This window comes from Commensalibacter papalotli (ex Botero et al. 2024), from assembly GCF_947179115.1.
GTDB lineage: Bacteria > Pseudomonadota > Alphaproteobacteria > Acetobacterales > Acetobacteraceae > Commensalibacter > Commensalibacter papalotli.
Genome location: NZ_CAMXCI010000003.1, coordinates 115,343 through 210,662, shown reverse-complemented (window position 1 = coordinate 210,662; position 95,320 = coordinate 115,343). Strand labels below are relative to the sequence as shown.

Sequence of the window (95,320 nt, the reverse complement as noted above, 5' to 3'; positions counted from 1 at the left end):
AATATAATCGTGCGCTTACATATGCTTTCGGATCATCTTCCCGAGTAATCACTTCCCAACACTCACGCGCCTGCGATAAATTACCTTCATCAAAATAAGAAAGGCCTAAATTTAATCGTGCGCTTACATATGCTTTCGGATCATCTTCCCGAGTAATCACTTCCCAACACTCACGCGCCTTCGATAGATTATTTTCCTTAAAATAAAAAAGGCCTAAATTAAACCATGTATTTGCATCTTGTTGAAGATCGTCATTACCGTTCATTTCTTAGACTCTTTGTAAAAATTATTAAGCAAACAATGAAAATATTGTTAGAAACATACAGTTATTTCGTTCTTGTAAACCTAAATACTATCTCAACAACAACGCTGTTCCATACATTCCGAGCGCAAAAAAGCTATGCGCAACAATATTTAAAATACGCACTGTCCATGCATTGGACAATTGAGAAGCCGCAACACCAATACCCAGACCTGGTTGCAATAAAAACCACCCTGCTCCTATGGTAATCATTCCCCAAACCCAAGTTGGTAAAAATGTTGGATAGGCAAACCATCCCGTGCCAACATAAAGTGCAAAAAGAACGCCATATAAAATGCCAACTATATAATGAAAAATCCAACCCAGCGCTAATTCATGTTCATAAGGTTTTGCATCATCGATATTTTGATGAAAAACGATACCTTCTTTTAAATGCCAAACCCACCGCCCTACTGGTGCCCAATTAGACTTTGACTGTCCTGGTAAAGAACCAAAAACAATATCCCAAATATCCATCATAACGGTCGCACCAACACCTATTAAAATGCCGTCTATCATCAAGCTCATCATGTTTTTTCTCGTAAACAAATTGTTTCTATTTCTATGAAACTATATAATCATCTCCTTGAAAATAGTAATTAAAAAAAACTCTTACAATATAAATACCATTATCACTTTCGCTTTATTGATATTTTATAGTCAAATATTAGAGACAACCAAAGCATTAAGAAAGCAGTATGCACAGGAAATCAATGCATTCAAATCGTTGGGGTTAATAAAATTTCTGTTCTTTAAAGGATCATATTGTTATTTTGTTTAAAAGTGTAAAATAGATTATATCTGATCCTGATACACCTAATGATCTCAACGCTCCAGATGTTGACGAATATAGTGAAGGACCTTCAGTGTTTGATTTTAAAAAGAAATATGTTGGGTATGTTTAAAGATAAAATGACAAAATCCGCTCAATCGGTTCAATCGATATCACAACGCCTTAAATCCATTGACATATTACGGGGTATTGTCATTCTCATTATGATTATTGATCATATCAGGGAAACTTTTTTTCTGCATCTGCAAGTCTCTGATCCTATGAATATTTCAACAACGCCTTTGGATTTATATATCAGCCGATCCCTTGCACATATATGTGCACCTATTTTTGTATTTTTGACGGGTTTATCTGCCTATTTATATGGACAAAAACAACAACATAAAAGTGAAGTTAGTCGTTTTTTGCTCATTCGTGGGTCATTCCTTGTTATATTAGAAATCACAATTATCAATTTTGCTTGGACATTTGAATTCCCACCGCATAGGCTCTTTTTACAAGTTATTTGGGCTATAGGATTAAGCATGATTTCTCTATCCGCACTCATCTGGCTGCCCAGAAAGATGCTATTCACCTTAGCAATCATTATTATTGCTGGACATAATCTATTGGACAATATTCATTTTTCAAATGAATCAGCGTTGTATATTCCATGGGCAGTAATTCATGATCGTGTGTGGATCAGTATCAGTAATATCATACAATTTCGCACAACATATCCTGTTCTACCGTGGATCGGTGTTATTTCTGTTGGTTATTATTGTGGATCATGGTTTAACCCCTCTTTTCCACCGAAACAACGTCAAAAATATGTAAAAATTACAGCTTTAACTCTTTTAACTTCTTTTATCATTATCAGAATGATCAATCTTTATGGCGATCACCCTTGGTTTTATGGCGACTCACCTGTTGAAACAGTCATGAGTTTTTTTAATGTTACCAAATATCCACCCTCTTTCTTATTTCTTTTAATCACTTTAAGTATCGGTTTCTTTTTACTTTCTTTGCTTGAACGCTACCAACATTCTTTTTTATTGAGTTATGCAGCGATCTTTGGCAGCGTTCCGTTATTCTTTTATATTATTCATTTATTTATTTTAAAATTATTGTATTTGGGGGCTATATATCAATTTGGAAAAAACAAAGGAGACTATTTTGGTTTTAATGAAGTCTGGCAACTATGGGCTTGTTGGTTCTTTTTAATTCTCATACTATATCCGTTCGTTTGTTTCTTTTCGAAATATAAAGCTAACCATAAACATATTACTTGGCTAAAATATTTATAGCACCGAACAGAACCTGATATGATGATAAAACATACAAAAAAAATATTAGTCCCACCCTTTCTGATTTTACATTCTTTGGGATGTAACTGTGCTTATTGTAACGAAACCAAGGCAGAAGAAAAACATGGTTTTTGGGCTGATAGCGTGACATCTATTATTAATCGCACGGTATATGATACAAGAAAATATCCAGACGTAAAAACTTCCCCCAATTATGCAACAGAATGGGGATATGGATTAATGGCAAGTTTTGAATCTGGCTTTACCCCAGGATTGATAGGATTTGGTATTAATGCCCAAAGCTATACAGGATTAAAGTTACAAGCAAAAGGACGCACAGGGCGTATTCGCTTATTACGTAAGAATGATGATGGCAGCGTACAAAATTTTTATAATCGTACAGGCGGGGCTGCTAAGATACAGCTACATTCCACCGTTGCAAAATATGGTATTATGCGTCCTAAAACACCGATATTCAGCTCATCTGACACAAGGTTACTACCAGAAACATCAACTGGACTTTTGATAACAAGTAACGAAATAAAAAAGCTTACCATACAAATAGGTCACTTTACAGCCAATGCGGATCGTAATGCGACATCAAATCACAATGATCTGATTGTAAACTATCTTAACCCTTCCTTTCGAAAAGGAAAATCTTTTGATTTTATGGGGGGAACCTTTACAGGAGTTAAGGATCTTTCTTTAACTTCTTATATTGGACGATATCATAATAGTTGGTTGACTTATTATATAAACAGCAATTATCAACATCATTTTCCTCATCAACAAAAAATCATCTTGGACTTTCAATTCTATCACAGCCAAAATATAGGCAAATCCTATGCAGGAAAAATCAATAATAATACAGGAGGTCTAGCTGCAACCTATCAAATAGGCGCACATAAATTTTCGACTGCCTATCAAAAAATTCATGGCAATACACCCTTTGATTATGTAACAAGAGGTGCCATTTGGTTACCAAATGCGACACAATTATCCGATTTTAATGGTCCACATGAGCAATCTTGGCAAGTCAGTTACGAAATTGACTTTTCCTTTTTCGGTATCAAGGGTCTGTCGTTAAGCTCTGCCTTTATCAAGGGAACGGGAATTGATGGTACAAAAATGAATCAAAGCAGCGCCTATTATTGGTTAGGATATGGAAAAAATGGTAAACATTGGGAGCATGAATTATTGGCAAAATATACTGTTCCTAAAGGCTGGGCAAAAAAATTAAATATTACCGCCCGACACAGTATTCATCAGGCTAATAGATCTCAAGCTGAACTTGATACACATCAACTGAGAGTTGCCGTTGAATATCCAATGGTATGGTAAAGAATAGTTTCTTAATTTGAAAAACTATTCTTCACCATTTAGATCATTTTTGTTGATCAGGTTGTTGAATAATGACTTGGCCCGTTGGGCTAACACCATATTTTTGACCAATTGTTTGTAAAATCAAAGAAGCATTATAAGCATTTTTTGGGGCTGTTTGCTCATTTGGATAACATTGAATATTATAAGCGATTTCTGCTGGACCAGTGGTAACTACCTGAGGAACACCATAAAATGGATCATTCCAACCTACAGGCCCCCAAGGACCCGTTGGCCCCCAATAGCCAGGCCCGCTACCCCAATATCCACCACCAAACCCATCAGTATAGGTGACTTCTTTTTGCGGCTGTTTATGAACATTATTAACACTATTCATTACGATAAAATATTTATAACCATTTTGAATAGTTGTTTGTGCAGCTTTGATAAGTGTAATATTCTGTGCCGCAGAATAAGAGATATCATCATTAGCCGTATAAGCAATACGATAAGTCTGTTGATTTAAAGGGTAAGCACTGAAGTCGCCTAGTTGATTAAAAGATAAAGGTGTGCTTGGTGAACATCCAGCAATTAATGCTGTCATTGCTAGTGCAGGGATAAAATGAAAAGCCTTCATCCTTGTTATATTCCTTTGGTTTTGATAATAAAACATCTTGAGAAAAGAAACTATTAAATCAGTATATTATACTTAATAGTAATTAATAATATATTTGTTTTAAATGCAGTTTCAATAAAACATACTTAATCTTTTATTTTTCTTTGCGCTTAAATTCTGATAGTTTGACTTTAAATCCATAAAATTCTTTTCCTACTTAAACCTTAAAGTAAAACTATTAATTATCGTGATGTTCCCTGTATCGTTTACCAACCTTCTTCAACAGAAAGCTTTTGAACTGGGGTTTGATCAGTTTGGTATTTGCAAAGCACAACTCCCGCTAGAAAAAGCACAACAGCTTCGCGAATTTATTGACAAAGAACGTCATGGCGATATGGGATGGTTAAAAGATCGTGCGTATCAACGCTCTAGTCCTGATCATTTATGGCCAGAAGTTAAATCAGCTATTGTTTTAGGGGTAAATTATGGTCCTGATATTGATCCCTTATTGAATCTTCAGAGTCCAAATATAGCCAATGTCTCGGTTTATGCGAGGCACAGAGACTATCATGATATGATCAAAGGATGGTTAAAACATCTGGCACAATACATTATTAAAGAAGCTAAACCCTTATTAACCCCAACGGATCAAGTCAAAGTCTTTGTTGATACAGCCCCCATCATGGAAAAACCTCTTGCACAACAAGCAGGTTTAGGTTGGCAAGGGAAACATACTAACTTGGTTTCACGGCAGTTTGGCAGCTGGCTTTTCTTAGGTGAAATATTAACCACTTTACAGCTCCCTGAAACTGTAACCTCTAAAAATCATTGCGGCAGTTGTAGCCAGTGTTTGCAAGCCTGTCCTACTGATGCCTTCCCAGCCCCTTTTCAACTTGACGCAACGCGCTGTATTTCTTATCTGACTATTGAATATAGTGGCAGTATTCCCCTAGAATACAGAAAAGCGATTGGTAATCGTATTTATGGGTGTGATGATTGCTTGGCTGTATGCCCTTGGAATCATTTTGCAAAGAATAGTCGGCATATTAAATTAAAAGCTCGCCAAGAGCTTAATCACCCTTTATTACAAGATTTCGCACTTTTTACAGAAGAAGAATTTCGACAGTTTTTTGCAGGATCTCCTGTAAAACGTATCGGACATTTACGCTTTATCCGTAATATCTTAATTGCTATTGGTAATTCAAGGGAGAGATCTTTATTAGATTCAGCCCAGCTATGGGAACATCATGATAATCCCGTTATCCAAGAAACAGCCAATTGGGCCATTGAACAGTTTAAAACATGACCAATCCTTATTTACAAAAACGTAGTTTACGCTTATCAGGACATCAAACCAGCGTTGCTCTTGAACAAGAATTCTGGAAAATTCTAGAGCAAATTGCTTTGCAAAAACAGCAATCTCTTACCTCATTCATAACGCATGTTGATACTCACAGACCTCCTGACCGTCCACTTTCTTCTGCATTACGGTTAGAAGCATTAAAATCGACCTCAATACTGACTAAATGATAAATCAATTGCCTTTTGCCTTAAAAATAGTAGAATTACATATCAGCTTATAATTTTTATCGATGGAAATATGGCCTTTTTTGGAAAAATTTTTGGTACAGTCGCAGGTTTTGCTACAGGTGGACCAATGGGTGCCTTGCTGGGTGCAGCATTAGGGCATGCCGCAGATAAAAAAACGCTGTTAAACCCTCCTCCTGGAGGATGGGCAGAGCAATGGAAGCGTAAAGTGTCTCCTGATTTTATGGGCGCTGCCAGTTATATTGCTGTTAAGATGGCTGTTAATACTGGGAAAAAAGATCAGGCCTTAGCACTATGTATGATTATTCTATCTGCTAAAATTGCAAGATGTGACGGCCCTGTTAATCGTAAAGAAATTGATGCTTTTAAACGTTTTTTCATAGTTCCTCCTCAACAACAAGAAGCTGTTGGAAAATTATTTGATCAAGCTCGTGTGCGCACTGATGACTATTACAAATTTGCTGAAGAGCTGGCTATCGCTTTTAAAGATGAGAAAAACAAACTTGAAAATCTGTTAATTTTGCTTTTCACAATTGCCCGTGCTGATCAAGAGCCCTCAACTGCTTTGCATACCCAAGAAGAAAAAATCTTACGCCATATTCATAAAATTTTTGAATTGCCTCCTTCCGCATGGGAATATGCATTTAATGGAGGAAATCCACGCAGTGTTACTAATGAACCTAACCCATATGAAGCTTTGGGAATCCACAGCGATGCCACTGACGAGGAAATTCGCAATCAATGGCGCAAGCTAGTCAGAGAACACCACCCAGATGTGATGGCAGCCAAGGGTGCTTCAAAAAAACAAATGGCAGACTCTGCTATTCAAATTGTGAAAATTAATGCTGCTTGGGATTATATTAAACGCAATCGTGGTTTATAATTCCACGAAAAATACCCTCTATTTGCCTTTTTAAACTTACCATAGTTTGCCCGTATTTGACCCGAAATATTGTGATTTTATTACAACATTCTATAAAGATACGGTGATTTTTTATTCTGTTAATAACCTTTTCTCTGTTGTTTAGAAATGAATCTGCTATGGTCAAAACGCATTCTGTGCGATGACTAAATATCAATATATTTTAAATAATATTTGAGATATTTCCTCATCTATTTTATAAAACAGTGGAATTAATTTTAAGTCACTTGAGGGGCAAAATGAATTTGAATCACGACAACACTTCTTATTCTTTGAAACCTCAAACAAAGAAAAATCAAAAAATGCGTCGTCTCTCATATCTCACATTAACTGTTGGTCTCAGTATTTTTGCTACGGCTTGCACTGCACCTGTCCCCAAGGATCCAGAGGCACTAGCTGAGTATAAACGTAATAACGATAAATACGAACCCCTTAATCGTCCAATGTACGATTTCACCGTTAAAGTAGATAAATATACAATGCGCCCTGTTTCCAAAGCGTATGTATGGGCAGTCCCCAAAGTGGTTCGTAAATCATTAAGCAATATGATTACAACAATGAATGAACCTGTTGTGTTCTTCTCTGATGTCGGTGCAGGTAAACCAAGACGCGCTGGTGATACTTTTGCCAGATGGTGCATTAACATGGTTGCTGGCGTAGGTGGATTTATTGATGTCGCTTCAATGGTAGGATACGAACATCACGACACAACACCTGGGATGACATTAGCTTCTTGGGGGATTAAATCTGGTCCATATTTATTCGTGCCGTTTATGGGGCCATCCAATTTCCGTGACGCTGCTGGCAAGGTAATTGCCGTTGGTTTACAGCCATTTAACTATGTACCAAGAGGTTATGGCTTGATTACTTTTAACTGGGCGTATAATATACTAGGTGTGATAAGCTCTAGAGCTGACTATCTTGATGCAATGGATCAGTTACAAAGAGATTCTTTGGATCCTTATGCAACGATTCGTAGTGCATATCAACAACAACAAAGTGCTGAAATCAAAGAGCTGATTAATGATCATAGAGCAACAACTCCAGCATGGTATATTAAATAAGTTAGGGATTGTATTAATGAAGACTACCTCTTGTCGTTTTCTTTTTTCTGCAGTTGCAGTTACTGGCATGCTGTTATCAGGCAATATCGTTGCTGGTTCTCACTTTGGTATTTCCACTGCCCAAGCACAAACAACCTATACAAGTGCTCAGCTAAGCAAATGGCTTAAAAATACTGGGGATACAATGGTTGGCGTTGTTAATAGCGACATGTCAGCAAAAGAGAAAAAAGATAAATTTTTAACCCTTCTTAATCAAGACGTTGATGTAGATATTATTGCTAAATTTTGCCTAGGTCGTTTCTGGCGTACAGCAACACCAGCACAGCAAAAAGAATATGTTGAACTTTTTCATCAAGTTTTGATTAACTCTATCACAGATCGTTTAGGTGAATATAAAGGTGTTTCTTTTAATATAGGTAAAGTTTCAAAAACTGAAGGCAACAAGTTTTCTATTGAAACCATTCTTCACCGTCCTAAGCAACCTGATGTATCAATACAATGGATTATTAGTACAGAAAGTGGCACACCAAAAGTCGTTGATATAATCGGTGAAAACGCTTCTTTATCTGTAACACAAAGAGGTGATTATACCTCTTTCATTGCCAGACACGGTAATAGTGTATCCGCATTAATTGATGCCCTAAAGCGTCAAATTGCAAAACACCCATAAAAGATTACTTAATAAATGTCATTATAGTCAAAAGCCAGGAAACTAGTTTTCCTGGCTTTTTTTTAAATATTGAAAGAGAGATCAAATGTCCCCTCCTCAATTTTCCGAAGATTTTATTCAAGAGTTAAACAAGCTATTTTCCTGGCGCAGAGACGTAAGACATTTTCAAACTACGCCTGTAGAAGATACATTATTAGATCAACTCCTCTCTATTGCATGTATGGCTCCATCTGTGGGGCTCAGCGAACCATGGCATTATATAAAGGTTGAAACACAAAAACTGCGTCAAGAAATTTATACACTCTTTAAAACATGTAACGAACAAGCTGCACAACAATATGCTTCTGAACAACAACAACTTTATTCAAACTTAAAATTATCGGGTTTAAATGAGGCTCCTCACCATATAGCCGTCTTTTCAGAAGAAAATCCAGCTCAAGGAAAAGGCTTGGGCAGACATACAATGCCTGAAACCACAGCATATTCAACTGTGATGTCAATTTTTAGCTTTTGGTTGGCCGCAAGAGCTCATAATATTGGTGTAGGATGGGTTTCCATCCTACCTCCTCAAAAAGTAAAAACTATTTTAAGCGTCCCTGATCATTGGACGTTCATTGCCTATTTATGCGTTGGTTATCCCCAATTCCAATATGAAACCCCAGAATTAGAGCAAAGAGGCTGGGAAAAACGAAATCCCGATCGCAAGCAATGGATCATAAGATAAGATTAATCGCATTCCCTTCACAAAAAAAACATCATTGAATTATATAAAACACTTTTTATTTTTGTGCTTTTATGCTCTCCTATAGTTATATTTTATTTTGCTGAACATAACTTTAAATATATTCAGCAAATTTCACTATCCGATTTTATTAGAATATAAAAATAGGACTATTATGAGCAACCCTTCACAAATGACCTCTAATCAAACAGAGGCGCAGAAAAATTCATTTACCTATTACCCCATCGCACTCAGTGTCATGACAACTGTTTTTTTTATGTGGGGCTTTTTAACCTGCTTAAATGATATTTTAATTCCGCATTTAAAAACTGTATTTGAACTAAACTATGCACAAGCAATGTTAATTCAGTTTACCTTCTTTGGAGCTTATTTTTTAATGTCTATCCCCGGAGGGAAAATTGTTTCCTCACTGGGATATAAAAAAGGAATAGTTACAGGCCTAATCATTGCTGCCATTGGTGCTTTTGGATTTTGGCCTGCTGCTATTTCCTCCAATTACTATATTTTCTTATTGGCTCTTTTTATTCTTGCAACTGGGATTACCATTTTACAAGTCGCAGCCAACCCTTATGTAACCTTACTAGGCCCTCAAAAAACAAGTTCCAGTCGACTGAACTTGGCTCAAGCATTAAACTCTTTAGGAACGACAGTTGCTCCTTATATTGGTGGTATTTTAATTCTTGTTGGTGCCTCTTATACCTTACCCAAAGACGTTGCAACAGCCCCTGAAACTGTTCAATTAATATCCACTCTTGAAAATAAACCTATTACAGAAATCCAATCTGCATTAGCACAGGCAAAACCTGAAAATATTGCTTATGCATTAAAAAATATTCCACCTTTTATCTTTAATAAACTTCCTAATGAGCTTTTATTAGAACAAGCAAAGCGCCTCCCCCCTGAAATCTTAGGAACAGTTTTAAGTGATACACCAGCAGATCAAAAACTCTTTATCCTTAGTAACATCTCACCTGAACAATTAGATCAATTACCAGCAGATGTACTTGTTCAATCTATGGATAATCTAGTGACTACTGCATTAAGCAGTGAAAAAACTGTGATGCTTCAAAAGCTAAAATTGGAGCTGAGTCCTGAAGTTAAACAAAAAATGCAAGCCTATCGGGATGATCAAGCAAAATCAGTACAAAAACCTTATGCGATTTTAGGGATTATTCTATTATTACTCGCGGGTTTTGTCGCTATTTTTAAACTTCCTGAAAACCGTGAACAAAAACAAACCAATAAAGATAATCCCCACTCTCTTAAAGATGTTTTCCAATATTCGCACGCTGTCCTTGGGGCTGTTGGTATCTTCTTTTATGTAGGGGCTGAAGTATCCGTTGGCAGTTTTATGATAAACTATCTGACATTGCCAGATATTGGTCGCATGACAGAACAAGTTGCCGCTCAATATGTAGCATTCTTTTGGGGTGGTGCCATGATTGGCCGCCTAATTGGTTCTGCATTAATGGTTAAGTTATCTCCTCGTAAATTGCTTTCAATTTGTGCCATTGTTAACCTAGGTTTGTTAATTACAACAATGACATCTTCCGGAGATATAGCTGTATACTCTATCATCTCTATTGGTTTATTTAACTCTATTATGTTCCCAACAATTTTCTCTTTGGCCCTTACAGGAATGGGATCGTTGACCGAACAAGCATCCAGTCTGATTGTTATGGCCATAGTCGGTGGTGCTGTTATTCCATTTGCTCAAGGATTTATCGCTGATAGCATTGGGTTACACCATGCGTTCTTATTACCTCTTCTTTGTTATATATATATTTTATACTATGGTATCAGCGGAGCAAAACCCCGTAGAACTTTAGAATCTTAAATAGATCTTTTCAAAATGATTTGATTAAAATAACTGGGCAGTAATTTACAATATAAATACTAATTATTGTCCAGCGTAATAAAACGTAAATATTGAAGGCGACAAAAGAGTAAAATCTTTATGCCTTATAATTATAAAACTAAATAATATTTATTAAATAGAGCAAAATTGCTATTTTTTAATCGTTTTTAAAAGCTTTTCACCTTGTTTTAAAGGAAATAAAGTTTTTAGAAATGGAATTTTTTTCCCCAAAATTTTATAAATTTCAGATGCTTTTATAGGTTTAGCGATTTTTTTAAAATCATTTAAATATTGATAACAACTTGCATCTTGCTTAGGATCATCGTAACGGTAACCATTTTTGACAATACCAGTTGCTTTGCCATACGCGATGATCCCTTCACCATTAGCATACATAAAAACAATATCATCTTTTTTTATTTTTTTTATTTCATCTTTCCAAGGAGAACAAAATGCTTCTATACGTTCTTCATCAATCATACGAACATGATCAGCAATATTATTACCTTTGTTCGTATTCAATAAAAAATAACGTGTTCCATCTGTATCTATTTCCAAAGGATCGCTATCCATATCATCAATATATTGATATGCCTGCTCTAACCCTGTTTTTAATAAGTTAACCATAACCTCGTTTTTAGAAGTCTCTAAATAATCTACTAACCCTTCAATTTGGGAAGCAACTTCTTCTGTCATTCGAATAGTTGTCGCAACGGTCTCTTTTTTATTTTTCTCATTATTTTCTATCATTGAGATAATACCAGACATAACGAATTCCTGTCATCATTTATGAATATTTATTGATTATCTTATTTAACCATTATTGATGTCAATAAATTATTTATACCTGTTATAAAAACCATAATACTACGAGAAGAAAACACTTTATTCGGGTTATTTTTATTCCGATTTCAAGTCTTTATCACATAAAATAATAAACTATATCGTAATTTTTTTTTGATATGTAACCAGTAATAAAATAAAAAAAATAACAAATAATAAGGAATTAATCTTTTTTGTTAAAAATATATCATCAGCAAATTTATATAGTTTTCATAGATTTATTTTTGAATTAATTTTGAATTAAAAATAAACAAATAACAATAATTAATTACAAATATATTACATTATCAAATTATATATTCAAAAGATTTAAATTGAGATTTTAAGATGAGCATGTATATATTAAGGCTATTTTTTTTCTTTTAGAATCTTTTTTAAATCAAAATACAATTAAAATTATATTTTTTTTAAATTTGTTTTGACTCTTCTATTATTTCGTTTATATTATGAAATTGTTAAGTTTTAATTTTGGAAAGTAAATACAAGTATTGTATAAGTAATATATAAATAATAAATAATGATTATATAAATAATGAATAGAATTAATTAAAAACTAATTCAAAAATAAAAATTAACCACAATAAATAATATTATTCATATATAAATTACTTAAAGGTAACGATAATGGCTGATTGGATTTGGTGGCAAAATAGATATATACAAGGGGGAGTTGTAGCTAGAGGACGCACTCTCTACAATCAAAATGTAAAAACTGGTTATGGCGTAACCATTAATGGCGTTGCAAATAACATAGGCACAAACTATAGCGCATTCCTGATAATCAATAATGGTGGAATATCTTATAATGCCAGAATTAATGGTGGTGTGTTATACGTTGCAGCTGGGGGAACAACCTCTAATACTGTTGTAAATGCCCCCCCAGATAGACTGGGCCACACCGTTATAGAATATGTCAATGGCGCAAAAACGTATAATACAACAATTTTGCAAGGGGGACAATTTATTGATGGAGGTGGCACCACTTACAATACACTTGTCACTGGAAACGGCTTACAAACACTTTCTGGTGGTGGTGCCGCTTATAACACAACAGTCAATGGTGTTAACGCAGTACAAGATATTAAAAATAATACCTATGCCTATAACACAATAATTAACAATGGTACACAATATTTGTCTGGTGGCGTTGCTAATAATACCTCAATATTTGCTGGAGGAACACAGTTAGTTAATGGTTATGCTCATGCTGCAATTACAATCGTTAACGGTGGTAGAGTGGTTGTAAATGGTAATAATGCATCTACAGACAGAACATACGTTGCAAATAATGGTAGCTTAACATTATCTGGTGGCTATGCCATCAATACAACTCTTGACAAATCTGGCTTTGAATTTATTTCTGCTGGTGGTGTGGATAATAATGCTACCCTTACTGGTGGATATCAAAGTGTCTCTGCTGGTGGGACTGCCAACTACACCACTCTTTCTACTGGCGTGCAATATGTTAGTGCTAGTGGGGTTGCGAATAACACTAATGTTCTTTGGGGCTGGGGACAACAAATCCAAAATGGCGGTCTTGCAAATAACGCAACAATTGCTGCTGCGGGTGGTCAACGGGTATTCACTGGTGGTGTTGCTCGGAATACCAATGTAACTGGTCTCCAAGATATTTCTGGAGGTACTGCCATTGTTACGACAGTTCAAAATGGTGGTAAACAACGCATTTACACTGGAGGAACAGGTTCAAATGCCACTATGAATGCAGGTGGGACCCAAGAAGTTTATAATGGAGGGATAGCAAACGCAGCCACTGTAAACAATGCTGGTTTCCAACGTGTTTACACTGGAGGAAAAACTTTAAATGCTACCGTTAATACAGGTGGTATTCAAGAAGTCTCTGCTGGTGGCGCCTCATTCATTACAGTTGTTAATAATGGTGGGTTCCAACGTGTATTTTCTGGGGGCGCAGCTTCAAATGTAACTGTTAATACAGGTGGTACCCAAGATACTTCTATGGGAGGAGTAACCTACGCAGCAACAGTTAATAATGGAGCTTGGCAACATGTTTATGACACTGGTATTGCTTATAATACTGTTGTCAATAATGGTGGATTTTTATATAATCATAATGGCGGCACAACAAGTTATGCTACTCTTAATGGTGGAACTCAAGCTGTTTCATCAGCTGGTGTTGCAAATAATACCACCATTAATCAAAACGGCGTAATGAACATTTCTGGTGGTGGTATCGCAAACTCCACACGAGTCAATAGTGGTGGCTTACAAGCTATTGCTGGAACACCTAACCTTTTTGCATCTGCTGCAGGAACTCAAGTTTTCACTGGTGGTCAACTAACAGTTTATGATTGGGGAAGAACAGGCCCTGTTACGCTATCTGGCGGGACTTTGAATGTCAGTGCTGGTGGTGGTATTAATGGAGACGTTACTTTCATCCCTGGTGCAAAGTTAAATGTTTACTCTGGTGCGGCTGTTTCTACAACTGTTACCAATGGCGGCAGAGAATTTATCTATAATGGTGCATCAGCTGTTAATACCGTTGTTAACGGTGGTTATCAATACTTAATGAACGGTGGAAAAATTAATAACGCCTCCGTTGTTAGCCAAGGCTCTATTTATATCAGTGGCGGAACAGCAAGTGGCATCTCCGTAGCTAATGGTGGGAACCTTAGTATATTCACTGGCGGCATTGTCAACAGCACAACAATTAACGCACAAGGTATCGTCATTGTTAATGGTGGAAGCATTTCTAATAATACCATTACAAATGGTGGTATTCTAAACATCAATAGCGGAAGTATAGGTGCAACTACCATAAGCTCTGGTGGTGCCCTTTTACTAGCAACAGATGCTACCACTATTATAGGTTTAATAAACCTAAAAACAGGCGGCTTCCTTAACGGCAGAGAAGCTCTTCAAGATATTGTTATTAATGTTTCTGCAAGAGACAACATTCTAACTTTACTCAACGATCCTAAACTATTTGCATCTACGGATTCTGCTCCAACAATAACACCAGATAAAAACCAATCTGCTCCAACAATAAATACGGAACAAGATAAATCGCATTCAACAAGCACTACTACTGATACAAATAATTCCGGCAATTATAATATAAATGATTTGAATTCTTTATTAAATGATCCAAATTATTTTGCTCCTGCCAGTGCTACTCCACAAGCATCTTTGTTGAAAACAAAAAGTTTTATTGCTCCTATAACGTTCTCATCTGAAATAAGCACTTATGGTGCTCAACCCACAGCAAATACAGATTCAGATGGGAACGCGATTACTTGGGAGAGCGAGCAATATACCGATGGTTATTACGTAGACTCACTAAATGTATGGTCTTATACAGTAACTACTACTGACAGTCAGTATTATGCTTTTGTACCACTAGGCGGAACTGAAGCTGATCGTATATATAAGATAGGATTAGTTGGTCACGTTGCAAGTTTTGGAGCTGGTTATCTTCCATCTGGGGCAGGTTATTATGGTGCTAATCTGATATTCCCTGATACTGCAGCATCTCCTGGGATTCTAACAACTGGCCCTGGTCGTATCACCTATGCTGATAATTATATTACTGGAGGTGTCACTTTAAAAGTAGCAGATAGTGGTTCAATTACGGGTAATACTTATCTTATTGATAATAGTATTTTAAACGTATCGAATGGAGTGGTTGCTAATGTCTCTGTTGATTCTACTTCTACTGCAACGTTTACGAATTCTAACAATTTAACTGGAACATTAACATTAGAACCTGGTGGCAAGGCTAATATTACGACTGAGACAGGTGGTATTATTTCTTTGACTGGAACAGAGAATAAAGGACTGGTTATTTCAGGAAAAGCAGCTCAAGGAGGAACCACGGTCACTTCCACGATTAATGATTTTGATGGTAATGACAGCATTACTCTTAAAGATATTCAACGCAGCGAAGTTGCCAGTGTAAAATTTAATGATAATGATCATATAATCATTACCCTCAAAGACGGCTCATCAATTACTCTGAATATTCCTGATGTTAAAACAACAGGTTATGCACTTGGTGAAAACTCTGATGGCAACGTAATCTTGGAGACCTGTTTCTTGGCAGGCACTGCTATTGCAAGCCCGAATGGTTTAATAGCTGTCGAAACCATTAAAGCAGGTGAAATCGTTGAAACATTCGATTGGAAAACAAATCAAACGATTAGCTCTGCTGTAATATGGGTTGGACATAAGCATATGAGTGTTAAAAAACACTTGTCAGATGATCTTGCAGGCTATCCTGTACGAGTTTTGAAAAATGCAATCTCTAAAAATGTTCCTAATAAAGATTTACTCATCACCCCAGAACATTGTTTATTCTTTGATGGTAATTTTATTCCCGCTCGTATGCTCGTTAATGGTCGTTCGATTTATTATGATCGTTCTATCACGTCTTATGATTACTATCATATTGAAACAGAACAGCATTCTGTCATTAGGGCAAATGGAATGTTAACCGAAAGCTATTTAGATACCGGAAACAGAAATATTTTCTCTGGTGGCCAAAAAGTAGTTTCTTTATTTAATGAGGTAAAGAACTGGAATAAAGACGCAGCGGCTCCATTAACCGTACATCGTGAAGTTGTTGAACCAATTTACAACCAAATCAACGAACGTGCTTTGAAAATGAATACTTCATTACAATCAGAACCTCTTGCTCTTACAACTGATCCAAACCTATATTTGACAACGGAACTAGGAACAATTATTCAACCACATTCATGCAGTAATGGAAAATATGTATTTAACATCCCAGAAGGTGTGAATACTGTTAACCTTATTTCAAACACTCATCGTCCTTGTGAAACTGTTGGTTCATTTATTGATGACCGTCGTGAACTTGGTGTATTGATTGGAGGCGTCTTTATCATTAACAAAAATGGTATTTATGAAGTTAATGATCACTTATCTAATTCTGAACTAGCAGGATGGGATGTGATTGAACAATCCCCTTGTCGTTGGACAAAAGGTGAAGCTACCTTGAACATCCATACTAGCTATTCAGAAAATAGAATATTACTAATTAATATATTGGCTGGCGGGCCTTATATCAAAGATACTTTCAGCAAAGAATTAAGAAAAATAGCTTCTTAATTCATCTGTAAATCGTTAATCATATATAATTACCCGATCCTGTAATTCAATAGGATCGGGCTTTTTTATTTTGTATTATGTTAAAATTTAAATAATTTCTTTATCTATCAACTATTTATCAAGTTATGATAACCAATGGATTTCTGATAATGAACAGCTTAATAATTTTAAATACAACCCTATCAATCTAGTCATCTTATGATTTCAGTTATATTATTTCACATCTATGTAATAGGCGCAGGAACATGTAATTCTGGATAAACAAATGATAAATGTTCGATAAGAGTAGTTGCCATCATTATAGTACAAACGACATACAAATAATGTCCATTTTATTAATCTTTTTAAATAAATTTTACATTAAAAACTAATCACCATCACTTTAACACATGCTAATAAAAAAGCAGCTTAACTACTCTTTCAAAAGTAACAAAGCCGCTTTCATTATTGCTGGTATATATCTGATTAGAAAGAAATCATCTTACCAGGGGTAATCATACCTTGTAATCCCAACAAAGATTTAGCCAATGGAATTGCAACTGGAGAAAGCTGTCTTCCTAATAAAATAGAACGATGTTCAATAGCTGTTAACATTGCAAAATCATCATTATTTTTTAAGATATCATCTCGAATAGATTTGCCGATACGGACGGTCTGTGCAACACCATGGCCGCTCCATCCATTTACAGCATAAATCGGTACTTGCTTTTCGATTTTACGACAATCAGTTGCACCATTTAAGGTCAGATCTGTTGTACCGCTCCAAGCAAATTCAAATTTTAAATCTTTTCTTTCTGGAAATACAGTTTCCAAACGAGACGTTAAATAAGCAATGGTCTTTTCTTCATTCCAACGGGTTCCTGTCCCTTGTCCACCAAATAAAATTCTTTGTTTTTTAACTGGACGATAATAATCGATTTGGAACTGTGTGTCATATACAGCCATATCTGTTGGCAATAATGTTTCCGTGCCACCAGCAACAGGATTGGTAACAGCTACATAAGTATAAAATGGAATGGTTGCATCTGATTCTGAAAGAAGTTTAAAAGTAGAATCATGTACCGCAAGCACAATACCTTTTTTGGCTAATACACTTCCTGACTCAGTTCTTACTCTGGTTCCTTCTGGGGTTTCTTCGATTTCTAGGACTTCACTATCTTCATATACTTGTCCCCCATTTTTAACAAAACCATAGATCATCCCTCTTACCAAAGCCAAAGAATGGATTTGACCACCCATGCTGTCCAAGGCACCACCATGATAAATCTCGGAATTGATATGTTCCTTGATTTCATATTCACCAAGCATGGTCACAGAATCATCACCAAGGTGTCGACGTGCATCCGCACCTTTAACCAATGCACCAATATGACCGGGATGAATTGCCGCTGTCAAATGGCCTTTTCGCATATCAACAGATAAATCATATTTACTTACAATTTCTCTGATTAAGTCAAAACATTCAATTGATGTAAAACGCCATAAACGGCAAGCTTCATCATAATCAAAATTTTCGATCATGGTTTCTGCTTCCCAACGTGCCAAACCTGGGGTTAATTGTCCCCCATTACGACCAGATGCCGCAGAACCAATACGATTTTTTTCCAACAAAATTGTGTCAACACCAGATTCTGAAAGATGTAATGCAGTTGATGAACCAAGCAACCCCCCACCAATCACAACAATGTCACAGGTTGTTTCTTCTTCTAACTTAGGAAAACCAGCCCAAGTGGATAAAGTAGCTTCGTAGTAATTAGCTGGGTGTTCAGGTTTTTGATCGCCATCAACCCAGTTCCAATCTTCTTGTTTATCAGTGTTACTCGTTGGAACAATCAAGGCATCATCTATTAATATTGGTTTTTCAATTTTTTGTTTTGAAGACATTTAATATAACTCGTTTCTTATTTTGATTAAAGGGTAAGGGCATCTTCTTCTTTTTGTAAAAAAGATTGTTGTTCTTTAACAAAAAGTGCTTTTTGATATTTTTTTAAATAAAGAAGATAAAGTAATCCCAAAAATGTCCATGATAGACCAAATATAAAGGAATCCATCTGTAAGTTCAACCACATATAGGCAACTGTCGTTAATCCAAGCACAGGTAAGATAATATTCAAAGTAAACCCTTTGACCGTTTTGAATTGTTTTTTGTAATAGGCAAACATGACCAAAATACATATATTAACTGCACTAAAAGCAATCATGGCACCAAAATTAACAAATGAAACCGCAGTATCCAAAGTACAAAAGATGGCGGCTAAAGACAAAAAACCCACTAATAATACACAAAAATATGGAGAGTGGTATTTGGGATGAACATATCTAAATATCTGACCAGGAATAAACCGAGCAATCCCCATAATATGTAGCAATCTTGCTGCACTTGCATGAGAAGCTAATGCAGATGCAAAGGTATTAACCAACATTGCAATCATAAAGAATTTTTGAAAAAGTGCGCCACCAACATAAAAAGCAATTTCAGGCGAAGATGAATCTTTATAATTTTTTAATAATTCATTGGTTGGATAGTATAATTGAATAAACCAAGCACTGATAAAGAAAATAATACCACCGGCTAAAACGGTTATCATAATAGCTCTTGGGATCGTTGTTTTTGAGTCTTTTGTTTCACTTGCAAGGGTTGAAACTGCATCAAACCCAAGAAAAGAGAAACATAATACAGCGGCACCACCAACCAATGGTCCTATACTATTATCTCCATTAAATAATGGTTTTGCAGTCAGCACAGCCTCCCAACCAGCACCCAGCTTAATATGAATAACTAGATAAATAAAATAAATAGTTAAGATCAAAGGAACCCCGACAAATATAAAATTCATATTCGCCAGCAGGCTAACATTACGAGAATTAATAAAGGTAACGATAGCTACATAAACAGTAATTAATATCCATGTTGGAATATCTGGAAATAATGCGCTAAGATAAGCCCCAGATAACAAAGCATTAATCATGGGTAACAACATATAATCCTGTAATGTCGCCCACCCAACAATAAAGCCACTCTCTTTACCACATATTTTACCGGTATATGTAAATGCAGAACCAGATTCTGGAAAGGTCGCTGCCAAGCGACTATAACTCATTGCTGTTAATAAAATGGCTACTAGCGTAAATAGATATGCTAGTGGAACGCGACCATTTGTGCGTTCAGAAACAATACCAAAAGTATCGAACACAGTCATTGGCGTTAAATACGCAACCCCGATGATTACAACCTGCCATAAAGATAATAGCTTTGCACTTTTTTTTAACTGATCCATCAATTACATCTTTATCTTCTTTAAATTGTTAATATAAATTTAAATGAATAATATATTTAGTTTATCAATTTTAAAGCAACTAAAGAAAAGTTTACTAGAATAAAACGAAATATAATAACATCTTTATATCTAGCATAATATGAAATTAAAGATATAATAAACTTTTATTGAACAGGCTTATGATTGACTTTTATTAAATATAAATGTCAATTAATTTGTGACTATAATGTTATTTGTGTACTAACATACATTATCATTTTATTCTCATGACGAAAAAAAACGTCCTCAACAACCATTCCTATCCCGCCTAATACTCTACGTGATGGAATATTATCTTCTTTGGCAACCGCAACAATACGATCATGACCGCGTGCATGAGCCTCGGTTAAAACAGCATAAGCAGCTTCACGAGCATATCCCCTGCCTTGAGCCCATGGCCATAACGAAAACCTAAGCGCATAACCTCTTCCATCAGGTCTATTATGTATTCCTGTTATTCCCAAAAAACGAGAATGGCCAAATTTAATATTTTCTCTTACAACATACATTCCAATTCGGTGACACCCCCAATAAACGGTGTCCTCACCCATTTCGATTGCAACCTTTAACGAGGTACGAACCCCTCCCAACATATGGCCAAAAGCTTGACTATCTGTTTTTAAGGCCGTCACATCTTCAATATCCGCCCATCCTATGGGCGAGAGAATTAATCTAGGTGTATATATTAAAGAAGAAATCATGAAACTTATCTATTCACGCTTACCAATAAAAAACACCCATCTCATTAAATGATGAAATGGGTGCATCTATTTCACAATATTATGTAAAAAACTATCGTGAAATAGGTTTATATTTAATACGACTTGGTTCAGTTGCATCAGGGCCCAAACGACGACGTTTATCTGCTTCATACGCTTCAAAATTCCCTTGGAACCATTCAACGTGGCTATCGCCTTCAAAAGCCAGAATGTGCGTTGCTAAACGATCAAGGAACCATCTATCATGGCTGATCACCACTGCACAACCTGCAAATTCTTCTAGGGCTTCTTCTAATACGCGCAATGTATCCAAATCTAAATCGTTGGTCGGTTCATCAAGTAATAGAACATTGCTTTCTTTTTTCAACATTTTTGCCAAATGCACGCGGTTACGCTCACCACCAGAAAGGATACCAACTTTCTTTTGTTGATCAGACCCTTTAAAGTTAAACGCACCAACATAAGCACGCGATGCAATAGAACGTTTACCAAAGTAAAGCACATCCGTACCGCCAGAGATTTCTTCCCATACTGTTTTATTGGGGTCTAAATCATCACGAGACTGATCTACATATCCCAATTTAACTGTATCACCAACACGGATCTCACCTTGATCAGGTGTTTCATTACCTATAATCATTTTAAACAAAGTTGATTTACCTGCACCGTTCGGTCCAATAACCCCAACGATCCCTCCAGGTGGCAACTTAAAGTTTAAGCCTTCTATCAATAAACGATCATTAAACCCTTTACCAAGGTTTTCAGCTTCAATAACCACACTTCCTAAACGAGGGCCTGGTGCGATATTAATTTCAGCTGTACCACCAGATTTTTCTTGGCTTTGTGCCAGCATTTCTTCGTATTTCGCAATACGAGCTTGGCTTTTAGCTTGTCTGGCTTTGGGTGAAGCACTGATCCATTGTTGTTCAGCCGCCAATGCGCGTTGGCGAGCACTTTCTTCTTTTTCTTCCTGAGCCAAGCGTTTACGTTTTTGATCCAACCATGAAGAATAATTTCCTTCAAAAGGATACCCACGTCCGCGTTCAAGCTCTAAAATCCAGTTTGTCACATTATCCAAGAAATAACGATCATGGGTAATTAAGATCACTGTGCCTGTATATTCACGTAAGGTTTGTTCAAGCCAAGCAACACTTTCTGCATCCAAATGGTTGGTTGGTTCATCAAGTAATAAAATATCTGGCTTTTCAAGCAACAAACGACATAAAGCAACGCGGCGACGCTCACCCCCAGAAAGTTTCTCAACATTCATATCAGCAGGTGGGCAACGCAGTGCATCCAACGCAATTTCAATTTGACGGTCTAAATCCCAACCATTCCCTGCATCAATGATTTCTTGTAATTCTGCTTGTTCCGCAAGGAGTGTTGTCATCTCATCATCATCCATGGGCTCTGCGAACTTCATAGAGATTTCATTAAAACGATCGACGGCCTTTTTCAGAGGACCAAAACCTTCAGCAACATTTTCACCAACATTTTTGGTGTTATCAAGTTGAGGTTCTTGTTCCAGATACCCCACCTTGATTCCATCGGCAGCCCAAGCTTCCCCACCGAACTCTTTATCTTTGCCTGCAATGATTTTTAAAAGGGTTGATTTACCCGCACCATTTACCCCAAGAACACCAATTTTTACCCCAGGTAAAAAGGATAAAGTAATCCCTTTAAAGACTTCACGCCCACCAGGAAAAGCCTTGGTCAAATCTTTCATTACATAAACATACTGAGGCCCAGCCATCGTCGAGAAGCTCCTTCACAAATCCATCAAACATATAATATAGGGGGAAATTGCCCGCCTAATTTTTGCTTCAGGCGAAATAATAGATATAAAAAGCGTCTGCGCCCGGCAGGACTTGAACCTGCAACCAGACCGTTATGAGCGGCCGGCTCTAACCAGTTGAGCTACAGGCGCACAAACGCTTCTTCTATTTGCCGTAAAATGATCTTTTTTGCAAGGATTTTCTTTTAAAAATAATAAAATATTTTAGAAAATTAATTTCTATTTAACCCTTCTAATTTTCTAGATACCAAAACATCTTTCCAAAAACGCTCCCTACTAATAATTTGATCATCAGATATTTTAGAAAAATAATGTTCCAGCAACGTAAAGTAAAAATTTTTTCTACAATACTCTAACCCTTTTTTTTCCAAATACTCATTAATTCCCTTATTTCCACCATGTCCTGTTATAGTATAAGTTTTCCACCGTGACCATATTCCTTGATTTCCATACGCAGAACCAACATAATGTTTTCCATTAGATATATCTGTAATTAAATATATACCCTTAATATTTTCTAATGCAGTTTTCCAGTTTGTCTGATCTATACTTATTAAAGCCTCTAATTCTTCAAAAGATAAATGTACTGCATCATATCCAGGAAACTTTCTACCGTTATAAATTTCTGCTAAGATTTCTTTAACCTCAAAAGCTGAATAATAAGGCTCCATACGTGTTCTGGTCGCACGTTGTTTATAATCAGATCTTATTTTTAAACGCCCTATAAATTCTCTCTTTTGTTTAGTCAACTGAACAGAGTAACAATCATTATGTCGTTCTAAAACTTCATAAATACCACCAAATAACCAACTCTCGGATTCATGATAAAAGTGCATTAATGAAAAAATAAATTGTTGATTAAAATCATTTCTTTTTGGTTTATACTCTTGCCAACCTTGCCATTCATTACAATTACGAACAAACACATCAAGAGGTTGCGAATATCCACCATAGCGAGCAAAATGTATTTTATAATCGGAAGTCTTTTCTATATTCCAAATATCTTTTAATAATATTGTCATTAACTTAGGTTCCGTATTTTATTTTTTATATAAATATCAACTCTTATCACTTACTTTAATCAACCCCGTGAACCCACCGTTTTCTGATGTAAATATCACCTTTTTCTCTTTTGTTTGCAGGTCGGCTTGATACACATGCCCCATCTTATCAGCAACAAAAGCAAGTTGATGATCTGCATCAACTGTAAAACCTATTGTTTCATCAAACCCACGAATAACGACTTCTTTTTTACTTAAGGTTGATAGTTGCAATCTATTTAGAGAATTTCCATCAGGTTCTGCGCCTCTATCTGACCAATAAAGATAGTCATTTTTATAATCTATTTCTAAATCAATCGGTTCTGGTAGGTGATCATAAACGACATTAATCTGAGATGGGTCGATAACAGCCTGCTTATCTTTAAAATCAAAAGGCGCGCAAAGTAAACGACCTGTTCCACCTTTGGGTGGGCCTTTCATTGTCCAAAAGATGCGGTTATTTAGAATATCCAATGCTATCCCAACGCAATGTCTGTTTTTATTATCTTCATCTAAATACATTTCGTGTGTATCTAGCAAAAATTCGACCTTACCCGTTTCAATATGACAGCGTTCAATTTTCATACCCTCACGATCACACCAATATAAAGTGTTTGTTCGATGATCTAATTGGATTTGTTTAGGAGTATGGGTCTCTCCCATTTTAACCGTAATACCTCTATCTTTGCCATCCAAAGTACAATGTTGAATATAGCCGTCCCAAGCATCGTAATCTGCCCCCATATTCGTCCAATAGAGTAGCTGGTCATTTGGATTAAATACAAGACCATCTGGAGTTCCTGATTTATCTTCAATAAGTATATTTGTTGAATAATCATTAGGGTTAATGACAATAATCTGTCTTTTAATGGCTTCTAATACAATAATTTTGTAATTTAAATGCGTAATCGTCATTGATGAATATTCCTTATATTATAAATAAAATAGAATTTTTTTCTTTAAACATACGCCTTTTTTATTATTAAAGAAATTGACATTATAAATATTACTCTTAATTCATTATGGCAGTCTCTTTTAAATATCGCTCTAATAATATTGATGTAATATTATTGAGGATGCTTTAATAATTCTTCGGAAACCAAATTTTAGTATCTCCTTATGTTTATCACCATCTGCAAATCATAAGCACATTGTTACAAACAGCTTATATATATTGAAAAAATACCAATAACTCGCTATGATTCCGCATCTTAATAAGAATTGGAATAAAATTATGGATTTATCTAAAATTGCTGCTGGCAAAGATGTGCCAAATGATATTAATGTTGTTATTGAGATCCCCAAAGGATCAAAAGTAAAATACGAAGTAGACAAAGATAGTGGTGCTGTTTTCGTTGATCGCGTTGTCTTTACCCCAATGGTTTATCCTGCTGCTTATGGATTTGTTCCAAATACCTTGGCTGCTGATGGTGATCCAATTGATATGTTGGTTCTATGCCCAGAACCTATTATCCCTGGATGCGTTATTCGTGCACGCCCTATTGGTGTATTGAAAATGGAAGATGAATCAGGCATGGATGAAAAAGTCATCTGTGTTCCTCATGATAAAATCCACCCTCTTTATACCAATATTAAAGAAGTTTCAGAGCTTCCAGAAATCACTCGCCAAGAAATCGAACATTTCTTCACCCATTACAAAGACCTTGAAAAAGGCAAGTGGGTTAAAATCCAAGGTTGGGATAACAAAGCCAAAGCTTGTGAATTAATTGAAACTTCAATTAAAAATTACAAATAATAAAATAGTTCTTTATGCAAAGACTGTTTACTGAAAATAGTCTTTGCATATCTGATATTGACTAACCAGCCCTCCAATTTGATATAATTTTTAGTTTATCATTGAACTACTTTAAGTTACGCTTTAGGTGAAAGACCTATTCTTAAAGGAAATTACAATGAATATTGTTGAAATATCTCAAAGACGTTATACAACAAAAAGATACGATAAAAACAAATCAGTTTCTAACCAAGATCTCGATCAACTCCTTACCGTTCTCAGAAATAGCCCTTCCTCAGTAAATTCTCAGCCTTGGCATTTCTTTGTTGTTAATAATAAAACATCACAAGATAAAATCCTTCCTGCCATTGCAGAGTTCAATCATGCTCGAATTACTGATTCATCTTACACTATTATCTTTTGTATCAAATCTTCATTAGAGGATAGCTATCTTAAACATCTTTTAGATACCGAGATTAAAGATGGTCGATTTACTGATCCTAAGATTGCACAAAGTATGGATCGTGATCGCCGTTTTTTTATCGATCTTAATAATAAAACACAAACTGATTTACATCGCTGGGAAAGCTGTCAATTATATCTAGCTTTGGGACAATTTATGTTTGCCGCCGCATCTATTGGCATTGATTCAACCCCAATCGAAGGATTTGATCCCGTAAAAATGGATGAGCTGTTGGGATTAAAAGAAAAAGGCCTACAAAGCGTTGTGGTCGCCAGTATCGGCTATCACGCAGACAATGACAGCAATGCCAAAAGGCCTAAATCACGACTACCGAAAGAAGAAATATACACATTTGTATAAACGTGAAATATTAACATATTGCTTAAATCTTATTGACTATTTTTTCAATTAACTTTCGAATAAGTATTCTTTTAAGAACTAGTTATTATATATGAAGTTATATCATTATAGCTTCATATATAATTATATAAAAAAGATAGCTATTACCCGAAAATATAAATCAAATGATATCATAAAAAAAAACAAAGAATTATAGAAATTACAATAGTTATAACCATTTGTATATTATCACTCAATCTATAAAAGGCTTTTTTAATCACTTCAAATTCAAAAAAACTCTTAATTAAATTAACGTATCGTATTGATAACCATAACAATACAACAAGACTGGAAATTGAAATTATGACTAATTTGAATGGTATATTTTCATGGTGAGCAATAGCAAATGTTTGAATACTAGCTATACAAGTAAGGCAATAAAAATATTTTTTAAGTATATTATTTCCGCAAATTGTAATATTTTCTAAATCTTTTAAATCTGTTTTTAATAAGTGTTTATTTTTTGAAGAAAATTTAAAATTTTCCTTCATATCAACTAATTTTTTTTCATAAAAAATACAATTAAAAATCCTTCATAAAATTAAAACAACAATTTTAGCTACTCTTTCACTCTACCAATCAGACTTATGCCCTAATAATTCAAAAATCTCTCGGCGAATTTTTAAAAGCTCCTCAGAATCTCGATGTCTTGGGTACGCCATATCCAATTTAAACTCACCAATAATATGCGCAGGACGTTGCTTCATCACGATAATCCGAGTTGCTAATAACAAAGCTTCTTCAATATCATGGGTAACCATCAATCCTGTAAATTGTTTATTCTGCCATAGATTAACCAACTCTTTTTGCATGGTAATACGGGTCAAACTATCCAATTTTCCCAAAGGTTCGTCCAAAATCAACACACTAGGATCATTCACCAACGCCCGTGCCAATGCTACACGCTGCGCCATCCCACCGGAAAGCTGTGATGGATACGCATTGTCAAACCCTGCAAGTCCAATCATGTCCAACATATCCGTAATGGCTTTATCATCCTCTTTCTTTTGGATTTTAAAGCCCAGTTCAACATTCTGTCTAACCGTTAACCACGGAAACAACGTCGGATCTTGAAACACCACAATACGTGATGGATCAGCTGACAGTATTTCTTTACCATTCGCTGTAATAGAGCCTTCTTCTGGACGTTCCAACCCTGCTACCATACGCAGCAAGGTCGATTTACCGCAACCAGAAGGCCCCAAAATCACTACAAACTCATTCGGTTCAATGGTTAAATCAATTTTTTCCAAAACAGGCAAATCGTGATCGTCAAGACTATAACTATGGCTGACATTCGCAATGTCGATTTTTTGTTGTTTATTCACAGCTTCTACCATTTAATGCTTTCCTTTTGCCAACGCAATAAACGATTACGTACTTTGAACAATAACGTCATAAACGAAGTACACATCACCGCCATAATAAATAATGCTGCGTACATATTGGGGTAAGCTGCCCATCCTTGCGCCCATTGCATATAGAACCCAAGACCTGCTTTTACCCCAAGCATTTCGGCAACAACCAACATGTAAAAACAAGAACCAAGTGCCATAAACATACCTACAAACACAAAAGGTAATGCCGCAGGAATTGCAACATGGCGGATAAGAAACAAAGGTTTTGCACCCATTGTTTTAGCAACATCGTAATAACTGGGATTAACGCCAGCAATCCCTGACCATGTCAAAACCGCCACAGGAAAAGAAGCAGCAAATGCCATTAATAACTCACCAGCCACAAAGCTGGATGGGATAACCGCAAAAAGCAGAGGCAAAAAAGCGACTGGGGGCAAAGGACCTAAAAACCTTAATACAGGATGCGCCCAATAACCAAATAATTTGGACCATCCCATTCCAACCCCAATAACAAAACCAATAATACACCCAAGGATATAACCACCAACCAATAACATCATTGAATGTGCTAGTGAGTTCAACAATTTATACCAATCGGTAATAAACACATCCAATAACTCTTGAGGAGCACCAAAAAATGGTCTGGGTAATAATAATAACTTTGCTTGAATAACTTCCCAAATACCAATAAAAAGCGCTAGGGCCAAAATCCAAGCCCCGTAATAACGTACTTTATTTAAAGGTAAAGAGATGGCGCTTAATACAGCAATCCCCAAACACACCAAAGCAAATGTTATTGTTCTGGGAAATTCATCTGCATTTGGAATCAAATAAGTCAACCCTGCTGTGAATAACCATGCAGCAGAACCAACAACTTGAGGCCAATAGGCATTTTTTACAACCTGTTTCATCCAGCGAAAAGATCCTGTGTTACTTTATTTGCATAAGTTTCAGAATTTAAACTTTGTGGGAAAACACCAATTTTCTTTAACTCATCCGCATAAAACGCAACGTCTTTATTAAGTTGTTTTCCAACAGACTGCTCATGCGTCCCTTCTGTTTCCAAAATCGCAGCAAGTATTTGTGCGGATACTTTGGGAGCATAAGGTTCAAACATTTTGGCAGCTTCCATCTTATTATGATGTACCCACTGCCCCGCTTCTAAAATAGCTTGTGTAATTGCTTTGGCTACCATCGGTTCTTTGCGGATCAAAGAACCACGTAATCCAACCACACAACAAGCAACATGCTGCCACTTACCCTCCATATTGGAATCAACGGTAATCAACTGATTTTTTGTTTGAAATAAATATGCCAAAGGATCATCTAAACCTGCGGCTTGAATCGCTCCGCGTTTTAATGCAAGGGGTAGCATATCCTCTGGGAATTGACGCCAATTGACATCTTTTTCAGGATCAATTCCAATCTCTTTAAATCTTATACTAAAGAAATTCTTTGCAGGACCGCCAATATCGCCAACCCCAATCGTTTTACCTTTTAAATCAGCAAGTGTTTGAATTGTACCATTTTGTGGTGCTAATAAATGTAAACAACCTGAGTGTAACCCAGCAACCAATTTTACATCGAAACCTTGTTGTAATGGTTTTAACCACCTTAACGCCATTCCTGAAGCACCATCTGCTTTACCTGTTGACATAGTTTCAAGCATTTGATCAACAGAACCCGCAAAATCAATAAAATTAACATCAAGATTATATTTTTTAAAAAAACCTTTTTGCTGAGCTACGGGAAAAGCCGCCGTACAAATCGAGTCTGCACTCCAAGCTAACGTAATTTTTCTTGGTGGACCTTCTAGTTTTACTGCATCGCCAATACTTGGAAATGCAGTATTCCCCTCTGCAGCCATTGCCTTATATAAAGGATTTACAAATAACGCTGCCCCAGAAGCAGCTAATAAAGAACGTGAAAACTGTCTACGATTAATAAAATGATGCCCCATGATTTTTTCCAAAACCTAATTTTAAAATAATAACAATGTTATATTTATTATTTAGAGGTTTTCCAAGAAAATACAATCGTAATTTTAAGTATAAAATTATAATAAACTATATTTATACGTATATTAATATCAAAAAAATAACTTTATCCCTACGAAATAAAGCTATTTTCTTTATTTTTAATCTTGAGCTTGTGTAGCTCTTTCAGCAGGGGAATTCCCTAAATTCAAAGAAGGTGTTCTGCGATGAATTAAATCATCAATTAGATTTTCATAATTACTTATATACTCATCCATTGATAAACTTCGTTCAGCTTCAGCTCTGGCAGCTTTACGAATAGATAAAGCAAGTTTTTTATCCTCAAGAACCTCTAATATACGATCTGTTAATGCATCATGATCCAAAAACGGCGTTAAAATCCCTGTAACACGATCTGCAATAAATTCTTGAACAGGCTCTGTATCACTAGCGATAATCGCACAACCAGTCGCCATAGCTTCTCTTAAAGACCAAGATAAAACAAAAGGATAAGTCAAATAAATATGTGCATCAGAACGTTTCAATACCTTACTGAAAACATTATAGGGCACGTTTCCAGCGAAATGTACTCTAGACATATCAAGTTTGTCATGAACTTCACGTAACATGTAATCACGCCAAGTCATTCCTCCGTCTAAAACTGCGCCATAACTGACCTGATCTCGACCAATTAATACAACTTTAACATCAGAACGCTCTTTGAGTAACTTAGGCAATGAACGCATAAAAATATGAAAACCACGATATGGCTCAAGACCCCTAGCAACATATGTCACCAAAACATCGTTTGGTTTAACTACAAAATTGTCTAGTTTAAGGTCTGTTTTATAAATAGATGGTTCAGGAGCACATTTCTTTAAATCAACCCCTTCTCTCAAGATTGTAATCTTTTTTTGAGCCCAATCTGGATATGTTGAATGCTGGAATAAAGTTGGCGTCTGCCCCCAACCAGGATTCGTTGCAGAAACAAGATTAATAGTATTTTTAATCCGAACTCGTGCAGGCAACAACTCATCCGCAGGAAATTCAGGGTCAAAATCAACATCTAATCCTGAAGAGTGATAGTAAAATTCAGTATAATTTAAAACTGGAACATCTGGGTAAACGTCTTGAAAATTTAACATTTCCCCCCAACCTTGATGTCCAATAACAACATCAGGCTCAAATCCCAAAGCTTTTAATGTCTTAGCTGTCTTATAAACCTCATCCCCTCTTTTTATTGCCATATCAAGCTCCCCTAATGGTGCTTGCAATCCCGGAGCTGGTTCAACTTGTTTATAAAAAACAGATCTAACACCTTCTATTCTTGCATCTGTAGGTTGACTAATAAAAACAATTTCATTCCCACCTTGTTTAGCAAGATGACGAACAATATGCAAATACTGTCCTGGAAAATTTTGATGAATAAATAAATATTTCACAGCAAAACCAATTCATATTAACAAAGCCCTGTTGCCGATAAGTAAAAACAAAACAGGACTATATATATTCAAACAAAAGTCTACATTTTTTTATGTAGACTTTTAAAACAACATATTATTTACTTTTTTTGTTGTTGCTTTTTTGCTCTGCAACCTTCGCTGCAGCAGCTTTAGCCGCTGTGGTTTTTAATTTTACATTACTTCTGGCTGATTTTGCAGGCACTATTTTTCTGATTACTTTCTTAGGTGGTGTTGTTTCAGAATCATTACTAATTATACTTTGCCCACCACGACTAACAACTTTACCATCTGCAAGAGAAATCAACTCAAAACAGATAGCCTCTAAAGGTGCCACCGATTCAGCTGATAAAATACTATCATCTTCAATTGGTCCAACCTTTGTACCATCAACAAATGTTGCACTTAAACGAATATGGTATTTTTTCGCAGCTTCTTCACTTAATTTTACACGCAAACCACACAACGGCAAGGCCATTCCTCGGCTACCACAGAATTGATCCCCTTTATACCAAGGAGACATCCATCCTTTACCTAACACGGCTTGATATTCAATATCATCTGGCTGGATATATTTTTTAATATTTAATCCAAATCCCTCTATCCAGGTTTTGCTGTCTGGATTACCAACCCACTCACCAGATTGAACAACAACGTCGCCCATTCCTTGCACATGAGCAAACACAGTAATATCATTTTGAGATTTTGCGACCGTTTGTTTTGCAGAAGCTTGCGGTTGGGTAGTTGGCTGCTGCATCCCAACTGCTGGAACTTGTTGATTATCTATTGAAATAAGTTCTGGTGCATCATTTAAACGCACGACTTGCAATTTTGGTGCTGGTTGCTGACTAGATGGATTTTGATATACAGTCACAAGTATTAATCCAGACCCACCTGAAATACGTATAAGTGCAGCACTTTTTTCTGCACCTAACCATCCATCATTTTCAAAGGTCTCAATGGTTACTTGTGCGGATTGTTTAAATGGTGGCAAAGAAATACGTAAACCTGGAAAACCAAAATTATCTGCTGGGCTTTGTCCTGGTGCATGATAAATACAATATAACCCTTCACCAAGGCTCATCAAATGTCCATTAACATTTAGATCAATAACCCTTTGTTGATTTGGATTTTGTTGAGACGTTTCTTTGCCATCTGACATTTTTTATTCTTCCCTGCTTTTAACAATACTTTATATTTTATTCTTAATTATCATAATATAAAAACGATAACAATTTATCATTGTTTATCGATTATCCTTTTTGTATCTTACTTTCTTACATAAATTTAATAGCATATCATTTTGCTCAGGAATAGCCATTAAAGATGATAAAATCCATCCTCTTTGTGTATTTTTAATACGCTGTGCAATTGCACCAAAGTCAAATGCAACCGTTTCCAAACCAGAACGCCATGCAAGACTAAGCGCGTAACACCAAGTTTCTGGCCAGATTGCAGGGAAAAAAGCGATATCTGCATTCTGTTGCTTAACTAAAGAAATAGCCTCTTCCTCTTGATAAGTTCCAGTAATAAAAAGACGATCTGTTTTCTCAAACAATCGATCATCAACCGTACGCCCTACCAATGAAAATTCTAACGGTAAATCTCTTTGATCTGCGTCTTTGACCAACTGGTGGACAATATTAAACCCTTTTTCTATACCAATAGCACCTATAAAACACACCTTAAACCGCTTTGAGGAAGTAGTAAGTTGACTATTTTGGTTTTGATTACAAATTTGTGAAAAATATGATAACTGTTCTACAGATAAATCCGGACGATCATCTTCTAAATTTTGTATTTGTATCTCTTTGATACTAGAAAAATGACGATATATACGATTGGCTGTATCCTGTGAAGGTGCAATAATTAATTTAGCATCTTGTAGTTCTTTTTCAGAACGATCTATCCATTTTTGCATATGAATAGGTTCACTCTCATCAAAAAGTTCTTTACCAATACATATTTGACATTTAGTTAAATCATTAGGCTCACCACAATATACTTCTTGTTTATTGATTAAGGAAATTCTAGGGCAAAAAGACATGTAATCATGCACATACATTTCATATTCAATTTTCAAATCTTGCAGTAAATTACGTATCATCACATGATGTCCTGCAAAATGATGCACTTGCATATAAAGAACAGATCTATTTTTTAAAAACACTAATAAATCATCATATTCAGACGGTAGATTAAATTTAAAATTAGGATATAATTCTTCGATATCTACATTTTGAAAAGAAGGAGATTTTAGTTGAATTTCAAGTTGACAGGCGTCTCCTAACAATGTTGGGCGTATAAATAAAGGTGTCACTCCTTTTAAACGCAACTCATTAGCACGCTCTTGTACTGCCCTTTCTACTCCTCCTCCATAGGTATGGGTAATAAATAATGCATATTGTATTGGTTTAGACAGTTTTACTTGTTTTTTTTCTAAATCCTGCAAACGATATAGATCCACTTTACGACGCACAGAACGTAAAAAATCTTTATCAATATAGTCCATAACCATTTCATCATAATCAGGGTAGAGTTTATTTAAAATACCCAGATTACGCTTTAATAAAGCTTGCTTGCTATTTTGGAAAGAAACGCCACCTTTATGTCCAACAAAACAACCTGCTGCTAATACATGCCGCCACCCTAAATGTTGAGCGCGCATACAAAAATCATTTTCTTCACCATAGCCTTGGGCAAACAAATTTTCTCTGAATAAACCTGTTTGAGATAAACAATCATGGCGTATAAACATACAAAACCCATGTGCAGTTGGCACATTAATTACCATATCTTGGTGTGTTTTTTGCATATACCTCATTAAATTTTGCACTGATTTCAAAGACGGAATAGGATTTACTTTGTCATGATAAGGATAGGAAAAAATACTAGCATCATTTGAAAATGGAGTAACCGTGCCAATATTCTCTTCACTATAAGCTGCTTTATGCAAACAATCAGCCCAACCTTTGGCAACCAAAGTATCACTATTTAATAAAATAACATCATATCCAGGCCAAGCCTGTATTCCTGTATTCACTGCGCCAGGAAAACCCAAATTTTCCAAATGATGAATTAAAAAAATACTCTCATGATTTACCTTAAGTTCTAACCACTCAATAAGCTCTATATCAGGTGAACAATCATTCACTAATTGAATAACAAATTCTTTTGGTAAAGTTTTTAATACACTTTCAACGCACGCAATTGTTTCGTAAAAGCCTTTATAAACAGGAATTATAACGACAACCCTTACACCTTGATCATCAGCTATTTCAGGATGACTCCCTTTATAGTATGCGGAAACTGGAATATAGTTTTGATGTTTCTTCTTAATATCCCTTAAACGAGATGATTTGTTTCGTAATACCAAAGGATCAATTGGACTACCAATCAAATTCTGACCATAATCATCTTGAAACCTATATAGTCCAAACAAAAATTCATCGATCGGAATAAAAAATTGTTTGGCTCTAAAAAGAGGAAATTCTAATGTGGCGACATCAAATTCCTTAATCGCTTGCAATTCTTTATAAAATTTTCCATATTCATCAGTAACATAAATAGTTGGAATACGATCAGGCTCTGCTGGATACCATAACCATCCTTTGACAAATTTATCATCATTCTCTACAAAACCTTCCGTACGAAGAATAGCTTGTATATCGATAGGGCTACCAACTAATGGAGTATCCTCAATTTCGACATGTAGGTAAGAATACCCTTCCCAACCTGGTGGTAAAGAAAAGAATGGATCTAGTGTTTCAAATATACATTCATTGTCCAAAAATACTGAGACATGCTTACGATGCCTATTATCTACCCACACTTGACCCACAGAACCAATTAACCCACAACAGCCCTCTTTACCTGCACTTCTTATAATTTCTCTAATCATTCCCCAAGTTTTATTAGTTGGGCAATAGCGAGATAAAGCATAGTGTAATTGTTCTATAGATTGAGATAATTCTTTTTTATGAGCCAACAATATTGCTAAAACCAACCATCCTTCGTAGAAATCAAACTTCTTCATCAAAGGAACTAGTAAACTATAAGCATCGTCATATTGTCTCAGTTTGAGCTTTAACATCACCAAATCAAATGTAATATTCGGATTATATTCAGCTAATCGATGTGCTCTATCCATCCAACGAGCTGCCTCTTGGATATTACCTCTCGTCTTTTCATCCTGCGCTCGTACAAAAGCACTTTGAGCACTTTGACGAATGCGCTCTAATCCTTCTGCTTTTTTCTTAGTATATTCTTTTAATCTTATTTTTGGCTTTTGAGACACTGAAAGCTTTTATTAGGATCATCTTAACAATAACGATCCTAATATATTCCTATTTCTTCTTTACAAAAAATAATCCAGGAGCGACCTCTACCTTACCTGGGTTCTTTTCAGCCTCTTTTTTTGTATCCATAGATTGATTTTCAGCTGTTCCTGATTTTGTTTCAAAGTCAGTATTTTTAATTTCTGAAATTTTATCTCTTAAACTAGGATCATCTATTTGTTTAAGATCAATTTCAGCATCGACTTCACCAGACTTCAGAGCCAACTGCAACCAATATCGTGCCTGATCAAGATCTTTCGTTCCAGCTAGCCCCCTCGCTAAATAACGTCCTAACATCATCTGGGCTTTAGGGTGACCTTTTTCCGCAGCCTTCCTAAACCACTCTTGAGCTTTTTCACGATCAGGTTCTAGATGATTACCGCCACCATAAACCGCACCTAAAGAGAACATTGCAGGGACACTGCCTTGATCAGCAGCCATTTTATAAAATTTTACAGCTTCCTCTGCTAATGCTGAACCATCATTAGAGTTACCTTCAAGTAAAATATTTGCCCACAACATTTGTGCGTCAATAATACCCTCATGGGCAGCAGAAGAAATCCAAGCGTAACCTTTATCAGTATCTTGTTCCCCACCAGTCCCTTGCAATAACATTCTTCCATACCAATAGCGTGCTGGTATTACCTCTTTACAGCATTTTTTTAACCACTCTCTGGCTTGTTTTTCTTTTTCAAAATCTGGATTAAGCGAATTACTATGTAATAATGCAACTGCCAGATTAAACATAATAACAGCAAACCCTTGCTCTGCACCAGGGGTCAAGTATTCTTCGATAACATTATCAATTTGTAAGTTACTTTCGGGCAATTGAATTGCAATCTCTCCCATACTTACAATAGCAACAACATCACCTTTTTTGGCAGCAAAACCTAATAATTCAACTGCTCTTTCCAATGATTTTGGTACACCCATCCCCCTAAGATATAATACTCCCAAAGCACGGGTAGCAGCTATATGTCCTTTTTCTGCTGCAACAACATACCATCGTGCTGCCTCAGTAAAATTAGGAGGAATGTCATCATTTCCATGACCGTTCATGTCTGCCAACACAACAGCAGCTTCGATATCTCCTGCTAAGGCAGCTTTTCTTAACCAAGTTTCAGCTTGGATAAAATTTTGTTCTACCCCTTGGCCTTTTTTTAATGCTACACCATATAAAGCTTGGGCATCTCTGATCCCAAGTTCTGCTGCTTCTTTGTATAACTCTGCCGCACGTTTATAATTAGTAGGAACACCTCTACCTGTTTCATACATCACACCTAATTTATGCAATGCAGATCCCATTTTTCGTTCAGCTGCGACTTCTAAAAATTTGGCTGCTTCTGCATAATCAGCTTCACTTTCGCCTAAACGCAATAACAGTAACCCCTTCCCCATATATCCTTGTGAAGAATCATGAGAAATTGATTTATCGTACCATTCTAATGCCTGTGTGATAATTTCTGGATCTTTGGTTTCATGAGAGATCAAATAAGCATATAAAGCTTGTGCCTCAGCCAAATCTTGCTCTGCAGCATATTTTGCCCAATGACGAGACTTATCCCAATCTGGTTTTAAATTATCATAATCCACATCAGGTTTATCAAAAATATTTTGTCCAGAAACCTTTTTGACCTCAGGTATACCTCTCATATAAAGCAAAGCTAACATGTAAGCAGAGTCAACCCACCCAGCCTCGGCTGCTGCTTCATGCCATAAAGCAGCATCATTCAAATTCAGAATAACTCCATAACCATTCAGATAGCACATTCCAAGCCAATATTGAGCTTCAGGTGATTGCATAGAAGCTGCCTGTGAAAATAGATTGAAAGCAACTTCATAATCTTTATCATCATAAGCCGCTTTTGCTTTATTTAATATTCTATCAATCTTTTTATTCTTAGAACCAAATAAACGTCTCATGCTATCCTCCTAAAACTAACCATAAGAAATACTCAATTTACTGAGGATCTCGCATCCCATTTGTTAACTGTGGAACAACACCATTCATTAAATATTGAGCAACAGTTCTTTTACCCACATGAATATCGGCAGAAACTGTTAATCCAGGTGTGGGATGGAAAAAGTTAGGAACACCATGAAGTGTATATTTCTCAATTTTCAAGCGAGCTCTAAAGAAAGGCTTCTCTCTAAATGTTATTGGTGCTGCACCCAGACGGTTTGTTTCTTGCGTCATATCACCTGGTTGGAACACATCAGCACTAATATTCGTTAAAATTGCTTCAGCACCACCATATTGAGTATAAGGGAACGTACTAAATTTAATATTTGCCTTATCTCCTAATTTTAAGTATCCAACCTCATCACCAGCAACAACAGCCTCAACCTCTAACCCTGTTCCAACTGGAATCAGTGTCATAAAAGGAACGCCTGCATTCAAAACAGAACCAACAGATCCTTTGGAAATTGAAAATACAATTGCATCTTGCTCTGCTCTCAAAACTATTTTTTTACTACGTAAACGTGCTTTTTTATATTCACTGTCCTCACGTGCCAATTGTTTTAGTGAAGCGTTAAGCTCTTTGTAAACCGATCCTTTCCAGTTTTCAATATATGCAGTACGATCTGACAATAATGATTCAATTCTTTTACTTGTTCCATTCGCAGATTGCTGAGCTGTAATTAATCTACTTTCAACATCCATCAAAGTATCTTGTGAACCTAAAGTAGATAATTTACTGCCTACTTCTTCTTGCTGTAACTTTTGACGCATTTGATGCACATCTGAAGCTACTTTCACTCGCCCACGTAGAACAGCAATACTTGCTAGATAATTTTTTAACTGAGCTTGCTGTTCAGCAATTTTTTGATCAAAACTGTCAACCTTAGCATCATATTCTAATTTACGCTTTAAAAACAGATTTCCTTGCTCTACGGATGCAGAATTAGATGGATCTACTGTGTATGTTTTACCATCTGCCTCAGCACGCAAACGTTCATATTCAGCCTTATCTGTATCAACTTGTACTCTTAAATTTTCAATATCAGCATCAGATAAAGTAGGATCTAGGTGGGCAACAATTTGTCCTTTAGTAACAAAATCCCCTTCTTTCACGTCTATTGATTTAATAATACTTTGTTCTAAAGGCTGTATCAACAAAGGAGTAGTCGTTGAAATTAAACGCCCATCAGCAGATACAACTTTGTCTAACGGAAAAAAACACATTCCTAAAATCGAAAAAACAGCCAAAGCACCAATCAACCAAGTTAAATATTGAGCAGAAGCCGTCGGCGGCATATTAATTGCAGCAGAAGTGGGGGAATGGAATTCCAACAATGCTTGGGGCATATCAGCACCAAAACTATCATCTGAATCAGCATCAGGCAAATAATATCCATCAGGAACAGTCTCATCCTTTTCCCCGTCAACAACCTCGGATGTTTTAGAAACATTTTCAATTGATTGACTTTGTTTTTCAGAACGAGTCAAAGTGTTTATATCATCACTTCCATTAGGTTGAGTGCCTTCTGGTAATTGATCTTGTTTATTATCATCTACCATAATTAAACTCCTTCAGGCACCAAGCCATCGCCACTTTGATTGTCTTTATTGGTTTTACCACCACCTTGAGTATGTCTATTTTGTTGCAGCCATAAAGTGCGATAAATTTCACAGGTTTCCAATAACTCTTCATGAGTACCAATATCCTGCATAACCCCCTGATCTAAAACCATAATTTTATCACAGTTCACCAAAGAAGACAGTCTATGCGATACAATCACCATTGTTCTTCCTTTGGCAATACGCTCTAAGTTAGCATTTACCAAAGCTTCACTTTCTGGATCCAAAGCAGAAGTTGCTTCATCTAAGATCATGAATTTGGGATCCAAAATAACAGAACGCGCAATCGCCAACCTCTGACGTTGCCCACCTGAAATATTAGTCGATCCTTCCTCAATAAAAGTATCATAACCAGCAGGCATACGCTCAATAAATTCTTCAGCTCCAGCCAAACGCGAAGCTCTAATAACATCATCCATTGTTAAACCCGGACGACCTGCAGTAATATTTTCTTTAATCGTTCCACGAAATAAGAAGTTGTCCTGTAATACAACACCGAATGAGCGTCTTAAATGTGTTAAATTAATTTCGCGCAAATCAACACCATCAAGACGTAAAAAACCTGTATAATCTCGGCTAACACCTTGCAACAAACGTGTAACTGTAGACTTCCCAGAACCACTTCGTCCAACCAGACCCAACATAGTCCCAGCTGGAATTGAGAATGTTAAATCTTTTAACGCACGACTACTACCACCAGGATACGTAAAATTAACGTTTTCAAAAGCCAATGCCCCCACAATTTTAGGACGCAATCCTGTCGTTAACGCTTTGGTTTCTGTTGGATTATTTAAAATTTCACCAGCCTGACCTAATGAAGTTTTGACTTCAGTCATCACTGACGTTAATTTTGCAATCCCTACTAATGGCGAAGCAACACGGCCACCCAACATCATAAAAGCAACAACTGAACCAGCATCAATTCCAGAGGTTGGGCTCGTGATTGCAAGATAGGCACCAATCAAAATAATACCACGATTAATAAAGAAATCTATTGGCATTACCAAAGTCTCTGGCCAGTTTTGAATTCGAGACGTCGCTAAACGCCACTTCGAAACATCAGCAATAACTTCATCCCATTCACGCCGACGCGCGGGCTCCAAAGCTAAAGTTTTAACCGTTCGAATACCTGCAACAGTTTCATACATCATGGATGCACGCCCCATCTCAGCTTCGATACGGTTTTTAAAGCGAATTGTAATGGCTGGAAAAAACAATACGACAATCAACCCAATCCCACCAGCACCAGCAACAGTAAGCCATGCTAAGGTTGGACTGATATAAAACAAGAATGGCAGAATAACCACTAAGGTAAACAAATCAAGAAACGTTGTTAGCAACCTTCCCGTAATAAAGTCACGAACAGAGTATATCTGAGAAACTTTACCAACAATACGACCTGCTTGTTGACGCTCAAAAAACTCTAAGGGCAAGGATAATAAACGGTTATAAGTATGGATAGAAATACGAGAATCCAACCTATTACCCAACACTGCCGTTAATTCACGACGAGCATACGAAATGAGAACCTCATAAAAACTCAAAATGATAAGCAAGCCAGTAATAGACACTAATGTTGCTGTTGAATGGAACGCTATCACTCGGTTAACAACCTGCATCACAATGAATGCAGGAAAAATTTGCAAGATACTGATAATCATGGAGGCAAAGCTAATATCACGCAACGACACACGTTCACGCAATACCATCTTTGTAAGCCATGTAAAATTAATTTTTGCTTCAGCTTCAGATAGATTACGATTTGCCTTTACTAAAAGAACATCACCCGTCCATGCTTGACGTAAACGCAATTCATCAACAGCAATCGGAGTATCGGTCTCTTTGCCCAAAGGATCTCGTAAAAAAACAATACGCTTCTTAGGATTAACGCCAACCATCAAGCCCGCAGAGCCATCTTTGAACATTAGCACTACAGGAGGAGAGTTATATAAGCGAATTAAATATCGCCACTTTAAACGCATGCCTTTTGCAACCAATCCTTGACCGTTTAACCAACGTGAAAGGGTTGCTGGAGAGGGAGAATCTTCACCAGGTTGCTTGGCCAAATCACGGATATCTAAATCCACTCCGTGAAATTTAGCAGCAGCCATTGCGGCACGAATACGGATCATCATCGGGGAAAGACGTTCAGTTTTTTGACTTGCACCGTCTTTATTTTGCCCCGATCCTGACTGAGGGGGAATGTTTAATGGTTGATCCACGGATCATCCTCTATCAATAATCTTAACAAAATTAACTTAATGATTCCCCAAGACATAGCTTTAAATATACCAAAAAAAACACTGCAATTAACAATTTTTAATGCAGTACAGTAATATTTTGAAGTTACGATCCTAAAGAAGCACAACGGAACATATCAATTATTTGCAAATAATTCAAACCATTTCATGTCTTTTAAATAAATTAGTTTCAAGATCGCAAAAAAATAAATTTTTATTATCTTTTCTATTTTAATATATTCCATAAGAATACATTTTCAACCGCAGTAAACATTTTATATTATAACGTTGTTACACTGAACATTATATTACAACTATCGTAATCATCCATACGATCAAATAGATTTTTAATTGAAAAAAATATAGCATATACTCTATAAGACTAAAAAACTATTATTTAAAATCCTTTTTAACTATTGAGGACATGATTTCATGCCTAGGCAAAGTAAACTTCTTAATAAATTGCAAAACCATATTCTTCTTTGCGATGGTGGTATGGGATCTGTTGTCCAAATGCTTGATTTGGATACTAAGAAAGACTTTTGGGACAAAGAAAATTGTACAGAAGTCTTAAATTTATCCAGACCAGACTTGGTTCGTGATATTCACAGACAGTATTTCGAAGCTGGCGCTGATATGGTAGAAACCAATTCCTTTGGTGGCTCCACGATTACCCTCAGCGAGTTTGATCTTCAAGATCAAACCAGAGAAATTAATAAACGTGCAGCTGAAATTGCAAATGAAGCCGCTGAATTGTTTAAAGATGGTAAAGAACGTTTTGTGGTTGGATCCATTGGTCCGGGCACACGCCTCCCCTCCCTTGGGAATATTGCTTATGATCCTTTAGAAGCTGCCATTGCAGAACAATGTCGAGGGTTAATTGATGGTGGTGTGAATGGATTCTTGATTGAAACTTGTCAAGATCCTTTACAAATCAAAGCTGCCGTTAATGCCGCAAAGATCGCTCAAAGAGAAGCCAATATTTTTCTGCCCATTTTTGTTCAGGTTACCATTGAAACCACTGGAACTTTGTTAGTTGGAAGTGACATAGCGGCCGCTGCAACGATTATTGATGCGCTTGACGTGGATATGATGGGTATGAATTGTGGAACTGGCCCTCGGGAAATGGCCGAAGCGATTAAATGGTTATCTCAATATTGGCCACGCCTGATTTCTATGCAACCGAATGCTGGCTTGCCAGAACTCTTAGACGGTAAAACACATTATCCTTTATCTCCAGAAGAAATGGGACACTGGATGGCGCGTTACATAGAGGAACAAAAGATAAACATGTTGGGTGGTTGTTGTGGAACCAACCCAAATCATATCGCTGCTATGGACAAAGTGTTACGTGATAGAGCACAAAAAGAAGGTTCTGCTGATCGTCCTAAAACCATTCCACGCACGCATGTTGCAGTGCCTTCTGTTGCAAGCCTTTTCTCTTCTGTGCCTTTGCGCCAAGAAAACAGTCTTTTTTCCATCGGAGAGCGTTGTAATGCCAATGGTTCTAAAAAATGGCGTGATTTGCAAGCAGAACAAGATTGGGATGGTTGTGTTACCGTTGGACGTGAGCAGTTAAAAGAAGGCTCAAACGCTCTTGACGTTTGTATGGCGTTCGTAGGACGCGATGAAATGGCCGAAATGGGAGAGATCATTCCACGCTTTACTTCATCTATCAATGCACCTCTCGTCATAGATTCAACTGGCACAGATGTTATTGAAGCTTGTTTAAAACTTCACGGTGGTAAACCCATCATTAACTCCATCAACTTCGAAGATGGTGAAGAAATTGCAGCTGAACGGATGATACTCGCCAAAAAATTCGGTGCTGCAGTCGTTGCTTTGACCATTGACGAGGTCGGTATGGCCAAAACGCCAGAAGATAAACTACGCATCGCCACACGTTTGGTTGAATTCGCATGTGATCGTTATGGGTTACCTCAATCAGATTTGATGATTGACCCCCTCACCTTTACCATTGCAACAGGGGTTGAAGATGATCGTAAATTAGGATTGTGGACTTTGGAAGGTATTAAGGCAATCCATGACAAATTCCCAGACATTCAAATTGTATTGGGTCTATCCAATATTTCTTTTGGTTTAAATCCTGCTGCCCGTGCTGTATTAAACTCGGTTTTCTTATATCATGCGCAACAAGCAGGCATGACTTCTGCGATTATTCATGTTTCTAAAATCCGCCCGATGCATTTAATTGACAAAGAGGAAGTCAAAGTCATCGAAGATTTGATTTTTGATCGCAGAACCGCTGATTATGATCCTCTGAAGAAAGTTTTAGAAATTTTTGCAGATCGTAAAGCCTCTCAAGCTGCGGCACGCCCTGTTGCAACAACAATTGAGGAACAACTTCATGATCGTATTGTGGACGGTAATCGCAAAGGATTAGAAGAAGATTTGAAAAAGGCTATGGAAAAATACGAGCCTTTGGAAATTATTAATACCTTGTTACTGAGTGGGATGAAAACAGTTGGTGAGCTGTTTGGCTCTGGAAAAATGCAATTACCTTTTGTGTTACAATCTGCTGAAACAATGAAAGCCGCCGTATCCTTCCTTGAACCTTTTATGGAAAAAACCAGTGACGATACCAAAGGTACCATGGTTTTGGCGACTGTTAAGGGTGATGTGCATGATATTGGTAAAAACCTAGTTGATATTATTCTCAGCAATAACGGCTTTAATGTTGTTAATTTAGGCATTAAAGTGCCTGTTGCGGATATGATTACTGCCGCCAAAGAACACAAGGCTGATGCCATTGGCATGTCTGGTCTTTTGGTAAAATCCACCGTGATTATGCGAGAAAATTTAGAAGAAATGGCTGAACAAGGATTAGATATCCCTGTTTTATTAGGGGGGGCAGCTTTAACTCGTGCTTATGTTGAAGAGGATTGTTCCCAAGCGTATAGCAAGAATAATGGCCTTGTTGCCTATGCGCGCGATGCCTTTGATGGGTTGACTTTGATGGAAAAAATTTCTCAAGGTAATTTAGAAGGATATATCGCAGCACAAAAAGTGCAAAATAAGCGTCCTAAACGTGTCGCTAAAAAAGAAAAAATAGAAACTCCACCGTTAACTCTGGCAGAATCAACCAAACGCCGTCAGGAAATAGCACCTAATGAAGATGTGCCTACACCACCTTTTTGGGGTGTAAAAAAATTAGAAGCCAAGATGAAAGCAATCTTGCCCTTCTTAAACGAGCGTTCTTTGTATCAAATGCAGTGGGGTATGAAAAAACAAGGAAAAACTTTGGAAGAATTCCTTGAAAATGCTAAAACTGAGCTACGACCTATTTTGCATAAACTCATCAACCAATGTGAGAAAGAAAATATCCTACAACCACAAGCTTTATACGGTTATTGGAAGGCTGCTGCTTGTGGAGAAGATTTGATCCTTTTTGATGAAGATGGTCAAACAGAGTTATGTCGTTTTTCTTTACCCAGACAATCTGGGGCTAATCGGTTTTGTATTACTGATTTTATCCGTGATATTGATGATCCAGTGCGTGACGTCGTCGGTTTGCAAGTCGTGACCGTTGGACAACAAGCATCTGATACAACCCGAGTATGGTTTGAAGATAATCGTTATCAAGATTATTTATACTTACACGGCCTATCCGTTGAAATGACTGAAGCAATGGCAGAGTATACTCATCAACGCATGCGTTCAGAGTTGGGATATATGAGTGAAGATGATCCTGATATGAACCAACTTTTAATGCAAGGGTATCGTGGATCACGTTATTCTTTTGGGTATCCAGCTTGTCCAAATATTGAAGATCAAAAACATATTCTGAAACTCTTGAAAGCAGAGCAATTAGGCATTACTTTATCAGAGGAATGGCAGTTACATCCAGAGCAATCCACATCTGCACTGGTTATTTTTCATCCAAAGGCAAAATATTTTATTGTATAAAAAAACTAGTCTTTTTTAATTTATAATATAATGAATGTCTCAAAAGGTGAAACCATTTTAAGCTTTTATTAATATAATTGATCAATATTGAAAAATTAATATCGGTCAATTATACTACCAAAAATTTTTTAAAAATTACTATTAAATACCAAGGGACATAGTATGATCATTTTTGAAGGGGAGGAACTATATCTACACCATCACGAGGGTAACTCAGATTATATTATAATTACATTTTTAGGGGGATATGAAAATCATCTTGCAAAAGAAACATATTATCTTCTTCCTATTGTAGAAAAATATAATATATCCTGTTTAGGTATTACACCCAAAATTGATAATCATTATCTGCACTCAGATATGAATCATATTATTCCATTATGTAATGAAATTACCAAAAAATATAAAAAGATAATTGTTCTTGGCCCTTCTATGGGAGGGTATGGGGCATTAAAATATTCTAAACATTTGAATGCTGATATCGTGCTAACCCTAGCACCTAGAGCTACTATTAATCAAGATTTATGCCCTATAACAACTAATGCAGCACAAACACTAGAAAGGTTGACCAAGGAAGAAATAGAACAATCCACGATTGATCAAAATGATCTAAAAGGAAATATATATATTCTTTATGATCCTTTAAGTGATCCTTCTTGGCTAGATAAACATCATGTTGGATATTTACTTCAAGAAATCTTCCATGCAAACTTTATCCCTACATATTACACTGGGCATCTAATTACTTTACACTTGAAAGGATCAGCGTATTTAAAATCTATTATTGATGCTTTAGTGCAAGGCGACAATCAAAATATTATAAAGACAATAACTTATATCAGACGACATCATATTGCTAATGTATTGGCCAAAGCGCAACGTTTTTTGAAAAGTCATACATTTCTTACTTATAAAATGCTTACAAGCGCTGCTTTTAAAAAAGTTAAGGATAATCATATTATACAAGAAGATTATTGTTTTCGTTTGAAATTATGCTATTGGCTGAATGTAAAAGGATACCAGTATGAAAGCTCGGAGTACTTAAAATCTATCTTTTTCTATCATACACAAAAGATATCGTACGAAGACATTAAGCTGCCCATATCCCTTAATCCATACCCTTATCTTATAAACTATAATGGTTACTATTTAGGTTATAACTTTGTTACAAAAAAACTAATAGCTATGTTAAATCTAGGGGACGCAGCTTATTGTATACCTCTGCAAATATTTAAACAAAATGGTAAAATCAAATTAATTTGTTTTCATAACAATATTATATTTGAGTTGAAATATAGTGAAGATCAAGAGTCGTTTCAAATAGCTTTATTATCGGATGATTATACTGCGGATCATGTAAAATTGAGCTTTTCAGCCTATAACATTTTTGTTCACACAAAAGATAAAAAACATTATATAGGCATTAATGAAATTACTTCGTATATATCTCATTCTGCATTTATACCCAAGGAATGGGAATCTTTTACGCCAATCTCAATGGTATCTCCTATGGAAACAATAATTTAAGAGTTATTAGCTACTTGCTTGACCATTAACCATAATATTTTTTTACTTAATAAATCAAACCTGTTTCGGTTATTTTAGGTTATACAATGACACTTAACCGTTATTATCAGCATGATGAGATGGATGGATATTGCGCATTAAAATACTCCAAACAATTAAATGCTGATACCGTATTAGCTATACCCTCTAGGCAGATTTTGGATTCAGATACTGGTCCTTTGCCCAAATCTGCAACTGCCATAAGAACTCTGCTGCTAGAAGAAATTAAACACTCGACAATACACGACCAACCTTCATTATACTTCTAATTCTATTAAAGAATGGAAAGACTTACACCAATATCAATAAGAATATTCCTATCGGGTAAACGCATGGCTTGATCTAAACCCTATCCCACCATTTTGATAAAAAATTTTTGTAATCTTGTAAAAACAGAAAATAATATACATTATATACATTGTATCTTACAAAATAACAAAATCACTTAGGTAAACAATGTCAATAAAACACTTTTTTATTACCAAAAAAAATGAAAATTCTATTTTGAAAGAAGTAGATAATCAGCTTGTAATGATTAAAAAATCTAACACACCAAGCAAGATTTTTTTATCAACTTTAAATATGAAAACAGCTATCATTCATAACAAAAAACGTATCTTTGATTGTGTTGATTTGAATGAATTTGGAAAAGATACTTATAGCCTTAAAAGTAGAGAAAATAGCAAATATTACTCTTCAAATCCTTTAAAAACATCAAACTCGCCCTCTTCATTTGTTGCAAATAGAAGTAATCAGCAAGAATGGGAACATTTTAACTTAGATAAAACAAAAAATATAATGTTGCATAACGAAGTATTAAGCACTTTAAATAAAATCTCTGAATAAATTAACAACATATAATTTAGTAAATTTTCAAATTTACTAAATTATATTATATTTTAAATCACGTATCATTTTATCAAATCAATAATTAACTAAAACTATCTCCTTATTGCTTATTAACATATTACTATGATATGTTTGTTGGCATTAATATTTTAAAAATTACTTATTTCCTTACATATTTGATTGAATTGGCTATAGACCCATATAGTCCCATAAAAATTTCTTTATTTAAAATGAGGTTTATCGTTGGATTTTGTTAGTGTCATAGATCTTGCCGGCAGTGTTGCCCTTTTATTATGGGGCGTGCATATGGTACAAACAGGGGTACAACGTGCTTTTGGAGCAAGGCTGAATCACGTTTTATCCAAAACCTTACGCAATAGAATACAAGCATTTTTCGCAGGTCTTGGCATCACAGCGGTTCTTCAATCATCGACTGCAACTGGGTTAATGATTACCAGCTTTACCGCTAATGGGGTTATTGGATTACCTTCGGCCTTGGCAGTAATGCTGGGCGCCAATGTTGGAACGACTTTAATCGTTCAACTTTTGTCCTTTGATGTCTCTCGGATTGCCCCTCTTTTTGTATTAATTGGGGTTATCATGTTCAGGCGTGCCATGAATACGGTTCGTGATTTGGGCAGATCTTTTATTGGTTTGGGATTAATTTTAATTTCGTTGCATCAATTCCTGGTCATTTTGCAACCCTATACAAACCAACCATCTTTACGAATGATGTTAGGCAGTATCGCTGACATGCCATTAATCGCTGTATTAATTGCATTGGTTTTAACATGGATTATGCATTCCTCTGTGGCCGTAGTTTTATTAATTGCATCTTTTGCATCTCATAACGTAATTTCACCAGATACTGCCTTTGCTATGGTCATTGGGTCTAATATTGGCACAGCGTTAAATCCTGTTCTAGAAGGTTCTGGCAAAGATATTGTTTCAAAACGGTTACCCATTGGAAATTTATTTAATCGTCTTATCGGCGCTGCGATATGTCTAATTTTCCTTTCTCAACTCTCCAGTTGGTTTGTTTATTATTATCCTGATATAAATAGATCAGTCGCAAATTTTCATACCTTATTTAATATTATTACTGCGATTGTATTTTTACCTTTTTTGACCCCTTATGCAGAATTCTTAAAACGAGTAATGCCTCGGCCAAAAGAGGAAAAAATCGAAGATCCATCAAAACCTATTTACTTAGACAAATCAGCCATTCAACAATCACCTATGCTGGCGATCAGTAATGCTATTCGAGAATGCTTACGCTTGTGTGACGCTTTGGAAAAAATGATAAATGGCGTAGATAACACTTTAAAAAGTAAAACACCTCAAATCGCCATTGAAGCGCGCAGAGTTGATAGTATCTTAGACAAATTAACAAATTCTATTCAAAGTTACGTCACAGCACTTGATCCTGAATCTTTAAATCGACATGAGCTAACACAAACAGAGCGAATACTGACTTTTTGCACTCAAATTGCCAATGCTAGTGACGTGTTGGATCGTAATGTTTTACCTACCGTCCAGAAAATGGCAAAACAACGTATTGTCTTACCTGATGATATGATGGATCCCTTAAAAGATATGTTGAAACGCATGCACAAAAACCTTCGTATGGCAGCAACTTTACTTATGAATGAGGATGAAGATCTGGCGATGAATTTAGCCGAAGAAAAAGATGTTTTTAGAGAAATCGAAAATAAAGCAAATTCTATTTATTATAATGGCTTACGTGATGAAACTGAAAACAAAAAATTACAAATACAGCTAGGATCTTTTATGTTAGAATTGGCCAGAGATCTAAAACGTACCAATACCCATATTGTTGCTTCTGCTGCTTATCCTGTCTTAGATCAATCTGGATTGTTATTGCCGAGCAGATTACAAAATAAAGAAGATGTTGACTCACTCTCAGAGGATGAAACTTCTTCCAATAAAAATGATATAGATTAATTTACTTTAAAATTATTATGCGCCCAATGTTTTACTTCTCTTTTATAAAGATTACGCTAGGTTTAATTATTTTATCTATTGGGGCTGTGCTCAGTATTGTTTTATCTGGCTCATCGGATAAATTATTACAAACTGACCTTATTGTCGTCTTGGGTGGTCAGGTATCTCGTAATGGAACGCTTAGTAAAGTATTACATAGATCGTTTGGATAAAGCTATTGAAGTCTATCAATCTGGTTATGCCCCTTTAATCTTAGTCAGTGACGGTGTTGGCCAAGAAGGTGTGGATGAATCTATTAGTATGGCAAATTATCTAACACAACATGATATTCCTCTATCTCGAATTATTAAAGATGGTCAAGGGAATAATACCCGAGCAACAGCAAGAAATACATTTCGATATTTGCAAGAAAATCATTTAAACTCTGTTATTATTGTATCGCAATATTATTATATTCAACGTTCTAAACTGGCATTTAAACAAGCTGGTATTAGAATAATTAGTCCAGCCGCAGCCACCCATATGAATAGTAATGACTTACACCCTATCATGAGAGAAATGATAGGATATCCATCCTATCATTTGAGGTTCAAATAAACATTTTTGCTTAAAATGTAACTATTTTTCATATATATCTTAATATAACCCATTATTTAAAAAGAAATTAACAAATGAAATATTACCCAATGCCAACTTCACAAAGCACAGCACAAGCGGTAATTTTAGCAAATGGTGATTTCCCCAGTCATCCTATCCCAAAAGCAATTTTACATCATAATCAAAAGAAATTGGTATGTTGTGATGGTGCAGCCAATCATTTATTAGATCAAGGGCTTATCCCTCAAATTATTATTGGGGATTGTGATTCTCTATCTTTAGAAAATCAAATTAAGTACGAAAAAATTATCATAAAAATCCCAGAGCAAAATACCAATGACTTAACAAAAGCTGTCAATTATTGCAAAAATAATGCCCTTTCTTCTCTGATTATTCTGGGTGCAACAGGAAAAAGAGAGGATCATACAATTGCTAATATTTCTTTACTTGCCAAGTATATTTCTATAATTGAAATTATTACAATGATTACTGATCATGGTTTTTTTCATGTTATTCAACACCCTTCTCAGTTTCAAAGTATAATTGGACAACAGGTCTCTTTATTCAGTGTACAGCCAACCGCAATATCAACAAGCAATTTAAAATATCCTTTGGATCAACAAAATCTTCTTTACTGGTGGCAGGGCACTTTAAACGAATCTTTATCAGACCATTTCGATATTCAAGTCAATAGTCCTCTTATTGTCTATCAAGCTTTTGTAAATCCTCTTTAAATTTATATAAAATATCTTATATTACGATTGCACATTCTCATCGATACTCTTTTAAAAATCCAAGAAAAAGCTGTTCGAACAAAATAATTTATAACTATCTATTGATATAAACGAATTGTTTAACTATGAATATATTTTGAACACTTCATTAAAAAGGGATACCTTAATCAAGTGCTAGAGAGTTTAAACTGGATAGATTTGATTTGTCTTGGAGTTGTTGCTCTTGGGGCATTATCAGGGTTAACCAGAGGCTTTACCCGAGAATTTATTGGTTTATTCGGCTGGGTTATTGCTGCAAGCCTTGCCAATCGTTGGTATCCTGATCTCACCCCTAAAATTACCCCTTACATTACCAATCAAACATTAGCTGATGTAATTTCCTTTGTTGCGATCTTTTTAATATGCAGCATCGTCATTAATGCCTTTGCTAATATAATTGTTGGTCAAAACTCAACCCGTTTTTCTTTATTAGGAAAGTTGGATAGAATTCTTGGAGCAGCATGCGGAGCCCTTAAAAGCTATGCTGGGCTAGCGATTGTTTATATTCTTGGTGGCATTATTTTTCCAAGTGCCCAATGGCCAGATTCCTTGCAAGAAAGCCAAGCTGTACCATATGTTTATCAGGGTGCTGTTTATGTAAATGAATTACTACCCAGTTCGATGCAAAGAGAGATTGTCGTCCCACAAACCAAAGCCCCCAGAGCAACATATCCAACCAATAAAGATGTAAATACTGATTCAAACGAACCTCTGCCCACTACTGAACCTAGCCATACGGATACAGAGGTTGCCCCTGATTAACCAATTTATACTACTCGCTTAGATACAATTTTGCCTTTCCCTTAACCACCATGGATTTATCATGACCGTTTCCCCCTTTTCTTCTCATGATCTTGATTTCACCGATGATGACGCCTTCCACGAAGAATGTGGCGTTGTTGGTATATGGACCACTCAAGATGCCGCCTCTTTAACCACACTTGGATTACATGCGCTTCAACATCGTGGTCAAGAAGCAAGTGGTATCGTCACCTATGACGGTAATCATTTCCATACCCATCGTGGGCTAGGCTTGGTTGGAGAAGTGTTCGCTGATCCAAGGGTTATTGCCTCTTTACCTGGAGGTATTGGTATTGGACATAATCGCTATGCAACCACAGGGGAGACACAACTACGTAACGTACAACCCTTATATGCTGACTTTGAGTTTGGGGGGCTTGCCGTTGCTCATAATGGTAATTTAACCAATGCACAACTTTTAAAACAATCGTTGGTACGTCGTGGCTGCTTATTCCAATCCAGCACAGATAGTGAAGTTTTTATCCATCTCATTGCAATTTCTCTTTATACAAATGTCATAGACCGCTTTATTGATGCGATAAAACAGGTTCAAGGTGCTTACTCTTTAGTTGCATTATCCAAAGATATGCTTATTGCTGCCAGAGATCCTTTAGGGGTAAGACCTCTTATCCTTGGGAAATTACCCAATAGTCAGGATGATAATTCATGGGTTGTTGCCAGTGAAAGCTGTGCTTTATCAAGTATGGGTGCTGATTTTGTAAGAGATATTGAACCTGGTGAAGTCATTATTATTGATAACCAAGGCGTTCGCTCTATAAATCCTTTTGCGGATCATGCATCCAGTCGTTTCTGTATTTTTGAGTATGTTTATTTTGCAAGACCCGATACGGTTATTGACAATAAATCTGTCTATATCACCCGCCAAAAAATTGGTGCAGAGCTTGCCAAAGAATGTCATGTAGACGCCGACGTTGTTGTTCCCGTACCTGACTCTGGCGTTCCTGCTGCTATTGGATATGCGGCTGCCAGCAAGATACCTTTTGAGTTAGGAATTATTCGTAGCCACTATATTGGACGGACTTTTATCGAACCGACCGATCAAATCCGCAATTTAGGGGTAAAATTAAAACACTCTACAAATCGTGCCGTCATTGAGGGAAAACGGGTTATTCTTATTGATGATTCAATTGTCCGTGGTACCACCTCCAAGAAAATCGTAGAAATGGTCAGAGCAGCAGGAGCAACAGAAGTACATTTGCGCATTGCATCCCCGCCAACACGTCATTCTTGTTTTTATGGTATTGATACCCCTGCAGAAGAAAAATTACTGGCACACACACATAATATAGAGCAGATGTGCAAGTTAATTGGTGCAGACTCATTAGGGTTTGTTTCAAATGATGGTTTATATCGTGCCCTAGAAGAAGAAAAAAGAAATAACGAAAAACCACAATATTGTGATGCTTGTTTTACTGGGGATTATCCGATCTCATTAACAGATCATGATATGCACCTTGTAAAATCAAAGTAGAAATGCCCCTCCCCCTTAAAGGCAAAGTTGCTTTTATTACAGGTGCCAGCCGCGGAATCGGTCAAGCTTGTGCCATCGCTTTGGCACAAGCAGGGGCTCATTGTATTCTTAGTGCCCGAACTCAAGGGGGGCTGATGCAAACAGACGATATAATTCAGTCTTATGGTGGGAACGCTACGTTGTTACCTTTGGATTTAAGTAGTTACAATCCATCACAACAAATTGATCTCATTGGCCCTTCTATTGCGTCTGAATTTAATCGTTTGGATATTTTTATTCATGCTGCATTTCAATATGTCCCTCTAACACCCGTTACTCATATTACAGATAGCACTTGGGATAAAAATATACAGGCCAACTTATCAAGTAGCTGGCGGTTTATTAGGACTTTGTCCCCTCTATTATATGCTACTGCAAATGCTAATGCTGTATTTTTTCAACCTATGGCATCTATCCAACCTTTTTGGTCCCCTGTAACTTCAATACAATCAGCTCTGGGAGCTATGTTACAATCTTGGCAACAAGAAATTATGCAGCTTTACTCTTTACAAATACATTATCTTTCTTTGCCACCAACGAACACCTTGTTAAGACAATCTTTTTTTCCTGCAGAAAACAAGCATAAACTTAATACTCCTGAACAAACAGCCAAAGAGATTCTTGCAAAAATTTTTCTATAAAATCCAAGATATCTATGATTTATTTAATATATCTTATTGTTTTTAAGATATTTTATTGACTTCATTATCTTATATGATATGATTATAGATCTGGTGTAATAATTTACGGCAAAATCCATATATGAAATAAATCGCTACTGAGATATAGAAAGGAGAGAGAAACATGAATTCACTCAATCGTTTCCTCTACGGAACAATAGTTAGTTCCCTAATCGTTTGGACTATTTATCTGTTAACCATAGATTTTTATTCAATCGCATTCGTCCCTTATCAATATAAACATTTAACACATATTCCTTTTCCAGGAAGTTGGTTGAATTTATATTTTCTGGCAATTGTTAATCTAGCTACTATACTAGTTATATTTTGTTCAGCTTTTATCACCCAATTTAAAAATTTCAAGGTTGTTTCGACACCTATCTGTAATATTGAAAGTTCTGAAGAAAAAATTCAGGCTTGATGCTCATTATAAAACGTTGCGTTTTGTAATATTATTTCATTAAATACTCTAATTTTATAAAACGCAACGAATTCAAAATATTCAAAAATAATATTTTAATTCTAAATTATTCCTTATTCATATTGTATATATTTTTCTAATGCTTATATAAATAGCAGAAAATTTATACATAAAAATAATGGGTTAAATTGAATGAATTATTTTGTTATTTACTCAGATCAATCTTCACAAGAACTGATCAGTTTTAAAAAAAATAACCAACATCTTACTGTTGAAATCTCTCCCATTAAGGCTAATAGCTCTAATTTAGAGTTACGTGAAGAACTATTAAAAGATCATCTCATTACACAAAATAATAAATATGATATGGCAAATCTTGCTTTAACCAAAGCTCATATTTCACTGTGGAAACAAGCAGTTCAAAACCAATCCTCAATCACTGTTTTTGAATCGAATATCATCACGCACAAAAACTTTTTAAATTACCAAGAAATATCTTTATCTGCTCAACAAGATTATGATCTGATGATTTGGGGATATAATTTAAACTGGAACCCGTGTATTGAATTAATGCCTTGTTTACCCAAAGCTATTTATACTTTTCCTGGTTATAATAAGGAAGAATTTAAAAAAGAAAATAATGATTTAATCGATATTCCAACTTATCAAAGTAGTGATTTAAAAACAATTCAAACACTAAAAATATTCTCTTTTGCTGGTTTAGGTTGTTATACAATTTCAGCCAAAGGTGCAGAAGCTTTATTACAAAAAGTAACCCCAATTGGCAATGAACCCGCGCCCTCTTATCAAAACGATCCTCATGGATCCAATTTTTATGTTTTCAAGCCTATTCCAAACAGAGAAAATATATCACTGGATATTGAAGTTAATCGCTATTTAGAAAAGTTGAATACATATATGACAATTCCAATGCTCGCTGTAATATCAACCAATACCAATTAATAATTTTAGGTTTTGAACTCTACTTCAAATATATTACTTTACAACCCATATCATTTCTTATTTAATCACTGCAATTGTTATAATATATAAAATTACTTTTTTTTAGAGGGAAATATGGATTTAAAACAAATCATTCATCAACGGTACGCAACAAAAAAATATAATCCAAATAAAAAAATACCAGAAGAGCAAATTGAGCTACTTATTGAACTGTTACAATATTCGCCCACTTCTATAAATTCTCAACCTTATCATTTTATCTTAACAGGGACACCAACAGGTAAAAAACGCATTGCTTCATCAATGAGTTCAGGAAATTTCATCTTTAACTATGACAAAGTTATTAATGCTTCTCATAGTGTGGTGATTTGTTCTAAAACCAGTATAGATCGTAATTATTTAACTAAAACAATCAAAAAAGCTCATTTAGATGGACGCGTTGAATCTCTTGAAAAAGTAGAACAAATGGTTAACCAATATATGGGTTTTATTGAATTGCATAATAGTGTTGAACAAAATGCGCAAAACTGGATGGCAAAACAATGTTACATTGCATTAGGTAATCTACTATTGGGTGCTGCTGCATTAGGAATTGATGCTACTCCAATCGAAGGGTTTGATAGTAAGGCTTTGGATATAGAATTCAATCTTGCAGAGCAGGGTTATATGAGCCTAGTTGTTATAACTTTGGGATATCGCGCAGATGATGACATTTACGCTAAATTACCAAAATCGCGTTTATCTAAAGAAGATCTTTTTACTTTTTACTAATTAATCTAAAGGGCCTTTGCCCTTTTTATATATATTAATATGGTTTTAACCTTCTCTACCTCACCACCACAATAAAGGGATTTAGCTTCCCCCTTACCTATTTTATATCTTTGTAATTATGATAATTCCTTAAATATAAAACAACTTTGTAATATAAATTTTGGTTAATGGTTTGTCGTTTAATTATTTGATATATTACCAATTAATTTAAAGCTCATTTACCTATATTATCCAGGTTTCACACACGAGTTAATATATTAAATCCAATATAAAATTTATGATTAGAACATATAGTAGAAAAAGATAAAGTAGAGTTACCTGATCTCTCTTCTATGAAGATATTTCAAAATATCGCAGCTAACGTGGATATTCAATATAATGTTTATATAATGAATATTTATATCATTTTAAGTGAGAAAAGCAGCCCTAAAGACTGCAATATAAATTCTCAGCTAAAAATAGATTTTATCCGCTGTAACGCAATCTTACCAAATTATGTAAAACATATAAAAAACATTCTTGAGAATACATTATTTTATTTTTAAATTTTTGAAGGTGAAAGTAACATACAAGATGATAGTTTTTGACATGCATTTTGTGCCGCATCTTTACTTAAACCGGTAACCCTTGCGCGATAAAGTTTATTCTTCCCAACTGTAACAGCTTGCACTTGTTGAGAACCCACATGCAAAGATGCTTTATTTTTCGCTTGCCCTGCAGCACTTTGAGCTTGAGACGAAGACGCAAAAGCACCAACTTGAATACCCCATCCACCAGCAGCAGAAACATTGCTTACTTTTACTGCTTTCTTAGTATTCGAAGGAACACGATAGGATACGGGTTGATAGTAACGACTGCTATTTCCAATAGGTGCAGACGCAACTTGAACTGGTTGTTGAGCTGAGGCTATAATAATTGGCGCTTCGTTAGCAACAGGCGCAGGTGAAGCCTTATATCCTCTAGAAGCCCAAGCAGATTTTATATCTTGACGTGTTTCAGTTTGTGCGACAGTTGTATTACTAGGCTGACGATCGAAACTTTTCCACTGGGTTGGATACCCTGTTGTCACATTACGCCGTTTTTGCTGAGCATAAGCCGTATTTACATTGCGCCCAGCACTCCCTAAACTTTGACCGTTTAAACTTTCAGTAGTTGCAGTATCGACTCGATTTAAACTGGCTACATTTAAATTATCAGCGGCAGATTGGCCACCCCCCCCCATACGACCAGCCCATGCTTGTTGTACAGAACTCGCCTGAGGAGATAATGCCCTATTGCGATGTGAAGAGGGTTGGACTGCTGATGCGTATAAATTAGGATCAATGCCAGCACCGGAACCGTGATTTTCAACTAATAAATCAGCTTGAGAGCGACGGTTGGGATTAAATCCTTGAATTCTTGGTCCAATAGAGGCTACGTAACGACGTGTCTCTAGAGGCAGCGTTCTATTTCTCGTTAAGAAATCATCAAGACGCCCTGGCCCACCATTATATGCAGCTAAGAACCCTGGGGATCCATAAATATCATACATCTGGCGAATATAGGCTGCACCTGCTGCAATATTATCATGAGGATCATAAGCATCATCCCCAAGATTATAAGCAACTTTTAACTCATCATAAGTTGGCGGCATTAATTGCATCAACCCCATAGCCCCAGGACCAGAAGTAGCAAATGAATTTCCACCCGATTCTTGTTTCATAACCGCACGTATCCAAGCTTCAGGAACATCAAATCGCGTGGAAGCTTCTTTGATGTACGGCCCCCAAGGATCACTTGCTGGACCAGGAGGCGCATAATAAGAACGGGCGCGCGCTTTATAATTAGCAACTTCTTGTGCAATTGGAACTTGTTGTGGGCGTGGTGTAGAGGAGCATGCAGCAACCAAAGCAGCCAAGCTGCTAACACTTCCTAGACGAAGGATTAAAGCAGTAGATGACTTTGTAAATAATTTGCTGATCATATTATGTTGACACCAAACAAATGAAGAATTTAACAATTTGCTTTTAAACTGCGCCATAATGCCTCTACCTTAAAAATATTTATTTTATTATCAAGTTGTTATTCTTAATATAAAATAAATTTGTGCGCCTATCGTTTTTGTATATATTTCTAAATTTTATTTATTCCTTTTTAAAAAAGAATCATAATAAGTCTTTTGAAATATTATTTAATATCTACAAGGTATTGACATTTTTTGCAAGTACTTGCCCTCTAAATAAATGCAGATAAAATAAGCCCGTAACTAAGCGTAACAAAAAATTGAAATTTTAAATTATATGGTTTAAAAGCTTTTATATATCGATTGTTTATTAACCAAGGATCTATTATAGTTAGCTTACTTATTTTAAGATCTTTAACTCTTAAACTTCTTTCCTTTTTATTGAATTGCCATTTAACCCTCAATGACATTACTTACAAAAATAAATAATAGTACCATGAACTCACGATACTATCAGGCTCTTATTGATGTTATAGAGGGCTTTAAATTATGGAGATTAGCGTTCTCTCTCGGATGGTTTGATATTAAATTAAGGTATAAGGGATCTGCTTTAGGGCCTTTATGGATTACATCCACCTCAGCCGCAATGATCGCAACAATGGGAATTATTTATAGTTCATTATTTAAAATGGATTTACATGAGTATTTGCCTTTTATTGCCTTATCTACCGTTCTTTGGCAACACGGAATTTCAACAACGCTATCAGATGGATGTCAATGTTTTTTACAAGCCAATGATACAATCCACTCCATAAAACTACCATTTTTTCTACAGGCCCTTCGCACTATTACCCGAAATGCAATTATTCTAAGTTTTAATTTGGTTATTCCAGCCATAGTATTTTATGTATTTAATATCCATCCTGGATGGAACGCTTTATTAAGTATTCCTGGTTTCGCACTGTGGCTTGTTGATGGATTAGCAATATGTTTATTGCTGGGTTGTATTTGTGCTCGTTATCGTGATATTCCACAAATTATTAATAGTTTTATTCAAGTTATTTTCTATGTAACCCCTATTATTTGGTTACCTTCGCAACTTAAACATCATATTACGTACCTTGTCTATAATCCTTTATATCCTATTATAGATGTTGTTAGAGCCCCCTTGTTAGGCCAAACATTAGATTTGAGAGTATGGGCTTATGCGATTGGATATAGTATTATTATATGGATTGCTGCTGGATATGTTTTTATAAGGGCTAGAGGTCGCTTAGCTTTTTGGATATAATCAACAAATTAGGATACTCAACTATATAGACATTTTTTGTTTCTGTAATTATTGTTTGAATAAAAAATTAAGGTGTTAATAATATGAAAATCAAAGGCCAATACTCAACATTCTCTTTTCGCCCACCTGGTGTCTTAAAAAGCTCTGTTTCTACCTCTCCTCGACCACGCCTTAAACCTGTTGAAACAATGCCTAATCAGCAAATGACAAGACTGGCTCAAGGAATTGATCCTAAGAGTGAAAAACCACTGGATTCTTTGAATGAAATTCCAGCAGGAATGTTGTTTTTCTGTAATTTAGAAAATGTTTATTTTATCGTTCAAGATAAAACTGATGGTATTATTGTTACTGATGATTTTCATGTCATTACAGAAAGCATGTATTATTGCCAAGATCCTCAATTTTTATCCAAAGAACTGCCAGATTTACAAGATGTTGAGTTGTTGGACGAAGTCTTTCTTGCATTTGACGCTCAATGGATGCGATACAATCATTGGATGGGATATTGCTTATCCAAAGCATATTTAGCCAATCAATATACACCTAAACACATGAAAATAGTTATTCCTGAATATCGTGAAAATACTTCAATACCTAATCCTATCTCTAAAGAAGTATATAATAAATCTTTGATCGAAACAGGATTAGAACAACGTGTAACAAAATTAAAAAATGGTATTTATAAAGCAAAAAAACTCTCATATTTTTGGCCTAACAACTATTTACCACATTCTTACTTTAATTTTAACGATGCTAAAGCATCCTTTTCTCATTTAAATAAAAATATCAAATATAATAAAGACTTGCCTGCACGCTTCTTTATCAATCAAGATCAAAATATGATGCCAATCTTAGAAGATAAAGATACAGCTTTGATTCAACAGGCATTGAAAGATCTAGATATTCCATCTGTTGATCTGAGCACAATGGATTGGGATAGTCAAATCTCTCTTTTCTCACAAGCAGAATTAATCATTTCTCCGCATAGGCCAGAACTAATCAACCTTCTATTCTGTCAAAATGACACAGAGATTATTGAATTTACACGTTCTTTAAACAGAACGAACTATTTGCCAGCTTGGCCATATTTAATCGCATCTTCTAATCGACTTCAATATAGTTTTTTTGATCTTGATTGGGTTACATTAAATGTCGATATGATTAAAAATGCAGTTTCAAAGCTTGATTCAATTTAGGGTTTTACCAAGTTTACATAATGAATGAATTTAACCCAGCCAGTTTTATAAAGTTAGAGCATCTTTCTATTGATTTTCCTTTATTTCAATTAGAAAGTCGCTCTCTTAAAAAAGCCTTATTCTCTAAAGCAGGCAAAATAATATCTGGACAACAAAAACAACACCAACGCACAGGTGCTGAAATTGCAACTACTGGTAATAATGATATCGTTATTCAGGCATTACGCGATATTAATCTCTCTATTCAATCAGGAGAAAGAGTTGGATTAATTGGGCATAATGGTGCAGGGAAATCAACATTATTACGTGCAATCACAGGAATTTATGAACCTAATTCTGGTCACATTTCCAGCCGTGGTTCAATAGAAGCCTTACTCAGCACCAATGCTGGGATGAACCCATTACTTTCAGGTAGAGAGAATATTTACCTTAGAGGTAAAAGAATGGGGTTATCCAATAAACAAATTCAAACACTTGAAAAAGATGTTGAAGAATTTGCTGAACTTAACGAGTTTATGGAGCTCCCTATCAAGATTTACTCTTCGGGTATGACCATGCGCCTTGGCTTTGGTCTTTCTACCTCTGTCATTCCAAATATTTTGTTAATGGATGAATGGTTTATGGCAGGGGACAGTAACTTTCAAGAAAAAGCAAAAAAAAGATTAGTTAGTATTGTAAATAAAGCTGAGATTGTTGTTTTAACTACCCATTCTTTGCCTATTTTGAAGGAATGGTGCAATCGAATTATCTGGTTAAAAGCTGGTCAAATTATTGCTGATGGACCAACAGAAGAAATCTTAAATGAATACAAACATACAATGGAAACAGACTCTTTATCTTGATCACTATTATTCCCCTATTGTATTATCTTTATAATCACTGCATGATAGAACAAAACAACTTATTTATTCATAATTATTTTTAAAAAATTGAATTGCAAATGCTTCCCATAATGTCCACTCCAACTGAACCAACGCAACAAGAAAGATTTTTTTCTTTAATCCAGAATGTAGTCATTGCTGCTGTTGCGATTCTTGCTATTTGGCTAATTGGTGATTTATTGATGATTGTCTTTGCGGCGACATTGATGGCAATCATCTTAAAAGGTTTGGCAACTATTTTACGTAAATATACACGAATACCGTATTGGGTTGCTTTAACTATTGTTATTATTGCAATCATTAGTGCTTTTGTGGCGTTAATGTTAACAAGTGGCCCTCAAATCAGCGAACAAATCATTAAATTAAGACATGCTATTACGACACAAGTTGGCAGTTTACGCGATCAATTACATACAAGTCCACTTGGTAATATGATTATGGATTACTTACCAAACTCTGTTGGTGGACATCGTTCGTCTGGTGCTTCGCTGAGTTCAAGAATAGCAGGATCAATGACTGGTTTTATAACCTCTGTCTTTGGGGTAATAGGAACTGTCTTTGTTATCTTTATTGCTGGGCTATATTTTGCAGCCTCTCCTACGTTATATGGAAACGGGTTGCTACGCCTTTTTCCCAGCCAACAACGCCCTAAAATGCGTAAATTATTATTAATTGGCGGGCATACATTATGGTCATGGACGGCGGGACAATCTATTGTTATGTTGGTTGTTGGTACATGTTCTTTTATAGGTCTTAGTATTATTGGTGTACCTTTGGCTTTGGCATTAGGGGTTGTTGCAGGGCTTGCTAATTTTATTCCTTATATTGGAGCAATCATCGGAGCTGTTCCAGCTGTATTAATTGGATTATCCCAAGGAAGACAAGAAGCTGTTCTTGTATTAATTCTTTATTGTGTTATTCAGTTTTTAGAAGGAAATTTTATCTCTCCTTTAGTGCAGAATCACGCTGTGCGTATGCCTCCAGGAATTACTATTCTTTCTCAAACAGTCTTTGGCACCATTCTTGGTATGCCAGGATTAATTTTAGCCTCTCCATTAACAGCTGCTATCTTAGCAATTATGGATGCCAGCACCCCTAAGTTAAAAGATGAAGAAAAGCTTCCTCCTTTAGATTAGCAATGACTCGTTGCATAAATAATACTCAACTGAATAAAACACTTTCTTTATACAAATAAATGCTTTCACTTTTTTTTTTTTGATTAGTATAGAAACAAGGCTTTAATACAAAGCCTCTATAATTTTATCATTATAAAGGAAGTGTCATGACTACAAAATCATCTGTTGAACAACTTCCAGACGGTTATTTAAACAAAACTCCAATTTTTCAATTTATTTTGCTTTCTTGTTTATTTGCCTTATGGGGCGTTCCAGTTAGTCTAAATGATATTCTGATTACACAATTTAAAACCATTTTTAATTTAAGCGACTTTGCGAGTGCTTTGGTTCAAAGTGCATTTTATGGTGGCTATTTTTTAATTGCTATTCCTGCATCGTTAATTATTAAAAAAACCAATTACAAAGCTGGTATTATTATTGGACTAGCCGTTTATGTTATTGGTTGTTCTTTATTTTTTCCTGCCTCAACTATGGCAACCTATACGATGTTTCTAGCCGCTATTTTAGCGATGGCCTTTGGTCTTAGTTTCCTTGAAACGGCTTCAAATACATATAGTTCAATGTTAGGCCCAAAAAAATATGCAACGTTAAGATTAAATATCAGCCAAAATTTCCAACCTTTTGGTGCAATTACCGGTGTCTTAATGGGAAAATATCTTATTTTCCAAGAAGGCGCCAGCCTACACTCGCAAGCTAGCAAACTTTCAGGTGATCAACTCAGAGCTTTTCAATTAGAACATTTACAATATACTCTGCTTCCTTATAAATATATTATTATCGTTCTAGCTATTGTCTTAGTATTGTTTATTCTTACCCCTTATCCCAGATGTAAACCAGTTAGTACTGAGAATAACACGGTTGAAAAAGTTTCTTTCGGTGAAACACTCTCTTATTTAATTAGAAATAAAAGCTTTAGAAACGGTATTATTGCTCAATTTGTCTATGTAGGAATGCAAACTGCTGTTTGGTCTTTTACCATTCGTCTAGCTCTGGTATTAGGAGCAGAAAACGAAAGGGCTGCAACCAACTTTATGCTTTATAGTTTTGCTTGTTTCTTTATTGGTAAATTCGTCGCAAACATCTTTATGACGAAATTTAATCCAAAAATGGTTTTATTTATTTATTCTATTATTGGTACGATTTTGCTAGTCTATGTCTCATTCTCAACCAATTTTTCTGCGGTTTATGCAGCCATCATAACCAGTGCATTAATGGGACCTTGTTGGCCTACTATTTTTGCTAACAACCTAGAAGTTGTTGATAAAAAATACATCGAGATCGCTGGTGCTATTACGGTAATGTCAATTGTTGGTGGTGCTGTTGTCCCTGCTATTCAAGGATTTGTTTCTGACCATTTACATTCCATGCAACATGCCTTTATGGTTTCTGCTATTTGTTTTGCAATTGTCGGCTTGCATTTTTTAAGAGAATATTTAAAAAAAGATAATGCTACTCAATTAAACTAATAATCACTTAAAATAATAACCACTTATGATCCTTATGAAAATAATTCTATTAAGGATCATAATATTTTTAAGCTATCCCAAATATTTAACAAATTTGGTAAAATGAATACCGAAGGTCAATGGGGCAATATCTGTGGTCTTACATTTATCGCAAGAAATATGCTTTCGAAAGTTATTTTATTGTTACCTTTTCTATTACCAAATCAATAGGTAATAATATATTTGCATACATATCATTTCTTGCTCTTTTTCAACTTTGTAATAGCAGAATTATTCAAATAACCTGTAACATCATCAGTTGATTTATTAGTATCTATACCAACAATTTTATCTCATATAAATGAGACTATAAACCGTTCTTCTTATTGTCCATATTCATTTACTAATATCTCCTCCCTTAATTTTTACAATTTGATGGGGTTGCGCTTAATGTGGGTTATCGTTAACATGTTTATGTTAAGTATTACGATAATAACCTTTTTGAAAAAAATTAAAATTTTAGATCAAAAAATAATTTTCTTATAATGTTTAAATATAATCACAATATTATTATGTACTTAAATAATAATGCTTGGTATACGGATTGGAAATTATAACAAGCTAATAGTTGTATTCTTATTTCAAGGAGATACTATGTCTAAAAATTCAAAAGATACTCTTAAAATTTCAGGGATTGATACATCTGTATTACGTATTGCTTTAGGAACGTGGGCAATCGGTGGGTGGCAATGGGGTGGCCCAGATGATGGAAATGCTATTAAAACCATACATAAAGCAATTGATAACGGTATTAATTTAATTGATACAGCCCCTATTTATGGTTTTGGTCATTCTGAAGAAATCGTGGGCCAGGCTTTAAAAGGAAAACGAGAAAAAATCGTCATTGCCACAAAAGCTGCTTTGAATTGGACTGACGATAAAGAAAAAATTTTTCGTGATGCAAGGCCAGAGCGAATTCGTAAAGAGATTGAAGATTCCCTCCGCCGTTTAAAAACAGATTATATTGACCTTTATCAAATCCATTGGCCTGATGATAAAACATCAATTGAAGAGACCGCCATGGAACTTGAAAAACTTCGTCAAGAAGGTAAAATCAAAGCGGTGGGTGTTAGTAATTTTTCTGTAGAACAAATGAAATCTATTCAACATTTTACCCAACTATCTGCTATTCAACCTCCCTATAATCTTTTTGAAAGAGAAATTGAAAATGATGTGTTGCCCTATGCCAAAGAGCATTCTTTAGCTGTGCTATGTTACGGCCCTCTTTGTCGAGGTCTCTTAAGTGGTAAAATGACCAAAGATCGCGTCTTTCAAGGAGATGATTTGCGCAAAACTGATCCCAAATTTTCTACTTCTGTTTTTGACAATTATTTAGCAGCGACAGAAGAATTAACTCAATTTGCAAAAGATACGCATAATAAAACATTATTAGCTTTGGCGGTACGCTGGGTATTAGATCAATATCAAGGTAATATACCTTTATGGGGTGCTAGAAAACCAGAACAAATTGAAGGTATACGCGATGCATTAGGATGGTCTTTATCTGCTAATGATTTAAAAACAATTGATGAAATATTGGCTAAACATATCAAAAACCCTATTTCCCCTGAATTTATGGCACCTCCTAATCGTTAATATTTTTATCCCCTCTTTTACAAGAGGGGTATATTATCAACTGTGTCCTGCACTTCCTATATTAACGATAACCACGCCAACAACAATTAATGCAATACCAACTATTGAAATTAAAGATAAATTTTGCTTGAATATAAGCCATGCTAATAAACAAATACCAACAGTTCCTATCCCCGACCATACAGCATAAGCAATCCCCACAGGTATTTCACGCAGAGCCATTGACAAACAATAGAAAGAAACACCATATCCTATCAAAGAAATAGTTGTATAAAGCCAATTGGTAAAACCATCAGAAGCTTTTAAACTGCTCGTAGCACCTATCTCAATAATGATGGCAATTATTAAATATATATAAGACATTCACAAAACTACTATTTCTAAGTATAATAAGAGAAAATCGAAAAGGAAAAATAAATCATGGGTATTTTTGGATCAATGATTATACTGACAATTTGTTCATATTTTTTTTTATTTTTATTAATGAAAATTATAGGATCAACACAAAAAGAAACCAATAAAATGAACGATGCTATTCAAAGAGACACGGATGAGTTTAATGGACTCTAACCTTATTTTTCATTCATTGGCAGTTCATGGATTTCAAATTGAATATTACGAGAGTTTATCGAAGTTTTCTCTAAAACAGGTGTAATTGTGACTCTGATATTTTTTTCTTTGTAAAGTTGTGCAATCTTAACCATTGAATCCATAATCACATATTGATTGGCAATATCATTTTTCTTTAATGGAATTGCTTTTTGTAATATTTGAGATAAAATAATCGTATTTCCTGAAAAACTAATTTGATCAATTTTAGGAAGAGAAATAGCACCATCCTGAGTATCAGAAGAAGGATTATTATTTGTATCTAATGCCGTGTTAGAAGTAGTAGTAGATGCTTTTGGTTTAGCTTTTGCACAAACAGGCACTGAAAGTGTGCTAAATAATAATATAGTTAATAGATAATATTTTTTATTCACAATCATTCTCATTTTTTAACATTTCAACTTAAATAAAATAATTATAGGATTTATAAACTTTTTCTATAATTTTTATTAAATCCAACCTTGTATTTCTTGGTTAATTATTTTTTTTAATAACTCTAAAGCCAAAGGATGATCATTAAGACAAGGAATATAAGTAAATCCCTCTCCTCCTTCCCCGAGGAAAGTTTCACGGTATTCATGATCAATCTCTTCTTTTGTTTCAAGGCAATCGGCCATAAACCCGGGTGCGATCACCGCTATATTACGAATATTTTGTTTGGGATACTCTTTAATAACATCGGCAATATTCGGCCCTAACCATTTATCTGGCCCAAAACGCGATTGATATACCAAAGGCATATATTCTTTGCTTTTACCCATCTTTTTTCGCAATGCAACTGCTGTTTTCTGGCATTCTTGTTCATAGGGATCACCAGCGTTGACGTAACGAATTGGCAATCCGTGAAAAGATAAAAGAATACGATCTGGTGGTGTTGATAATTTATCTAAATGGGTTTGAATCGTTTGATGTAAGGCATGGATATAATCAGGATGATCTGCAAAGGAATATAAAGTTCGTAATGCAGGCTGAATACGCTTTTTCATCAATACCCGAAAAGCCTCATCATTAACCGTAGCCGTTGTTGTGGCACTATATTGAGGATATAGAGGCATTAACAGAATACGATCACAGCCCTGTTGTTGTAAAAATTCTATTTTTTGTTCAATAGAAGGCTTGCCATAGCGCATTGCCCATTCGATGCATATATTTTGCTTGTTCAAATCAATCTGCAAAGCTTCTGCTTGGCTTTGGGTAATTACCGCTAGTGGGCTTTTATTATATTTTTTATCCCAAATACGGCTATAAGAACGTCCCAAACGTCGAGGGCGAAAAGTTAAAACAAACCCTTGCAAAATAGGCTGCCATAAAAAAGAGGACAACTCTATGACGCGTTTATCCGATAAAAACTGAGATAAATATCGACGAATAGACCAATAGTCTGTGCCTTCTGGTGTTCCCAAATTAACCAACAGCACACCTATTTTAGAAGAATTACACTCAACATTATTCATGATTTTTTCCTGCTTGCTCATCGGATTAGGTTTTAACGCTATAGGCAATCATTTTTCTCATTAAAGTAGAACAAGGATAATGATGCAACTCTTTTAAATCAAGCCATATATTTTTTTGATCTTGCGTTATAAAATCAGGATGGTCAACAAGAGCATATAGTCGGATTTTTAAAGTAAAATGCGTAAAGACATGTTTAATATCCCCAAGCTTTTTATATTCTCCTTTACAATCCGTCTCAATGATCGCTTGTTCCAAAGAAGGAAATTGCTCTGACCATATCGTACTTGGCAGCTCCATTGTCCCTGCCAAAACTCCTTTTTCTGGGCGTTTGCGAAATAATAACTGTCCTTGACTATTTTGAATAAATAAAGAAACTCCAAACTTTGTTGGTTTTTCTGCTTTTTTTTGTTTTTTTGGCAAAAGATCTGCTATTTTTTCCTGATGAGCTTTACATACATCAGACAAAGGACAAATTAAACATAAAGGATTTTTAGGTTTACAGATAGTTGCTCCGATATCAAATAATCCTTGGGCAAAATCACCTGGCCTGACCAAGGCCTCTTCATGATTATTCAATGTTTTCGCTAACATTGCCAAAGCTGGTTTTGATGAAGGTAAGGGCTCTTGAACAGCAAATAATCTTGCTGTAATACGCTCTACATTCCCATCTATCGGAACATAAGGCTGATTATAACCAATCGATAAAATCGCAGCAGAGGTATATTCTCCAATACCAGGTAAAGCCTTGAGTGCTTCTTGTGTCTTAGGAACCGCACCGCCTTGTTTTACGATTTCTTGCACGCAACGATGCAAGTTTCTTGCTCGACTATAATATCCCAGCCCTGTCCACATGGCCATAATTTTATCTAGTGGGGCGTGTGCCATATCATTAAGCGTTGGAAAATTTTTGATAAAGTTGTTAAAGTAAGGAATAACGGTTGAAACCTGAGTTTGTTGCAACATAATTTCGCTAAGCAATACGTGATAAGGATTTGGTATTGTTCCAGTTTTTGCTCGCCATGGCAAAATGCGTTGATGTTGGTCATACCAATGTAAAATCAAAGTGGCATATGAGTTTTGAGTCGACATATAAGGAAATGGTGCCTTTAACCATGAATGAAGAACAGAGTAGCCAGAATGAATATTATAGTACAGATTATCCTGTAAATAAATCAGCAAAACGAAGTTATGATATGCATCAAATAGCTGGCACCATTCAACGGGTAACTCGCCCTATTTTTAAACAAAAAATAATTTCTAATACTCAATTAATGACCGATTGGAGTGATATTATCGGTCACCATTATGGAAAATTAAGTTTTCCATATCGACTTGCCAATGGGACCTTAACTATTGCTTGTACCAGCACCACTGCCGCAGAAATGCAATATATCACCATTAACCTTATCCAAAAAATTAATATATATTGTGGCCGTACCATAGTTAAAAATATTAAATTTTTGTCTAATCGAAATGCCTTGGCATCTCTACCCAAAAAACCCAGTTTACCTACTCGCCCCCTTGTCCCTGTTCAAATAGACAATTTTCCCAAAGGCCCTTTGCAAGAAGCTTTGGCAAAACTTGGTGGGCAATTACAACATCAAAAAAAAGGAAAATAATCATTATGTTTGCACATCATGAAAGACTTATTAAAAAAGCTCAAGAAAAAGAAGCTCCGAAATGTGCGGTTTGTTATCCTTGTGAAATTACAGCGATTGAGTCTGGAATACAGGCTCATAAGCTGGGGTTATTAAACCCTATTTTTGTTGGACCAAGCGATGAAATCAAAGCCATTGCAGCTCAACATAATGTTTCTTTGGATGGTTATGAAATTGTTGATGCGAGAAGTGAAACTCAAGCTGCTTTTACAAGTGTGCAGTTAATTCGTGAAGGTAAAGCGCAATTATTAATGAAAGGCAGCTTGCATACAGATGTGATGTTAAAAGCTGTCGTCAATAAAGAAAATGGGTTAAGAACTGGAAAACGCATTACTCATGCATTTTTAATGGATGGCCAAGATTGGGAAACACCATATATTATCTCTGATGCTGCGATAAATATCTTCCCTGACCTTGTTACCAAAATGCATATTGTGCAAAATGCTATTGATTTGCATCATGCATTAGGTTATGGCGTGCCACGCGTTGCCCTTTTATCTGCTGTGGAAATGGTTAACCCTGACATTCCATCAACATTGGAGGCTGCTGCCCTTTGCAAAATGGCAGACCGTGGACAAATTAAAAACGGGATCTTAGATGGTCCCTTGGCTTTGGATAATGCGGTCAGTCTCAAAGCTGCCGAGATGAAAAAGCTGGATACGCCAGTAACTGGTAAAGCCCAAATCCTTATTCCGCCCAATCTTGAAGCTGGTAACATTTTATTTAAAGCGCTTTGCTTTATTGGTGATAAGCCTGCTCATGCTGACAGTGCTGGGATTGTCCTTGGTGCCAAAGCGCCAATTATTTTAACCAGCCGTGCCAGTGGTCTTGATAGCCGTCTGGTTTCTTGTGCAATGGCGAAATTGACTTACTATCATAGCGTTTAATAATATGAAAAGAGTGTCTATAACAGGCACTCTTTTTTCTGTTTTATCTAAAATTCACCAGGCATTATCTTCTTGAACACAGACATACAATATGGATCTGCCCCGCTACAACTTTGCATTGATGCTGTTTTTAACTTCATACAAGCTAGTTGGTCTTTAAAACATACTTTATTATAATATTTCATATAATTATCAGTATCTTTATCATTAAGAAAAATAATAGCTAATCTATTTGCAGCATTTATATATCCATTATCAGCAGCCTGTTCATATAACTTTATCGCTTGCTGTTTATCTTTGGTAGCACCAAGTCCATTCTCATAACAATTTGCTAAATAGAATAAACCCTCATTATTTCCTTTATCAGCCAGTTTTTGAAATATTGCTTTTGCTTTATTATAATTTTTATCAACTCCATTAACACCTCTTAAATACCATTGACCAAGCTTACTCATTGCTTCATCTAAACCTTGATCAGCTGCTTTTACCATCCATGGGCCTGCTTTTTCACTTATTTTATCATCATCAGAATTTGAGGCATAATACATAGCCAACTCATATTGTATCTTAGCATCACCTTTATTCACTAGACTCAACAGTAGATTTTCTAGTTTTTTCTTCGTTTCAGATACTATTTTTCTTGCATTTTCACTATAATTATAATCATTACTTGATATTATTTTTTTATAATATGCTATGAGTTCTTGCTGCGCATTAGCATTACCTTGATGAGCTGCTTTTCCAAACCATTCTTGTAATTTAAGCTCTGAATAACTGTCTGATGTGTACGAATATGGATCAGCTTTACCTTTATAAAACATTCCCAAATCATATTGAGCCTGTGCATCGCCAGCATTTGCTTTTTTACTTAGACCTTGAAATTTATCCAACTCTTTCTGAGCTTCTGTATTTCCAATTGATGCCTCTTTCTTTAGTCCAGCAACATATTCATCTGTTGTTTCTGCATACACAGAACTGATTGGCAACAACAAAGCCGTAGCCATTAATAACAATTTTAATTTCACCAATATTCTCCTTAATTAATTCTTTATTAATTAATACATAACACTAATAAAAATATCATATCATACCCTTAATGACATAAAATATTAATAGTTTGATCTTCATCCATTCTTTATGATATTAATCTTATTCTTTTTCTGATCATAAGTTCATCTCATGCCACGAAATAATCAATTCTTGGGCATTATTGCCGTTATTATTGCAGCTGTTTTATGGGGAACCACAGGGGTCAGTGCGTCTTTTGCACCAGAGGTCAGTCCGATTGCTATTGGCTCTATGGCTATGGGTGTTGGCGGGTTATTACAAACAGTTATTGCGATAAAATCTATTCATATATATCGCTTTAATTTATATAAAAATTGGCAATATGTGCTGTGTGGCGGCCTATCTGTTGCTATTTATCCTTTGGCTTTTTATGCATCTATGCGTATGGCTGGGGTGACTATTGGCACAGTGATTTCTATTGGATCTGCCCCTTTATTATCCGCAATTATCGAAGCAATTATGGAAAAGGCAAGATTTTCAATTAAATGGATCATAGGAGCCAGTTTAGGAATTTTAGGTATTGCTTTATTATCCCTTGCTGGGCAAGGACATCACACAGTTAACACAGAACATACTAATATAACCATAGGAATAGGTCTTGCCCTTCTTGCGGGATTAACTTATGCACTTTACTCTTGGATTGCTCGGTACCTAATGATGCAGCACATTCAGTCCAAGGCCGCTATGGGGTCTATTTTTGGACTTGGAGGACTATTATTAATGCCTGTTTTATTTTTAACAGGCTCTGCATTTCTTAACTCGTGGAATAATGCCGCTGTAGGAGTTTATATGGCTTTAATCCCTATGTTTTTAGGCTATATTTGCTTTGGCTTCGGACTAGCCAGGATTGCCACTAGCACAGCTATTATTATTACTTTGTTTGAGCCAATTGTCGCTGCTCTATTAGCGGTTACAATTATTAATGAAAATTTATCAGGACTTGGATGGTTAGGTGTTATTCTGATCTTTTTATGTTTAGTCTGTGTCATTACGCCTACCCGAAAAAAAAATTAGTATAATTAAAATAATCTCATTTTCTAAAAGAGTCATATATCCGCTTGAAAATCATATGATAGAGTATTTTACCTGAACTTTATTCAAATAGGATAAATTATGTCTTTTAAACTCTCTTCTTATCTCCTTTGTGGTATGTTTCTTTGTTCAATAATAACCTTATCAGCACATTCGAAAGATATTTAATCCATCGAAAAATTGGGTAATCAAGGAGATGCCAAAGTTCAGTATGAATGGGGGATTCTTCTTGTAGATGGTAACAAAGTAAAACAAGATACCATTACAGGCAGAAAATGGATCGAAAAAGCCGCCAAACAAGGGTATACAGATGCTCAAACAAATATAGGCAGTATGTATTATTTTGGGATAAAGCCTATGACACAGGATTATAACCAAGCAAAAACATGGTTTGAAAAGGCTGCTGCTCAAGAAAATATGACTGCAAAAAATTATCTTGCAGATATTTCTTGCTTTGGTCAAGGCGTCCCTATGGATACCAATAAAGCTAAATCATTATATAAAACGCTTCGTGACGAAGGCCAAGAAACAGCTTGCAATACCTATAAAGACATTGAACAAAATAGGAAATAATTTCCCTAACCATGAGATATCAAACACACTATAAATACCTCATATTTTTATTTTGAAAGCCTGCCTGATGCTCCAAATTATTCTTATTATTGTTGGTGTCTTAATTATAATAGCCAGTTTTATATTTTATAGTTTTCTTGTAGAATTTGCCCACGGAATGGCGAGTACAGGCTGTGGGCAATATTGTTCTATTCGATGGAGTGATTTTGATTTCACCAAAAGTGATGCACTAATCTTTTATATTCCTGCTGCCTTTGGGTTAATATTAATGATACTGGGTATCTATATATATTACCGTCGGAAAATTAAGCATCATTAAACGAAGACTGCTGGTTTCAATCCTAGTAAAAAAAGGATTGATAGTGTCTATATTGTGAAAAGAGATGTAAAAAATACATTGAATTTTGCACAGATGAAACGAAAAAATAGTAGTATTTCATCTACGCAATATAATCTTGGATTAAAGTATAAAATAGGCGACGGCATTAAGAAAGATTACTTTGAAGCCGTCAAATGCTCTACAAAAGCTGCAAATCAATGCTATACAGTGGGTAATTATAATATTGGTGTTATTTACACAAACATCAAATATCTTGTGAAGCTTATGTTAAATTAAACAAAAAATAACATTTGTTAAGTATATTTTATTTATAACAATATTTATCTACCCGTCTGCACTGCATAGTCTGATATAGGATATTCATGATGCATGACATTTTTACTTACCATAAAATTAATAAATTTCTGAGTTTTAGGTTGGTCTATCTTTCCTGGCTCTTTACTGTTCAAAGGTAAAGTTGCTTGCCATGCTGCTTTGTTTAATGATGTATTGAGTTCAGGATGATCCTTGATTGCTTTGTTTAATATTTCATCAGGATGAGCCTGTAAATACTCGTTTCCTTCTTTCAAAGCCTGCATAAATCTGCCAATTTTAGGTTCTTTGGTTTTATCTGGACGAGCTACAAAAATAAGCTCATCATATGTCGGCACACCGTAATCTTCAGGATAAAAATACGAAACAGGCACGTTTCGCTGTTGTAAATCAAACAATTCATAGTTCCGTCCTGCTCCGATCACAGCATCCACAGCCCCTGTCATCAAAGCCTGTTCTAATTGAAAATTAACAGTAACCAGCTGTACATCCGACAAAGATAATCCTGCACTGGTCAGCATCGTTCCTAATACAACTTGTTGATCTCCTGCAATAGCAACGCCTATTTTTTTCCCTTTAAGCTCTTTAATAGACTTAATATCACCTTTGGTAATCAACACATCCAAAGGTTGATTTAACAATGATCCTACTTGCACCAAAGGGATGTGTTTATCCACCATCATTCCCAACTGAATAGGATAAGAAATCGCCAAATCCGCCTGACCTGCTGCAACCAACCGAGGAGGTGTTCCAGGATCAGCGGGTGCAATTAACTCCACATCCAACCCATGCCTTGCAAACGCCCCACTATATTGTGCAGCCAAAAGCGATTGATGCCCCGCATTTAAAAACCAATCCAAAATCACAGTCACTTTGTCATTAGCATTGGCAAAGCTACCAAACACACACCCAAAACATACTATAAAAGTAATTAGGAAACATTGTATTTTATTCATCTTTTCTCGTATTTTATTTATTTTTATTGATAATTATAAAACTAGAAATTTAGTTATTCATCACCTCTAACATTACTTTGCTGAGGTATATATTGTTCCAGGAGGTATGCCACCATAATAACAATACCAACATACAATAAGCTTAAATCCCGCACCTCACCAGCATAACAAAACAAAAAATATAAAGGGATATTAATAATCAAAGCCAAACGAATATGATTTTTTATAAAATTAGGAATTGTCTGCCACGTACTTATAAAAAGCATTACAAAGAATATCATAGATAAAACAAGTTCAGAACCACGGGACAAGTTTGGGATACCATAAGTCAAATCATGCTGACGATATATTGTAAAATGCGTTAATAAATCCCAATTATCATATAGATGAAATTCAAAAACACCACCGGGACTTGATAAATACATATATTTTAAAATAACATTAAAAATTCCAGATAAGATAACCAAACCTGAAATTCCAAACAATGCCTTTTTCATCGTAAGCTTATGTTTCATTATTGGAAATAAAACTATAATAAAAAAGAAATACGTCTCTTTATTTAAAGTTGCTAATATTGTGATAACAACTAATAAACTATATTTTTCTTTAATTGTGCATAAAAAAGCTGCTGCCATAAATAGAATTTCTGGATAATCATAATAATGCCCGCCGTTAGTTTGAAAATAAGGGAAAAATAATGCCATGATAGTCGGAGCAAAAATAGCAATAATATTATTACATCCCAAATTTATCAAAGTTAATCTTAGAATATACAAACTGAAGAAAATACAAAAGAAACTAACAATATACATCAACAAATATGCAAATTTATGCAGTGTTTGATTCATCTTTTGCGATGCAACATAATAATCAGCAGGATTAAATCTCTTTAAAATAACTTGTTGCAATGTTGCAGGTATAACATTTTCAATGTGTACAGCAATTTGAGGGACTAACTGTCTATAAATAAACGGTTTATGTGCTGTATTATTAAAAATTGCATCTGGAGTAAATCTGTCATCATTCTCTCCCAAACCCCATTTAGAAATAGATCCTGAAAAGCTTGCAGATGCAATTACCCAAAAAATAATAAACAAATATATTATATTTGAAATTGATTTAAATTTAGTATTCATACAATTCACAAATCCATTAAAATAAAAAGACTATATAAAACTCATCTTAAATCAAATTTCTTTTAAAAAGCTGTTGTCATCGTCAACATCGTTGCGAACCCACCACCGATATTATAATAAGGCGAAGAGCCAGGAATGGATGTTCCGTATTTCCCTGTGGTTGTATGGGCATTCCCCGTTGGGCTTGAAACCCCAGACAAATATTTTTGATCAGTAATATTAATAAAATTCATTCTAATTTGGGGATGCTGCATAAAGCCATAACTATCAAATCGATATCCAAATGCTAAATTTCCTGTAGCAAAAGATCCCATAGATTCATCATTCATAAAGGTAGCATATTGCTTGCCTACCATTTTAACATCCCCATTTGCAAAGAAATGACCATTATCATAAGTCAACCCAACCGCAAATTGCCAAGGAGGACTACGCACAGCCTGCTTTCCTTTAGTAGGTAATAAATCTCCATAAGAACGCAAATCATTATCCATTCTGGTATATAAATATTCACCAGAAACATAAGGGCTGAAATGATGCCATGGTTTTAACCCAATTTCCGCATCCACTCCACGGGATGTTTGCCCACCAGCATTAATACTGGAACCAATCCATGCTCCATTTTGACGTAAAATTGTTGAAATTATACGATTTGTATAATTATAATTAAAAAACGTAATACTGCCTAAGAACCGAGGTCCATTATATCGATATCCTAACTCTTCTTCGATAGAATATTCCGTTTTTAATTTATTCGTACCCGATTGAGCAAGATCCCCAGAGTTCGGATCATAAGTATCAAATAATTTTGATTTATGAGGCACTGCAAAATTCGTATTTACACTGGTAAAAATTTGGTGCTCTTTGGTAAATTGATACCGCATTCCAATTCTGGGCAAAGGTTTGGAAACATTCTGTCCTGTACGATATTGTGGGCCTGGTAATTGATTCCAACCCGTGCGGTTTAATAAAACCTGCTTAAACCCAGCATCAATAAACAATTTATTATCCATAAAATTCATATGATCACCCAAGAAAATTGCATTGGTTTGCGTAATCGTATGATCATTTTCGGCCGCTAATTGTTGACCGTCTGGTAAATGAATATTATTTTTAGAGCCACTCCATAAATCCCAAGGCCTCCCATTCGAAGAAACTGCAGTAAAAGGTTGTGTTACGACATCATCAACATAATCGTACCAATATCCTAATAAGAGTTGATGATGCTTTAAAGTATAAGTAAGTGTCGGTGTAAATCCCGAACGATACGTACGTTGAAACCACCCCCCCATTGCCAATGCAGAGCCATCGACTGCCCCAGGAATAGTCACCTTGCCATCGACAGGTTGATTTCCTTGCCATAATCCATTTTCATTTAAGATGGTGCCATAAGGCGAATTGCCATATCCATATTGAAAATAAGGGGTTACTTTGAATTGTAATTTATCCATCAATGTAAATTGAGATGGTGCTGCAACATAAACCTGTTGAAAAGTTTGCTGATATAATTTCCAATAATTTGTATTCTCAAGGCGATCTTTATACCATGTTCCTGAATAATTATTGCCATTCCCTGCCCCTTCTGTAATCCATTCAGATTTGGTTGGCGTGTAATAACTGCTCGTCAGAGCATGATTCCAGTCTCCAAGCAACGAAATATGATTATCATTCCCCCACTCTTTAATAAACTTGAAATCAATATGGTTTCTGTGGTCATATCCAGGTCCACGCCAATTGCTCGCACCTGTATAAGAATAAGAAATAAATCCCTTAATCCCTGTTTTTCCGATTTCCCCTGTATCAATACGCATAAAGGCACGCTTTGTATTATGTGACCCATATGATAGTTCCGTCATCCCGCCAAATTTATCCGCAGGGTCTCGTAATTTTAAATTAACAACACCACCGGCCGCATTATAAACTGGGCTATCCAAATCAGGAGAACCTTGAGCCAAAGAAATATTTTGTAAATTCTCACTATCTACAAATTGATTTAAATATCCAAATCCATCGGATGCGTCATTGAGCGGCATCCCTTCCATCACATACCCAATTGAATTTCCCGTCATCCCACGCACAGTAATATCATTTTGTGAAGATATTCCATAAGGGTCAGAATTAGAAACATTTGCCCCAGGCAACATGCTTAAAAGGTTAAAAACATTGGATGTTGGAGCCTGCATTTGAATAAAATTTTGGGAAATATTACTAACCGCTTTATTTGCAGTTTCAGGTTTCATCAACCCACCCCCAGCTTGATCCCCAGCAAAGCCATAAGCCGTATGATATCTTGGGATTTTCCCTGTAACTGTAATATGCTCACCATCATTTTCTGTTTGCTCTACAGAGGTTGACTCGATGGACAATCCTTTATCTATCAGGGAACAAAAAATAGTGATAGTAAACGATACACGTAATAATAAAGAGACTTTAAACGTCATTTTTTCCTCTCCCTTCGCTGGCATGATCCAGATCAGGTTCTACGGGTGTATTCTCAGCCCCCATAAAAGAGGACACCCCGGTTAAATAAATTATATAATTTTCATATACTGAATTTTAATAAATTTAAACTGAATTTTAATAAATTTAAATATTTTTTTAATCCCATTTTTCATTCAATAAAAAATAATGGTTAACATCAAGAAATGATGCATTTTTTTCGAGTGAATCCGCAATTATTGTTAAACACGAAATTGCTGCAATCATTTCCATTCTAACTGCTAAATTTTTCTCGGTCTTTTCTCTTTTACGTAAACGCCGAATAACATTGTGCGCCATAACAACCGTGCGCCCATAAGAACCATGCATATTAAATCTTGTAATACGTCTTAATACAATTTTCAAAAGTATTTTAATATCATCTGTGACAATATCCTGTGCTATCATGGATCTTAAACGTAATATATTTAATCCAATCATCATCACGGCCAGCGCACCAAAATGATAAGCCTGCACAACTTTTGTATTTTGAGTTGTATTGAGTTGTCGCATCATAGTTACTAACAGCTCGGTTGTTTGAAACAACCAAATACGTGGATTACATTTTAATGCCGTCGGTAGCGAGCGCAATCTTTTTAATAAAGTTTGGCGCATATGTAATCTTGTTTTCAAAGGACTATAAGGATAAAAAATTTTAAAAGAAACTATAGAAAAAATAATTCCCATAAATAAGGATAGGGAGTTATTAAAGAATGAAATTTCATCCAACCGCACACCATTGTCCAATCCTATCATATAAGGCAAATAAGATGCATAAGAGGCTGATACGCCCAAAGTTTTAGGATAAGCAATACCCAAACCCCCAATCATTGTTGGAATAAATAATACTGCGCAAAGCATTTCAATACTCGTAACTGATGGAATAAAATAAAATGTTAAAGTCCATCCAACAAATAATGCCCATAATGATCCCTTAAGCCATCCCCATGTTACCGCAGAAGGGTTTTCGAATAAACAAAAGCGCGCGCACCCCATTCCTACCAAAGCAACAGTCGTACCACCCTTATCCCATCCAGTAATATACCACATAATACAGGCTGCCAGCATAGCCATCAGCGTACGAATCCCGTTTTTCCAAGCCAAGTCATAATTCAAGGGTGGATTTACATGAAATTTAAAGTGATCATTTGATATTGGATGTGTACTTTTGTAATATTCATCCAAAGTAACTTGAAGCTCTCCTAAGAGCTCGCTAAGAGTTCGAAATAAAATACGATCATTAAAAATAGCTTCTTTATATTTTTCATAATCCTCTATAGATCCCGAATATTTCTTTTCATAAAAACTATCAGTAATATATTGTCTGCACTCCCAACGCAATTTATTAAGTCGCCTTTGCTCATGCTTAAAATCTTGTTCTTGTTCAATACGATTAATTAATTTATCTAATCGATCTTGAACAAAAGGAATAAATTTTTCAAAATCATGTGTAAGGTTTTTAAAATGAGACATTTGCGTTGCAAGCCCCATTCCTCTGGACAGCACGGCTGTGACAGAAAATAAAGCCGCATGAGCGTGATCCCCTGTATGGTCATGCCCATTCATTTCAATTTGTCTGAATTCGATCAAGTTGTTAAAATTAACAATAGAGGTAAATAGCTCTTGAGAAGAAACAATGGCTTTTTCATCCCCTGAAATCATTTTTGAAATAGAATGAAGCGTTCCTTTGATAGCAAAGAGCAAATTATCATTAAGCTCTTTCCTGGCATTACTATCAAGATTAAAATCAAAAATACGCCCTACAAAACTATCTGCAAATACCCCCAATAAAATATAAGTCCCTCTGGACATAGCCAGCATAAATATACCATCTGGATTATTCACAGAACCAAAGGCAATAATAGCACATGTATAGCCTGCCAATACCATGGCATAAGCCTTAAAACTTTGCATACAAGTGCCAAACCATACACAAATTGCAACAAACAAAGAAACAGTTAAATCAAATAACCATGCTTGTTGAGGAAAGACTGCTACAAAAAAAATCGCAGCTATCACACCAAAAACCGTTCCAACCGCTCGCCAATAAGCTTTAGAAATCGTTTCACCACGCGAGGTATTGCGCGCACAAACCCAAACCGTCATTGGTGCCCATTTAGGGCTGTCCATTTGCAACCACAATGCTATCGCCAAAGCTAAAAAAGAGGCTATGGTCGTCCGAAGTGCAAAGAGAAAAGCAGAACTTGAAGGTGCATAAATCCACTCAAAAGATTTAATAAAATCTTTACGTAAAAGAAGATGCTTTTCCATCCAAGACGTGACAGGTTGAAAACTGGCCACAAGAAACCTTATGAAATTAAAAAAAGGAATTTTTTAAAAATAATTATAATAAAACGGCGTTAATTTATTCCTTTTTTTTGCAATCTTCAAACATTAAATCAGTTTATTTTAATAAAATAACATATTATGAGATTTCACCCTCAAAAATGGAGCATTTTTATCCAGAGCATAAGTCATTAATATTAAGGCAGAAATTGCAACACTGATTTCCATACGCACAGCAAGGTTTTTTTCTGTGGTTTCTCTTTGCCTAAACCTTGCAATAGCACGATGTGCAATCATAACTGTGCGCGCATGCTGTCCGTATTTAGCTTTTTGACCTTGAAATTTAGCAACCCTTCTTAATACTACTCGTAAAATATTACGAATATCCTCGGTAATAATATCATGCTCAATCATTGCACGCAGACGAATAATATTAATCCCAATTAACATCACCGCCATACTACCATGACGATAATTACTGGCCATCCCACTATTTTTACTGATTCCCAATTGATTCATTAAAATTGAAAACGTTCCAGAAACAAAATTAATCCATTCTCTGGGCAATGGAGATTTCCGAGTATTTGCAAGATTATGCAATCCATGTAAAAGCTTTTGGCGCATCTGACGTTTTAACTTACGCTGATGATAAGGAAATACAATTTGATAAGCAATTAACGCAACAAGACCACTAAGGAATAACGCCAATGAATCATTAAAAAATGAAATCTCATCAACCCTGCCACTATTTGAAAATCCTAGTAAATAGCAAAAAAAGAACATATATCCCCCAGCAATCGGTGCATACTTAGGTGTACACATTGCCAATGCACCAATTCCCAAAGGAACTATTAAAACCATACAAAGCACTTCATAAACTGTAATCCAGGGCATAATGATCATATTAAAGAAAAAAGCTGACAGAATAGCAATACAAATCCCTTTAAACCAACCTATGCAAGCAACACTGATATTATCAAAAACACAAAAACGCGAACAACCCATACATAAAAAAGCAAGAAACACGCTCGCATTATGCCATCCTGTTATTTCCCAAAGAAGGCAACCTACTGTAATGGTTACAAAAGCCCTAATAGCATTTCGAGCAGCACGTTTATAATCAGGGGGAAATTTTACTGCGAATTTGAAATTATCTTGTTTTTTTATATCCTGACTTTTGCTTAATTCCAGCAAAGTCGTTTCAAGCTCTGCCAAAATCTCTCGCAGACTTTGATATAAAATCCGATCATTTAACGCTCTTTGCGTATATTGATTATCAATAACTTTAATATTCCCTGCACACTTATAAAAACTGTCAGAAACTTTTTGCCGACACTCCCACCGCAAAGCATTGATAGAAAGCAGTAAATCTTTGGGATTATTTCCCTCTTTCAAGCCCATCAAAACACTAGATATAAGACTTTTTGTATGTGGTAAAATTTGATAAAATTGTAATGTTTTCCCTTTCATTTCCCTTAAATGAATTGAAAAACCCATAGCCTTGACTAATAACGCAGAAATCGAAGAAAGCGTTGCACGAGCATGATCACCTGTATGCCCAGTCCCTTTTAACTCTATTTCTCTGAATTCCACATTATGGTTTAAAGCAATAATAGAGGTTAAAATTTGATCAGACTGTGCTACTTCCCAATTTTTTCCTTCTATAATATGGATAATAGATGCCAATGCACCTTCCACGGCGGTTCTTAGATCCTTGTTAAGTTTTTGGTGAGCATAATGATGTAAATTAACCTCGAATAAACGGGCGATAAGATTTTCAACAAATATCCCTAAAATAAAATAAGAGCCTCTGGACATTGCCATCATAAAAGTTGTGTTTGGATCATTAACAGAGGCAAATAAAACAATAGCACAACTGAAACCCGCCATCGACCAACCAAAAGACAAAAAATGTCTAGTGCAACTGGCAAACCAACAACACAGTGCAACCCATAAAGCAACGATAACTTCAAACAGTAAAGATTGTTGAGGAAAACTGGCCATAATCGCAAACACAGCTATAATACCGACAATATTGCCTAAAATAACCCAATAGGCTTTGGATAAAATTTCTCCACGAGAAGAATTCTGCGCGACAACCCATACAGACATAATTGCCCATCTGGGACTATCCATTTCCATCCATAAAGCAATTGCCAGCGCGATATAAGAAGCCAGGATTGTTCGAAAAGCAAAAATTAGTGCGGTTTTAGAGGGGCAAAATAACCAGCGCCAATTTTCAAAAGAAAAATAGCTTAAAGAAAGAGTTTTGCCAGATTTCACCCCAAAAAACACCTTATCGATTATCGGCCAGAAAAACGTATATTACGAATGCAACGAAATAAATCAATTTTTTTCTATAATAAAAAATTCTCATAAGAGAAAAATATGAATGAACGCTACCTGGTTAAATCAGGGATTATTCCTCTTTTTTTAAAAAAAGATTAACGTTCATTCGATAATTTTTTATACATATCACAACCATCTTGTGATTGATTTAAACAAGCTCGTTTAAAATATTTTTATACTTTAATTTAGTCTTGAATCATACCTACACAGTGATAATAAACACCTCCAAAACTATACTGGCGTCAGCATTTTCTCGACTATTGTTCTTACCTGACAAGATATTTCGTCGTTACAAAGATTTTTTGGAATAACTAGGATACATCCCTTCTATTAATCTCAGCAAAATGAACATAATAATATTCAAAATCTTCACTTTAGAGTTATTTTATAAAACGGCTTAACCATTTTTTTTATTTTTTTACTCTTAAAAAAGAAGCATTTTTATCTAAAGCATAAGAGATCAGTATCAACGATGAAATCGCCGCACTCACTTCAATCCTTACAGCCAAATTTTTTTCTGAGAATTCACGTTGCCTAAAACGTGCAATCGCACGATGAGCAACCATCACTGTTCTAGCGTGAGGTGCATACCCCGCTTTACGCCCATCAAACATCGAAATACGCCTTAAAACTACCCTAAGGATATCTTTAATATCTTCGGTCATAATATCATGGTCAACCATATGACGCAGACGAATAATATTAATCCCAATCAACATCACAGCCATATTTCCATGACGATAACTTTTAACCAAACTTGTGTTACGATCCTCGTTTAATTGGCGCATTAACACAACAAATGCCTCTGAAACAAAGCCCACCCATTCTCTGGCCAAAGGCAAAGATGAGGACGAAGACTGTGCCAAATGATGCAGACCTTGTAATAATTTCATCCTCATTTGTCGCCTTAATCGTCGAGAACGATAAGGAAAAAATAGTCGATAAGAGGCCAATGCAAAAACACCACTCATAAATACAGCCAAGGCATTATTTAAAAATGATATTTCATCAACACGTCCCTCATTGGCAAAACCCAACATATAACAAAAGAAAAAAGCATATGTCGAAGCAATAGAAGCAAGCCTGGGCACACACATCGCCAAAGCTCCTATGCCCAAAGGAACAATCATTAATATAAACAACAAATTAAGATTGCTGACGGCGGGCATAATAAGGAAGTTATAAAAACCTCCAACGATAATTGCGATACATGCGCCTTTAAACCACCCCCAACAAGCCAAAGTCGCATTTTCAAATAAACAAAAACGCGCACATCCCATACATAAAAAAGCTAAGAATAACGGTCCACGATCCCATCCCGTAATTTCCCATGCCAGACACCCTAAAGTAATGGCAAAAAAGGCACGAATAGCATTTCTCCAAGCTCTTCTGAAATCAAAACTGGGTTTAATATCAAACTTAAATTTATCATATAAATTAAAGTCTCGACTTTTACTTAATTCACGCAAAGTAACGTCTAACTCAGCTAATATCTCTCGTAAGCTTTGATATAAGATACGATCATTCAAACTTTTTCGAGTATAATCCTCATTCGTTGCTTGGGGGCTGCCTAGATTTTTATAAAAACTATCCGCAATTCTTTGACGACATTCCCAACGTAACGCATTCAAAGCTATCAATGTTTCGGATAAAGGAGCCCCCTTATTCAGTTGATCTAATAATTGTAATAAGTAACTTTTGGTTAGTGGCACAATATAGTGAAAATTAAGCACGTCTTTTTGAATTTGCTTGAGATGAATGGAAAAACCTGTGGCCTTTACCAATAATCCAGAAACTGAGGCCAACACAGCACGGGCATGAGCCCCTGTATGCCCAGTGCCTTTCATTTCTCGTTCTCTAAATTCAATATTATTATTTAATCCTATAATCGAAGATAACAATTGATCTGACTGCGCCACAGCCCAATCGTCCCCATCAAGCATCTTAGAAACAGATTTAATGCCCTCTTCAACCGCTTTTTGCAAATCATCATTGAGTTTTTTATGAGCTTGGTGGTGCAAGTTAAGGTCGAATAAACGGGCTGTAAAATTTTCTGCTAGAACCCCCAGCATAAAATAACTGCCTCGTGACATTGCCATCATAAAAGTTTCATTAGGATTTCCAACAGAAGAGAACAAAACAATAGCACAACTATAGCCCGCCATAACCATACCCAAAGCACGAAAGTTACGCGTACAACTGCTCACCCAGCAACATAACGCAACCCACAAAGCAACCGTAACTTCGAATAATATAGGCTGTTGAGGAAAGCTTGCCATAATCCATAATGAAACGATAATACCTGTAATATTACCAACAATAATCCAGTATGCTTTGGATAATACTTCACCACGAGAAGAATTCTGTGCCACAATCCACACAGCCATAATCGCCCAACGTGGGCTGTCCATCTCCATCCACAGTGCTATAACAAGAACAACATAAGAGGCGATTAGCGTACGAAAAGCAAAAATAATTGCTGTTTTTTGTGGTGCATATAACCACTGAAACGATTTTAACGTAGTTTGACCAAAGGCCATGCGTTTTGCCCACATTTATTACGATAAAGATACTTATCTAGTAATTATTGCTATAAATATCTCAAGCATTTTATTCATTAAAATAATCATTTAAACAAAAAATTATTTATTAATCTAATTTATATAAACGATAAGAAGGATTTAAAAAAGACGCATTTTTTTCTAAGGCGTAATAAATTAATATTAAACAAGCAATTGCCGCACTTATCTCCAAACGCACTGCAATATTTTGCTCTTTCTTTTCACGCGCACGCAGCCTTCTAATTGCACTTTTTGCAATCAATACCGTTCGTCCATACCGCCCCCCTTTAAAATGAGAAATACGACGCATCACTACACGCAGCTGATTTTTAATATCTTCAGGTAAAATATCATGATCAATCATCGCGCGTATTTCGATAATATTTATTCCAATACACATAACAGCCAAAGCACCATGATTATACTTTTTAATTAATGCTGTTTCTGTTGCAGAATCGAATTGACGCATTAATGAAATGAACCAATCCATTGTCGAGGTCAACCATCTGCGTGGACGTGGTATCGGCGTTACTAGGGGTAAAGTTTGAACATTACGTAGCATACGTTTGCGAATTTCTTTTCTAACCTTTTGAGGAGAATAAGGCGCAATAAACCGAAACGCAAAAGCTGCTAACCCAACACCAAAAAAAACAGCCAAAGCGCTATTGAGGAAAAACATCTCATCCATACGTTGTTGATTACCGAGAATAATCATAAAAGGGAAAAAGACAGTAAAACTCATTCCTATTCCTCGCGTTGGCAAATTATAAATTGCTAAACCACCACAAAATAAAGGAATAAACGTAGCCAAATAAACCATTTCAATTGAATTAGCCATAGGCATTACAGTTACATTCAAAACAGCGGTAACAATCACTGTAATAAGGGTTCCTATAAAAAAACCTTGGCACATTTTATAACCATTTTCAAACAAGCATAAACGACCACAAGCAACAGCTAACAACCCAATTGCCGCTGGAAATTCATTCCATGCAGTAATTTCCCATAAAAAACATGCACCTAATATTGAAATAACTGCACGAAAAGCATTTCCCCAAGCCAATTTGAAATTATAAATAGGAGGTAAATTAAATCTGAAATTATCTTTCTTTTTGGGAGTTTTAACATGATGATATTCAGTTAAAATGACTTCAATTTCTCCTAGAAGCTCGCTTAAAGAACGATATAAAATTCTTTGGTCTAGTAAGGTTTGATCTTCAAAACCCAACGTGTTCTTTGCTGTATTCGTATCCTTATAAATACATTCTACAATAATTTGACGACATTCCCAACGAAGTTTACTCAACGCATCTAAATGTTTATTAAAGTCAATATTCTTTTCCAAAGCATGTATAAGATTCTCTAAATAAACATGAATCTTAACGCAGATATCACGAAATGTTTCCTCCTTTTGAAAATGACGCATATACACTGCTAAGTTAATTAAACGTGTTAAAACAACGCTGATGGAAAAGAGGGTCGCATGTACGTGATCAGTTGTATGATCATCGTTTAGCATCTCAATTTTTCGGAATTCAATAGAATTTTGAAATGCTGAAATAGCTGCAAATACATTTTGAACCTCAAATGCCGCTTGATAGTCCCCTTTAATAACGTTTCTAATGACTGTTAATGATCCAGTAATCGCTTTTAATAAGTTATTATGCAATGATATACGGGCATTATGATTCATATTGAACGCAAATAAACGCTCAACAAATGTCTGACATAATACACCCAAGATAATGTAACTACCCCTGGCCATCGCCATCATAAACACTTCATTAGGGTTTGTAGAAGAAGACAAGGCAATTAAAGCACACGTATATCCCGCTAAAACAAAACTATATGCACTGGAACCTCGAATTAAGCTTCCCCAAAAACAACATCCCCCAACCCATAAGGCAATGCATATATCAAAAATTAAAGGCTGTTGAGGAAAGGCCGCAACGATTGCCACAGCAACCACCACACCGACCAGTGTGCCCATCACACGCCATTTAGATTTTGAAATTGTCTCTCCAGGGGAGGTCTGGGCAACAACCCATACCGTCATCATTGCCCATTTTGGGCTATCAAGCTGCATCCATAAAGCAATAGCCAATGCCAAATAAGACGCAAACATAGTCCGAAGTGCAAAATAGATAGCTTCTTTTCGAGGGGCATATAACCATTGATAGGATTGAATTTTACCAAACGGAAAAAAACTAATGTTTCTTAACCAACTTAAATTCACAAAATTTCAACCCATATATACATTATCATTCTCTTAACCACAGATACTTTATCTGCTTTACAGGTTATCCTTTTTATTTCTTTGACCTATACAAAATACGATACCAAATAGAATACTGATCAAAGACATGAACAAAGGAATCCAACGACCCCCATAGGAAAATACAGTCCAAGGTAAAGAGCCTGACAAAGCAGCAACTTTGGCAGCTCTTATATCCCAACCTATACGTGATAATTCACGACCATAAGGATCAAAAACTGCCGAGATCCCAGTATTTGCTACACGAACGATAGGCAGCCCCTCTTCAACAGCGCGCAACCTAACTGCAGCCAAATGCTGCCGAGGGCCAGCTGAATTGCCATACCACGCATCATTTGTTAAATTCAATAACCATTTGGGTTTATTCTTAGAATCAACGACCTGACCTGAAAAAATTACTTCATAACAAATTAAGGGGCCAAAGCTACTCACCCCTGATAATTGAATAGTTTCCACCCCTTTACCTGGTGTTAATGGAGATCCTGGAACAATGTGAAAAGGAATATACCACGGTTGAGACTCACCAAAAGGGACTAATTTGGCCTTGTCATATTCACTAATAATAGCGCCATCTTCAGGATTTAAAACAACTAAACTATTGTGAATTTGTCCCTGATCATTACGTGTAATCGCTCCCAATATACCTGCTGCTGCACCTTTGGCATTTTGCATCAAAATAGATCTGGCCATTACATCAAAAGCTATATCCCCTGGAAAAGAGCTTTCTGGCCAGGCAAATATAATGGGACGATTTGGAATTTTTTGTTGCTTTTGTAACTGAAGCGCTTCTTGCATCCCCTGTGCAGTCAGGAATAAATAATTTTGAAAAATACGACGCGGATCGGTATTATTAATTTTGTCGTCTTCTTCGATATTACCTTGAATCAAAGCAACAATAGGCGTGTCTTGTTGTGCCGCGGGTGCTGGGGAAAGTCTAAAGCTCCCAAAACCAAACCAACAAACCAAACCACCTACCAGAGCAAACCAACCCTTACGCCCATAAATGGGCATTAAAACTAGGATAATGGTTAAAAAGGTCAACCCATCTACACCAACCCACGCTGCAGGTTGAATTAATATATTTCCAACTTTACCAGGGATTTCCCATGCACTGCCCAACGGATTCCACGGGAAACCTGTTAATATCGGATTCCACCATGTTGGTGGCAATAAAATAGATCTGGACATATCGCATAATGTCCATAATCCAGCAAATAAAGGAATTCTTATCCATCCTCTGGGGCGTAACCAATAATAAATTGCCCCGACCGTACCAGTCCAAAAAGCTAATAAAATTGCACATAATGGGGAAACAATAGGAACCAGCCACCAAAAATCTTGAGCCCTGATTAAAATCGCATTAATTAACCAGGACAGACCGATTGTATGTAATCCAAAACCAAACCAATAGCCTTGAGCAAAAGCACTCTTCCAGCTTTTAGCTTGTTCTATTCTTAACAAGAGTAATGGAAAGGTAAATAATAATAAAACAAGACAGTAAGTCGGCGGGAAAGCCAATGAAGACAATCCCCCTATAGCAATCAAAAGCAAAAAAGCTTTAAATCCAGTGATATGAACTAGTTTGTCAAAAAAATTACGTGCATTCATCATTAAAAACTTTATTAATCACAGCATGCACTGTTCTAGGTTATTCCAACGCATCAAGCAAGCGTCGTTCATAATGACGATAATATTTATCTGCTAATAATTCAGTTTTAACAATAATCGCTACATCGGTTGTATTAAATTGCTCATCCACAACAGCACCATCGCCAACATAACCGCCAAGACGTAAATAACCTTTGATTAATGGCGGTAATTTGACTAGCACACTACGGTGATTTAATTTGTGAGGATCACTATGCAGCATTTCAACACGTCTTTCTGGCACAGCAGTTACTCTTAACGCCGGTGGGGCCAAATGTGTGTGGTATAAATAGGTCAAACTTTCTTTATGGTCATCTAGAGAGGTTCCAGGTAAGCTGGCACAGCCAAATAAAATATCAATACGATGAATAAAGATATAAAGCGCAATCCCTTCCCATAAAAGCTGCATTGCTGCGCGCCCACGATATCTGGCATCAATACAAGAACGTCCTACTTCCAATAAACGCCCAGGATACTCCTTTAACGCAGAAAGATCATATTCACCTGCACTGTAAAATGTTCCTGCTAAATCCGCTTTTTCTTGAGGGAGCAAACGATAAGTGCCAACAACTTTATCCATCACAGATTTTTGATCATGATCGATTACTAATAAATAATCAGCAATCTCATCAAAATCGTCATAATCACGTCGTGTGAGAACGGCCTGCTCGCTGGGTTTTGCACCCATTTCTTCATAAAAAACTCGGTATCTTAAGGCTCTGGCAGCATCGCGTTCAGCATCACTTTTGGCCAAACGAACACCCAAATTACCTGAACGAAGCTCAACATACTCATCTCGTCTCAAGTCAAGTGACAATAAAGTATTCGTGGACTTTTCTGTTACCACAACCAATTTTCCTCTTCTCTTACTTTATTTCTCTTGAATCCGACGGGCAAATAGTTCCAAGCGATGCTGTAACAAATTAAATCCTAATTTTTTTGCCATAATCTCAACAAGCTTTACATGCTCTGGATCTTCGAACTCTATCACTTTTCCTGTATCTACATCAATTAGATGATAATGAGTTCCCTGTTCTGTGACTTCATACCTTGCTCTGCCACCGCCAAAATCGTGCTTTTCCAGGATACCTTTTTCCTCAAGCAAACGCACAGTTCTATATACGGTTGCCACTGAAATATTATCATCTAGCTTGGAAGCCCTGCGATAGAGTTCTTCTACATCTGGATGGTCATGAGATTGAGATAAAACGCGTGCAATGACACGACGTTGTCCTGTCATCTTCAACCCTTTTTCAATACATAAGCGCTCTATATGAGATAAAGTATCTTTTTTTTCACGTAACATAGAAACCATTTTTAAATGAGGTAAAAACTTTTTTAAATTTGCTTATAAAATACTCATAATGCAAATTTTATTTTATAGTTTTTATCTTAAAGTGACAAAATAAACAAAAAAAACATTAAAACAACAAATAGTTTATCAATAACCTTATCAGCTTTATAAAGTTTTAGCCATTAACAAAGCATCAATATTATGATCATAATATTTTAAACGCCTTCCATTCAAAAAAAAACCATATCGCTTGTATAATTTTATCGCGGATAAATTATCCTCAGCCACTTCTAAAAAAACAGTTTTAATATGCTTTGTTTGCATTTCTTCTAAAAAAGCAGCCATAATACCTTTACCCACACCTTTATGTTGCTCAGTTGGGTTCACACAAAAAGTAAGAATCTCTGCTTCATCTACTATAACAGAATATATCAAAAACCCTCTTATCTTATTTTCAATATTATAATCAATTAAAATATGATGAAAAGATATTTCTAATAACCCTTGAAAATCCTTTATTTTCCATCCCTGCCCCTCTGGAAAAGCCGCCACATGAAGTAAAGATAGTTCTTTTTCTATTCCGTGTATATGATTAAAGCATTGTAGTGACATTCCTAAATAGGTGCCTTTCTTAACCCTTTTTGAGGTAATTTTGCTTCAGGTGGATCCACATACAAAGGATAAAGAGTATTTGTAGACTTATTCTCCCTATCATATTGATCCGCAAGCTTGGCCATCATAATTGAATCAGCTTCATGGTATTTATAACAGATTTCAGCATGTTGGGGGAACTGAGACGCTATCTCTACAGCGCCCTCTCCCATAACTACAAACGCTTTATCAGGAAATGCTATTTCCCCTTCATTATAGGCAATCACTTGTGAAGATTGATTCGTTTCAACAAACACGCGCCCTCTTCGAGCTTGAGTTACATGCCAAATTAATTGTGTCGACTTTAATGACAGAAAAGGAAATAATACTTCCCCTCTACGTAATCCAATTACAGGGCAATTTAACCCTACCTGCATACCCAAAGCAAATGCAATCGAAGCTCTCAGTCCTGTAAAAGATCCTGGCCCCACCATCACAGCAATTAAATCAATTTGATCCGCTGCGATCATGCCATCCTGAATAAAAGATTGAAAATAAATAGGAAAACGTTCTGGGCCACCCTTTAAAGTTGTTTTTTCTTCTGCCAACAGAAGGTATTGGTCGCCTTGTTTTTCCACAAGCGCTATATAATTAGGCGCAAGCTCTGAAGAGGATGCTCCATTCATAACCAATATTATTTTACGCTCATTCATTATTTTACAACATCAAGCAAGCATCTTCGAATTCAAGCCGAGGCAAGCGTTCATCTTGCTGATCTTGTTTAGCATAACCCAAACACAACAAAAGATTAGAATGCCATCCTTGTTCTTCAAAGAATAAATTATCCACCATAGAATTATCAAACCCTGACATTGGCCAGACATCTAATCCCAAGGCTCTGGCTGCCATAATCAAATATCCACCTTGTAATGTCGAATTACGAGATGCGGTTTCTTCCGCAAAAGGAATATCTTCAGCATACCAAGAGCGCAGCTCTGCTTCTGGGTAAAGCCTTGGCAATTCTTCATAAAATAATGGATCTTGAGCGATAATCGCAATAACAGGGGCGCTAAGTGCGTTATCTACATTGCCAGTAGATAACGCAGAACGCAGTTTTTCTTTGCTGACTACGTGGGTTAAAAATGCAAAACGGCCTGGCTGACAATTACCAGAAGTCGGTGCTAATTTGACAAGATTATAAAGCTGCACCAATAAAGCAGGTTCTACTTCTTTATTCTGCCAAGCCTTTGGTGTTCTGGCATGCTCAAATAATTGTTGTATCGCTGATTCTGGCAAAGGGTTCATTACATTTCCCCTTTTCTAAAAATCAACTTTTTCTACAGAAACCAAATCAGGTAAATGACGGCGTAAAATTGTTTCTACACCATGTTTCAATGTCAATGAGGAAGATGGGCATCCTTGACATGCACCTTGCATTTTCAAGTAAACACACCCTTCTTTATAACCATGAAAAATAATATCCCCACCATCACGTGCCACTGCGGGTCTTATTTCATCATCTAAAATATCTTTAATTTTATCAACAATTTCTTGATCTTCCGCAGATATTTCCATTGCGTTCATATCCGAAGCACCAATATCCATTTTGATCATAGTTTTTCTTGTTAATAAAAATTCCATCATTATGGAGATAACAACACCTTTTAAAGATTTCCAATCTTCAGAAATATCTTTGGTGACTACTATAAAGTCAGTACCGAAATAAATTCTCTGAATACCTTCAATGTCAAACAAAGCCTGAGCCAAAGGAGAACATGCTGCGTCTTCTCTATTAGAGAATTCTATCGCTTGATGATCTTGTAAAATTGTACGACCCAAAATAAACTTCAATGCATTTACATTAGGTGTTTCTTCAGTGTGGATCATCATTACTCCAGAGTCCTATTATCAGCAATTATAGATTATAAAATTGTTATTTCTTTTATGCTGTTCTGCATAAATAAGCAAATATTTACTAAAAGATAATGGTAAACTTGTTAATATATATAACATAATTAACATTTCATTATCCAAATTACTTAGCTTGTAACTTCATTAACCACAAACTAGCAAGCTCGGCAGGAACATTTTTTCCGGTTATTGTTTTTAAAATTGTAACCGCTTTATTTTTTTGCCCAAAACTTTGCTCTGATACCGCATATTGTAATAAAGCAAGATTCCGATCTGTTAATGGTTTTGTTAATGCAACCTGCATCATCTTTGGCCCTTCGGTAACTTGACCATTCCAAAATTGATCATATCCTAGTGCAAATAAAGCATTACCAGAACTATCCTTTTCTGCTTGTGCCAATTTAACAGGATAATCTGCTTTTTCTTTATCAATGATTTTTCCAAGATATTCTTCAAAACGTAATATGCGTTTTTGATCACTTTTTTCAAATAAGTTTTTACTGTGGATCTTAGCCATAGCTTGCCTTGCCATATAAGGGTACCCTGATTGGATCGCAAGCTCTGCCATAGTCATATATTCATCTGCTGTGGTTAACTGACCTGTTTTTTCTCTAAAATTCCAAACTTCTAATTCAACTTGAGGGGGCATGCCCTTAGTCGCAATCAAAGAGCTTATCACATGAGACCAATATTCGGGTTTGGGGTAATGCAGCGCAAGTTGCATATAGCTATGTCGTAGCCCCTCTTTATCGCCTAATTTCATTTGGCAATTCACCATAAATTGCCACTGTGTTTCTGCTGGGATAGACCCTTTTTTGAGCTCTGCATCAATTTGCTTTTGTTGTTCAGTCAAAGCAGATTTATAATCATTATTCAAAAAATAAGATTGAATTAACAAAGTCTGCATATGAGGATTATTTCCACCCGCTTTGAAATATTGTTCAATATATTGGGTAGCTTGAGCGTATTTTTTAGCACGATATGCCATCGTGGCTTGTGCTAAAATTGTTTGGCTACGTTGTTCTTTGGTCAGTCTGCTTGAAGATAGTAAATGACTATATCCAGCCAAAGCCTCATCCACTTTGTTTTGCTTTACCGCAGAAGCAATTTGCAGTTGCGTGATAATGTCACGTTCATAAGGAGTCGCATTACTGATAGATTGAGCCTCTTTAATTGCAGCATCAGCCTGAGCATACGCCCCTTGCTTCATCAACTGTTCCGCCTTCTTCAACGGCACAGCCATCTTGTTACTGACAACATCTTTGGCATGGACTGTATTCATACCAATGCTTATGCCAGAGGTTAGAAAAGTTGCTACGAGCAAACTGCGTATCCAAACTGATTTTTCCATTATTTTATACTCAATCCCTACCTATTATTGCGCCATAATCCCGATTTTTTTTATCCCTAATCGCTGAGCATCAGCCAGGATAATCGCAACAGTTTTATAACTAGCCAACCTATTAGGTTTGATAAACAGAGTTGGCTGATCAGCAAGAGCCGCAACCTCTTTGAATTTTTGTTGCAACGCATCCTCACCGGCAACTGTCTGACTGTCAATAGAAATCGTATTATCGAAATCAATCCCAATCGTTAAACTAGGGGGGGGTTCAGCAGTTGCGGGCTCACCTCTACCCAAAGCCAACTGTACAGATTGAGTTTGTAAGGGAATCGTAATGATCAACATTACTAATAAAACCAGCATCACGTCAATCAAAGGGGTCGTATTAATATTAACGATGACCTCTTCTTCCTCTGTGCTTTTTTGCATAGTTAGGCGGCGCATTTGTCGGGTTCTTAATGTATTATTATTCATAATTAATAATCCTTATCCCCTAGCCTGGCTTTGGAGGTTGCGTAATAAAATCAACGCGAGTAATACCTGCTTGTTGACAAGCTTCAACAACTTTACCCACAAATTCATATCGGGCATTAATATCGCCACGAATTTGAATCTGAGGTTGAGGTTTTAACGCGGCAATTTCAGCCAGTTTGGTGCTTAATACGCTGACATCTGCAAGCG

At 35.8% G+C, this 95,320-nt stretch carries 78 protein-coding genes, 1 tRNA gene and 1 riboswitch (1 of these 80 only partly in view); of the genes, 36 read left to right on the top strand and 43 right to left on the bottom strand.

From position 1 onward, the window contains the following. Both QMN76_RS07905 and QMN76_RS07900 read right to left on the bottom strand, forming a co-directional pair. The coding region (locus QMN76_RS07905; protein WP_282065950.1) for a tetratricopeptide repeat protein at window positions 1–265 on the bottom strand (265 nt) is incomplete at its 3' end. Window positions 266–352: 87 nt separating this feature from the next. After that, window positions 353–832, bottom strand: a complete 480-nt coding sequence (locus tag QMN76_RS07900; protein WP_034337849.1) for a DUF2938 domain-containing protein — start codon at window positions 830–832, stop codon at window positions 353–355. Between the two features lie 381 nt (window positions 833–1,213). On the opposite strand from QMN76_RS07900, the gene QMN76_RS07895 reads away from it, so the two are divergent. Both QMN76_RS07895 and QMN76_RS07890 read left to right on the top strand, forming a co-directional pair. Next, window positions 1,214–2,380, top strand: coding sequence for an acetyltransferase domain-containing protein (locus QMN76_RS07895; RefSeq protein ID WP_282023304.1), 1,167 nt, complete (start codon window positions 1,214–1,216; stop codon window positions 2,378–2,380). 18 nt (window positions 2,381–2,398) lie between these two features. Further along, a complete protein-coding gene (locus QMN76_RS07890) occupies window positions 2,399–3,721 on the top strand; it encodes an OprD family outer membrane porin (RefSeq protein ID WP_282023305.1) in 1,323 nt (440 codons plus the stop codon). Between the two features lie 43 nt (window positions 3,722–3,764). Here QMN76_RS07890 and QMN76_RS07885 read toward each other — a convergent pair whose 3' ends face one another. Beyond that, complete coding sequence (locus tag QMN76_RS07885) at window positions 3,765–4,337, bottom strand: CC0125/CC1285 family lipoprotein (RefSeq protein WP_282023306.1); 573 nt, start codon at window positions 4,335–4,337, stop codon at window positions 3,765–3,767. A 229-nt stretch (window positions 4,338–4,566) separates the two neighbouring features. Here QMN76_RS07885 and queG point away from each other — a divergent pair, with 229 nt between their 5' ends. The 7 genes from queG (at window position 4,567) to gluP (ending at window position 11,099) form a co-directional block, all read left to right on the top strand. After that, a complete protein-coding gene (queG, locus tag QMN76_RS07880; protein ID WP_282023587.1) occupies window positions 4,567–5,622 on the top strand; it encodes a tRNA epoxyqueuosine(34) reductase QueG in 1,056 nt (351 codons plus the stop codon). Further along, complete coding sequence (locus QMN76_RS07875; RefSeq protein WP_034337856.1) at window positions 5,619–5,846, top strand: ribbon-helix-helix domain-containing protein; 228 nt, start codon at window positions 5,619–5,621, stop codon at window positions 5,844–5,846. The genes queG and QMN76_RS07875 overlap by 4 nt, the downstream gene beginning before the upstream one ends. 70 nt (window positions 5,847–5,916) lie before the next feature. Continuing rightward, on the top strand, window positions 5,917–6,747 hold the full coding sequence (locus tag QMN76_RS07870) for a TerB family tellurite resistance protein (RefSeq protein ID WP_034337857.1): 831 nt from the start codon (window positions 5,917–5,919) through the stop codon (window positions 6,745–6,747). 278 nt (window positions 6,748–7,025) lie between these two features. After that, window positions 7,026–7,850, top strand: coding sequence for an MlaA family lipoprotein (locus QMN76_RS07865; RefSeq protein WP_084051516.1), 825 nt, complete (start codon window positions 7,026–7,028; stop codon window positions 7,848–7,850). A 16-nt stretch (window positions 7,851–7,866) separates the two neighbouring features. After that, a complete protein-coding gene (locus QMN76_RS07860; RefSeq protein ID WP_282023308.1) occupies window positions 7,867–8,520 on the top strand; it encodes an MlaC/ttg2D family ABC transporter substrate-binding protein in 654 nt (217 codons plus the stop codon). Between the two features lie 85 nt (window positions 8,521–8,605). Next, window positions 8,606–9,244, top strand: coding sequence for a 5,6-dimethylbenzimidazole synthase (gene bluB, locus QMN76_RS07855; protein ID WP_282023309.1), 639 nt, complete (start codon window positions 8,606–8,608; stop codon window positions 9,242–9,244). Between the two features lie 172 nt (window positions 9,245–9,416). Then, the gene (gene gluP / locus QMN76_RS07850) at window positions 9,417–11,099 is read left to right on the top strand and encodes a glucose/galactose MFS transporter (RefSeq protein WP_282023311.1); all 1,683 of its coding nucleotides are present in this window, start codon (window positions 9,417–9,419) and stop codon (window positions 11,097–11,099) included. 171 nt (window positions 11,100–11,270) lie between these two features. Here gluP and QMN76_RS07845 read toward each other — a convergent pair whose 3' ends face one another. Then, window positions 11,271–11,888, bottom strand: coding sequence for a hypothetical protein (locus QMN76_RS07845; RefSeq protein WP_034337861.1), 618 nt, complete (start codon window positions 11,886–11,888; stop codon window positions 11,271–11,273). Window positions 11,889–12,587: 699 nt separating this feature from the next. Between QMN76_RS07845 and QMN76_RS07840 the strand changes: the two genes are divergently transcribed. After that, complete coding sequence (locus QMN76_RS07840; protein ID WP_282065949.1) at window positions 12,588–17,069, top strand: Hint domain-containing protein; 4,482 nt, start codon at window positions 12,588–12,590, stop codon at window positions 17,067–17,069. A 465-nt stretch (window positions 17,070–17,534) separates the two neighbouring features. On the opposite strand, the gene QMN76_RS07835 is transcribed toward QMN76_RS07840, so the two are convergent. The 7 genes from QMN76_RS07835 to QMN76_RS07805 all read right to left on the bottom strand — a co-directional run bounded on the left by QMN76_RS07835 (window position 17,535) and on the right by QMN76_RS07805 (window position 24,855). Then, window positions 17,535–18,953, bottom strand: a complete 1,419-nt coding sequence (locus QMN76_RS07835; RefSeq protein ID WP_282023313.1) for an NAD(P)/FAD-dependent oxidoreductase — start codon at window positions 18,951–18,953, stop codon at window positions 17,535–17,537. A gap of 26 nt (window positions 18,954–18,979) precedes the next feature. After that, the gene (locus tag QMN76_RS07830) at window positions 18,980–20,347 is read right to left on the bottom strand and encodes an APC family permease (protein ID WP_282023314.1); all 1,368 of its coding nucleotides are present in this window, start codon (window positions 20,345–20,347) and stop codon (window positions 18,980–18,982) included. 221 nt (window positions 20,348–20,568) lie between these two features. Next, complete coding sequence (locus QMN76_RS07825) at window positions 20,569–21,087, bottom strand: GNAT family N-acetyltransferase (RefSeq protein ID WP_282023316.1); 519 nt, start codon at window positions 21,085–21,087, stop codon at window positions 20,569–20,571. A 91-nt stretch (window positions 21,088–21,178) separates the two neighbouring features. Continuing rightward, window positions 21,179–22,858 carry an energy-dependent translational throttle protein EttA gene (ettA, locus tag QMN76_RS07820; RefSeq protein ID WP_034337876.1) on the bottom strand — a complete coding sequence of 560 codons (1,680 nt, stop codon included), beginning with the start codon at window positions 22,856–22,858 and terminating at the stop codon, window positions 21,179–21,181. Window positions 22,859–22,958: 100 nt separating this feature from the next. Beyond that, window positions 22,959–23,032, bottom strand: a tRNA-Ile gene (locus QMN76_RS07815). Window positions 23,033–23,112: 80 nt separating this feature from the next. After that, the gene (locus tag QMN76_RS07810) at window positions 23,113–23,922 is read right to left on the bottom strand and encodes a GIY-YIG nuclease family protein (protein ID WP_282023317.1); all 810 of its coding nucleotides are present in this window, start codon (window positions 23,920–23,922) and stop codon (window positions 23,113–23,115) included. Window positions 23,923–23,958: 36 nt separating this feature from the next. Continuing rightward, entirely contained in the window at window positions 23,959–24,855 is an 897-nt protein-coding gene (locus QMN76_RS07805; RefSeq protein WP_282023319.1) for a hypothetical protein, read from the bottom strand. 319 nt (window positions 24,856–25,174) lie between these two features. Between QMN76_RS07805 and ppa the strand changes: the two genes are divergently transcribed. Both ppa and nfsB (QMN76_RS07795) read left to right on the top strand, forming a co-directional pair. Then, window positions 25,175–25,696, top strand: coding sequence for an inorganic diphosphatase (gene ppa, locus QMN76_RS07800; RefSeq protein WP_282023320.1), 522 nt, complete (start codon window positions 25,175–25,177; stop codon window positions 25,694–25,696). A gap of 157 nt (window positions 25,697–25,853) precedes the next feature. Next, the gene (gene nfsB / locus QMN76_RS07795; RefSeq protein WP_282023322.1) at window positions 25,854–26,498 is read left to right on the top strand and encodes an oxygen-insensitive NAD(P)H nitroreductase; all 645 of its coding nucleotides are present in this window, start codon (window positions 25,854–25,856) and stop codon (window positions 26,496–26,498) included. Between the two features lie 611 nt (window positions 26,499–27,109). On the opposite strand, the gene QMN76_RS07790 is transcribed toward nfsB (QMN76_RS07795), so the two are convergent. From QMN76_RS07790 to QMN76_RS07750, 9 genes are all read right to left on the bottom strand, one after another. Next, window positions 27,110–27,877 carry an ABC transporter ATP-binding protein gene (locus tag QMN76_RS07790; protein WP_282023323.1) on the bottom strand — a complete coding sequence of 256 codons (768 nt, stop codon included), beginning with the start codon at window positions 27,875–27,877 and terminating at the stop codon, window positions 27,110–27,112. After that, window positions 27,871–28,806 carry an ABC transporter permease gene (locus tag QMN76_RS07785; protein ID WP_282023324.1) on the bottom strand — a complete coding sequence of 312 codons (936 nt, stop codon included), beginning with the start codon at window positions 28,804–28,806 and terminating at the stop codon, window positions 27,871–27,873. The genes QMN76_RS07790 and QMN76_RS07785 overlap by 7 nt, the downstream gene beginning before the upstream one ends. Then, entirely contained in the window at window positions 28,803–29,855 is a 1,053-nt protein-coding gene (locus tag QMN76_RS07780; RefSeq protein ID WP_282023325.1) for an ABC transporter substrate-binding protein, read from the bottom strand. The genes QMN76_RS07785 and QMN76_RS07780 overlap by 4 nt, the downstream gene beginning before the upstream one ends. Before the next feature lie 177 nt (window positions 29,856–30,032). Continuing rightward, complete coding sequence (locus QMN76_RS07775) at window positions 30,033–31,313, bottom strand: glycosyltransferase family 4 protein (protein WP_282023326.1); 1,281 nt, start codon at window positions 31,311–31,313, stop codon at window positions 30,033–30,035. 115 nt (window positions 31,314–31,428) lie between these two features. Continuing rightward, entirely contained in the window at window positions 31,429–32,493 is a 1,065-nt protein-coding gene (locus QMN76_RS07770; protein WP_282023327.1) for a hypothetical protein, read from the bottom strand. An 84-nt stretch (window positions 32,494–32,577) separates the two neighbouring features. Beyond that, entirely contained in the window at window positions 32,578–35,628 is a 3,051-nt protein-coding gene (locus QMN76_RS07765; protein ID WP_282023328.1) for a glycosyltransferase, read from the bottom strand. Window positions 35,629–35,677: 49 nt separating this feature from the next. Next, on the bottom strand, window positions 35,678–37,591 hold the full coding sequence (locus QMN76_RS07760; protein ID WP_282023330.1) for an SEL1-like repeat protein: 1,914 nt from the start codon (window positions 37,589–37,591) through the stop codon (window positions 35,678–35,680). 37 nt (window positions 37,592–37,628) lie between these two features. Continuing rightward, on the bottom strand, window positions 37,629–39,191 hold the full coding sequence (locus tag QMN76_RS07755) for an HlyD family type I secretion periplasmic adaptor subunit (protein ID WP_034337908.1): 1,563 nt from the start codon (window positions 39,189–39,191) through the stop codon (window positions 37,629–37,631). Between the two features lie 2 nt (window positions 39,192–39,193). Then, on the bottom strand, window positions 39,194–41,473 hold the full coding sequence (locus QMN76_RS07750; RefSeq protein ID WP_084051518.1) for a peptidase domain-containing ABC transporter: 2,280 nt from the start codon (window positions 41,471–41,473) through the stop codon (window positions 39,194–39,196). 450 nt (window positions 41,474–41,923) lie between these two features. Between QMN76_RS07750 and metH the strand changes: the two genes are divergently transcribed. The 13 genes from metH to nfsB (QMN76_RS07685) all read left to right on the top strand — a co-directional run bounded on the left by metH (window position 41,924) and on the right by nfsB (QMN76_RS07685) (window position 56,335). Next, window positions 41,924–45,418 (top strand): methionine synthase, encoded by a 3,495-nt coding sequence (gene metH, locus QMN76_RS07745; RefSeq protein WP_282023335.1) that lies wholly within the window; start codon window positions 41,924–41,926, stop codon window positions 45,416–45,418. 162 nt (window positions 45,419–45,580) lie between these two features. Next, window positions 45,581–46,945, top strand: a complete 1,365-nt coding sequence (locus QMN76_RS07740) for a hypothetical protein (protein WP_034337916.1) — start codon at window positions 45,581–45,583, stop codon at window positions 46,943–46,945. An 86-nt stretch (window positions 46,946–47,031) separates the two neighbouring features. Continuing rightward, window positions 47,032–47,253 carry a hypothetical protein gene (locus tag QMN76_RS07735; protein WP_034337918.1) on the top strand — a complete coding sequence of 74 codons (222 nt, stop codon included), beginning with the start codon at window positions 47,032–47,034 and terminating at the stop codon, window positions 47,251–47,253. 187 nt (window positions 47,254–47,440) lie between these two features. Further along, on the top strand, window positions 47,441–47,830 hold the full coding sequence (locus tag QMN76_RS07730; RefSeq protein WP_034337922.1) for a hypothetical protein: 390 nt from the start codon (window positions 47,441–47,443) through the stop codon (window positions 47,828–47,830). Window positions 47,831–48,076: 246 nt separating this feature from the next. Continuing rightward, on the top strand, window positions 48,077–49,798 hold the full coding sequence (locus QMN76_RS07725; protein WP_282023339.1) for a Na/Pi cotransporter family protein: 1,722 nt from the start codon (window positions 48,077–48,079) through the stop codon (window positions 49,796–49,798). Window positions 49,799–49,824: 26 nt separating this feature from the next. Continuing rightward, the gene (locus QMN76_RS07720) at window positions 49,825–50,010 is read left to right on the top strand and encodes a hypothetical protein (protein WP_282023341.1); all 186 of its coding nucleotides are present in this window, start codon (window positions 49,825–49,827) and stop codon (window positions 50,008–50,010) included. After that, window positions 49,970–50,395, top strand: a complete 426-nt coding sequence (locus QMN76_RS07715; protein WP_282023343.1) for a YdcF family protein — start codon at window positions 49,970–49,972, stop codon at window positions 50,393–50,395. Before QMN76_RS07720 ends, QMN76_RS07715 begins: the two co-directional genes overlap by 41 nt. A gap of 74 nt (window positions 50,396–50,469) precedes the next feature. Next, window positions 50,470–51,129 carry a thiamine diphosphokinase gene (locus QMN76_RS07710; protein WP_282023345.1) on the top strand — a complete coding sequence of 220 codons (660 nt, stop codon included), beginning with the start codon at window positions 50,470–50,472 and terminating at the stop codon, window positions 51,127–51,129. Window positions 51,130–51,300: 171 nt separating this feature from the next. Continuing rightward, complete coding sequence (locus tag QMN76_RS07705; RefSeq protein WP_282023347.1) at window positions 51,301–51,930, top strand: CvpA family protein; 630 nt, start codon at window positions 51,301–51,303, stop codon at window positions 51,928–51,930. A 61-nt stretch (window positions 51,931–51,991) separates the two neighbouring features. Further along, entirely contained in the window at window positions 51,992–53,461 is a 1,470-nt protein-coding gene (gene purF, locus QMN76_RS07700) for an amidophosphoribosyltransferase (protein ID WP_034337933.1), read from the top strand. Between the two features lie 2 nt (window positions 53,462–53,463). Continuing rightward, window positions 53,464–54,141: an SDR family NAD(P)-dependent oxidoreductase gene (locus tag QMN76_RS07695; RefSeq protein WP_282023350.1), complete on the top strand. Its 678-nt coding sequence runs from the start codon at window positions 53,464–53,466 to the stop codon at window positions 54,139–54,141. Between the two features lie 652 nt (window positions 54,142–54,793). Continuing rightward, the gene (locus QMN76_RS07690) at window positions 54,794–55,564 is read left to right on the top strand and encodes a glycosyltransferase family 25 protein (protein ID WP_282023352.1); all 771 of its coding nucleotides are present in this window, start codon (window positions 54,794–54,796) and stop codon (window positions 55,562–55,564) included. A gap of 114 nt (window positions 55,565–55,678) precedes the next feature. After that, on the top strand, window positions 55,679–56,335 hold the full coding sequence (gene nfsB, locus QMN76_RS07685; RefSeq protein WP_034337941.1) for an oxygen-insensitive NAD(P)H nitroreductase: 657 nt from the start codon (window positions 55,679–55,681) through the stop codon (window positions 56,333–56,335). Window positions 56,336–56,876: 541 nt separating this feature from the next. On the opposite strand, the gene QMN76_RS07680 is transcribed toward nfsB (QMN76_RS07685), so the two are convergent. Further along, the gene (locus tag QMN76_RS07680) at window positions 56,877–58,298 is read right to left on the bottom strand and encodes a lytic transglycosylase domain-containing protein (RefSeq protein WP_408869464.1); all 1,422 of its coding nucleotides are present in this window, start codon (window positions 58,296–58,298) and stop codon (window positions 56,877–56,879) included. A gap of 475 nt (window positions 58,299–58,773) precedes the next feature. On the opposite strand from QMN76_RS07680, the gene QMN76_RS07675 reads away from it, so the two are divergent. From QMN76_RS07675 to QMN76_RS07650, 6 genes are all read left to right on the top strand, one after another. Further along, window positions 58,774–59,568: an ABC transporter permease gene (locus QMN76_RS07675; protein WP_235176769.1), complete on the top strand. Its 795-nt coding sequence runs from the start codon at window positions 58,774–58,776 to the stop codon at window positions 59,566–59,568. A gap of 83 nt (window positions 59,569–59,651) precedes the next feature. Beyond that, entirely contained in the window at window positions 59,652–60,764 is a 1,113-nt protein-coding gene (locus QMN76_RS07670) for a glycosyltransferase 61 family protein (protein ID WP_282023354.1), read from the top strand. Between the two features lie 20 nt (window positions 60,765–60,784). Next, on the top strand, window positions 60,785–61,606 hold the full coding sequence (locus QMN76_RS07665; protein ID WP_034337951.1) for an ABC transporter ATP-binding protein: 822 nt from the start codon (window positions 60,785–60,787) through the stop codon (window positions 61,604–61,606). A gap of 110 nt (window positions 61,607–61,716) precedes the next feature. Beyond that, on the top strand, window positions 61,717–62,781 hold the full coding sequence (locus QMN76_RS07660; protein ID WP_235176771.1) for an AI-2E family transporter: 1,065 nt from the start codon (window positions 61,717–61,719) through the stop codon (window positions 62,779–62,781). A 146-nt stretch (window positions 62,782–62,927) separates the two neighbouring features. After that, entirely contained in the window at window positions 62,928–64,247 is a 1,320-nt protein-coding gene (gene fucP, locus QMN76_RS07655) for an L-fucose:H+ symporter permease (RefSeq protein ID WP_282023355.1), read from the top strand. A gap of 633 nt (window positions 64,248–64,880) precedes the next feature. Beyond that, the gene (locus tag QMN76_RS07650; protein WP_282065947.1) at window positions 64,881–65,882 is read left to right on the top strand and encodes an aldo/keto reductase; all 1,002 of its coding nucleotides are present in this window, start codon (window positions 64,881–64,883) and stop codon (window positions 65,880–65,882) included. Window positions 65,883–65,918: 36 nt separating this feature from the next. On the opposite strand, the gene QMN76_RS07645 is transcribed toward QMN76_RS07650, so the two are convergent. The 4 genes from QMN76_RS07645 to mutY form a co-directional block, all read right to left on the bottom strand. After that, on the bottom strand, window positions 65,919–66,245 hold the full coding sequence (locus QMN76_RS07645) for a DMT family transporter (protein ID WP_034337962.1): 327 nt from the start codon (window positions 66,243–66,245) through the stop codon (window positions 65,919–65,921). A 209-nt stretch (window positions 66,246–66,454) separates the two neighbouring features. Further along, entirely contained in the window at window positions 66,455–66,865 is a 411-nt protein-coding gene (locus QMN76_RS07640) for a POTRA domain-containing protein (protein WP_034337965.1), read from the bottom strand. Window positions 66,866–66,940: 75 nt separating this feature from the next. Continuing rightward, window positions 66,941–67,945 carry a ferrochelatase gene (gene hemH / locus QMN76_RS07635; RefSeq protein ID WP_034337968.1) on the bottom strand — a complete coding sequence of 335 codons (1,005 nt, stop codon included), beginning with the start codon at window positions 67,943–67,945 and terminating at the stop codon, window positions 66,941–66,943. A 25-nt stretch (window positions 67,946–67,970) separates the two neighbouring features. Beyond that, window positions 67,971–69,035: an A/G-specific adenine glycosylase gene (gene mutY / locus QMN76_RS07630; RefSeq protein ID WP_282065945.1), complete on the bottom strand. Its 1,065-nt coding sequence runs from the start codon at window positions 69,033–69,035 to the stop codon at window positions 67,971–67,973. A 23-nt stretch (window positions 69,036–69,058) separates the two neighbouring features. Between mutY and QMN76_RS07625 the strand changes: the two genes are divergently transcribed. Beyond that, on the top strand, window positions 69,059–69,565 hold the full coding sequence (locus QMN76_RS07625; protein WP_282023362.1) for a DciA family protein: 507 nt from the start codon (window positions 69,059–69,061) through the stop codon (window positions 69,563–69,565). A gap of 5 nt (window positions 69,566–69,570) precedes the next feature. Further along, the gene (locus tag QMN76_RS07620; RefSeq protein ID WP_282023364.1) at window positions 69,571–70,491 is read left to right on the top strand and encodes a bifunctional enoyl-CoA hydratase/phosphate acetyltransferase; all 921 of its coding nucleotides are present in this window, start codon (window positions 69,571–69,573) and stop codon (window positions 70,489–70,491) included. A gap of 47 nt (window positions 70,492–70,538) precedes the next feature. On the opposite strand, the gene QMN76_RS07615 is transcribed toward QMN76_RS07620, so the two are convergent. After that, complete coding sequence (locus tag QMN76_RS07615; RefSeq protein ID WP_282023365.1) at window positions 70,539–71,516, bottom strand: tetratricopeptide repeat protein; 978 nt, start codon at window positions 71,514–71,516, stop codon at window positions 70,539–70,541. Between the two features lie 154 nt (window positions 71,517–71,670). On the opposite strand from QMN76_RS07615, the gene QMN76_RS07610 reads away from it, so the two are divergent. From QMN76_RS07610 to QMN76_RS07600, 3 genes are all read left to right on the top strand, one after another. After that, window positions 71,671–72,573, top strand: a complete 903-nt coding sequence (locus tag QMN76_RS07610; protein ID WP_282023366.1) for a DMT family transporter — start codon at window positions 71,671–71,673, stop codon at window positions 72,571–72,573. A gap of 198 nt (window positions 72,574–72,771) precedes the next feature. Continuing rightward, complete coding sequence (locus QMN76_RS07605; RefSeq protein ID WP_282023368.1) at window positions 72,772–73,164, top strand: tetratricopeptide repeat protein; 393 nt, start codon at window positions 72,772–72,774, stop codon at window positions 73,162–73,164. Between the two features lie 67 nt (window positions 73,165–73,231). Then, the gene (locus QMN76_RS07600) at window positions 73,232–73,483 is read left to right on the top strand and encodes a hypothetical protein (RefSeq protein ID WP_282023369.1); all 252 of its coding nucleotides are present in this window, start codon (window positions 73,232–73,234) and stop codon (window positions 73,481–73,483) included. 341 nt (window positions 73,484–73,824) lie between these two features. On the opposite strand, the gene QMN76_RS07595 is transcribed toward QMN76_RS07600, so the two are convergent. The 17 genes from QMN76_RS07595 to QMN76_RS07515 all read right to left on the bottom strand — a co-directional run. Further along, window positions 73,825–74,772, bottom strand: coding sequence for an ABC transporter substrate-binding protein (locus tag QMN76_RS07595; RefSeq protein ID WP_282023371.1), 948 nt, complete (start codon window positions 74,770–74,772; stop codon window positions 73,825–73,827). A gap of 53 nt (window positions 74,773–74,825) precedes the next feature. After that, window positions 74,826–75,908: a hypothetical protein gene (locus tag QMN76_RS07590; protein WP_282023373.1), complete on the bottom strand. Its 1,083-nt coding sequence runs from the start codon at window positions 75,906–75,908 to the stop codon at window positions 74,826–74,828. Window positions 75,909–75,970: 62 nt separating this feature from the next. Further along, window positions 75,971–78,346 (bottom strand): TonB-dependent receptor, encoded by a 2,376-nt coding sequence (locus QMN76_RS07585; protein ID WP_282023375.1) that lies wholly within the window; start codon window positions 78,344–78,346, stop codon window positions 75,971–75,973. Continuing rightward, window positions 78,339–78,436, bottom strand: a riboswitch (TPP riboswitch). (Overlaps the previous gene by 8 nt.) A 67-nt stretch (window positions 78,437–78,503) precedes the next feature. After that, window positions 78,504–80,684, bottom strand: coding sequence for an FUSC family protein (locus tag QMN76_RS07580; protein ID WP_282065944.1), 2,181 nt, complete (start codon window positions 80,682–80,684; stop codon window positions 78,504–78,506). Between the two features lie 108 nt (window positions 80,685–80,792). Next, window positions 80,793–82,952 carry an FUSC family protein gene (locus tag QMN76_RS07575; protein ID WP_034337993.1) on the bottom strand — a complete coding sequence of 720 codons (2,160 nt, stop codon included), beginning with the start codon at window positions 82,950–82,952 and terminating at the stop codon, window positions 80,793–80,795. A gap of 476 nt (window positions 82,953–83,428) precedes the next feature. Next, window positions 83,429–85,558: an FUSC family protein gene (locus tag QMN76_RS07570; protein WP_282023377.1), complete on the bottom strand. Its 2,130-nt coding sequence runs from the start codon at window positions 85,556–85,558 to the stop codon at window positions 83,429–83,431. Between the two features lie 109 nt (window positions 85,559–85,667). Next, window positions 85,668–87,815, bottom strand: coding sequence for an FUSC family protein (locus tag QMN76_RS07565; protein ID WP_282023379.1), 2,148 nt, complete (start codon window positions 87,813–87,815; stop codon window positions 85,668–85,670). Window positions 87,816–87,872: 57 nt separating this feature from the next. After that, window positions 87,873–89,462 carry an apolipoprotein N-acyltransferase gene (gene lnt, locus QMN76_RS07560; RefSeq protein WP_282065943.1) on the bottom strand — a complete coding sequence of 530 codons (1,590 nt, stop codon included), beginning with the start codon at window positions 89,460–89,462 and terminating at the stop codon, window positions 87,873–87,875. A gap of 40 nt (window positions 89,463–89,502) precedes the next feature. Continuing rightward, window positions 89,503–90,348, bottom strand: a complete 846-nt coding sequence (locus QMN76_RS07555; protein WP_034338004.1) for a GNAT family N-acetyltransferase — start codon at window positions 90,346–90,348, stop codon at window positions 89,503–89,505. 24 nt (window positions 90,349–90,372) lie between these two features. Further along, window positions 90,373–90,807: a Fur family transcriptional regulator gene (locus tag QMN76_RS07550; RefSeq protein WP_051461989.1), complete on the bottom strand. Its 435-nt coding sequence runs from the start codon at window positions 90,805–90,807 to the stop codon at window positions 90,373–90,375. A 153-nt stretch (window positions 90,808–90,960) separates the two neighbouring features. Continuing rightward, window positions 90,961–91,407, bottom strand: coding sequence for a ribosomal protein S18-alanine N-acetyltransferase (gene rimI / locus QMN76_RS07545; protein ID WP_282023383.1), 447 nt, complete (start codon window positions 91,405–91,407; stop codon window positions 90,961–90,963). A 2-nt stretch (window positions 91,408–91,409) separates the two neighbouring features. Continuing rightward, entirely contained in the window at window positions 91,410–92,099 is a 690-nt protein-coding gene (tsaB, locus tag QMN76_RS07540; RefSeq protein ID WP_282023385.1) for a tRNA (adenosine(37)-N6)-threonylcarbamoyltransferase complex dimerization subunit type 1 TsaB, read from the bottom strand. Between the two features lie 4 nt (window positions 92,100–92,103). Further along, window positions 92,104–92,691 carry a malonic semialdehyde reductase gene (locus QMN76_RS07535; RefSeq protein ID WP_282023387.1) on the bottom strand — a complete coding sequence of 196 codons (588 nt, stop codon included), beginning with the start codon at window positions 92,689–92,691 and terminating at the stop codon, window positions 92,104–92,106. 15 nt (window positions 92,692–92,706) lie between these two features. Further along, the gene (locus QMN76_RS07530) at window positions 92,707–93,276 is read right to left on the bottom strand and encodes a NifU family protein (protein WP_034338014.1); all 570 of its coding nucleotides are present in this window, start codon (window positions 93,274–93,276) and stop codon (window positions 92,707–92,709) included. A gap of 145 nt (window positions 93,277–93,421) precedes the next feature. Further along, entirely contained in the window at window positions 93,422–94,648 is a 1,227-nt protein-coding gene (locus QMN76_RS07525; protein ID WP_282023388.1) for a tetratricopeptide repeat protein, read from the bottom strand. Between the two features lie 24 nt (window positions 94,649–94,672). Continuing rightward, window positions 94,673–95,113 (bottom strand): ExbD/TolR family protein, encoded by a 441-nt coding sequence (locus QMN76_RS07520; RefSeq protein ID WP_282023389.1) that lies wholly within the window; start codon window positions 95,111–95,113, stop codon window positions 94,673–94,675. Between the two features lie 19 nt (window positions 95,114–95,132). Further along, window positions 95,133–95,320: the final stretch of an ExbD/TolR family protein gene (locus QMN76_RS07515; protein WP_051461904.1), read on the bottom strand. It continues 268 nt past the right edge of the window; 188 of the gene's 456 nt are visible here — the last part of the coding sequence; its start codon lies beyond the right edge, outside the window; the stop codon is at window positions 95,133–95,135.

What these genes read in the sequence shown, in the direction of transcription:
- QMN76_RS07900 (WP_034337849.1), bottom strand. Translation starts at nt 832, where the DNA reads ATGATGAGCTTGATGATAGACGGCATTTTAATAGGTGTTGGTGCGACC.
- QMN76_RS07895 (WP_282023304.1), top strand. Translation starts at nt 1,214, where the DNA reads ATGACAAAATCCGCTCAATCGGTTCAATCGATATCACAACGCCTTAAA.
- QMN76_RS07890 (WP_282023305.1), top strand. Translation starts at nt 2,399, where the DNA reads ATGATGATAAAACATACAAAAAAAATATTAGTCCCACCCTTTCTGATT.
- QMN76_RS07885 (WP_282023306.1), bottom strand. Translation starts at nt 4,337, where the DNA reads ATGAAGGCTTTTCATTTTATCCCTGCACTAGCAATGACAGCATTAATT.
- queG (WP_282023587.1), top strand. Translation starts at nt 4,567, where the DNA reads ATGTTCCCTGTATCGTTTACCAACCTTCTTCAACAGAAAGCTTTTGAA.
- QMN76_RS07875 (WP_034337856.1), top strand. Translation starts at nt 5,619, where the DNA reads ATGACCAATCCTTATTTACAAAAACGTAGTTTACGCTTATCAGGACAT.
- QMN76_RS07870 (WP_034337857.1), top strand. Translation starts at nt 5,917, where the DNA reads ATGGCCTTTTTTGGAAAAATTTTTGGTACAGTCGCAGGTTTTGCTACA.
- QMN76_RS07865 (WP_084051516.1), top strand. Translation starts at nt 7,026, where the DNA reads ATGAATTTGAATCACGACAACACTTCTTATTCTTTGAAACCTCAAACA.
- QMN76_RS07860 (WP_282023308.1), top strand. Translation starts at nt 7,867, where the DNA reads ATGAAGACTACCTCTTGTCGTTTTCTTTTTTCTGCAGTTGCAGTTACT.
- bluB (WP_282023309.1), top strand. Translation starts at nt 8,606, where the DNA reads ATGTCCCCTCCTCAATTTTCCGAAGATTTTATTCAAGAGTTAAACAAG.
- gluP (WP_282023311.1), top strand. Translation starts at nt 9,417, where the DNA reads ATGAGCAACCCTTCACAAATGACCTCTAATCAAACAGAGGCGCAGAAA.
- QMN76_RS07845 (WP_034337861.1), bottom strand. Translation starts at nt 11,888, where the DNA reads ATGTCTGGTATTATCTCAATGATAGAAAATAATGAGAAAAATAAAAAA.
- QMN76_RS07840 (WP_282065949.1), top strand. Translation starts at nt 12,588, where the DNA reads ATGGCTGATTGGATTTGGTGGCAAAATAGATATATACAAGGGGGAGTT.
- QMN76_RS07835 (WP_282023313.1), bottom strand. Translation starts at nt 18,953, where the DNA reads ATGTCTTCAAAACAAAAAATTGAAAAACCAATATTAATAGATGATGCC.
- QMN76_RS07830 (WP_282023314.1), bottom strand. Translation starts at nt 20,347, where the DNA reads ATGGATCAGTTAAAAAAAAGTGCAAAGCTATTATCTTTATGGCAGGTT.
- QMN76_RS07825 (WP_282023316.1), bottom strand. Translation starts at nt 21,087, where the DNA reads ATGATTTCTTCTTTAATATATACACCTAGATTAATTCTCTCGCCCATA.
- ettA (WP_034337876.1), bottom strand. Translation starts at nt 22,858, where the DNA reads ATGGCTGGGCCTCAGTATGTTTATGTAATGAAAGATTTGACCAAGGCT.
- QMN76_RS07810 (WP_282023317.1), bottom strand. Translation starts at nt 23,922, where the DNA reads ATGACAATATTATTAAAAGATATTTGGAATATAGAAAAGACTTCCGAT.
- QMN76_RS07805 (WP_282023319.1), bottom strand. Translation starts at nt 24,855, where the DNA reads ATGACGATTACGCATTTAAATTACAAAATTATTGTATTAGAAGCCATT.
- ppa (WP_282023320.1), top strand. Translation starts at nt 25,175, where the DNA reads ATGGATTTATCTAAAATTGCTGCTGGCAAAGATGTGCCAAATGATATT.
- nfsB (WP_282023322.1), top strand. Translation starts at nt 25,854, where the DNA reads ATGAATATTGTTGAAATATCTCAAAGACGTTATACAACAAAAAGATAC.
- QMN76_RS07790 (WP_282023323.1), bottom strand. Translation starts at nt 27,877, where the DNA reads ATGGTAGAAGCTGTGAATAAACAACAAAAAATCGACATTGCGAATGTC.
- QMN76_RS07785 (WP_282023324.1), bottom strand. Translation starts at nt 28,806, where the DNA reads ATGAAACAGGTTGTAAAAAATGCCTATTGGCCTCAAGTTGTTGGTTCT.
- QMN76_RS07780 (WP_282023325.1), bottom strand. Translation starts at nt 29,855, where the DNA reads ATGGGGCATCATTTTATTAATCGTAGACAGTTTTCACGTTCTTTATTA.
- QMN76_RS07770 (WP_282023327.1), bottom strand. Translation starts at nt 32,493, where the DNA reads ATGTCAGATGGCAAAGAAACGTCTCAACAAAATCCAAATCAACAAAGG.
- QMN76_RS07760 (WP_282023330.1), bottom strand. Translation starts at nt 37,591, where the DNA reads ATGAGACGTTTATTTGGTTCTAAGAATAAAAAGATTGATAGAATATTA.
- QMN76_RS07755 (WP_034337908.1), bottom strand. Translation starts at nt 39,191, where the DNA reads ATGGTAGATGATAATAAACAAGATCAATTACCAGAAGGCACTCAACCT.
- metH (WP_282023335.1), top strand. Translation starts at nt 41,924, where the DNA reads ATGCCTAGGCAAAGTAAACTTCTTAATAAATTGCAAAACCATATTCTT.
- QMN76_RS07740 (WP_034337916.1), top strand. Translation starts at nt 45,581, where the DNA reads ATGATCATTTTTGAAGGGGAGGAACTATATCTACACCATCACGAGGGT.
- QMN76_RS07735 (WP_034337918.1), top strand. Translation starts at nt 47,032, where the DNA reads ATGACACTTAACCGTTATTATCAGCATGATGAGATGGATGGATATTGC.
- QMN76_RS07730 (WP_034337922.1), top strand. Translation starts at nt 47,441, where the DNA reads ATGTCAATAAAACACTTTTTTATTACCAAAAAAAATGAAAATTCTATT.
- QMN76_RS07720 (WP_282023341.1), top strand. Translation starts at nt 49,825, where the DNA reads ATGTTTTACTTCTCTTTTATAAAGATTACGCTAGGTTTAATTATTTTA.
- QMN76_RS07715 (WP_282023343.1), top strand. Translation starts at nt 49,970, where the DNA reads ATGGAACGCTTAGTAAAGTATTACATAGATCGTTTGGATAAAGCTATT.
- QMN76_RS07710 (WP_282023345.1), top strand. Translation starts at nt 50,470, where the DNA reads ATGAAATATTACCCAATGCCAACTTCACAAAGCACAGCACAAGCGGTA.
- purF (WP_034337933.1), top strand. Translation starts at nt 51,992, where the DNA reads ATGACCGTTTCCCCCTTTTCTTCTCATGATCTTGATTTCACCGATGAT.
- QMN76_RS07695 (WP_282023350.1), top strand. Translation starts at nt 53,464, where the DNA reads ATGCCCCTCCCCCTTAAAGGCAAAGTTGCTTTTATTACAGGTGCCAGC.
- QMN76_RS07690 (WP_282023352.1), top strand. Translation starts at nt 54,794, where the DNA reads ATGAATTATTTTGTTATTTACTCAGATCAATCTTCACAAGAACTGATC.
- nfsB (WP_034337941.1), top strand. Translation starts at nt 55,679, where the DNA reads ATGGATTTAAAACAAATCATTCATCAACGGTACGCAACAAAAAAATAT.
- QMN76_RS07680 (WP_408869464.1), bottom strand. Translation starts at nt 58,298, where the DNA reads ATGATCAGCAAATTATTTACAAAGTCATCTACTGCTTTAATCCTTCGT.
- QMN76_RS07675 (WP_235176769.1), top strand. Translation starts at nt 58,774, where the DNA reads ATGAACTCACGATACTATCAGGCTCTTATTGATGTTATAGAGGGCTTT.
- QMN76_RS07670 (WP_282023354.1), top strand. Translation starts at nt 59,652, where the DNA reads ATGAAAATCAAAGGCCAATACTCAACATTCTCTTTTCGCCCACCTGGT.
- QMN76_RS07665 (WP_034337951.1), top strand. Translation starts at nt 60,785, where the DNA reads ATGAATGAATTTAACCCAGCCAGTTTTATAAAGTTAGAGCATCTTTCT.
- QMN76_RS07660 (WP_235176771.1), top strand. Translation starts at nt 61,717, where the DNA reads ATGTCCACTCCAACTGAACCAACGCAACAAGAAAGATTTTTTTCTTTA.
- fucP (WP_282023355.1), top strand. Translation starts at nt 62,928, where the DNA reads ATGACTACAAAATCATCTGTTGAACAACTTCCAGACGGTTATTTAAAC.
- QMN76_RS07650 (WP_282065947.1), top strand. Translation starts at nt 64,881, where the DNA reads ATGTCTAAAAATTCAAAAGATACTCTTAAAATTTCAGGGATTGATACA.
- QMN76_RS07645 (WP_034337962.1), bottom strand. Translation starts at nt 66,245, where the DNA reads ATGTCTTATATATATTTAATAATTGCCATCATTATTGAGATAGGTGCT.
- hemH (WP_034337968.1), bottom strand. Translation starts at nt 67,945, where the DNA reads ATGAATAATGTTGAGTGTAATTCTTCTAAAATAGGTGTGCTGTTGGTT.
- mutY (WP_282065945.1), bottom strand. Translation starts at nt 69,035, where the DNA reads ATGTCGACTCAAAACTCATATGCCACTTTGATTTTACATTGGTATGAC.
- QMN76_RS07625 (WP_282023362.1), top strand. Translation starts at nt 69,059, where the DNA reads ATGAATGAAGAACAGAGTAGCCAGAATGAATATTATAGTACAGATTAT.
- QMN76_RS07620 (WP_282023364.1), top strand. Translation starts at nt 69,571, where the DNA reads ATGTTTGCACATCATGAAAGACTTATTAAAAAAGCTCAAGAAAAAGAA.
- QMN76_RS07610 (WP_282023366.1), top strand. Translation starts at nt 71,671, where the DNA reads ATGCCACGAAATAATCAATTCTTGGGCATTATTGCCGTTATTATTGCA.
- QMN76_RS07600 (WP_282023369.1), top strand. Translation starts at nt 73,232, where the DNA reads ATGCTCCAAATTATTCTTATTATTGTTGGTGTCTTAATTATAATAGCC.
- QMN76_RS07595 (WP_282023371.1), bottom strand. Translation starts at nt 74,772, where the DNA reads ATGAATAAAATACAATGTTTCCTAATTACTTTTATAGTATGTTTTGGG.
- QMN76_RS07590 (WP_282023373.1), bottom strand. Translation starts at nt 75,908, where the DNA reads ATGAATACTAAATTTAAATCAATTTCAAATATAATATATTTGTTTATT.
- QMN76_RS07585 (WP_282023375.1), bottom strand. Translation starts at nt 78,346, where the DNA reads ATGACGTTTAAAGTCTCTTTATTATTACGTGTATCGTTTACTATCACT.
- QMN76_RS07570 (WP_282023377.1), bottom strand. Translation starts at nt 85,558, where the DNA reads ATGGCCTTTGGTCAAACTACGTTAAAATCGTTTCAGTGGTTATATGCA.
- lnt (WP_282065943.1), bottom strand. Translation starts at nt 89,462, where the DNA reads ATGAATGCACGTAATTTTTTTGACAAACTAGTTCATATCACTGGATTT.
- QMN76_RS07550 (WP_051461989.1), bottom strand. Translation starts at nt 90,807, where the DNA reads ATGTTACGTGAAAAAAAAGATACTTTATCTCATATAGAGCGCTTATGT.
- rimI (WP_282023383.1), bottom strand. Translation starts at nt 91,407, where the DNA reads ATGTCACTACAATGCTTTAATCATATACACGGAATAGAAAAAGAACTA.
- tsaB (WP_282023385.1), bottom strand. Translation starts at nt 92,099, where the DNA reads ATGAATGAGCGTAAAATAATATTGGTTATGAATGGAGCATCCTCTTCA.
- QMN76_RS07535 (WP_282023387.1), bottom strand. Translation starts at nt 92,691, where the DNA reads ATGAACCCTTTGCCAGAATCAGCGATACAACAATTATTTGAGCATGCC.
- QMN76_RS07530 (WP_034338014.1), bottom strand. Translation starts at nt 93,276, where the DNA reads ATGATGATCCACACTGAAGAAACACCTAATGTAAATGCATTGAAGTTT.
- QMN76_RS07525 (WP_282023388.1), bottom strand. Translation starts at nt 94,648, where the DNA reads ATGGAAAAATCAGTTTGGATACGCAGTTTGCTCGTAGCAACTTTTCTA.
- QMN76_RS07520 (WP_282023389.1), bottom strand. Translation starts at nt 95,113, where the DNA reads ATGAATAATAATACATTAAGAACCCGACAAATGCGCCGCCTAACTATG.